The sequence below is a fragment of the Bradyrhizobium sp. AZCC 2289 genome (assembly GCF_036924615.1).
Taxonomy (GTDB): domain Bacteria; phylum Pseudomonadota; class Alphaproteobacteria; order Rhizobiales; family Xanthobacteraceae; genus Bradyrhizobium.
In genome coordinates this window covers 167,674-280,145 of sequence record NZ_JAZHRY010000001.1, presented here as the reverse complement: position 1 = coordinate 280,145, position 112,472 = coordinate 167,674, and the positions used below count along the sequence as shown (strand labels likewise).

Below are 112,472 nucleotides of genomic sequence, written 5' to 3'. Positions count from 1 at the left end.
AAGAGTTCTAGGCGCCTCTCTGGCGACCGCTCGCTTTGATGGTCGGCGCCTAGCAACTGGGGTGGGCCGAAATAGCTTTGGCCGGTGAGCGGGACCGTTCCCCGATCACCTTGCACACGGACCACCATCGTCAGTGACCATACCAGTGCGGCGACCCAGCCAATGAACGTCCAGCCAGTAAAAATATTCAGGGCGACTATCGCCATAGTCTGATGATGACCGCGTTCGACCGCGACGATGCTCGGCACCAAGCAGATCACTCGGCCGATAGCCAACAAAACAATCAATGCCGCCATAAATGCCGCTCTCTCTCAATGAAAGTTTTTGCCTGCGCGTTGCAGATGAATGTATTTCCCAGCGAAATGTTTTGGGTCGGGCGAACGCCGGCAGTGGTCAAGATTCCTCCGGCGTGAGCGACTTGACGACCATCAGCTCCAGTACCGAGCGAGGCACGTGATCATCTTCATCGAGCCAACGCACCTAGTAGCTCTGCACAGTGATTTTGACAGGTTGCGTCTGGCAGTCAGGTTAGCTCCGGCAGGTGTTTTGGATCAACGAGGACCTCGATGCTGCGAGGTGTCCTTGGCTGCCGTCTGATGAGGCCGGCGCGTTCAAGCGTGAGCACCATCTGGTGAACCGAAGGCGGGCTGACGCGAAAGTATTCTTGCATGTCGGTTTCCGCCGGGGGTCTGCGGTGCAGACGCGTATAGAGGTGGATAAAGGCCAGGTACTGCCCCTGTTTGGGCGTGAAGGTTTTTGCCGAAGGACTCACGCCGGCCATCCGATTCAGTTGTTTGTGCGTGCCTCGAACGAGGAGGCACGCATGAATGTACGCTATCGGGTCGAACTGAGCCAAATCGAGCGCATCGAACTCAAGGCGCTGCTCAGCGGCGGCAAGCATGCGTCTCGCAAGCTCAAGCGAGCGCAGATTTTGCTGGCCGCCTATGCCGGGGCCAGCGACGAGGAGATCGCGAAGAGCGTCGGCGTGGGCGGCTCGACCGTGTACCGGACCAAGCGACGCTTCGTCGAAGGCAATCTGGAGCGGGCGCTGAGCGACGAGCCGCGTCCCGGGGCGGAGCGCAAACTCACGGGCAAGGAAGAAGCCTTGCTGGTGGCGACAGCCTGCGCCAGCCCTCCAGAAGGCCGTGCCCGCTGGACGCTCAAGCTGCTGGCAGGTGCGATGGTCAAGCTCACCGAACACAAGAGCCTGTCGCATGAGACGGTTCGGCGGCGCCTGGCCGAAAATGGCCTCAAGCCCTGGCGCAAGGACATGTGGTGCATTCCGCGGGTCGATGGCGAATACGTCGCACGCATGGAGGACGTGCTCGACCTCTACGCCGAGGCGTCCGACCCCAAGCGGCCGGTGGTGTGCTTCGACGAAAGCCCGGTGCAACTCATCGGCGAGGCCCGTCAGCCCATCCCGGCCGAGCCCGGCCGGCTCGAACGTTACGATTACGAGTATCGTCGCAATGGCACGGTCAATCTCTTCGTCCTCCTCGACGTGCATCGTCCCTGGCGCAAGGTCAAAGTCACCGAGCGGCGAGCGGCAGAAGACTACGCCCAATGCATGCGCGATCTCGTCGACATCCATTATCCCGATGCGGAGGCCATCCGGGTCGTTCAGGACAATTTATCGACCCACTCTGCCGGCGCCCTGTATCAGGCGTTTCCGCCCGCCGAAGCCCGGCGGGTTTTGCGACGGCTCGAGTTCCACTACACCCCCAAGCACGCAAGCTGGCTCAACATGGTTGAAATCGAGATCGGCGTCCTGCGGGGCCAGTGCCTGGATCGCAGGATCGACGATCCCAAGCGACTGCGCCGCGAAATCGCCGCCTGGGAACGCCAGCGAAATGCTGCTCGCTCACGCATCAAATGGATGTTCACAACAGACAAGGCCCGCACCAAAATGGGCCGCGCCTATCCCGCTACTTCCAAAGAGTCATAATCACTGTGCAGAGCCACTAGGTGCGTTCGCCGGCGCCGAATAAATGCGCCGCGCCGCGGTTGGAGAAACCGAGCAACTTGATGATGTGCTTGCGCGCTTGCCGGTCATCGTGGGGCTCATTGCGGCGTTTCCTTACTTGCGCGTCGCTCTGCGATAGACATCGTCCAATTTTTGCTGCCGCGAGCGGTTGCGGATAACCCTTGAACAAGGAAGAAATCGATCGCCGGACTTGCAATTTGCATCATCCGCTGTTGCCGCTTCGTACAGATCAGGTTATTCATCGCCTTCAGCCTGAACCGGCGGCTTCTGCGCGCTATGAACGCTCTGACTAAGCGACGCCAGCGCAGTCTTCAGCTCGTTAGAGATGGATGCGAGGTCATTAATGTCTTCGAAGGCTTCAGAGACGCGCTCATTCGCCGATTTCGCGAATGGTTCGAAGCCCTCAGAGATGCGCGTTCCTGCTCCAAGAACGATGGCAGCGGCAATCGGTCCGAGTAGGAGGACTGTGGTCCAGACACCTTTTCGGATGTTGTTGTCCTGCTGAAGGATGGGCGGTGGCTGCAAGAGGTGATCGTTGGCCATTGTCTTTTACTTTCCCCCGCGTTCGGTGCCTGGTATGATGCGTGTCCCCGCGAACATAATCCGGCCAGCGCGTTCGGCGACCCGCGACAGCGTCTTCGTCGCGGCCTGCCATTTCGAGCGGGTTCTGTGTAGTGTGCAGTACTGACGGCAAATCGGGCGACTGCTATTAAGGGGTAACCCAACAGCCTGCCCTTTGCCCCGCCATCATGGATGGGCTGTGTACCGAAAACCCTATCCGGGTTTATCGAATGATAGAATCGGCTAAGTTGGCGCGATGATCGCGCTGATCTGCTTCGTTCTGGCCGTGCTGGCCTCGCCATTCAAGTCGAACATCCGGCTTGAGGCGGAGAATGCAGTGCTTCGACATCAGCTGATCGTCTTGCGACGCAAGCTGAAAGGCCGGGCTCGCCTCACGAACAACGACCGCTGGTTCTTCGTTCAGCTGTATCGCTGGTTCCCGTCGATCCTTCCGGTTCTCATGATTATTCGACCCGAAACGCTGGTGGGTTGGCATCGGGCCGGCTTTCGCCGCTATTGGCGTTGGAAATCGTGTCGACGGGGAGGGCGACCGCAGATCGAGACAGAATTGCGCGCGCTGATCCGGCAGATGAGCACAGAGAATTTGCTTTGGGGTGCGCCGCGCATCCACGGCGAACTGCTCAAGCTCGGGTTTAGCGTCGCTCAATCAAGTGTCGCCAAGTATATGGTCAAGCGACGCGGGCCTCCAAGTCAGGAATGGCGGACCTTTCTGCGAAACCACGCGCCGGACATCGCCGCCATGGATTTGTTCGTAGTACCGACCATTGGCTTTAAGCTGCTGTATGGCTTCGTCATCATCCGGCTTGATCGCAGAGATCTCGTCTGGATCGGCGTCACAACCAACCCGGCGGCGGAGTGGGTTGCACGTCAGATCACCGAGGCTTTTCCTTGGGATGGCGCTCCGCGCTATATGATCCGAGATCGAGATCGAATCTACGGCACTGTCGTCACGCGCCGACTGCGTGCCATGGGTATCCGAGACAAGCCAATTGCACCGGCCTCGCCTTGGCAGAACTGCTTTGCCGAACGGCTGATCGGATCGATCCGGCGCGAGTGTTTGGACCACATCATTGTCCTGGACGAGGAACATCTGCGTCGGAGTCTGAAAAACTATGCGGACTATTACAATGGGGCCCGCACGCATCTATCCCTGGAGAAGGATGCACCGGTCTCGCGCGCCGTCGATCGCGCCGGGCACATTCTTTGTCGCCCAATCCTGGGCGGGCTGCATCACCAATATGCCCGGATTCAATTTACGACAGGCACAGGGATCAAGGCGAATGGCCACTCACAGTTTCCAGGCCGGAACGGGCCTTGCTGGAGCTGCTCGATGAATTGCCCAAGAACGAGAGCTTCCATCAAGCCGACGTGCTGGTGGAAGGCTTGCGAAATATCAGTCCGCGCCGCATGCAGAAGCTGATGGTCGATTGCAAGAGCGTAAAGGTCAAGCGCCTGTTCTTCTGGTTTGCCGAGCGCCACAACCACACTTGGCTGAAGCAAATAGATCGCAGCGTCATAAGCCTGGGTAGTGGCAAGCGGATGCTTGTGAAGGGCGGCAAGCTCGATACGAAATACATGATAACCGTTCCGGAGGACCTCGGTGCCCCTGTCTGACCGTTTCCAGAGCCAAGTTGCGCTGCTGATCGAAGTTCTGCCGTTCGTCGCAGCAGAAACCGTCTTTGCACTGAAGGGCGGCACAGCCATCAATCTGTTCGTCCGGAATATGCCGCGCCTTTCGGTTGATATCGATCTGACGTACCTGCCCGTCGCTCCTCGGCCAGAGTCCTTGTCCGCTATCGATGGCGCGATGAAAAGAATGGCTGAGGCAACGAAGGATGGAATCCGCGACGCGCGCGTCAATGAGGTTGTTAATAGAGCCGAAGGGATCGTGACTAAGCTGACCGTTCAGAGGAGCGATGCGCAGATCAAGGTTGAAGTCACCCCCGTGTTGCGCGGCTGCGTTTTTGAGCCCGAGCTCCGGACTGTATCGCCGAAGGTCGAAGAAGCATTCGGATTTGCTGAGACTCAAGTCGTCTCGTTTTCCGACCTATACGCCGGGAAGATCGTGGCGGCGCGGACCGGCAGCACCCGCGCGACCTCTTCGACGTGCGCGACCTGCTGGCGAACGAAGGCATCAGTGAAGATTTGCGCCGCGCCTTTATCGTTTACCTCATCAGCCATGACCGTCCGATTTCAGAAGTCGTTGTTCCTCGGCTCAAAGACATCAAGAAGGAATTCGAGCAGGGCTTCGATGGAATGACCGCAGAGCCGGTTGCCTTGGAGGACCTGCTTAGGGCGCGGGAGCAGCTGATTGCCGAGGTGGCGAGAAAAATGCCTGCGGAGCACCGAGAATTTCTGGTGGGATTTAAGCGAGGGCAACCTAACTGGGACCTGCTCGGCGTTCCCGGCGCTGCCGATCTGCCCGCAATCAGGTGGAAACAAATCAATCTCGACAAACTGAGCTCCGCTGCGAGGAGTGGCCTCGTTGCCCAGCTCGAAAAGACATTGAACGAAGCTTGACGCTCATCATCTGCTGATTGCGGCCAGAATGAAGGAACCAGGGGGCGGCGGGATCATAGTCTGGATGAGCGATGGCAGAAAATCGCATTGGATCATTGGATCGAGAGAAATCGCGGGCGAAAGTAGCCCGGTTCCGCTATATCGCGAAACCCACTATCGCAGCAGCTCTGTTTTCTTATCGGCGGGCAGCCTAACTCGCTCGGCGACATCTTCATGGCCCGCCAAAAACCGCCGTCTGTGCGCGATCCAGGTACGCTCAAGAGCCTCCGCTGGGGCGGCCGAGGACTGCATTCAGCGCAGCCCGGAGATTGCCAAGCGAAAACGGAACGAAGCGAAAAGTGATGTGGTGCGTTCCGGCCGGGACCTCTAGGGCGCGGAATAGCACGTCGGCCCGAAGGATCGGCGTTGCCTTGCCGTCAATCTCCGCCATCCAGCCGGGATAGTACAGGTCGTGCAGCATCAGGAGGCCTCTCGATGCCGATGTGGTGGCGATCTCGACGCGCCCCGGCGCCGCAGATACAATTTTCGCGATGCCCGGACTACTTTCTGTGGAGAGCAACGGCGTTGATAGACGCGATGCCGCCTGTGCTTCAGCAGGCGCCTGATCGGGCGAGGCCTCGCCGCGAGGCCGCCTGTCCAGTCGCGTCGCTTCAGCTCCAAATTCCCCAAGCATGTGCACCCGCGGCATTGCGCCTGGAATCCGATAGATCCAGACCGGGGGTCCGGAGAGCAATAGCTCGGAAGGAGGTAGAGTCGAAAGGCCCGACAAGCGCTCCAAGGGCGAGCCCAGAACCAGGTAAGTCAGGCCGAGGGCTTTCGCGAGCGAGCAGTCATAGTTGTTGAACGAAAGCGGAAATTGACGCTGAGACACATCCCAGTTTTGTTCACCGGGCGAGACGAGATGGTCGTACAGGCCGATGCGCAGTGGATTGTACCCATTGGTGGCTTCCCAGCCGCGGACCATCGCAAGGTTCTGCCATGGCCCGCCCAGGCCTAAGACTTCAACGCGCGGATTCGCGCCGCGTCGATGTTCTGCCGCAATGGCATTTTCAAGCAACGCAATCGCCGCGGCCTCCGCCCCGGTCGGCGTTTCGAGCACGGCATAGGAATCCCAGGGTTCGGCATTCAGGCGCGAAGCCGTGTTCCACCACAATAGCTCGGCAACGGCAGCAAGCGTAACCAATGCGGCAGCGGCTGCGCGCGCGGGATGGCGTCGCATGGCAAAAAGAAACGCACCAGCGATCAGCATGATCGTGCCAGCAATGACTGCCCCGCGCGTGGCGTCGAGAGCGTGTCCGGTCCTGGCCGAGAACGCGATTGCCGAGCTAACAACGGCAAGGGACGCCGAAACCGCAGCGAGTGTGCCTAGCGGCCGCAATTGCGGCACGCCTTCGCGGACATAATCGGCGAGGCAATGACCAGTTAGAATAGCGAGCGCGATGCCGAAGACGAAGCTGGCGTCGGTGGGGCGGCGAAACAGATCGATGCCGGGAACGAATTGAAATGCCAAGCCATAGAACAGCGTATAGCGCCCCAGCATAAAAAGGCAGGAGATGGCGAGCGTACATGTCATCAGCCGCCGGCCGGGCTGCCACGCGCGGCCTCCCGCCACGCCGAGCCAGAGCAGCAGGCACGTCGGTACGGCCCCGAAAAAAAGGTAATTTCCGGAATCGTCGGTCAGGTCAACCTCAGCTGACGCAGCGGCTCCAGGTCCCCAATAGCTTGAGTGCGTACCAAAGATGTTTGGGACCGCGAGAGTCGCCAGATTGGCTGGATATAACGAACCCCTGAGCGCATCATCGAGCAGCTCTGCGGGCCGGTTCGAAAGATGGGCAAATTGCAGTGTCAATAGCATCGGCACGATCAGCAGCGCACCCCCAGCAACCGCCATGGTCGTCAGCACTCCCAGGCGCTCGCGCAAATAGCGCACAGCCTGTTGCGAACTCATGAGTTCGGCCACGGCGGCGAACAGCAGCAGCGCGCAAAGAAGCAGTGCGACCTGATTGCGGCCAAGTGCCACACCGCTCGCCACGATCGCAAAGCCGACCGCTATCGCGTGCGACCGCTTCTCGAGCGCGAGCTGCAGGAGCAGCAGCGCCAATGGAAATATTCCGTAACTGAGAATGATTCCGGTATGCTGAAGACGCGCTGAGGCGGCGCCGCCAAACATAAACAGCGTAGCCGCGAGCACACAGCCGGATACCGGCCATCGCAGGCGCCAGCCCCAGGCGGCCAAGGCGATGCCGCCCACCAGCAGATGGGCCAGGACAACGAGGTCGAATGCCCGCATCGTGGGGAATGAATCCAGCGCGCCCCAGACGAGGAAGATCGGCGAGAAGATGAGCGATTGCGGGTCGGCGACACTTGGATGCCCACCATAATGGTAGGGATTCCAGAATGGCTGCCCCCCGGAGCGTAGCGTCGCCGACAAGAAGCGGAAGAAGGCGTAGAATTGATTATTTGAATCCCAAGGCACCACGGTGCCCTTGGCGATCCAATGGCCAACCGCGCAGATCCAAACGGCCATGACGAGGCCAACCGAAATCGCCAATGGACTGCCACGGGCTCGACCTTGTTGCGGTCCAGTCAGGCTGTCAGCCGGATTTGGCCTTGCGAGGTCTGTCGCGCGATCCACGGTGCGCGGAAGCGTCCTGTCCTGTTCTACTCTGTCGTTCGTCACTGCACGTCAAGATGGAAAGACCCGGACCTGGCCGCCAGTGCATAGCTTCGACCGAGCGGGGTCTCGCGGGTCAATCGCAGACGCGATACCGCCGGACTTGATAGCCGTATCCGTCCCAAAATTGCTGCCGCACAAGCCTGCACGCCGGCTCCTCCACAACGACGGGCGCAGGCCCATAACCATAGGAAGGCTCATAATATACCGGAGGAGGCGGCGGCGCCGCATAAACCGGCGGGCCAGCCAACGCCCCTCCGATCAGCGCACCCCCGATCAAGCCGCCTGCAATACCGGCAGCAATCTGGCCGTTCTCCGCTTTCGTCGCCGTAGTGCCTGACACGATGGTCGCAAAAACGATTGCAGCAACTGCTGATTTCGATCCGATCCCAGACATCCCTTGCTCCTTTCGGCGCAGCAAAGCGGCATGATGCATTCTGTACGACGGAGATGAACAGGACATGAAGAGCACGCTGCTTGCGTCCTCAGGAATGTTGGCGGCCGCCACGGCTGGAACTCCGCCACATTCAAACCGTTTCCTTTACCGGTTCGGAACCGGAGAGAGCCTCCATGAATCGTCGTCAACTTCTTCGCGCCTCGGTGGCTGTCTCGACGGCGACTATCCTGCCGCTTGCAGCGGCTGCCGAGCCGACACCAGCACCGGCACCAGCGGACGTGCAGTTTGGTCCGTCCTACGTACGCGACCTCGCCCGCAGTCTTGCAAGCAAGCCTTTCGAGCCTCCGGACGAAAAGCTGCCCGATGCGTTGAAGGATCTGAACTACGACCAGTACCGATCCATTCGTTTCCTGCCCGAGCATGCGCTGTGGCGCGGCGAGAAACTGCCATTCGAAGCTCAATTCTTCCATCGGGGATTTTTCTACAAGAACAGGGTTGACCTGTACGAGGTGACGAACGGACGCGCCGTCCCGATCAGATATCGGCGCGATGACTTCTCGTTCGGCCAGGGCATACCGCAGTGGCCCGATGTGGACCTTGGTTTTGCCGGTTTCCGTATTCACGCGCCGATCAGCACCTCGGATTACTACGACGAGGTCTGCGTCTTCCTCGGCGCAAGTTACTTCCGGGCGGTCGCCAAGGGAGAAACCTACGGATTGTCCGCCCGCGGGCTTTCCATCGATACCGGCGAGACGAAGGGCGAGGAATTTCCGCTGTTCAAGGCATTTTGGCTGAAGAAGCCTGAGCCGAACGCAACCTCCATCGTTGTTCATGCCCTGCTGGACAGCAAGAGCGCGGCTGCGAGTTACCGCTTCACGATCCGCCCCGGCGAGACCACCGTCTTTGACGTCGAGATGTCGCTTTATCCAAGGGTGGACCTTGAGCACAGCGGCCTTGCTCCGATGACCAGCATGTTCTTCTTCGGGCCAAATGATCGCAAGGACTTCGATGATTTCCGCCCCGCCGTGCACGATTCGGACGGCCTCTCCATCTACAACGGCAAGGGTGAGCAGCTCTGGCGCCCTCTCAACAATCCGCGCGATCTGCAGGTCAGCACCTTCGCCGACCTCAATCCGCGCGGCTTCGGATTGATGCAGCGAGAGAAGAACTTCTTTGCTTACCAGGATATCGAATCGCGGTTCGAACGTCGCCCAAGCCTGTGGGTCGAGCCGATCGGCGATTGGGGCGAGGGATCCGTCGTTCTGTTCGAGATCCCGACGAAAGAGGAGATCCACGACAACATCGCAGCTTTTTGGCGGCCCAAGCAGCTGGTCGCGGCGAAGACCGAGCATAACTTCACCTACAGGCTTCACTGGGGGCCGGATGCGCCGAAGTCAGACTCGCTGGCCAGGTTCACGCGGACTGGAATCGGCAGCCGCGGCGACGACAGCAAGCTGTTTGTGCTGGAGCTGCTCGGCGACAAGCTTAAGAGCGTGGATCCCAAGAGCATAAAGGGAGTAGTGAGCGCGGAAAAATCCGAGATCACCAACGTCGTCACGCAGCCCAACCCGGAGACCGGCGGATGGCGCTTGAGCTTCCAGTGCTCCGTCAAGAACCAGCAGCCGATCGAATTGCGGGCGTTCCTGGTCCAGAACGACGCGCCGATCTCCGAGGTGTGGATCTATCGATGGACACCTTGAACAAATCAGCTTCGCCTGCCCCGGGTGCCGATATAGCCGGCGATGCATTTCTGCCGACCGAAAGTGCGCTCTCGATGGTCCCATGCCGGCTCGACCAGGGGACCCTGACGAAGCGGCGGCCGGCACGCATTGAGACCGCACTCGCGCTTCGCCGGCTCTTCGTATTTGTCGGCACAGCATTGCTAACCGCTGCCGGCGGTTATGAAATGTACGATGTGCTGAAGGTCGGCGGCGTGACGGTGCTTGAAGGCATACTGCTGGCCTTCTTCCTCCTGCTGCTCGCCTGGATCGCTTTTTCCTTCATGTCCGCTGTGGCCGGATGTTGCGTCCTGTTGACACGACGGCAGAGTGGGCTGCCGATCGACAGCAATGGTCCTCTTCCCGACATCTCGTCGCGGACAGCCATGCTGCTGCCAACCTATAATGAGGATCCGCATCACCTGATGGCGCGACTGCGCGCGATGTATGAGTCGGTCGCCGAGACCGGCCGTGGCGCGTGCTTCGATTGGTTCCTTCTGAGCGACACGACCGACCCCGACACCTGGATATGCGAGGAGCTGACCTTCATCGAGTTGCGCCGTGCGTGCGGAGCAGAACGGCTCTACTACCGACATCGCTCGGATAACACCGCCCGGAAATCCGGAAACATCGCCGAGTGGGTCAGGCGATTTGGTGCAGCCTACGACTCTATGATCGTTCTTGACGCGGACAGCCTGATGGCTGGCGACACGATCGTCCGGCTGGTGCACGCGATGGAATCCAATCCCGCCGCTGCGCTTATCCAGACGCAGCCGGTGATCGTCAACGCGCATAGCCTTTTTAGCCGGCTGCAGCAATTCGCCGGCCGCGTGTACGGCCCCATCATAGCTGCCGGGAATGCATGGTGGCACGGTCCGGAAAGCAATTATTGGGGCCATAATGCGATCATTCGCGTGCGGGCATTTGCACAGGAAGCAGGTTTACCCGAGCTGCGTGGGCGCAAGCCCTTCGGCGGACATATCCTGAGCCACGACTTCGTGGAAGCCGCCTTGATGCGTCGTGCCGGCTGGGCCATCTACATGGCGCCCACGCTTGGCGGCAGCTTCGAAGAGGTGCCGCCGTCAATCCTGGATTTTGCTGCGAGGGACCGGCGATGGTGCCAAGGCAACCTCCAGCATCTTGCCGTGTTGCCTGCGCGAGGCCTGCACTGGGTTTCCCGTCTTCACTTGATGACAGGTATCGGCTCGTACCTCACTGCGCCGATATGGCTGATGTTTCTGGTTCTCGGACTGTTGATTTCACTGCAAGCCCATTTCGTCCGGCCAGAATACTTCCCGAAGGGATTCTCGTTGTTTCCCACCTGGCCGGCGCAGGACCCCGTGCTGGCGGCCTGGGTGTTTGCAGCCACGATGGGACTTCTGATCGTCCCCAAGCTCTTGGCTTATCTGGTGCTGATCAGCCGGCGGAGGGAGCGGGTCTTGTTCGGTGGCAGCATTCGGGTCCTTGCCGGGATCCTTGCAGAAACGGTCCTTGCAGCAATCATTGCTCCATCCATGATGATTTTTCAGTCAGGCGCCGTCGCAGAAATTCTGTTCGGCCGCGACGCCGGGTGGCAGGTGCAGCGGCGAAGCGATGGCGAGGTTGCCCGCGGGGAGATCTATCGCAAACTTACCGCCCCTACGCTGTTCGGGCTTGTGCTGGGTCTCAGCGCTTATGCTGTCTCAGTCCCGCTCTTGCTCTGGATGTCACCGGTCGTCATCGGTCTGGTTCTTGCTCTTCCGATGGGATTGTTGACCTCATCCCGGTTGAAGACGGCTGGGCTATTTGCCACCCCGGAAGACGAGTGCCCGCCCCCCGTCCTCGTTCGCGCCAATGAACTTGCTGCATCTGCCCGGATTGAAATGACCGGCGCACTGCAGCAACTGCGCCAAGACACAGGATTGCTCAACTACCATCTGGTTTCCCTGTCTCACGTGAGCCGTCCCAAGTCGGGACATGTCGACGTTCCTCTCGCTACTGCGCGCGCCAAGATCGAGGGGTGCACCAGCTTCGAGGAGGCCGTCGCCTGGCTTGACGGGCAGGAGAGCCGCGCCGTTCTCAATAATCCCGTAATTCTTCGACGGATTCTGCAAATGCCCAATTCGCTGCAGTCGGCGCAATCATCTGAAGAGAACGGGCTATCTTAGCCGAGAGAGCTCAATTGGATCCGCCATTCAGCAGTGACACTGGGGGACGTGACCATTCATCGAAGGCAGGCTTTGCGCGCGACCGGAATCGTTCGCCAGCCTCGGTCAGGCCGACGCTGCGCGTCGTGCGCGCGAAGCACGCTGTGCCGACGCGCGCCCCAAATGCGCGGACCGCCTGGCTAATCGCCGATGGAGTCACCCCGAGGTCTGCGGCCGACCGGCGAAAGCTTCGGCGTTTCGCGACACTCAGAACGCCTCCACGGGGGGCGAGCGCGCCCTGCCCGACTGTGAAGGTCTGCTTCATACCCCGTCAACTTGCGACAGCAAGGCGTTGACGGCTTCGTGCGCGTCAGCGGCCATTCGCGACAATCGCCCGTCCGATGCCTCGGGTCACCAAATGACGGAACATGTCGTTGATCTGGGAAGGCGCCAATTTCGGCCTTTTCTCGAGGCACCATGTCAGGGCGGTGAGGAAGGTGTCCACAACAAATTGCAGCATGAGTTCGCGCGGGACCGCAACATCGTCTCCGACTTCCGACAGGTCTTCCTTCACCAACTCAGCGAGCACACGGCGGATTTCGTTGATGGCGATGATGCTGCCCTGTCCTCCCAACTCGATGGGCGACTGTCGGCGCCGTTCGCGCCTGTTGCCGCCATCGGCGAGATCATTACCGGTGCCATCGCGCTGCTGTTCTTGGCCCTGTTCGGACGTGGGATCAAAATACCAAAGCGATGGCTCGGCGTCTGGAACGCGTTCGGACTGCTCGACCTGCTCACCGCCCTTACGCTTGCTGTGCTGTCGGTTCCGGGCACGGCATTCCGCGTGTTCACGGAAGGGCCGGGCACGCTGGTCATGGGGACGTTGCCTTGGATCTTCGTGCCCGCGATGCTGGTTCCCGTCGACCTACTGGTTCACGTCGTGATCATGGTCAAGCTCAAGTCCGCCAAGCATGCGATAGGGACGATGGCAAATGAGGGTGCGCAATGAACGAGGCCAACGGAGCGACCAGCGCGCCTCACGCCCAATCGAATGGCCGAGTGTTCCGGTGGGCCTTTGCAGACGACCTTCTGCTGAACATCATTTGGCGCGGATCTGAGCGCACCTATCGCGAGAAGACGGTTGAACTTGCCGAAATACGGCCTTGCGAAGCGGTGCCGGATATCGGCTGTGGAACCGGGACGCTCAAGGCGAACGGCCGGTTGCTGTTGATCGATTTCGGTGGCTCGAAGCGAGAAAGGCACAGCCTGATTGGGCATCTGCGCGCTCATAGCAATTTCGATGTCTTTGATGTTATTCCGACAATCAACGAGAGTGGGTTGACGGACCTGAAGAATGGCTCACTAGGTTTTAGTGACTTGCAGTTTCTCATCGCAACAAGGTCTGGCAGCACGTCCCTCCGATCTGGGTGAGTGGTTCGCGATGATAGCCTCTCTTGCATCTCCTTAGTTCCCCTAAGCGCGGCCAAGCGTCTCCCGAATATCTGCCCTGGGGGAGGGCGGGCGGCGGCTTTAACCTGGCGCAATCGGCAACTTCAGCCCGGCAGAACTGATGAATTAATCGCCGGATCAAGTCCGATCCTGATCGAAGCACGCCTGGCATCGACCAGACTGAATGGTTTCCTAAACCGCAGGTCGCGTGTTCGAGTCATGCCGAGATCGCCAATCAGTTAGCCGACAAGACTGAGTGCTCGATTGTCCTGGTGGGTGGCGACCGACCGCTTCTGGCGCGAAGCGGCCGTTAGCGAAAGAGCGCTCCGCCCACTTTTTATGTTGCCGAACAAGAGTTTGGCGTTAACCACCGCCAACAGTTCCAATCTGAGCGAAATCGCTTCGAAGTTTGTTAAATTTTGCTGGGTACTCCTTCCAGGCAACGTGACCTGGGGAAAGATATGAGTAAGCGGGCCAAACGTGGAAAGGCAGAGACGCTCGCACTACCGATGGTCGGGAGAGTTGCAATTGGCGCCGTGGCGGTCGCCGCATTGGGGTACAGTTTGCTGTCTCGCCCGACGAGCGTGCAACCGATACGAAAGCCGTCCGCGCATCAAACCCCAGCGTCGTCAACTCCGGTTTACGTGTCAACTCCAGTTCATGCATCAGCGTTAGCTCCGGCTCCGATTCCGGTCGAAGCACCAAAAGTCGCTGACGTTCCCGGATCATTTATTCGGCAGGTGGTTGACTACGCCAGCCACCAGATGCCGGGCACCGTGATCATCGATACCAAAAACGCATTCCTTTATTTCGTGCTGAACGACACGCAAGCGATGCGCTACGGCATCGGCGTTGGCCGCGAAGGTTTCACATGGTCCGGTGAACAGACGGTGGCCCGTAAGACAGAATGGCCCGATTGGCGTCCCCCTGCAGAGATGCTTGTGCGTCAGCCTTATCTGCCGCGGTTTATGGCAGGCGGTCCCGGCAACCCGCTCGGCGCTCGGGCGATGTATCTAGGCGAGACCGAATATAGAATTCACGGCACCAACAAGCCCGATACGATAGGGAAGCGGGTTTCGTCCGGCTGTATCCGGCTGACCAATGAGGACGTCGTGGACCTTTACGAGCGGGTGAAAGTCGGAGCGAAGGTAATCGTGCTTCCGACGACCGCTGCCCGTCGACCGTCGCAGGGAGTACCGCCCGACGCTGCTTTCCGATTGCCGGACCCGGCATTGCCATCGAATCGGCCCTCGGCAACTAACGCGCAGATGCTGTCATCTGGACCGAAGATTGCCGAGGTCCAGTAACTCGGTCCTCCGTCCTCGGTCTGCAACAATCGGATCGCCGCTTTTAAGTCAGCTTCTGGCGCGAAGCTGACCTTGTCCTGCCGCTTCAGCTGAGGTTTACCGATCATTGACCATACCGCCTCATCCTGAACGTTCTCCTGGATGGAGCGATATCGATACGTTGCCGTGGGGCCTCCATGTCGCCTGTTGGCACATGGCGGGAGAAGATCCAACGCGTGGCGAGCTGAAAGTCGGCTTTCGCTCCACATTCCAATAATAAGATTCTGCATGGGACTCATTACAGGCCAAAGGACATGCGAATAGGCTTCTTACGGAAGCCATCCATTGAGTTGGGGCAATGAAGGCTTTGCAGACGACCTGCATCGTGGGTCTTATCGCATTCATAGGATTTTATCTGGCTGGCGGAAACAGGCCGGTCGCGACGGTGCCGGATGCAATGCCGGAAGCGGCAGCGAACGCGGTGGCGCCTGCGCTGTACGCGGAGGCATCGGCCAAACTTGCAATAGCGCTTCGAGCAGAGCCTGGCTCAGTGACGTCAGCAGGTCCCGGACCGTTGATGGCCGCAGCCGAAATCACCGATTATCCCATCGGGCCAAAATTGGCGTCGCTGGGCCATCAGGATATCGCCCAGCCGCTGCTGGCAGCACGCGATGCGTCCGACGATGCCCCCAAGACGGCGTTGTTGACGCAGGATTTCCGGTATCTAATCTACTACGTCTGGTCCGAACTGCCGCCCGCCGAGAAGCCGGCGGAGATCGTCCTGCGTTCACTCAAGGACATCCCGGTCGGAACGCCGGTCGACGAGATCAAGCGCGCTTCCGACGCTTTAGGTCTCGATTCCAATTTTATGAAAGCGGTTGCCAAGATCGAATCCGGTTTCAACCCCAGTCAACGCACCGGGTCGTATATCGGCCTGTTTCAGCTGAGCGAATATGAGTTCGGCAAATTCGGCTTTGGGCAGATTCGCAGTCCCCGAGACAACGCCGTTGCGGCCGCCTACAAGGTAATTACCGAAGGTATCCTGTTCGAGTGGATCACGCACCGGAAGCCGGACTTGAGCGATCTTTACCTGATCCATCAGCAGGGCTGGGAAGGCGCCGCCGAGCACATCAGCCAGCCCGGTCGCGTCGCCTGGAAATCCATGTGCGCCACTAGCGAAGGCCGGGAGAAGGGCGAGAAGTGGTGCAAACGTGCGATCTGGGGCAATACCCTTCCGGCCTTCAGGCAGGCGTGGAAATCGGTGGATAAGGTGACATCGGAGGCATTCGTCGGCATGTGGCGCGCGCGGGTTGCTGAATTCTACACGAAATACGTGGCCTCCGCCGCCGGAGGGGCAAACCAGTAATTCCGTTGACAGCAGGGTTGCGCCACCTGTCGGTTCACGAACCTTGGCGACGATATGCGCGGTTTTGAACTCATCGAGTAATGTCGGGCTTTGGCCGATATTGTTGCAAAAGTCGAAAATCGAACAACCCTACAAATCTTGCGAAAGTCGATCTTTCGACTTCTCTGCAGCTGCATCGCTTGTCAGCGCCACTACGGAGGTCGGCGATCGATTTTGGATGAAACGATATGGTCCCTCACGTCGCCGCGCGTAAAGCGCATCAGCGGCTCTGAGAATTTTCGTTCGTCACCCCAAGAAGACTTTTTCAACAATATCGGCCCAAAGCTGATCTAGCGCCGTGAGTGAAGCGTTTTTGCTTCCGGGTGAAAAGCGGACATCTCGCACGTCTGATTTTTTAATGGCTGCTTCTGGCGGATACTGTTGCAAAAGTCGAAAGTTGCATCAGTCCGAATTTTTGGTGAAACATTAAAACGCGAAGCTATCGACGACTCGGATAACCTCAGTCGCGCTACCGAAGTCGCCTATGAGTTTTGCGTGGCGCGATGAGGTCCCTCAGATCTCTACACGAAAACCGCGCCTGCGGCCCTCAGAATTTTTGACACCTTCAGAAAAACGAGTTTTGCAACACTATCGGCGCAAAGCAGCCAGTCGCAACATTGCCTACCGACATGCTTCTGTCTTACCGACAGAAGAACGTCTATCCCCGCGCAAGAACAATATCGAAATTCAGCACGCGGCCGGATCCAGCTTGCGATGGAACCGGCGTTGCGATCAGCAAGTCCGGACGCAGCGCGGCGTTGAGCAGCCGGTCGCACGCATTGAGCGGCTCGTCGGGAAAATACATCTGGGTGATGAGCCGTTCGAACCGGCCGTGAACCTCGAAATGAACGTGCGGCGGCCGTATCCAGTCCGGACCTGCGGGATAGGCCCCGGGCTTCACTGTCTTGATCCGGTAGACGCCGTCATCGTCGGATCGAATGCCGACACAACCGACGAAATGTGGGTCGAGCGGCGCGGGGTTGGAGTCGTTGACGTGAACGTAGCGGCCAAAGCTGTTGGCCTGCCAGATCGTGACGGGTACGGCGCGTGCAGGTTCGCCGGCGAGATTGAGGATCCTCCCGGTCACTTCGATGATCTCTCCCTGCGCCAACCCATCGATCCCGTTGACCGAGGTCAGGTCGGACTGCGGGACCGGCGCATGCCCTGTTGGGAAATAGGGTCCGAGAATCTGGTCCGGCGTCTGGTGCCGGCGCGTTCCATTTGAATTGCCCATGAATCGCTTCAATCCTCGGGCGTGAAGCCGGAGGCCTGCACGATCGGTCCCCAGCGGTCGAAGTCGGATTTGACCAGTTGCGCAAATTCCTTCGGCGTTTCAGCGACGGGGTCGACGGCAAGCTTGGCTAGGGCAGCTTTGAACGCGTCGGTGTTGACCAACGCGCGGATCGCGCCATTGAGGCGGGTTACCGTTTCAGCCGGTGTATTGGCCGGAACAAAGACGCCAAACCATTCATTGGCTTCCAATGCAGGATATCCGGCCTCCTGAACGGTAGGCACATCGGCGAGCAGCGGGGATCGTCGCGCGCCGGTTGTCGCCAGCGCGCGGACGGCGCCGGATTGCACGTGCGGCAGCGCCGTGCCGATCGGATAGATCGTTGCGGCAATCCGACCGCCGATCAGGTCCTGGATGCCGCCCGGACCGCCATAAGGCAGATGGACGAACTCGAACCGGCCGGCCTTGGCCAGGCTCACCCCGGTGAAATGCAACATCGATCCCGCCGCCGCCGTGCCGTAGGTCGCCTGTTTGGGATTGGCCGCGCACCATTTCACGAAGTCGGCCAGTGTCCGGACATCGGCAGGCACCAACGGGCCTACCGTGATCAGAAATGGAAACGAGCAGACAGTGGTGACGGGAGCGAAGTCCTTGAACGCGTCATAGCGAAGCGACTTGTAGACGTGGGGGAATACCGCGACGCAGGAGGCGGGCGTCAGGATCATCGCGGTGCCGTCGGACGGGCTGTTTTTCAGCGCGCCGAGCGCCAGACGCCCGCCGGCGCCAGGACGATTGTCGACGATGAATGAAGGTGCGTAATCCTTCATTCCCTCAACCAGCATTCGGGCGACTACGTCAATCGCGCCGCCGGCGCCGAAGCCCACCAGCATGCGTGAAACGGCCTCGGCTGCGGCAGTGCGGATCGCGTCCGGGAAAATGGCGGCGAGGCCACCGGTGCACGCCAGCGATAACAGGCTTCGTTTTGTGATCATGGCATCGCCCTCACTTCCGGTCCGGTAAATTATCGAACCGCCGTCACTCTGGTCGGCCCAAGTATTATCTGGTAGACCGAAAATTGGGGTATCCCTGTAACCTCTAGGTTAAGGCCAGAACATGGATTGGTCGGATCGAATCGGCCGCCGATTGAAGTTGCGTGACCTTCATATCCTCATGACGGTTGCCGACACCGGCAGCATGGCTAAGGCGGCGGCCAGGCTGAGGATTTCCCATCCCGCAGTCTCGAAAGCGATATCCGAAATCGAAGGCGCCCTCGGGGTGCGCTTGTTCGACCGTAATTCGCAGGGCGTCGAACTCACCGCCCATGGCGAAGTGCTGCTTCGCTGCGGCATCAACGTCTTCGACGAAATGCAGCAGGGCCTTCGCTCGCTCGAACATCTGTCCGATCCGAACACAGGCGAGGTGAGGCTGGGGTGCACCGACATCATTCTACACAGCCTAGTGCCGCTAATCGTGCGAAAATTTTCGGGGAAGTATCCCGGTGTCCAGCTTGACGTGAAGCTGACGAATCCGGGTGAACATCAGATCCAGGAATTGCGTGAACGCAAAATCGATCTGCTGATGACGAGGGCCACGGGACAGCAGGACGATTTCCACTCCGAAGTCTTGTTCGATGAACCCTTTGTCTTTGTCGTGGGCGCCCACAGCGAACTGGCGCGAAAGCGCCGACTTACCTTGACGGACATCATCAAGGGCAATTGGGTCTTGCCACCCTATGACGGCGCGCCAGGCGCGCTCGTCAGCGAGGTATTTCGAGCCAATGGTTTTGCACCACCGAAGCCGCTGGTCAAAACCATAGCGATTCAGCTCACGGTGTCGCTCATTGCGAGTGGAGAATTTGTAGGAATTCTCCCGACGTCCGTCGCGACATTAGGCGTGCACCAGGCCGCTTTGAGGGTTTTGCCGCTAAAATCCCCGGGCCCGCGAATTTCGGCCGAGATCGTGTTCCTGAGGAACCGAACGCTCAGCGCTGCGGTCCAATCCTTCTTAAACTGCACGCGTGAAGTCGCGAAATCGCTGGTTCACGTATCTTGATCAATCGAATGGTCTCGCATCGATCGGAGTGAGAGACCGCTTCTGGCGCGAATCGGACGTTCGCCAATTTGCCGTCTTCGGTAGAATGGCGCAAAGCCGACTGGTCATTCGACCACTGCAATGCTCATTGCGTTGACGTGTGTCAATGAACGTTGAAACGGGACCCTAGATTTTCACCCAAGAGGGACCCTCATGTTACGGCTGGCAGGAGCGGTAGCGCTTGCCCCGGCGCAGCTGGTCGGGATTGCGCAGCCGGGGCGAACGCGGGAACGCTAGGCGCGATTCTTGAAGCGCCAGCTCTCGTTGCCGGTTTCGACGATGTCCCAGTAGTGGGTGAGGCGATCGAGCAACGCCCTCGATCATGTCTGCTGCTCCCGGGGAGATCCAGGGCACGGGCCTTCGAGCGAACCAGGACAACGACGGAATGGCCTTTCGCTAGGGCGTTGCGGACGATCAGCCGTGTGTGAACGTCGCGGTTCACGCCGTCGCGGCCTTCTGGGCCGCAGCGAAGACGTCGCGTGCGGACGTCGTACCCGCTACGTGCTCCGTACCCTCGACTCCGAGGTCCATCCATCCTGCATTCACGGCCTCAAACATTTCTTCGGCAGGTCCGGTGTGGCCCTTTGGGACGCCGAATTGCTCGAACGCTTCCGCCCACCCTGCACGCGGGACTGCAAAGGCTTTCACGTCGAGATTCAGGACTTCACCCAATTGCTCCGCGACTTCATCCGCGGTGACCATCGAACCAAGCTCGACGACGCGCTGCCCTGACCACGCTGGCCCGGTCAAAAGGGTTGCGACCTCCGCGCCGATGTCGTTCGTCGCGACCATGGGCGATTTCCGGTTTGTCGGATTGTAGTAGACCGGTAGCGTTCCGCCCTGGGCGACCTGCAAGCCGTAGAGGAAGTTTTCGAAGAATCCACCTGCGCGCACAAATGCGATTGGCGATATCAGGTCGCGAAAACCTTGCTCCAGAAGCGACAAGGCCGTGATCATCCCAAGCCCGCTGGTCCTGTTCGCACCCATCGACGAAAGCGCTACCACCCGCGGTGGCGCTGCCTTGGTGAGCGCCTCGACATAGTTCGCAATCACGCCCTTGGCTTCTTTGTAATCGGGCGAGGGGGCCCAGACAGCCGGCAACATGACAAACGCGCCTTCGACGCCTTTGAGCGCCCGCTCGATGGCTGCCGAATCATTCCAATCACCGTCAACCAGTTCCACGCCCTGGTTCGCCCAGCTTGACGCCTTCTCGCGATTGCGGACTAGCGCGCGTACTTCCTTGCCGTGCGCCAACAGATGTTCTGCCGTTGCGCCGCCCACTTTTCCCGTGATTCCCGTTACTAAAAACATGCGTTTTCTCCTGATCTTGAGGGACAGAGCACTGCCCCTGTTGGTTCAACGGATGAGCGGCAGAATGGCCCGGATTCGGGGATCGCGCGCATAGAGGCCGCCCCATGTCATCGCGCCCAGAAGCAGGGAAATGATTTCCGGCGGCGACCCCAACTCACCAATGCGGACATGCGCGCAGATGGCACCTCCCAAAAAGCCCGTCGCTAGGATCGCGCCGAGGACGGCGGTGGCCGGGATGGCGTAAAGGATGGCGCAGGCGAGTAAGATCGGACCCACGACACGGGTCAGGTCCATCGCGAACCCGGTTTCCTGCAACATGCTCGCGATCTGTGCCGGCGCGAAAAGCTGAATAGTGCCATCTGCCACCAGAGCGATAACGACAAACGCGCTCATTATCCGGCCGGCCCACAGGGCCCGATGCAAGGTCATAGTTTCAGGCACCTGACGCAGGTTCATAGTTTCGGACACTTGTCATTCTCCGATGGGGGGATCCCATATTCGGACCGTACTGTGTCTCTTAGGTATGATAAACACCGAGGAAATGAACTCACTGTTCTCTCTGCGGTAAACAATACCGAGGCATGAAAATGCAGAATCTCGAACCCATCCTGATTTTCATAACGGTAGCGGAAATGGGGAGCTTCACCCGCGCAGCCGATAGCCTGGGCATTCAGAAGGGAAGGGCCTCAACGGCGGTCCGGAAGCTGGAAGAAGATGTAGGTGTCAGGCTTCTGCACCGGACGACGCGTAGCGTGCAGTTGACGGAAGACGGACGGGTATTTCATGCACGTGCCCGCGATCTGCTTGCTGAAGTCGATGACCTACACTCGATGTTCGCAGGCGATCGCGTGGCACTTCGCGGGCGTTTACGGGTCGATCTTCCGACCGAGGTGGCGCGCACAACGATCGTGCCGGCCTTGCCGGATTTCATGGCGACTCATCCCGAGTTGGAGCTGGAGGTGTCGAGTACGGATCGGCAAGTCGATCTGGTTCAAGAGGGGGTCGACTGTGTATTGCGGCTTGGACCCGTAGGGGACGAGACGCTGATTGCCCGCCCACTGGGCTTGTTGCGCATGGTCAACGCTGCCAGTCCCGCCTATCTAGCGCGCTTTGGAGTGCCTCGATCGCTAGAAGATCTCCAACGTCAGAAACATCGGACAATTCATTTTTCGACGATGCTGGGCGCAAGACCCTATGGATGGGAATATCCGGACGGCGACAGCTACGCGACGCTTCAGTTGCCAGGAGCGCTACACGTCAACAGCGCGCAGACCTACGAAGCCGCTGCCCTCGCCGGCCTTGGCCTGATTCAGGCGCCACTCTTGGGGATTGGCCGATACTTAGAGAGTGGAGCGCTTGTGGAGATCATACCCAATTTTCGTCGCCGGGCCCTCGCCGTGTCCCTCGTCGTAGCACATCGGCGCAACCTGTCGCGCCGAGTCCGCGCATTCATGAAATGGATCGAAAATGTGCTCGCGCCCTACCTAGAATAGCGAAACGAGCCGCTTCGTGTTCAGATTAACTGTACCGGAATTCTCAAAGGCGGCTTTTGGCGCGATGATCTTCCCCCGAAAAAATGGACAGGGTTAAGCTGCTTTTAGCTCCATCTCGATCGGGCTGAGATAGCCGATGGCGGAGTGACGACGCGTTCGATTGTAGAAGCCCTCGACATAGGCAAAGATATCACGTGTGGCTTCTTGCCGTGTTGCATAATGCCGGTGATGGACGAGCTCGGTCTTGAGAGTGTGGAAGAAGCTTTCCATCGGGGCATTGTCGTAGCAGTTGGCCTTGCGGCTCATTGAGGCCCGCAAGCCGGCAGACTGCATCATTTTGCGATACTCCGCCGAGGCATATTGAACGCCCCGATCGGAATGGTGGATCAGGCCGGCACCAGGCCGCTGTGCTGCAATGGCCATCCGCAAAGCCGCCAATGGCAGGTCGGCGCGCAAATGATCCGCCATCGCCCAGCCGACGATCTTGCGGCTGTACAGGTCCATGACGGTGGCCAGATAGAGCCAGCCCTGATCAGTCTCGACGTAGGTGATGTCGGCGAGCCAGATCCGGTTCGGCGCGGCGGCGGTGAAGTTCCGCTCGAGCAGATTCGGGGCAATCGGGAAGTCGTGACGGCTGTCGGTGGTGCGCACCCGCCGTGGCCGCGCCATGATGGCCCTGATCCCGTGACGGCGCATCAGTCGCTCGATGCGACCGCGGCTCGCCCCGCGGCCCTGGGCCCTCAGCTCGGCATGGATGCGCGGGCTGCCATAGCGTCCGCAGGCCTCGCGGTGGACCCGTTCGATGTCGTCGACGAGCGCACGATTGGCGGCGGATCGCCGGCTCTCCGGGCGCGCGCGCCAGGCATAGTAGCCGGCCGGCGAGACACCGAGCACGTCGCACATCAGTGACACCGGGTAGTCAGCGCGGCGATCTTCAATGAAACGGAATCTCATGTCCGCGTCCCAGCAAAGATCGCGATCGACTTTTTTAAAATGTCGCGCTCCATGCGCAGCCGTTCGTTCTCTCGCTGCAAACGAGCGATCTCCGCCGCGTGGTCCGCCGACGGCACCATCGCCTGCGTTGTGGGGCGCCGCGCCGGTGCCGTCGGCTCCCGCCCAGCCCCACGCTGCTCCACCCAGCGCCGCAATACGGAATCGCGCAGGCCAAGTTCCTTGGCCACCGATCCGATCGAGCGACCGCTCGAAGCCACCAGATCGACTGCTTGCCGCTTGTAATCGTTCGTAAACGACCGACGTTGACGTGCTTCCATACGACACCTCCTGGCTCCTCGAGCCTACTACAGGTGTCCATCAATTCGGAGGAGGTTCACGAAGCGGACATAAGGCGCAGCGTTGGCTTCAGCTAGGACGTCGGCTGCGAAGGCGGCCGGTCGCTCAAGGACGCGCAATGAGCAACGGCTGCACGTTTTCGCCGCCTGCCATTAGGGGATTCGACGGCTCGAAGCGCTCGTGCACTTCTCGCTTTTTGACGAGCGTGCGCGCCACAACAAAGGCGTCCTTCAGGCTTTTAGCTTGCCGGAGTGCGACATTGAAAAAGGCGTTGCCGAAATAGGTCCACTTGGCTTTGTCCCGGCAGCCGAACGACGGATGGTCGGCATCGGCCGCCGTGATTACCAGCGTATCGGGGTTCGCGAGACGAGGAATAAAGACCCCGGAATAGCAGGCCGAGATGACCACCACCTTATATCGCATGCCTGTCCGCGCCAGCATGTCGGCGAGATTAGACGGCGTGAGCGTTTGCGTAAGCCGCCCCGCCTTGACTGCAAGGCCGGCGCGGGAGCCGTGCGAGGTGAGAATCAGAAACAGAATGTCGTTGTCGGCGTCCATCCCATTGGCCGCCGCATGCAAGGACATGGCCAGGCCTTCAATCGTTGCACCTCCGCCTTTCTTCGAATTATATTGCACGTTGATCGGGCCGCTCCCGAAACGGCCCGCTACGACCTGTGCTGCACCGGTCGCTTCGCTTCTAAACACGCCTTGATCGCCGAAAAGTCCGAAGGACACCATGCTCACCTTGCGAGCATCCTCAACGGCGTGCACCGGCGAAACCGACGGCGCAACGGTCAACACAAAAGCGAGGAGCGGCGCGCCGAGCAGGCTGGTCCAACTTGGATGCACAGCTTCACCAGGGCCTTTCTTTCAACAGGTCACGTGAAAGAGCCCGATCCTCCTGGCGCGCGACCGGTTGAACATCCGGATCGCCTCGGGTGTCGGCTTCAACAGGACCACGCAGCCCTTTCTTTCGAAATAGGCTTCAGCATCCGGTGATAGGTGCACGTTGCCCATCTGACCCGAACCAATGACGACTTGGTCGCACCCCTTCTCGAAGAGAAATTTTGCCTCATCTTTTGAAAGCACGTGCGAGGTACCATAGAGCTTCTTTGATAACTTCTTTTTCCGCTTTACAACTTCGCCGGAGAGGCGAACGACTACGTCGTGCTGATACGTCGTTCCGTCAATCGTAATCGCGCCGAATGTGGTGCTCTCAATCTTCATCGCGACCTCCTGATCAGACCACCGCTCCAACGTGCAGCGATGAGGCGCCTCGACGCCGCGTTATCCTCGCTCAGAGCGTCCAGTTTGCCGGATTGGGGCGGAAGGTGGTGCAAGCCTTCAATTGCCGATCGTAGCCCATATCATAGATCCGCCTGAATTCGTCGAACAGGCAGTTCTGGGAAGGGGTGGTCTTGGAGATCGGCTGAGCCACCTGCGACGCGACGGGCCGAAAATCGCCCCAGCAGGATAGGTCCCATAAGCTTTGGCGTGAAGCAAATGGGGGCGCGCAATGCGGGAAATCCGCACGTTGCGTGCGACGTGGAGGGGGCTGGAGACGTGGCATGGTCGAGATAGTGGGACACTCGCAGACGAAAGGGCGAGACAACAGGGAACCCAAACTTCGACCTAAACCGGCGCGCAGTCCTCGACCCTACTGATGAGCGGGGATGGGAAACGGGGCGTTGGCCATAGGCCCCAAGCTACCGCGCCCATCCTCGACTCTACCAATTCGGACATCGGAAGCGAAAAATGTAACGCCGCGTAATGAGATGAACCCTCACGTCAAGGGCACTTCCCTTTCACACAATAGCCGCACCGATGTAATGAAAGCCTGGGCAAACAAAGCGTAGAATGCGGACAGAGGGGGCAGTGGTGTTCCGGTTTGTATCAGGGGCGCAGTTGATCCAACTACGACTGATCTTCCCCCGAAAAAATGGACAGGGTTAAGCTGCTTTTAGCTCCATCTCGATCGGGCTGAGATAGCCGATGGCGGAGTGACGACGCGTTCGATTGTAGAAGCCCTCGACATAGGCAAAGATATCACGTGTGGCTTCTTGCCGTGTTGCATAATGCCGGTGATGGACGAGCTCGGTCTTGAGAGTGTGGAAGAAGCTTTCCATCGGGGCATTGTCGTAGCAGTTGGCCTTGCGGCTCATTGAGGCCCGCAAGCCGGCAGACTGCATCATTTTGCGATACTCCGCCGAAGCATATTGAACGCCCCGATCGGAATGGTGGATCAGGCCGGCACCAGGCCGCTGTGCTGCAATGGCCATCCGCAAAGCCGCCAATGGCAGGTCGGCGCGCAAGTGATCCGCCATCGCCCAGCCGACGATCTTGCGGCTGTACAGGTCCATGACGGTGGCCAGATAGAGCCAGCCCTGATCAGTCTCGACGTAGGTGATGTCGGCGAGCCAGATCCGGTTCGGCGCGGCGGCGGTGAAGTTCCGCTCGAGCAGATTCGGGGCGATCGGGAAGTCGTGACGGCTGTCGGTGGTGCGCACTCGCCGTGGCCGCGCCATGATGGCCCTGATCCCGTGACGGCGCATCAGTCGCTCGATGCGACCGCGGCTCGCCCCGCGGCCCTGGGCCCTCAGCTCGGCATGGATGCGCGGGCTGCCATAGCGTCCGCAGGCCTCGCGGTGGACCCGTTCGATGTCGTCGATGAGCGCACGATTGGCGGCGGATCGCCGGCTCTCCGGGCGCGCGCGCCAGGCATAGTAGCCGGCCGGCGAGACACCGAGCACGTCGCACATCAGTGACACCGGGTAGTCAGCGCGGCGATCTTCAATGAAACGGAATCTCATGTCCGCGTCCCAGCAAAGATCGCGATCGACTTTTTTAAAATGTCGCGCTCCATGCGCAGCCGTTCGTTCTCTCGCTGCAAACGAGCGATCTCCGCCGCGTGGTCCGCCGACGGCACCGTCGCCTGCGTTGTGGGGCGCCGCGCCGGTGCCGTCGGCTCCCGCCCAGCCCCACGCTGCTCCACCCAGCGCCGCAATACGGAATCGCGCAGGCCAAGTTCCTTGGCCACCGATCCGATCGAGCGACCGCTCGAAGCCACCAGATCGACTGCTTGCCGCTTGTAATCGTTCGTAAACGACCGACGTTGACGTGCTTCCATCCGACACCTCCTGGCTCCTCGAGCCTACTACAGGTGTCCATCAATTCGGAGGAGGTTCAGACATAAGGCGCAAGCGTAGATAAATCTAAATGGGCGTAACAGCGGATTTCCGGCTAGGCCCCGACGCCGAATTTTTCTTGTGCGATATCGAACATCGGGCGTCACACGCGGATGGTTATTTTATTAGTCTCTATAAGACTCATGGGGCAGGTCAACTCAAACGGAGAATGACCATGAGCGATAACGTGACGTTATTTCCGAACATCTTGCAGCCAGCAGCTGCTTTGAAGGCCTATGCGCCGATAGGCGTCAAGTTCTGGGAGAACCAAGAAACCGCGCTCGAAGGCTTGAAGGAATTTGCGGACGGTTGGTTTGCCCGGCGTCATAAGGGCATGCAAGCGGCGCTTGAAACGGCCAAACAGATTGGCGATGCCGAGACGCCCTCCGATATACTCCGGGAATATCAGAACTGGGTCACGCGAGAGATGGAACTGTTAGCGGAGGATGGGAAGGCCTATCAGCAACAAGTGCTGAGGGCCGGAGTTCAGCTGAACGCACCGCCGGAAGCGCCACAGGCCGACGAGCGTCGGACCGGCTAACGCCCCCCTTGTCATAAAAGCGGACCGTCCCGCGCGGCTCCGGACCTTCGCCGATCTCAATCTCGGCGTCGTGAACATGCGCCAGCACTTGAGTCAGGTCGCGCATGTCGAGCAACGCTCCGCAGATCGGGCAATTGCCGAAATGATCGGCCTCGGTTTCGGCAACGCCGTCGGGGTCGATGCCTCGATGGCCGCCTGCTTTCGTCATTGATCCCGCGGCAGCTTCCGGCGTCCCCAATGCTTGTCCTTCCGCGACGAGTCGAACACACGTTCAACGCGGCGGTTCAAGGCTCTCATGACGCCAATTCGCGCAAACATCGTTGGCCCTCCCAATTCCGCGACCAGCATCAGGCCCTCAATCGCGGCTTGCCATTCAGGGGTGAATAGCAAACGGCTAAGGCATATTCGTTTCCCCCTTGGGTGGCACAAGTCGCACCGTTTTTAGAGCGAGTGCCCGGTCAATCGCTTTCTCGGCTTCGACCACTGCCGCCGATTTACTGTGCGCTTGGCCCGTGATCACCACGTCAGCAACCGATGCGGACCATTTCCACAAGTGCCGCCCGATGCCTTGAACGACCGTATATTCGATGTCTCGATATTTCATCATTGTCCGCACCTAAGCTGGTTAGCTGCGTCTCTGGTATAGCTTGGGATTCAAATAAGAACTCGAGCGGGCAACCCGCAAGAACTCGGTCAACTGTAACGGGAATGTCTACCGCCTTAGCCCAACACTTATCGCCCCACTGAGCAAGAAACCCGTATTCCCAACGAAAATGTGGACCGAACATGCCACTCTCCTATCCCGAGCGGGCATATTGCGCTGATTTTAACCTGAGCGACAATACTGATAGTTATCTTCATGTCATGGGATCAGCGGTTCTCCGATCCGATCGCGCTGCCAGCGGGCGCAAGTTCGTCACGCTCCGCGACGCCGCGTTCTACCAAACTGCCGAAGGCGGAACACTGTGCTGGGGAATGGCAGGCCGCTATGGAGGCGCTGATGCTGGTTGCCGAACGTGATGGGCCAACGATGTTCGCGCGGATCGGGATGATGCGGGCGCTCAACGGTGGCACAAGCGCGCGTGAGGCAAGATCATCCGGCCCGCGAAAAAAGGTCGCGAGGAAGTATTGGATCGTTCGATGATCTCGCGAAAGAAGATCGCTGTACTGTTGCTTCTCGCGTCAACCGGTGCGGCATTGCCCGGCGGGCTAACCGGGCAGCCCAGCATCATCGACGGCGACACACTCGAAATCCACGGCACGCGCATCCGGCTGTGGGGCATTGACGCGCCCGAGAGTACCCAGCTCTGCCGGGGCGACGACAGCCAGCAATATCGCTGCGGCGCGAAATCCGCGAACGATCTCGACGCCTTCATCGCGAGTCGACCGGTGAGCTGCGTCCCGATCTCATTGGATCAATACCGACGGACTGTTGCGATCTGTACGGTGGGCGATGCCGATCTCGGCGAGTGGTTGGTCCGCAATGGGCTCGCGCTCGACTGGCCGCAATATTCCAAGGGGAAGTACGCTGCGGCCCAGCGCGATGCCGAGCACGCTGGGCGCGGGATGTGGGCGGGCAGCTATGTTGAGCCGTGGCTGTTTCGGGCTTGCATTGGGCAGGGCGGCAGGCCCCCCGACTGTTCGGACGATGCCAATGCGCGTCCATAGATTTTGGTGTGGCGCGCGCAAATGCCATGCATTCACCGCCGCTCAAACCAGTGGCAACGCCAGCTGCCGCATCCGTCCGGCGTAGGTAGCAACAAAGTCTTCGACATGCTCGGGCACGGGTTCGCCCGCAATGTCGCACCGGGCCTGAATTTCTTGAGCTACATCTTTCGAAACGTCGTCCGCCCAATGCTCTAAAGTGTTGAAGGCTACGACGCGAACCGGATCATTGAGTGGCTGAGAACCGCCTCAGCTTCCTGGCCATAAGATCCACCACGTTATCGGTGTAGCTCTTGGCGCGGATGCGCTCCATGTCCCATCGCCAAGCTGGCACTACCGGGTCGAACGCAAGCAGCCCCTCGTCGGCCAACGCGGTGAAGAACTGGATCGCGAAGAACGGATTTCCGCCGGTCTTCTCCTGCACCAGCTGCGCTAAGGGCCGCGCGCGCTCCGGCTCGCAGTGGAGCGCGTCGGCGACGAGCCGGTTGACATCATCGAGCCCGAGGGGTGCCAGCACGATCTCACGCACTCTCACATCGGCATCGCGGATCGCATCGAGAGTCCGCAGGAGCGGGTGCGCGGGGCCAACCTCGTTGTCCCGGTAGGCGCCGACCAGGAGCAGGTGCCGCACCTCCGGGTGCGTGACCAGATGCTCGATGAGGTCGAGCGTTGCTGCATCCAGCCATTGCAAATCATCGAGGAACAGCGCGAGCGGATGCTCCTTGCGCGCGAACACCCCGAGGAAGCGCCGGAACACCATCTGGAAGCGGTTCTGCGCATCCTGCGGCGCCAGGTCGGCGACCGGCGGCTGTTTCCCGATCACGAGCTCCAGCTCGGGAACGAGGTTGACGATGAGCTGACCATTCGGGCCCAGTGCCTCGAGCAAGCAGTCCCGCCACCGGCCGAGCGCCTCCTCGCTCTGGGTGAGGAGCGAGCGGACAAGGCTCTGGAAGGCTTGGCCCACCGTCGCGTATGGGATGTCGCGCTTGTACTGGTCGAACTTGCCGGATGCGAACAGGCCACGCGGCGGCACCATCACCTGATGCAGATCGTTCACCACCGAGGACTTGCCGATGCCGGAGTAGCCGGACACGAGCACGAGTTCCGACGTGCCGTTCGCCACGACCCGGTCGAAGGAAGCGAGCAGAGTGTCGATCTCGCGCTCCCGGCCGTAGAGCTTCTCCGGGATCAGCAGCCGGTCCGATACGTCGCAACCGCCGAGCGAGAAGGGCTCGATCCGGCCATGCGACTCCCACTCCGCCAGGCAGCGCCGAAGGTCGGCCTCGACACCGGCGGCAGTCTGGTAGCGCTCCTCGCCGGTCTTGGCGAGAAGCTTCATCACGATTGCCGAGAGCGGCTCGGGGACGCCCGCGACCCGCTCATCCGGCGGCATCGGTTGCCGCGCGATATGGCAGTGCACCCACTCAATCGGATCGGCGGCCGTGAAGGGCAGTGTCCCCGTCAGCATCTCGTAGAAGGTGACGCCCAGAGCATAGAGATCGCTGCGGGAGTCCACCGAGCGGTTCATCCTGCCGGTTTGTTCCGGCGCCATGTAGGCGAGCGTCCCCGCGATCACCTCTGGCGGGGCGGGGGCTTGGTGCTCGCGCGGCAGACGCGAGGCAATGCCGAACCCGGTCAGCCACACGCCGCCGCTTGCCGCGTCCACCAGGATATTTGCCGGCTTGATGTCCTTATGGATAAGGCCTCGCTCATGCACTCGGCAGAGCGCCCCCGCGAGAGAGATCGCGATGCGTAGGAAATGCGATACGTCCAGAGGTTGGCCAAGCAGTCGATCGACCGGCGTCCCGCCCGGATCCTCAAGCACCAGCGTCATGCGGCCGTTGTGGTGCGTCAGCGCGACTGGTCGCGCCGCCCACTCAGCGTCAAGTTCGGCTTTGAGCGCATATTCGTTTTCAAGCCGCTCGACGCATCCGAGCGAGGTTTCTTCCGCGGCAACCAGCAGAATCGGCGCCAGGCCGTTGCCGGAACCTCGGTAGAGAGCAATGTCTCCCTCCCTCAGCGGCGAGAATACGTAGCTCGAGAGCTCGTTCACGAGGGCCTCCGCCAGGAGGACTACTCTAGTACGTTGATTAGGTTACGTTTGCTCTCGCCCGTCAATCCAAAAACAGACGCCAAAAAACGCGATCGTATCACCATCGGTGCTATATTATGGCTAGACGATGACGAGAACCGCGCTGGCCTTTTGCTCACAAAGCCGAGATGCTTTGTCGAGGCAAAAATGCGCTGACGAAGTGTTCCATAAATCAACTGACTTCCGGTGATGGCACGTTTGAGACATGCCGACTGACGCCGGCAATGTCTGCTTTCTGGGCTATTTCGGAAGTCCCGTTTCAGGCTCGTCAGGACCGGTTTTGACCCATTTCGGACTTCGCCGCGCCGAGGGGGACGATAGGTAAGCAACGTATTTGACGTTGTTGAAATTCGCCTATCGTGGGCACAGAATGGCGCGGCCAATCGAAGGTTCAACCAAGCGAGGAGAAGACCATGCGCGTACCATTGACGACAGTAGCGGTTCTCGCGTTCTGGGGCGCTGCGCTCGCACAGCAAGGCGGCACAGAACAAGAGGCGCGCGCGATGCTCGACAAGGCCATCGCGGCGGTCAAAGCGGATCAAGTCGTGGCCATCATCAAGTTCACTAAGGGCGAGGATGGATTCCTCGATCGCGATCTTTATCCGTTCTGTTTCCGAATCTCAGACGCCAAGACGCTCGCGACGCCGAAAGCGGTCAAGGCTGGCATTGATGTTCGCACGCTCAAAGACAATAAGGGCGAAGCCTACGGCGAAGCGATTTATGCCGCCGCGCAGAAACCGGAAGGCCAAATCACCGAAATCAAGCCGTATATGTTTCCCAAGCCCGGCACCACGGAGCCGCTGTTTCCAAAAATCAGCTTCGTCACGAAAGTTGGCGAGCTAGGATGCGGTGTCGGTTACTACAAGTAAAATATCCGACGACACCACAAGCAGCACGAAGCGCTGGTGCGCAACGCCAGCAAAGCGACAGGATGGAGCGTGGATCGTGGTCGAGACCTTGGATGCCAACTATCTGCACCGCGATCTGGCTCTCGCCGAGAGCGCAATCCGAAAGCTTGAAAGAGGAGCGTGAAATCTCCCGACCAATGACCCGACTGGACAAAGGCAGTACGATCAAACCGGGAGAAAGGCCCGCGAAATCAAAATAGACTGACTCGAGTCGAGCCCACACCAACGGTGCATGAGTCCGGTTATGGTCCATCGCGTCATTTCGCTGCCCTGCGGAATTTGATCGCTATCGGGGCATAGCGGACTAGCGCAAACCGGCCGCCCAGCAGGTTTATGAGTTCACGGCCCGCCTACCGACGACCGCTACAGCCGCCGTTTGGCCGGTATTCCCCCTACCGCGCGACATAATCGGGGCACGTTCACCCTGCGTTCAGCCACAGGTCTTACCCTGGTCCTTGCGGCAGGCGCTCACCAGTGGAGATGCGGATATGTCGAATGCTCAGGACGCCTTCGATGCTGTCGGTATAGTCGTTGATTGGATCGACGCTTGTAAGCAGCAACGGCTGGACGTGCTGCTAGACCTCTATGATGACGCGGCGACCATTGAATGCTGCGAAGGCGGAACTTTTCGAGGTCGATCCGCGATGGAATGGTACTGGCGCTCGAAGCTGGCCGGACCAGCAGCTCGTGCATTTGAGATCGACGCACTGTGCCCTGAGACGGACGGCGTGTCTCTCGACTATCGGGGATATGACGGGAAACCAGTGCGCACACATTTCCGGTTCAACGATGCCGGGAAAATCACCCTCACCGGGTTCGCGACGATCAAACAAGTTGCTTAGCACTACAGTTGCCTTTTATGCAGTTTTCTGAATCCATGGGCAACCATGATTCGAAGATCGTGGACGCGGCCAGCGTCGATTGAAGAGACGCTTGCGCTGTGGGCGGCGTCGCTTCGTGAGATCAAGCAACGGATACGTCCGTTGTTCAATCAAGAGCGTGTTGCGAGGAATGCAGGCTTGTTTCTGGAAAGCCTGCTCGGAGATGAGCAACGCAAGACCGGTTGGATGCGCGCGGAGGCAGCTGGCGATCCCGGTCCTTGGCGGCAACAGGCGATCCTGGGTCGCAGGGATTGGGATGCTGATGGTCTGCGCGATATCGTCCGCGATTATGTCATCGAGCATTTGGCGGATGACGATGCGGTGCTCGTGATCGACGAGACCGGCTTTCTCAAGCAAGGCAAGGCGTCGTGCGGGGTGGCGCGGCAATACACTGGTTCCGCCGGCAAGATCACGAACTGCCAGATCGGCGTCTTCGCCGCCTACGTGTCGCGCCACGGTCATGCGTTCATCGATCGCGCGCTGTATCTTCCGAAGGAATGGACCGACGATCCAGATCGTCTGGAAGCCGCATATGTGCCTCCCGGTGCCGGCTTTGCGACCAAGCCAAAGCTTGCAACGAGCATGATCGCACGCGCCATAGCCGCGTCTGTACCATTCAAGTGGGTTGCCGGTGATACTGTCTACGGTGTTGGCGATATCGAACAGCAATTACGCCGGGCAGGCAAAGGCTACGTGCTCGGGGTCAGCAGCGCTCATGTATTTCAATCCTGGGGCAAGCGGCGATCGGTCGCCGGCAAGGCCGCGGACATCGCTCGGACGCGGCGCGCGTCCGATTGGAAACGCCTGTCGGCAGGGGCCGGAACCAAAGGACCGCGGCTGCACGATTGGTGCTATCTCGAATTGGCCGATCTCGAGGTCGAAGAATTTTACAGCGCAAATCATGGTCTTTGGACACGAGGTCTGCTGATCCGTCGTCGTATCGCCGATGGCGATCTCGCCTTCTTCACCACCTGGTGTCCAGCGGGAACATCCATCGAAACGCTGGTGGCGGTCGAAGGCCATCGGTGGGCGATCGAGGACAGCTTTGAGACCGCGAAAAACGAGTTCGGGCTCGATCACAACGAGAGCAGATCCTGGCATGGGTGGCATCGCCACGTTTCCCTGGTGATGCTCGCCTTCGCCATGATGGCGGTGATCCGCCATCGCGCCAATTCGCCGCCGCCCAAAAAAACGAAACGCCGAACCACGGCAAAACTCAAAATATCACCAATCCGTCATTGATCCGTTGGTCAATCCAGGAAGTCCGCCGCATCGCCATCAGGCTCGCCCGAAAGCGGATCCAACCCGCACACATCATCGCATGGTCACTCTGGCGCAGAGCTCACCAGGCCGCCGCCCAACGGGCCCACTTCAAAAAACGACAACTGTAATGTTAGAGTCTGTCCGGGATCATGCTGTTTTTTGACAGAGCTTTCTGAGCATGAGGCGGATTGAGGCAAGGCGCAAGAACGCCAAGGCCTTTCGGTTGAGGCACTCCCAATCCTTGGCCAAGCGGCGACAGCGATTGAGCCAGGCGATGGTGCGCTCGACGATCCATCGCTTGGGCAAGACCGCAAAGCCCTTTGCTGTATCGGAACGCTTGACGATTTCCACGTCGATTTGCCGGAGGATTTTGCGAACGGCGGACTGAAAGATCGGCCCCTGATAGCCGCCGTCGGCATAGAGCTTCAGCAGGAATGGATGCAGGCCAAACAGTGTGGCCATCACCAGCACCCCGCCGTCACGATCCTGGATGTCCGCCGAATGTACAAGGGCGTGGAGCAATAAGCCCTGGGTATCGACTAGGATGTGGCGCTTCTTGCCCTTGATCTTCTTTCCCGCATCGTAGCCATGCGGGTCAATCCACGCCCCCCTTTTTCCGCGCTCTTGACGCTTTGACTGTCGATGATGGCGGCGCTCGGGCTGGGTTCTCGGTTGGCCAACTTCCCGACATTGTACATAGAGCGCGTGATGGATGCGATCGAGCGTGCCGTCCCAAGTCCACAAGTCAAAATAACCGTGCACCGTGCTGCGCGGCGGCAGATCCTTCGGGATCGCTCGCCGCTGCTCAGCACATACATCAGACCATTGACCACCTCACGCACATCCACCGTGCGCTTGTTTCCGCCTCGCTTGGCTGACGCAATCAGCGGCTTCACCAACGCCCATTCCTCATCGGTCAAATCGCTGGGATAGCGTAGCCGGCTGCGGTCGTAACGACCGCGGTTCTCTTTCGTCCACATCGGCGCTCCTTCAGATTCGGACCGCCTCCCTTGAATCACAAATGATTCCGATGATTCAACATGTTTTCGGACAGACACTTAGGACGGACTGTTAGACTTTTCGCCTGATCGTGTAAGCCGTCTGGCGCCTCGCGGGGACTTGTGACGGTGCAAGCTCAAGAGGTAGCTTGCGCGAGAACGGCTATCGTCTCAAGCAAGGACAGTCTCGATTCTATAAAAGAAAAAGCCCGCGCTTCTGCGGGCTTTTTTTATATTACCAACCGCGGTACCCACCGCCGCCGAAGCTAAAGCTTACACTCGGTCCGCCATAACCATAGCCGCCTCCATAGTATGGTCCACCGTAACCGCCGCCGTATCCATAGTACGGCCGCGGAGCGTAGCCGTAGCTCCTGTAGTACGGGCGGTAGTGACGATATCCATAGTGGCGGTAATGATATCCATAGTGGCGATAGTAACGACGGCGCGAGCTGAAGTCGGTTGATGACTGGCTTATGTCGGTTGCGGCCTTTGCCTTCACCGTGTTGTCTGCTGCGTTTGCACCGGAGCCACCAAGCAGCGCGGCTGCACTGGCGGCAAATACGATAGCTAACTTTTTCATATGAACACTCCCATTAACGTTTGGAGTGCTAATCACCGTGGGCGTTTTACGTTCCGAAACGCGTTAAAATCCCCTCTAGGTGTCTGAACAACCATTCATATTGATTAACGATCGGTGCGCGCGCTACCCCTTTTTCAGTCGAGAGCGGCGTTGGCGCCTGATCCCCGCGCAAACCGGCGACTTCCGGCATTGGCACTTTTGAGACTTGCCAACCGGCTCTGACAATGTCTGCTTTCGAGGGCAAGACCGGAAGTAATTTGCGTATGTCAAGACCCGCAGCTGACGTTCGAAGTCATCCGTAGGCTTGCCGCCATTTTCGCGGGCGAGATTGTCGCCTCCTAGCCGTCTATCCGGATGGTTTAACGCAGCGCCGCCAATGCGGTCTGAGTTGCGTCGGCTGTTAGCCGCCGGACTGAGGCACAAACGGATCCACGGACTGAGCCAATCGTGTCGCCAATTGGGTGACGGTCGGCGTCGACTGCTTTTCGGGGGGCAGCGAGCCGACAGAATAGACCGCCAGCCCAGCACCAGCGACAATGACAGCTATCGCAATCGTAGCCTGATATCTCATGGCAATCATCCTCCATCGGTCCCACAAACTAACCGGGCACTCTCGGAAACGGTTCCAGAGCGCTTCCCGAATATGAGGACTTAACCGAACCGTTTCTGAGCCTGGTCTCATCGTGTCCAAAGTGGACGGCCACAACCTTGAGCTATGGCAGCGCGACCGCAGTATCGCGGAGTTTAGGTGTCGGAGACGACACTAGAACGCCGCTACTTCGACTGAGCGATCAGCTTTTACGTCGCCACGACCAAATAAGCCGCAACCGATCTCCTCGGCCCGCGTCCTTGTGCGACGTGCCGCGTAACCGGCGATTCATAGTGGATGGCGATTGGCCATCCAACTCGCGTAGCCGGTCGATCTGCTTTTGGAGGCTTGCCGGTGGCTCGGATTCGTCTCTCCAGGTGCGCCCGTAGCCGTTCGCCGATCTCTTGCGCGATTGCCCGGCTGTGGGTGTGGTCAATTTCGATACGGTTTCGCATAACGGAACCTTCGTTCCGGTGAACCCCGCCCACCAACCATCGATTTCATGAATCGCCATACAACCGAGCACGCGCCGTGCAGCTTGCAGTAAATGGAGACCGCCGCCTTTGACTATCTGCGCGCGCGCTCGTTTTGAACAGCGGGTCCAGAGGACCTTTGGCTATCCGCAACATGCGCCGTTGTCTCTTGACGGCGAGCGGCGGCCTCACCCTCTAAAATCGCGACGGAGACTTTCGTTCCCCGATCCGTTAAAGTTCCACAGGCATGCACCGAGCAAGCCTTCAAATGAGCAGGACCTTTGAAGCAGAGTTAGCGGTCTCTGTAGCATTAGGCCAACCTCAGATGTTGCCTGTTGGCACTTTTGAGACATGCCGGGCCGGTCTGATGATGTCCGTTGATCGGGGTAGAGCAGAAGTCTCGTTTCGGGGCCGTCAGGACCGTTGTTGACCCATAGCGGCCGTTACCCCTCCGGTACCCCGCTAATCGCATGCTGGCAAAAAAAGCGCTCGCGTTGCTCGAGGTAAATGGATGAGGCGAGAGGGATACAGGCATCTGCGCCGATGCGGCCTAGCCTTCTAGACCGAAGTTTTCACCCATGAATCGCATAAGTATCTGATGCGGTTTGATCATTCGTCCGCGAGGCTACTCGGTTACTGGACACGAACGGGATTGAGCCCGAGCAGATCGAAGGCCGCCTCCTGGAGGGCGGTTGGTTTGGAGTGAAGGGTAAAGCGGTGCTTGGGGCGCGCGGGCACGTGCATGGTGTTGCGAGCGAGTGTTCCGAGATGCGCAATGAGGTCACCGAAGCTCATGACGCGCTGACCGTCTGCCGATCGCCTGGTTGTCTTCTTGACCTTGACGACGTCTGACGGTGCGGTGGCCGCAACTGGAGAAGTTCGCTCCGCTTTGGCTGCTGCCAGATCGGTGTCGTGGAACAACAGCGGCGCTAGGGCCTCCCGTAGGAGCCACTCGACATGGTAGGCGAGCATGCACAGGAAGACATGAGCCCGCACCCTGTCCGCGGTCCAATGACGGATCGGCCGGATTTCCAGATCGACGCTCTTCAGGGATCGGAATGCCCGTTCGACGTGCGAGAGATCCTTGTAGGCCTGAACTGCTTCTGCGGCATTCAGATGCTCGGCAGGCATGCTGGTTCGGATCACATAGATGCCGTCGAGGCGCGCCTCTGCCTCGATCTGATCGAGCCGTCTATGCCAGGAGAGATGACCATCGCGGATCGTAACGACGAAGTGCTTGGCCATCTTTCTTTTGTTAAGAACCGCGCCGACCGCCAGACCTATTTCGGCAGCGTCACGCAAGGGAGCGTTCCTGCGCCGGACCTTGGCTTCGATCCGGGCCAGTTCGCGTTCAGTCACTGCTAACAAGTCCTCACGCTTGCGCGCCCGTTCGGCGGCGAGGTCGTGATTGCGGCACGCGATCAGCCGTTCGCCTGGGAACATGTCCGGCGCGCTGATTTCGGCGAGATCGCGATCATCGAACAACGACAGCTGTAACGGCCCATTTTCCGCGGCCAGCGCCTGCACCGCCGGTGCACGCAGGCAGGTGATCCAATCGAGATTCGCGGGCCTAAGTTCGTCGCGAATGCGGGCCGAGGTGATCATGCCGCGATCTCCGACCAGCACCAGACGACTGATCCTGAAGCGATCCTTCACCTTCTCGATCTGCGCGCTCAAGGTTGAGGGATCCGCGGTGTTGCCGTCGAACACCTCCACGGCGATCGGCAGTCCCTCGCGTGTGCAGAGCAGCCCATAGACAATTTGCGGCCGGTCCTTGCGGTGATCCCGGCTGTGGCCATAGCGCGCCAGCGGGCAGCAGCGGCCCTCGAAGTAAGATGAGCTGACGTCATAGAGGACCAGCACGCCGTCTTCGAGATGCCGCCGCGCCAAGCCATTTTCGACGCGGCCCTGACGTTCGAGCAGCCAATCCAGCGCCTCATAGGCCTCCCGCTCCTTGACCCGGCCAAGGTGCAAGACCGCGCCCAGACTCGATACCGCCGTCTCCTCATCGATCGCGCGGACAAAGCCCAGCTTCGATCGTGGCGCAATCAACCGATCAACCACCATGGCGACAACGAGATCGCAGCAGCGTCGCGAGGCCGGATCCTTCGCCGCACCCAGAATCAACCGGTCGAGGCCAATCTTGCGGATCATTCCAAGCGCCGCCGCAACATGGCCGTGCGGCAATGAGCGCTCGACTTCCAGTTCCTGCGGACCAGTGCCGATGACCGTTCCGCCCTTCAGCACCGCCTTCAACGTATCGATCATATCACGCGGCAGCTTGCTGAGATTGGCCAACGTCCGCTTCTGCGAACGGCCTTGCTCGTCGCGATAACTCTCCCGCAGCAACACCGCAGGCGGAGAGTCTCGATTGGGCACCATCTCGATGAACATGCCCGAATCGAATCATATCCTCGCCGATTTGGGAATCCCCTTACATGGACACAATCACAGGATCATTCCCACCCTAACCCACTGCACTGACTCAAGTCTCTCCTGACGACACGAGCAAACTTCGGTCTAGAGTCTAAGAACTAATGGCGGTCACGGGCAGCGGGACTATAACGCTTTGGATGCTTCCAAAGGCCAACCACGATTGTGGAAAGTTCATCCGTTCGATTTCACTATTTGCTCTAAAGGCCACACCCGCCGCTACGGCTAATGCGCTGGCGCCATCTTCCTCTGTATGGCGGGCGGCTTCATCGCGGCGGCATGCGCTGGGAGATATTTTGCCACGATGGCGGGATCGATCTGGGCGATGGTGCTGTCAGGCAGGCGGGTCCATGTCTCGTCCCGGCCGAGCAGCGAAATGCCGATATAGCCGCGCAGGGTCAGGTTCTGCCCATCCGGGCTCAAGGTCATCATGGCGCTGTAGATCTTGCCGTCGCGGGGATCGAGCACGTTGCCGTTCTCATATTTCAGACCATTGCGCTTCATGTCACGGACGAAGGAGATACCGAGCCAGGGCGCGTTCTTGCGGTCGTCGGTACACTCCGAACAGATCCGCGGGCCTGTACTGCCCGGCTTGGGGAAAAGTTTCGCCATCACGCCTTCGAAGACGCCGTTGTGATCGACGACCAACACGTAAAGCCGGGGCTCGCCGTTCTCGATCTTCTGCCACAGGCCCGCCGCGGAGGGCTCCGCCGCAGCCGGCCAAGCGGCGGCGGCCCAGAGGGTAAGGCCCGCGATAAGCGACAGCAATCGCCGAAGTCCGAAAGACGAATTCCGCATCGTTGTCACCTCGACCAATCCGTCGAATTCAGTGACTGCCTTCAATTGCTGCAGACTACGGCCATTTTGCGAGCAGGTCGTGGAAAGCTGCGGTCGCGGCCCGGATAGTGGTTGGTCGCCACTCCTGCAGTGCGTTGGCATAATTCGCCTGGGAACCTCGAAGAGAGCTAAAAACCCCGGCTCGGTGTCGGCCAACATCTCCAAGAGAACACCGAGCCGGGACTAGGCGTCATAGGTCGTAAGCCGGCATAGGCGGTCGCCTGTATCAATGCTTCCTCAATCTCACCGACGGTAAGACCGTTCCGCAGGCCGATCTGAACGTGGTTCTTGAACTCTTCGGTCGGCGCAGCGCGATCAGAATGCCGAGCGTCACCAGGCTTCGCTGCTTCCTGTCGAGGCCTGGACGGGTCCAGATGCTTCCGAACACGAAATCGACCGCAAGGGCCACCATCACCGAGCCGAAGCCGCCGACCTGCGCTCGGCGCGCACCCCCTTGCCTGGGGGTTTGGTTCCAGTTCCCTATTAACTAATTCCTCTGGCGCTGCTCGGGTTCCCGGTGCACACTGGTTCCATCACCGCACGGTACTGTGGCAGTTATCGGTGATGAGAAGCGCCGGTCGCGCTCCCGCCAATCTTCTAACGGGATGGAGCAGCGCATGCCAGAGCGTCGCCGTTTCGTACGAACCGAACCTGTAGAGAAACGACTTGCAGACGAAGCAGCACGTCTCCGCAAGGAAGCCCAAGGCACTCCGCCGGGCATTGAGCGCGAGCTCCTCATTCGTAAAGCCCGCCGAGCCGAGATGGCTTCCCGTCTACAGGAGAGGCTGACCCCACCCGGGCTACGAGCACCAAAATAAGTTCACTAGAAATGGCTATTTATCGACTACTGAAAAACTTCACTATGGACCCGGAAAAGGTTAGCTGCATCACAGCGGCTTACGAGCAAGCGTTGCATACCCTATGCGTCAAGGACCGCGATGACCCTCTCACGGAAATGGTCGCGAAGACGATCATCAAGATCGCGCAAACTGGTCCTCGTGACCCCGCACAGCTTGCGGCTCTGGCGATCAAAGAACTAGGTGTCCGGTAAGCCGCGTGTTGTGCCGTACCTTGTTCCCGAGCTGAATTCGCGTTCGCGCCTCGGTCTCGCCAGACTGCTCTGGGGGGACGATCAGCGCTCACATCAAGACCTATGTGAACCCGAACCGAAAGTATTCGCAATCAACCGCGCCTCCGCTGCTGCAGAGGACGTAAAAATTGGTTCTGAGTCATAATTATAATGACTCCGATGCAAAAATAAAAAATAAGGTGGGGAAAACGACGGGGAGGATGGGAATGGAAACTGTACGCCGCTTGCGCGCCATGGCGTCGTTGTGTCGGCAGAGCGCCGCATACCATCCTGACAGAAGCTGGGAGCTGCTCGCCGAGGCAGAGTATTGGGAGCACCTGGCCAATGCCGCGCTCCTTGAGCACTTCCAAGATTGCACCGCCAGCTTGAATGACCAGACGCAGCCCCAACCAGCTGCAAACGCGACGGCACGCGATGCAAGTCGATTGCCGGTCGCCTGAGTGCTCTCATGCGAGCGGCTGGCTTCCGTAGCAGATGCGGCGTTCCTGGACGGAACGGCACACCGGAACGAACATCGCGGTAGTTGCCACGAAACCAATTTCTGTAGGCCACGAAATGATCCTGAAACACAGGCCGTCAACAATCCCCGCTTTTCGATAAAGGCAAGGCTTATTGCGGAGCTAAACCATGAACCGGGAAACAGTTAGAATTGCGGTCGGCACCCGCTTTAAAATCAGCGAACTCGGAGCGGTTCGTTGCCCAAAGCTGGCTGACAAGATTGGCATCGTTGTCGGCTTGAGCCGTCACAACACCGGTATCACCGTGCTGTTCGATGGCGACAGAAGACCGACCTGCTTGCACCGGGGCTATATATCTTCAACATCTGAACAGCACTAAGGCCGCCTTAAACCGTTCAGTGCTGGGGGCCGAACACTATTGTTGGAGCGGTGGGTGGTAAGCGTCAGCTTTGGCGCGCCAAGGACACCGCTTTCATTATGCTGCCACCCGATCTTCCTTGTCGTCCCCGCGCGCGGCGATCTTGAGGACATCATCAAAGGCCGTTGCAGCGCCCTCGTCTCATCCCATGGCGCGCGCGATCCCGGTCGCGCATCGCGCAGGTATCAACAATGGGTAATCCGTAAGAGAACGAAAAATCTTCACATACAAGGCGAATTGGCAGCTAGAAATTGGCACTTTACGTTTGCGGCTAGGCAACTGCATGCCGCACTATCGCATCTACATTCTGGACCAACACGGCGACCTTAAGGGCGCTGTCGGCCTTGACTGCGCCGACGACGAAACAGCGAAAGAGCGCGTCAAACCACTATTGAATGGTTACGCCGGAGAGCTCTGGCGGCTTGTAGCGTGCCTCGAATTGGAAAATCCGCCCACTAGGCTAGAGTCCTAATGGAAAGGCTTCAATCGCTGTCCTGCTCTAACCCCCTGGGCTTCCCGTGAGATGGACGGCGCGCCTCCTTCGGAACGTAGCCTGACAGGTGCCCACTGAGGGACGAAAGAGGCGCTTGGGTGCTCGCCTGTCTTTACATTCATCACGGATGCGCGTTCGCATCATCCGAGCAAGCCGCCGGACGCCCGTTCGCCCTGATGCAGGCCCGATAAAGCCATGGCTCAACATAGCTGCCTGCCCCATCCCGCGCCCGGCGTGCTCTGCATCGCGCTGGGCCGCAGCGTGCTTACCTTTGGAATATTGCGGCCAGTCGAGCGCAAGGCCATTGCGAACCAGCCATTCGCCGAGATCGGCGCTGGCCACCGAACAGGTCGCAACGGTCCGTCCGTATTGATCCAGCGAGATCGGCGTGCAACTCACCGGCCGTTTCGTGATGAAGGCGTCGAGGTCATTCGCTGACTCGGCACCGCAACGGTACTGCAAGCTACTGATCCCCGACACAATTGCGTGCTCTCGGGCGCGTTCGGCTCATCCCGTCGCGCGCACGGTCGAAATGAGGCCGGACCTCACTTTAGAGAAGATTAATAAATTGCGAGCATCCTCCCTACGATGAGTTGTGATGTGAGACTGCTGCTCTCATCGTGCCTGATTTTAGGGCGCGCCCGGTATGCGAGCGCGGCGATTGATCTTACGCCCGCATCTCGCGCGTTCATTCTCGTGCTGGCGTCACTAAGCTGTATGAGCCTCGGAAGGGCTATCGTGTGGTTGAGACACGAATTGCGCCACGTCATCGGGTCAGGAAGTCGGCGGAGGTCGATTTCGGCGGCGACAAGATCCCTTGCATGATCCACGACATATCGATGACGGGGGCGGCACTAGAGTTCGCCTATTCGACCAAGACGATCCCCGCCGCATTCACGTTGCTCGTACCAGAAGACCGTCTGAAGCTGTTGTGTCGTGTGGTCTGGCGAAACGATTTTCGGGTCGGTGTTGCGTTCCAATGAGGGGGGTGAATGAGAGATGATCCCAAGCCCAACCAATGAACAATTAGCCCTCTTTGCGAAACGCGTCAGGCGCGCGATCAGCAATGAAAGGACCCGCCACCATTTCGGAGTTTCGTCGGAGGAATATGTATTTACGCTGTTTCCCGACGTGGTGAGAACTCTTGAATGGATCGAGGCTGGAGGTGAGGCCGAAAATTGGTCACCGCAAGGGCAATCACAGCGACCGACATTGCGGAAGAAAGTCGGAGGTCAATAAGACATGCAAGCAGCCAATCTGCATCTTAGCGCTGCAAGGTAGCTGGGGCGCTCATCACATCGCGATGCAGGTCGTCTCACTCCGTATCGTTCCGTTCATTGACTCTCAATCGCTGGAAGCGCGCGAGGGCCGGGAGGTTCTGCTTCGCGACAGCAGCGGCTTTCATCTCTATCTGACGGATGGTGATCCCACATCTGCTGCCGAGGAGCGGATCATAAGCCTTGAACTGCGGGAGGCGCTCATTTGGTTGAATGAGGCGCGAGAAGATCAGGGATCATTCTGGAGTTGACTCCGGCGCTGCGTTTCGTAGGCCCTGCCATCGAAACGAGTGCTGGATTTGGCTCAGCATGGCGATGCCCCCGTCGGCATAGAGACCGTGACAATACTGCTGATCCGCTGCCACAGCGGTATTAAGCACCAATAGTTCGATTGGGGCCGGAGTTCGCCAGCCGGAACTTGTTTGCTCACCATTAAGCGACCGACACGATAGTCGCGCCTCTTTACTATTTCTTGAATTCTGCAACGGCTTAATTCCGCAATTGGAGAAGCAATTTGCCCCCGCTTGCGCAATCGGGCCCACCAGATGGCTGAAGCGACCGCATTTCTTACCGAACTTGAGGACGCGGTTTCCAGAGGGACCGCCGAAAGCCGTCTTCGGGCGCTGTGGCATGCGACCGATTGTTTAATTTCCGGTAGCTATTCAGAAGAGCAAATTTGGGCCTTCGGCGAGATAATTGGCAGGCTTGCTCAGGAGATTGAAGTTGGCGCCCGAGTTCGACTTGCAAACGAGCTGGCTCCCAGCAAAAACGCGCCGATCGACGTGGTCAACGCTCTTTCCCTCGATGACTCAATCGATGTTGCGGGTCCCATTCTTCAGCATTCCGAGCGGCTAGATCCCAATATCTTGATGAGCTGCGCCCGAGACAAGGGTCAGCAGCACTTGCTCGCCATTTCCAAGCGGAAAACAGTATCCAATGCTATTACTGACGTTCTGTTGGCGCGTGGTTCACAGGCGGTCGTCACTTCAGTTGCGCGAAATAGCGGCGCTCATTTTTCCCACTCAGGGTTCCTTCAACTCCTGCGACGCTCGGAGGATGACTCTATCCTTGCCGAGTGTGTCGGACATCGCAAAGACATCCCGCGGCACCTATTCCATCAATTGATTTCCAAGGCTTCAGACGAGGTCAAAGAAAAGCTGAGGCGAGAACGCCCTGACATGCAAGGCCATGTCCAGAGCATAGTCACAGATGTAGAGGGTGCCATCCACTCAAGATTTGGTCCTGCATCGAAGGACTATTTTACCGCAAAGCGGACAGTCGCAAAGTTACATCAATTGGGAGAGCTAACTGAGGATAGCATTTTTGAGTTTGCTCATTCGCTCAAGTTCAACGAGACGGTTGCGGCACTTGCTTTGTTGAGCTCTATGCCCGCTGACATCGTAGAGCGCGCTTTGATCGACCAAAAACGGCAATCAACTCTCATACTAGCCAAGGCTTTGAGATTGTCATGGACCACCACCATGTCGCTTCTTTTTCTGGGAGCGCTGAACTACCGAATAACGGCTGGCGAGTTGGATCGAATGAAGGCTGACTACAGCGCGTTGAATGCTGAGACATGTCTGCGCGTGCTGGACGCGTATCGCTCTCGCAAGCAAACGGCATGGCAGCATGCATCCCATTGACATTGCCATATGCTCCTGGCCGGCTCCCGCATCACCATCTTGAGCGCGTCATGCCCTCGTCTCATTCCAGGGCGCGCGCATTCAAACGTCGAGCTCTTCGTCGGTCGTGAAGATCACCGGCATGGCCTTTGGGAAGGTCGGCTCGATGACAGCCTTCGGCAGCGCTCGCGCTGCAGAGCGCTGGCTCATTAAGGCGTCCATACCGTTCCGATGCAGCCAGAGAAGCCCCATGGCGAGCTGCCGCAAATCGTTGCGCTCCGCGCCGACGGGTAGCTGTCTTGCCCGGCGCAGTGCGTCGGCAGCTTGCTTTTCCGGTCCTGACAGCTTGCGTTCCATCTGCTGTCCCAAACAGACCGGTGGACCGGCACGGTGGGGCCGCCCGCCTTGCTCTGAAATTCAGGCGGCCCCTGCCGACCACATCAATTGTTCTGCCCCACGGCAGAGGCCATAGCCAGCCGTTAAGATACGAGCAGGCGGAGGTAAAAGTTTCATGACAACGCGAGCGCAGCGGCGCTGCTTATCAGCGGATGGATCGAATGCAAGAGCGCAACGCCGCTCTAGCGGAATATGCTCGCTAGGCGGCGTTGTTTATTGCACTGGGCCCTGAAATCCCCAGCCAAGCCTGATCGTGCAACACATGTGCCAGCAGTCAACGCTCCAGTCTGAAACACCGTGATCATACGGACCCGAGTAACTCGCAGCGCCTTCGAATGTTTCACTTCAAGTTCACTTTGGCGGTTTATCGCACGCATAACGCCGATCCGGACGCCTTCTCCTCTGTTGATGGAAGCATCCTTTTTCCGTTTCCCCGCTCGGCATCCATCACCACGCTCCTCGTCTATACCGCCGCCCGATCTTCTTTCTCCGCGCCGCGCATCACGATCTTGAGCCCGTCATCCAGCAGCGGCCGCTACAGCGCCTTCGCCTCATCCCACGGCGCGCGCATCCAGGCATCGCGCTCCTCGTCGGTCGTTAGGATCACCGGCATCGCCTTTGGATGGATCGGCTCGACCACCGCATTCGGCGAGGTCGTCAGGAAGCCGTAGACGAGATGCGGCCCGGGGATCGGCTTGGGCTTGGTACCGCGCTCGCCTTTGAATTCGGTCCAGATGCCCGCGAAGCCGTTTTAATCGGTAACTCCCTCAGCTTCCGCACGTAATAGCCTTGCCTCTGAACCGCCGACTTAATCTCGTCACTGACTTTGAGAACCTTCTTCTTGGATTTGCGCCATCGCCCCGACTTGCCAGTGGGTATAGGAAGTCCCTTCCTAACAACGAGCAGATCGCGCTTTCCGCTCAAATAAACGTCGAACATATGCCACCCCCGAGCCAATGAACGTTATCGCTTCGGAGCGAAGTTCGGGTTGCGAGAATACAACACCAAGCCGCTTGTTCGCCGCTTCACCGCAGGGCTCGGCTGTCACTGGGCATCTTGGGCTGAGATTGCGGGTTGAACAATTTCAATGATTTGGCGTTCGGCTCAATGCACAGGCTTGTCCATTTAACGTGAGATTCCTGTTGGCTTTGGGCATCTAACGTGAGATTCCGGCTTCGATGACATGGTCCATCGGTTCGGCGCGAAGACTGTAATGTCAAGAAGGCCCTTCCTGCCAATCGCGCTCCGCGTTTCGCTGCTCGCCGGTGTCGCGATTGCGATGCGTGACCCAGCTCAGACGATCTCGCGCCTGCGCACCCGCACCCGCTCCCATAGCAACCAGCGCTTCACCGAAATCGAGGCCGAGCTCGGAACGGGATCCGCAAATCCAGTCTCACATTGACAGCTAACTTGAGACTGGGACCTGCTTCAGTCTCAAGCCAAAATGCCCAACGGCGAGAAAAGTCGCGGAGTCTCACGCCAAGATGCCAAGCGACAGTGGCCCTAGTTACTGGAGCGGCTTCTGGCATCGGTCTGGCGACTGCCAACGCCTTCGCGGAGGCGGGAGCGACTGTAGTCCTAGCGGACGTCAATGAGAACGGAGCTCGCACTGCTGCGGAGCACTTAGTTGCCGCCGGTCATAAGGCAATTGGCTTGCGTTGCGATGTCGCCGATGATGATGATGTGGCCGGTATGGTCCGGCAGACCGTTTTTACCTTCGGACGGCTGGACGCAGCGTTCAACAACGCCGGCGTGCAGAGTCCCCTTGCCGAGACAGCTGACGCCGACCCCAACGATTTTGATCGCGTGCATGCGGTCAATCTGCGCGGCATCTGGAGCTGCATGAAGTACGAACTACTCCAGATGCGTGCGCAGGGCAGCGGTTCCATCGTGAACTGCTCGTCGATCGGGGGACTAGTGGGTATCGCCGGTCGCGGGGTGTATCGCTCGTCCAAACACGGGGTGCTCGGGCTCACCAAGTGCGCCGCTCTCGAATATGCCTCCCGCGGCATCCGAATTAACGCGGTGTGTCCAGGTATTATCGAAACACCGATGCTCGCGGGCATGCGGGTCAGTCAACCCGAAGCCATCAAGGAACTGATAAAGGAGCAGCCGATCGGGCGGCTCGGCCGACCGGAAGAGATTGCCTCTGCCGTCCTTTGGCTCTGCAGTCCCGGCGCAAGCTTTGTAATCGGCCACGCACTCGCGGTCGATGGAGGCTACACGGCGCGTTGACGACGAAAACCACGGCATCCTCTCGCCTTTGCGCGAGGGGATGCCTATGTTGCGGAGTACCTGCAGCGGCCCCAAAGCGACAATGGGAGGTATGCTCATGGACGCGCCCAGCAAGGAATTTGCGCTGGCGGGCAGCCTTGAGCAGCTGAAGCTCAAGGGGCGGCTCGTTGTGCACGGTGGCCATCGTCCGATCCTCGTCATCTACGACCGCGGGCGCGTCTTCGCCCTCGACAATCGGTGCCCGCACATGGGCTTCCCGCTCGAGCGCGGCAGCGTCGAGGACGGCATCTTGACCTGTCACTGGCACCACGCTCGCTTCGATCTCGAAAGCGGCTGCACCTTCGACCTCTGGGCGGACGACGTGCCGATCTGCCCGGTCGAGGTGCGCAATGGTGACATCTGGGTGAAGACCACGTTCACTCATGCCGATCTCGCCGCGCACTGGCATCAGCGGCTTGCGAACGGCCTCGCCCACGACCTCGGCCTCGTCATTGCCAAGGCCATGCATGGTCAGCTCGCGGCCGGCGTACCGCAGGCCGAAATCGTACGGCAGGTGGCGCTGTTCGGGGCGCAGAACCGCGACGGCTGGGGCGTGGGTCTTACGATCCTTACGGCACTCGCCAATCTCCTGCCTGTGCTGCCGGAGGAGGAAGCCTATCTCGCTCTATTCCACGGCGCACGCCGCGTGGCGGCGGACTGCGACGGCGCGGCGCCGCGGCGGGAACGCGCGCCGCTTGGCAGCCGGCCGGATCCGGCCGCGCTCAAACGCTGGCTGCGGCGTTGGACAACCGTGCGCCATCGCGAGGCCGCCGAGCGCACCCTGCTCACGGCGATTGCGGCCGGCTTCTCCCCGGCTGAACTCGCTGATGCCCTGTTCGCCGCCGGGACCGAGCGCGCGTTCGCCGCCACCGGGCACTCGCTCGATTTCATCAACAAGGCATTCGAGTGCCTCGACCTGGTCGGCTGGCAACACGCGGCGGCTCTGCTGCCGACTGTCGTCGGCCAGATGGCAGCGGCCCGTGGCGCCGAGGAATCGACGGCCTGGCGCCAGCCCGTTGACCTTGTTGCGTTGTGTGAAAAATCAACCCGCAAACTCGCGGGTCTGTTCGCTGCCGGACGCAGCTCGCGTGACTGGTCGGGCCACGCCGCACTTGCTCAAGAGCTGCTCGGTGACGATCCGGCCAGGATCGTTGATGCGCTCAAGGAGGCGATCCGCGCCGGTGCCGCTCCTGCTGACCTTGGCCAATCCCTCGCGTACGCCGCAGCGCTTAGGGTGGCGCGCTTCGGCAATGCCAACGAGCACGCCGACTGGGAGACGGCGCATCACGTCTTCACCTACGCCAACGCAGTCCACCAGATGCTGACGCGCATCGGGACTGCCAACATCGACACTCACGTCACGGCCGTCCGCGGCGTATTGCACGGAGCGATGGCGCTCTACCTTGCTCGCTATCTCAATGTGCCGCCGGCCCGCATCCCGGGCGACGCCGGCGAGCAGCTCGATGATCTGCCCGCGGATCCAGAGACGATCGGCGCCGCCTTGCTCGACGCCTTCGACCGGCAGAGACAGGTCGATCTTGCCGCACGCCTGGTGGCACGGCATCTCGCGCTCGGCCTTTCGCCGCAGGCGCTGATCGCCACGCTCGCGCATGCGGTGCTGCGCGAAGATGCGGGCTTCCATGCGTATCAGATGCTGGAGGCGGGAGTCCGGCAATTCGGCGCATGGGGCGACACGGACGAGGGCCGGCACATCCTCATCGCGGTTGCCCGCTATCTGGCGGCCCATTCGCCGACCGAACGCGCGTCGCTGCAGACAGCCGACATCGCCCGCCGCTTGATGCGGGGTGGCGAGCTGCATCAAGAGGCTGGATCGTCCTGACGTCACGCGCTGAGGGCGCACTAAGGGCGATCACCTGGACCACTTCCCCGGTCGCGTTGATGGCGCGGAACATCACGGCGGCCTTGCCGACCAGCTTGATTTTGATTTGGTCGATTTTCATTGCATGCCCTACGGCTGTGACGGCTGACGATGTGGGGGCTGCTGGCGATGAAGCCATCGTGCCCGCGCCCGGGTTCGCTACCACGTGGCTGCCAAATGAGACGGCCTTCACTTAAAAACGAACGCGGCTGCTTAGGCGTCCGCGTCGGCGGGAAACTGCCTCTCAACTATGGCGTCGCGGGGCATCAGATCACCGCATCGAACCTGGATGCATTTTGGCGCCGGCCGGGATGGCAAATCCGGTGGACTTCGGGACACAAGATTGGTACACACGGCCTCATCGGGTGGCTAACAAGTGCCTGATTTTGTTGAGCTTGTTGAAGCTGCGCGGCAATCCCTCCCTCTCCGCCAAAAGCATCCGATAAAACGCTGATATCACTTGAAGGTTTTGTTCTCTCTCTGACGAGAACAGTCCCCAAATCCGTCCCCAAGAAGGTTTTCTCCGTGCATTTCGCGGGGCACTTCGCGCCCAAGATACTGATCTTGGAGAGCGTTCCGGTAGGCTGCATAGCTCGTAGCGAACGGGCCACTCGCCGGACCGTCTGGCGAGAAGCCCCTACGACGAGACCACCAAAACCATCCCGCGCTGCACCTGCCGAACGTCTCCAGCGAGCGGTCGGCATAGAACACTTCGATGCTGGCGCCCGTCCGGGGGTGGGACGTCGAAGAGCGGCTGACGGCATGGGCGTACCGACACGCCGCGGCTGCCGTGGCAGGTCCTCTATCTATCTCGTGCTCGGTCTGCTTCACCCTCGACGGCGGGGACGAGGTTCGCGGCGAGGAAGTCCACAAACACCCGGAGCTTGGGAGCGAGATGCCGGTTCGACGGCCACAGGATCCGAAGGGGCCCGGAACGGTCGGTGTAGTCGTCGAGCACAGTGACGAGTACGCCCTCACGAAGTTGCCTGGCTATGGCGAAGTCCGGCAGGTAGGCGATGCCCATGCCTTGCTCGGCCATAAAGATGATCGGCTCGAGCGTGCTTGCCACGGCCGTTTTCGGCAGTTCGCTTTCGATGCCGGCATGCTCGGGCCGCAGCGGCCATCGCTCGAACTTCCCGCTAGTCGGAAACTTGTGATGCAGACAGGCATGAGCCTTGAGGTCGTCCGGGGTCAGGGGAACACCCTTGGCCGCGAGATAGGCCGGGGCCGCCACGAGGCGTCGGCGATATGAGCCCAAAGCCCGAGACATCAAACGCGAGTCGCCAGCCTCGGCGAAGCGCATTACGGCATCGAAGCCCTCCTCGATGACATCTACGACCCGATCGCTGAAATCGAGATCCAAGATGATCTCGGGATAGGCCCGCATGAACGCGACGAGAGTTGGCATCATCAGCATGCCGGCCAATGGCAGGCCGACGCGCAGTGTGCCGCGCGGGGCCTCCTGCGTCTGCGACAGTTCGAGTTCGGCCGCTTCGATTTCGGAAAAGATGCGCCGGCAGCGTTCGAGGAATAAGGCCCCCTCCGCGGTCAGCGTGACGCTGCGCGTAGAGCGATGAAAGAGACGCACGCCGAGCCGTTCCTCCATCCGCACCACCGCCTTGCCGATCGCCGACGACGAGAGGCCAAGTTGCCGTCCCGCAACGGTGAAACTTCGGGCTTCCGCGACCTGAACGAAGGCCTTCATCGATCCCAGATTGTCCATCTGCGACGTCCCCGTTGCGGATAGTTATTCCGATATGTTTGGAATTATGGCCTATTTTTCAAGCCTTCGGGAGAGTTCATCTTGGGTCCAACACCACACCATGAAGGACTGGATCCATGAGCAACCCCGTCGTCTTGATCACAGGTGCACTTACCGGTATCGGGCGCGCCGCCGCTGTCGCCTTCGCCAAGAAGGGCGCGAACGTCGTCGTTGCGGGTCGGCGCGATGAGGCCGGCAAGGCGCTGGCTGAGGAGCTGCGCGGTTTTGGTTCGGAGGCCGAGTTCATCAATGCCGACGTCCGCAAGGAAGATGACGTCCGCGCCCTGGTCGACAAGACCGTCGCGCGGTTCGGCCGACTGGATGTCGCGGTCAACAATGCGGGCACCGAAGGCCAGCCCGGCCCAATCACGGACCAGACCGCGGAAAGCTATGCCGCCACCTTCGACACCAATGTGCTTGGCACGCTGCTTAGCGTGAAGCACGAGCTGCGCGTGATGCAGGCGCAAGGGAGCGGCAGCATCATCAACATATCCTCGACCTACGGGCACGAAGGTGGAGCGGGCGCCTCGGTCTATGTCGCGAGCAAGCATGCCGTCGAAGGCATGACAAAGTCGGCGGCGCTGGAAGCGGCGAATTCAGGCGTGCGCGTCAATGCCGTGGCTCCCGGTCCGATCGAGACCGGCATGCTCGACCGCTTCACGGGGACCTCGGAGAGAAAAGCAGCGCTTCTAAAGACAGTGCCGCTTGGGCGCGTCGGCGACCCGGCCGACATCGCGCGCGCCGCCGTCTTTCTCGCTTCCGAAGATGCATCATTCATCACGGGACAGATATTGACTGTCGACGGAGGCAAGACCGCCGGCTGAAGCAACCCCGTTCACGCTGCATCGACCGGGATTGCGCAAGGAAGTGACCTATTACACCCCGATCAACACGCAATACTACTCGAGTGGAGGGCTCTGATGGTCAACGTGGTGAAGAAAAATAGCATTTCTTTTGAACTGGCACAGAAAATGGTGGAAGAAGTGATTGCGAAAGCCAGACAACTTGGCATTGCCGACAACGTCGCGATCCTCGATGACGGCGGCAATCTCAAGGCTTTTGGCCGGATGGATGGCGCTCCGATCCTCTCCATCGAGATTGCGCAGAACAAGGCCTACACAGCCCTGTTCGGCGTCTCGACGCAGGATTTCTTTAGCTTCATCCAGCGCGACCCGTCGCTGTTGGCTGGCATTCCCACGCTTGCGCGCGTGGCGGCGTATGGCGGAGGGTTTCCGATCAAGGTGGACGGAGAGATTGTCGGCGCGATCGGGGTGAGCGGGGCGCCCACGGTGCAGAATGACGTTGACTGCGCGAGAGCGGCGCTGGCGCTCGTGTCCGATGCCGGCTGAGTAGGCGGGCGAGACCATGATGATTCATGTCCGCCCGGAAATGATGCAAGGCCGCCGAGAGATGATTCCTACCCACCAGGTGGCGCAGACGCAGTTGCTCTGAGCGAGCGCCGCATCAAATCCCAACTCGAAACAGGAGAATCCGATGTCCAGGAAACTTGAAGGCAAAACGGCACTCGTCACCGGCGCTTCGCGCGGCATCGGCGCCGCCATCGCCAAACGCCTCGCCGCCGATGGCGCCAGGGTGGCAATCACCTACAGCAAGGGCGCTGACGCCGCGGCTTCGGTTGTCAAATCAATCGAAGCCGCCGGCGGCAAGGCCATCGCGATCCAGGCGGATGCCACCGACTCCGCGGCCGTGAAGGCGGCCGTCGAGAAGACGGTTAGCGCGCTCGGCAAGCTCGACGTGCTCGTGAACAACGCCGGCACGGCGATCCCGAAGAAATTCGAAGAGACGACGCTGGAGGAGCTCGACCAGGTGATCGATCTCAATGTCCGCGGCGTCTTCGTCACGACGCAGGCGGCCTTGAAGCACATGAATGACGGTGGCCGCATCGTCATGATCGGCTCTAGCGTTGGTGAGCGCATGATGGCTCCCGGGCTCGTGCCTTACTCCGCTACCAAGGGCGCGATTCGGATGTTCACGCAAGGGCTATCGCGCGAGGTCGGAGACCGCGGCATCACCGTCAACAACGTCCAGCCGGGCCCGATCGACACCGACCTCAATCCGGCCGCGGGCGAATGGGCGGTTCCGCAGAAGGCCGTTACGGCGCTCAACCGGTACGGCAGCGTGGACGAAGTCGCGGCGCTGGTGGCGTTCGTCGCAAGCCCCGACGCGTCTTACATCACTGGTGCGAACCTGACTGTTGATGGAGGTACGAACGCCTAGTTGGCCTGCGCCGGATCGACCGATGAGCTAGGGGATGCAACGACTAGAGAGAGAATCTCGAGCAATGCTGCTCGCGAGTCAGCTTTGCGCCGATAGCTGACGCCGGCCGCAAGTCCGCTTCTGATGCTGTGGACGGCTCCTCCACCGGCACGAGAGTGCCAAGGATGTGGGGGCCGTTTAAGGCTCCCACGATTCGGAGGAGCTACCTATGCAGTCGATTTCGACAATGGCGGTAGTTGATCGTAGTGCTGCCGGACATGGCCAAGCTGCTAGGGAGGAAGCGCGAACGAGTGGGACGAAGTCAGCCAAACTAGCGCAACGCGAGGAAGTTGAGGAGCTCGACGTGCTTGTGGTTGGGGCGGGTTTCGCCGGCCTGCTCATCGCCAGCTAATCAGAAGAAAGAACATATTCGATCGGAGGAAACAGCAATGGAAGCCAGCTCAACTGCAAAAAGGCCAATTTCGGCGGCGTTCACCTATGCCGAAAATTATGTCAACCTCTACGGTTCCAGACTTCACTATATCGATGTCGGCGCTGGGGATCCGTTTCTGTTTCTACACGGCAATCCCACTTGGTCGTATTGCTGGCGAAACGTCATCCCTCATCTCGAGCCGCTTGGCCGCTGCATCGCGCCCGACTTTATTGGGTTCGGGAAGTCAGATCATCCCGACATCGAGTACAGGATATTCGATCAAATCCGCTACATCGAAGAGTTGGTGATTCAGCTTGGCCTGCGGAACATAACGCTGGTTGTCCACGATTGGGGGGCGCTTGTCGGCCTCAACCTAGCCCGTCGATTTCCCGAGCGAGTTCGCGCCGTCGCGTTCTGTGAGTTTCCCGTGAAACCGTTGGGGACGCTCCAAGAGACTTGGCCGCTCATCGCCGAGGAGTTCAGCAAGTTCCGCTCCCGGGAGCTCGGCCCCGAACTTCTGATGGGCCAGAACTTGATCGTGGAGCGTGCGCTTCCGGCTGTTATCGTACGAAAGCTCACCGAAGAGGAGATGAATTACTATCGTGCCCCGTTCCCGGATTGGGACTCGCGCCGTGCCATGGCCCGGCTTCCCCGCGATTGGTCCTTTGCTGGCGATCCGATCGACACCGCTTGGGTGATCGCCGAGTACAGCGAATGGCTGAAAAGATCGCCTATTCCGAAGCTGTTGATTCACGCGACGCCCGGACTATTCGTGACGCAGGACAATGTGGCCTGGGCCGCAGGCAATTTTAAGAATATCGACACCCTAGACCTCGGGCCGGGCATTTTCATGCTGATGGAGGACAGCCCCCACGAAATGGGAGAGGGCATTGCCAAATGGTTCAAGGCGAAGGTTGCATGACGGCACGCCCGGAACGATTTGCGCAGGATACGTTTTCGTCAGAGCCGCTCGATGCCTCCGGTGACGAAGTTGGCCAACCTAAAGCGAAGAAACCGCAAGCCAAATCAAAATAGCATAGGAGAAGAGAAGTGGTTCGTGTTGAGAAAAACGGTCCAGTGTGGACGGTGATCCATAGCAGATACGCCGAGGCCCGCAATGCGATGGACCCCGCGAGCGCAGACGCGATAGTAGGCGCACTGAAGTCATTCGACGCTGATAGTTCTGCCAGCGTGGCGGTCTTGTGGGGCGAAGGTGGCGCGTTCTGCTCAGGTTGGGACCTTAAGTTCGCCAGCACCTTGTCAAACCGCGACACCTTTCAGCGTGAAGTCGTGGACGGCCTGGCTTTCCCCGCGGGCGCGAACGCCGCGCCTCGTGGGCCGTTGGGACCCACGCGACTTGAGTTATCGAAGCCAGTCATCGCTGCTGTGGAGGGGCCGGCGGTCGCGGGGGGAATGGAGCTCGCATTGTGGTGCGACATCCGGGTAATGGCTGAAACCGCCTATTTCGGAGTTTACTGCCGACGCTGGGGAATACCTCTTCTCGACGGCGGAAGCGTTCGACTTGCGCGACTGGTGGGCCAAGGCCGGGCCATGGAAATTATCTTGACTGGCCGGAAAGTCCCCGCAGACGAAGCAATGCGCATCGGAATGTGTGAAAAGGTCGTTGCTCCCGGTCAAGCACGGGCCGAGACCGAAATGATGGCGCATGACATTGCACGTTTCCCTCAGGAAGCCGTGCGCGCCGATCGTCGTTCGGTCATTGAAACTTACGGCTTACCTGTTCGCGAGGCGCTCCGTCGTGAATGGACGAATGGCGTCGAAGCGCACTTCAAGGAAGGAGCTGCCGGCGCCGGTCGCTTTGCGAGCGGCTTAGGCCGCCATGGAGATTTCGGGAAAATCTGATCACTCTCCTTAGATAAATGAAGAGCGGCACCAACGATCACGCCGCCCGACACGCAAGGTCAACGGCAACATTTGCGATCCGGAAAAAAGCAGCCTGCGTACCCATGGAGGACGTAACAAATGCTGGTCCGAAGCTTTACAAGAGGCCCTACTCATTTGCCTCTGATCGAACGGACGATCGGTGATTTTTTTGACGAAATGGTTGAGAGCTGGCCTGACCGCGAAGCAGTGGTTAGCCGGCATGAGGGCAGGCGATATACCTACAGGGAGCTGCAGCTTGAATCTAACAGACTTGCGAGCGCGTTGCTGAACTTAGGTCTGGCGCCGGGAGACCGTGTGGGTATCTGGTCTCACAACTACATTGCTTGGCTGTTGATCCAGTTGGCGACAGCAAAGACGGGCATCATCCTAGTAAACATAAACCCGGCCTACCGCGCGGCCGAGCTGGAGTACACGCTCAACAAGTCAGGTTGCAAAGCTCTTGTGATGATGCGTCGGTACAAGACCAGCGATTATCTTGATATATTGCGGCAGCTTGCACCTGAACTTCAACATCATTCCGGATCGACGCTGAGATTGGCGCAGCTACCTCATCTGCGTCACGTCGTATGGATCGATGCGCCGGGACAATTTCCGGATAGTGTCGAAGACATTCCCGAGATCCTAAGCTTTTCGGATCTCTTAAAGACTGGATCGGCTGACGACCCCTCGCTCCGCAAACTGTCGCGGTCCCTCCATGCAAGTGATCCCATCAACATCCAGTTTACGAGCGGCACCACGGGCTTTCCGAAAGGAGCCACGCTCACGCATCGCAACATTTTGAATAACGGCTTCTTCGTCGGCGAGCGGATGAAGCTCACTCGTGAAGATCGGCTCTGTGTCTCCGTTCCGCTTTATCATTGCTTCGGTATGGTGATGGGCAACTTGGCCTGCCTCACACACGGCTCGACCATCGTCTACCCGAATGATGGATTCGATCCATTGACCGTTCTTGAAGCCGTGCACGAAGAGCGCTGCACCGCGTTGCACGGTGTGCCAACGATGTTTGCCGCTGAGCTTGGCCACCCACGCTTTGATGAGTTCGATCTCTCTAGCCTTCGTACCGGAGCCATGGCCGGAGCGCCCTGTCCGATCGAGTTGATGAAACGGGTGGTCGAAAGGATGCACCTGACCGAAATCACGATCGGATACGGAATGACCGAGACCAGCCCGGCAAGCTGTCAGAGCGATACTGATACCCCGTTGGACAGGCGAGTATCGACGGTTGGCACCGTTCACCCCCACGTTGAGCTCAAGATTATCGATCCGAAATCCGGCCAGACGGTTTTGCTTGGCGTTCCCGGCGAGGTATGTACACGGGGTTATTCGGTGATGCGCGGGTACTGGGATGACGATGAGAACACAAACGAGGTGATCGACGCGGACCGGTGGATGCATACGGGCGACCTCGGCACCATGGACGTCCATGGGTACGTCAACATCGTCGGACGAATAAAAGATCTGGTGATACGTGGTGGTGAAAATATTTCACCGCTTGAGATTGAAGAATTCCTTTGTCGGCATCCTCGAATTCAGAGCGCCCAGGTCGTCGGCGTAGCAAATCCAAAATATGGCGAGGAATTGTGCGCGTGGATCGTGCTGACGCAAGGTGCCGACGATTTCGGAGAAAAGGAAGTGCGAGACTTTTGTAAGGGCCGTATCGCGCACTACAAGGTGCCAAAATACATAAAGATCGTTGCTGACTTTCCCATGACGGTGACGGGGAAAATCCAGAAATTTAGAATCCGTGAGGAAATGGAACGTCTGCTCGGACTGAAGCGTGAGACGACGGCCTAAGTCCTGCCGGTAGAAAGCCCCGGCAACCACGGCACAGCGTGCTTCCTTACTCCGCGTTACGTTGCCTTGCGAAGCCGCGCTATGGCTCTTCATGACGTCGACCGCCGACCGCCGGCTGAAATTGATGGGCTGGGCTAGAGCTTGGATGAGCTACCATCCGATGGGCCATTGGCTGGTAGCCAAGACCGTAGGTCCCCACATGCTAGAATGAAAAGCTGCTTGTACATCAACGGGGATTGACTGACACTCTGTCCGCCACATCGAACTCATGCCACAAGTTTCGGAATGCCCCGTTCAATCAATCGCACGAATCGGGTGTTGCGCCACCGGGGTTCTGAACCTATTCGAGCACATAGGAGGGGCGAGGATTCGCGCGCGAACAACGGCTTTTGACGGGCTATTAAGAGGCCTCCTCGCGAGTTAGGTTGCCCGCCAATAAGAAAATTGGGTTTCCAAAATAGTGGGTTTAGCGATGTAGCGGACCCCCGCTACGCCGCACCACGATTTTCTATGCATCCAAGCGCACCGGAGGGCGAGCAAGGGAAACCAGAAAAGCCCCAGAGTGATCAGGGGCCAAGTTTTCGTTCCGCGGGCTACGCAGTTTTTTTAGCGCTCTTTCTCGTGGGGCGCCGCGCTTGCCTCTCTGGCCAATCGCTCAGCCTTTAGACGCTCTCGGTTTTTGTGGAAGGCCGTTTGCGCTTTTGCGTAATCGGTCAAAGCTTCCTTCGCTTCAGCCTGCTTGAACACCTTGCGGGCTTCGCGTTCCGCGGATGTCGTCGCCCGTCCGTCTCGGTCATTGATCATCGTTGACCTCCCATTTGGGCTCAACAGTCAACGCGGCGCGCCGGCTTTCGATCCTATCGGCCTTAGGCGGCGAAACCGCGCACCTCGCAAAGGAGTAGATTTTTAACGCAAATCAGGCTTTGAGCGCCGGAACTATTGCGTGCCCATCCCTCAAAACTGCCTTCAGCACCGAAGCAAACTCCGGATCTGCAAGAAGAACGTCAGCCACGCTAAATGAAGCGTCCTGATTCCACTTCGCGCCATTGCTGGCTTTGGACAGTGAGGCTTCAGTCATCGCGTAACCTATCCGGCCGCCACCAACCTCAACGAACTTCCTGACCCTGTGCACGCTCTATGCCCCCGGTTTTGCCTTCAGCCCGAGCTCATTTCCGATTTGCCTTCACTTCCGTCACCTCACGATCGGCCTCAGCATTCCCGTTTCGGCGAAACGCCAAACCGACAAATCCGAGCACCACCAAGACGGCTCCGGCTACCATCAACCAGTGCGAATATTGCATTCCGGAGAGGATGCTCAACTAGGACTCCTCTGATCGATCATGGCTTCGCTTCGGCCGATCGCTGCGAACTGCTGAATTCTGTTGCGCCGTGCGTGGCTCGATAATGCTCAACTCCGAGTTTGACGCTCAACGCACCGAACCCAATCGCGGCGGCAAGGCAAACCGCCACGAAGGCCCAATCCCGCTTCTTCATTTCCTTGAACATGGTGCCCTCAGGTTGGCGCATCCGATTCATCCGCTTTAGCCAATCCCGTAGAACTGCGGAGAGGCAGAAACGAACCCCAGCCTGGGGATGTCCCGAGCGAGAATAGCGCCGCTCAATAGGTCAGTACGAGCAGCCGTTGCACAATCGCACCTAAGCAAACCAGCACCACCAGCAACTTGAGAAGGTTCGCCAACCGGCCGTCGGTCGCAAACTTGTCGATTGCCCAAAAGCAGATGGCCCCCACGACAACAATAACCAGAACTCCGATCAGGACCGAAATGATCGCCATGGCTTCATTTCCCTTTCGTCTTCAGGCCGATCTCGACCAGACTCTTTGGACACGTCAAGGGTGCCTTCACCGGTGCCATCCTCGAGCGCAAGGGCGCCTTTCGCGAGGCCAACAGCGGCATGCTTTTTCTCGACGAGATCGGCGACATGGATCTGGCGATGCAGGCTAAAATCCTGCGTGCGCTGCAGGAGCGCGTGGTGACGCCGGTCGGCGGCAAACCGCAGAAGGTCGATGTCCGGATCGTCGCGGCCACCCATCGCGACCTGGAGCAGTGGGTGAAGCAGGGCCGCTTCCGGGAGGATCTTTTCTACCGTCTCAACGTGGTGCCGATCGAACTGCAGCCGCTGCGCAAACGGACCGCCGACATCCTGCCGCTCGCCGAACATTTTCTGGCGATGGCGTCATCGCCGAAAAAGCAATTGTCCGACGAGGCTGCACAGCAGCTTGCCGGCCATGCCTGGCCGGGCAATGTGCGCGAACTAAGAAACGCAATGGAACGCGTCGCTGTGTTGTGCCGCAGCGACATCGTGGCGGCGAGCGATCTCAATTTCCTATCGTCCTCGCCCGCGCCGAATGCCGAAGAGGAGAATGGCGACGATGGTCATCTTTCGTCCGCGGTCGAGAGGCTCGAGCGCCGGTTGATCGCCGAGGCGCTTGCTGAATCGAAAGGCAACCGCGCCGAGGCGGCGCGCCGGCTCGGTATCCACCGGCAGCTTCTGCACACCAAAGCCGAGAAATATGGGTTGGGCAAACGCAAGAGTCCGCCTTGATCGAACCCTCCACACCCGTCCGCTTTCACGACGCCCAGCGTCTTGAAAGACGACGGACCTGACCGATTGCCGTTTCAATAACTTGATATATGTCAAACGTTTAGCCGTTGGCATGCGCCTTGCGATGCTGTTGTCAGGACACTCTGACAGTCGAGCGCAAGGAGCTTTGCAATGCATTGGATCGATCCCGACCATCTGCCTGAAATCAACGGCACGGTAGACCAGTTTCTCGTCAACAAGCACGGCGAGGCCGACGGGTTCCTGCTGACCGACGGCGAGGAGGTGCATGTGCCGCCGCATCTGTCGGCGCCGCTGCTGCGCGACGTCCGTCCGGGCAGCCAGGTCAAGGTGCGGGGTGTTCGGCCGCGCGGCGTCCGGATGGTCGCCGCGGTCGCGATCGATACGCCGAAGGGCCGCATTCTCGACGAGGGTCCGGACGCGCGCAAAGATGATGCAGCGTTTGAGAAGGCCGAGCACGGCCCGATGAGCGCGCAAGGCATCGTCAAGCGATCACGGACCGAAGGGCGAGACCCGCGGGGCCGTGCTCGAAGACGGCCGCATCATCAGGCTGCCGCCGCATGAGGCCGAGCGATTTTCCGCGCTGCTGACGCAGGGAGCGAGGATTTTCGTTGCCGGCGAAGGTGCAATGACCTCGTTCGGAACGGTGGTGGAAGCCCGCGAGATCGGCGACTCGGCCGAAACGATGAAAGTGATCGGCCCGAAGAAGCCCAAGCATGGCCCCGACCACAAGGGACCGAAGCATCACGGCAAGAAGCAAGGTCCCGAACACGGCGAGAAACAGGCGCACGCCGGATGACGGCCGCGTGTGCGGCGATGGTATCCCCGTCGCCGTCTCGGGATTTTGGCTCTCGTAGCTTAGAGATCGATGCGATGACGGACACGACTGAAAAGCCGCTGCGTTTCCTTCAGATCGGAGACCTGCACATCACTGATGCGGGTTTGCAGAACCATGTCGATTTGCGCCGCATCGTCGATGAGGTGAACGGCAATGCCGGCGAGCGAATCGATTTCGTCTATCTGCCCGGCGACAACGTTGACGATGGCACGCCGGAGCAATTGCGCATCGTCCACGACGAGTTGTCGCGCCTGATCGCGCCGTGGCATGCAATTCCGGGTGATCACGATTTCAAGCCAGGATCGCTCGACAATTTCTATGGCGGCCTTCACGTCCCAAAGCTGCCTTACGTCGTCGAGATATCTAATTGCCGCTGCATCTTTCTCGATGTGGTGTCGCGCGGCACCGGTGGTCCGGATTTCCGGCTCGGTGAGGTGCGGTTGGTCTGGCTGCGCAGCCAGCTTGACGCCGCGCAGCGCGACGGCAAGACCGCGGCGGTGTTCATGCATGCCTATCCCGCAGATCTCGGCGAGGAGGCCGCAGAAATCGCGGCGATGTTCGACGAAAGCCCCGTCGCGTTGGTCGGCATGGGCCACACGCACTATAACGAAATCAGGCACGATGGCCGGACCGTCTATGCCGCCACGCGCTCGACGGGGCAGATCGAGGAAGGCCGCGTTGGCTTTGCCTTCGCGGCCATCGACCGCGGTGCCGTAAGCTGGCGCTTCAAGACTCTCGAGTCATCGTGGCCGTTCGTCATGATCACCTCGCCGGCCTACCGACGGCTCGCGATCGCGCCGCATTCCGGCGAGGTAAATGTCTGCCGCGAGGTCAGAGCCTCGGCCTGGGGCGCCGTTCCGATCGCGCAAGCCGAATTCAGGATCGACGATCAGCCGTGGCGGCCGATGATTGGTGGCGACAGTGGCTTGTTCGGCGCCAAACTCACGGCTCCAGGTGGATCGTTCCGGCTGAGCGTGCGCATGACCGATCAGCAGCGCAATCAGGGCACCGAGACGATCGATGTAGCGCCGTATGTGGCGGCAGAACACAAACCGACGGGCAGCGATGCCGGCAGCGTCGGCACGTGGCCGGCACGGCATCTGCTGGGAACCCAGCTCGGGCCGAACAGGAATGGCAGGAAGTGGTGAATCGCGATTGACGACGATTCTCCGGCGAAAGAATTGCGAGATGCAGAATATCAGTGCCGTCTGGCTCTATCCCATCATCCTCATCGCAGGCGCGCTGCAGGCGTGGGGTCCGCCGATGAACCATACCTTGCGCGTTTCCCTCGAAAATCCGTGGCTTGCGAGCCTCGTCTCGTTCTTGCCAATCGTTGCGCTCCTGGCCTGTCTCATCATGTGTCTTTCGCATCCGCTACCGACGGCGGAGGGCCTGGCAGGGATGCCTTGGTGGGCACCGCTCGGCGGCGTTATCGGCGCCTTCGCGGTAATCGCCAGCTTGCTGTTCGTCGGCAAAGTCGGCGCCGGCGCATTCGCAGGCCTGACCATCACCGCGAACATCCTGATGTCGCTCGCGATCGACCAGTTCGGAATGTTCGGCATGCAAGTCCATGAGCTCAGCGCCGGTCGCATCACCGGTGCGGCACTTATGGTCGCCGGAATCACCCTGACATCGAAATTCTAGTTTCGCGCGCAAGACTTCCGCCGACGATTGCGGCCCGACCAACGACTGGAGCGCAACGTGACACAAGCCTCGAACAAGCCGGCATTGAAAGGCCTCTGGCCGCTGCTGTCGCTTAACTTCTTCATGGCCGACATGCAGGCGGGCATCGGCCCGTTCCTGGGTGTCTTCCTGTTGGCGCATGGCTGGCAGAGCGGACTAATCGGAACGGTGATGACGGTCGGCGGCGTGGCCGGAATGTTGATGACCACGCCTGCGGGCGCCCTGGTCGATGCGACCAGACGCAAGAAGCTCTATGTGATCATCCCCGGCCTATGCACGGTGATCGCGTCCGGGATCATCCTGCTTTCGCAGAGCTTCTGGCTGGTTACGATATCGCAAGTCGCGACGGCCGTCGCGGGTGCGGCGATTGGGCCCGCCGTGTCAGGCGTCACGCTCGGCATCGTCCGTCAGGCCGGCTTCAACCGCCAGAACGGACACAATCAGGCGCTCAACCATGCCGGCAACATGGTGGGCGCCGGTCTGTCGGGTCTGCTCGGTTGGCAATTCGGCTTCACCGCTGTGTTCTGGCTGGCGGCCTTGTTCGGCGTTCTCTCCATCGCTTCCGTGCTGATGATACCGGGCGAAGCCATTGACGATGACGAGGCGCGCGGTCTCGATACCAGCAGCGGTCAAAACGGGAAGGTCGGCGGCATTACCGTGCTTTTCGAGTGCAAGCCGCTGCTGATCCTCGCAGCCGCGCTGGCCTGTTTCCACCTCGGCAACGGCGCGATGCTGCCGCTTTACGGGTTGGCCGTCGTTGCGAACAAGCAAGGCGACCCCGCCGGATTTGTCGCGATCACCATCGTCGTAGCCCAGAGCACGATGATCCTTGCTTCCCTGATCGCGATGCGACCCGCAGAGAAGGAGGGCTACTGGCTGGTGTTGCTGGTCTCGTTCATCGCGTTGCCGATCCGTGGCGTCCTCGCCGCCCATGTCATGAACAAGTGGGGTGTCTATCCGGTGCAGATCCTCGACGGGATCGGGGCGGGACTTCAAAGCGTGGCCGTGCCTGGCCTTGTCGCGCGCATCCTCAACGGCACCGGGCGTGTCAACGTCGGACATGGCGCCGTCATGACCGTGCAGGGTCTCGGCGCCTCGCTCAGTCCGGCGATCGGCGGATGGATCGCCCAGAAAATCGGCTACGGCGCGATGTTCGTTACCCTCGGCAGCTTTGCGCTGGGGTCGATCGCGTTGTGGCTGGGGTTCGCATCGCTGCTCCGGCCTGCCTGCGCACGGCCGCATGGTTCATCCGCCCCGGCACTGGCTGGCGCGCTTGCCGCGGGAGCGCGCTGATGGTCGGCGTCAACGCAGCGACCTGGGGCATCGCGGGATTGGCGACGTTCGGCGTGATCGCGCGGCCCTGGAATCTTCCGGAGTTCATCTGGGCGGTGGCAGGTGCGATGCTACTGGTGCTGCTCAATCTGCTGCCTTGGCCGGAAGCGCTGGCGGCTGCGGCCAAGGGCACCGACGTCTACTTCTTCCTGATCGGAATGATGCTGCTGACTGAGGTGGCGCGCAAGGAAGGCCTGTTCGACTGGTTGGCGGCGCAAGCCGTGCGATCGTCGAACGGCTCGGCGAAGCGGCTGTTCCTGATCGTATACGTCGTCGGCACCATCGTCACGGTGTTTCTGTCCAACGACGCCACGGCGGTGGTGCTGACGCCGGCGGTCTACGCGGCGACGCGCGCCGCAAAGGTCGAGTCGCTGCCATATCTCTTCATCTGCGCCTTCATCGCCAACGCGGCGAGCTTCGTGCTGCCGATTTCCAATCCGGCCAATCTGGTCGTGTTCGGCACGCAGATGCCGCCGTTGTCCGAGTGGCTGCATTACTTCGCGCTGCCGTCGGCGGTCGCGATCGCCGCGACCTATATCGCGCTGCGGCTGATGCAGCGTCGCGGACTGGATGCTGCCGTCGCCGCCGTCGACGAGATTCCGCCGTTTACGCTGGGCGGCAAGCTCGCAGCAGCCGGGATCGCCATGACCGCAGTGGTGCTGCTCGGCGCTTCGGCACTCGGCCGCGATCTCGGACTGCCAACGTTCGTAACCGGCGCCGCCGTGACCGTCATCATGCTGCTGATCGGCCGGCAGTCCCCCATGCCGATCCTGAAAGACGTTTCATGGTCGGTGCTCCCGCTGGTGGCGGGGCTGTTCATCCTGGTCGAAGGGCTGAACCGGACCGGTGTGCTGCCGTCGCTGGCTGGCATCCTGAAAGATGCTGCGATGGCTTCGCCGCAGACCACATCCTGGATCGCCGGGATCGTCGTCGCTGTCGCATCGAACCTCGTCAACAACCTTCCGGCGGGACTGATTGCTGCGACCGTCAGCCAGGCCGCGCAGGTACCGGCGCATGTTACCGGCGCGATCCTGATCGGGGTCGACCTCGGACCAAACCTCTCCGTCACCGGCTCGCTCGCCACCATCCTGTGGCTGATCGCGCTGCGCCGCGAAGGAGAGCATGTCGCGGCCTGGCAATTCCTCAAGCTCGGCCTCGTCGTCATGCCGCCCGCGCTGCTGCTGGCGCTGCTCGCACTATCGGCGATGTCGTCACGAACGCCCGCTCCACCCGCCATCAATCCGTTCGCGCCCCTTCCGGGGCGATCAACGAGACCATCGTGAACAACGACGACAACTCAAATCTTGATGTTACCGGCGTGTCTCGCCGCGCCACCTTGACTCTTGCCGCGGGCGTCGCCGCGCTTGGCGTCGTGCTCGGCATGCGTTCCAACGCCTACGCGCAGGGAAAGGGTGAAGGGAAAATGGAAGGCAAGGGCGAGGGAAAAGTCGAAGCCAAGGGTGAAGGAAAGGGTGAGGGTAAAGGCGAAGGAAAGGCCGGGCGTATCAGGGTCGACATCGACGGCGAAGGTGCGACGACCGTTGACGTAAAATGCGCGGAAGGTGAGCCGATGCGCGCCTGCGCCGACTTGACCAAGGAGATCGTCGACAAGATCCGGGCTGCCCCAGTCAAGCAATAATCAGGTCTTGCGCGGGTCCGCCATTCCCGCATCACTTCAGGAGGCTATACCATGACCTACGGCGATCTGGTCTCCCGCGTCAATTTCGACATGGAGCGTGACAGTCCGGCTCAGTTTGCCTGATTAAGGCGTGATCCGGAAGGCGAGGCCCTCCGTGACACCGAATTAAACGCTCTGTCCCCCGTCAAATCCAACAAATCAACATCCGCTAATGGGATGGTCCGGCCGTGCTCCGGCCCTGCCAGCACGAGAAGCTGGCAGGGGGCGCTCAAGACAAGGAGCACGCCATGTCTCAGATACCCAATACCGCGATCGCCGTGATCGGCATCGATATCGGCAAGAACTCGTTCCACCTCGTGGGTCATGATCACCGCGGTGCCATCGTGCTGCGGCATAAGTGGTCACGCGGCCAGGTGGAAACGCGGCTCGCCAACCTGCCGCCGTGCTTGATCGGAATGGAGGCCTGCGTCGGCGCGCATCATCTCAGTCGCAGGCTCCAAATGCTTGGCCACGACGCCCGCCTGATGCCGGCGAAATACATGCGCCCCTACGTCAGCCCAGTTGAGTTCGAACGCAAGGTGGGATTAGCTTAAGGAGGTGTCCATCAAACCGCCAGCAGCCCAGGTTGTCTGCTGTACCGGCCGGCCAGGGAGAAAACGCTGTCATCGCCATCCCGGGTGACGGCGACTTTTTCGGCGAAGGATGCTTCATCGGGCAGCCGGTGCACCTGGCTACGGCCACCGCGATCACGGACTGTTCGCCACGCGCATAAAAAAGTGAACCATGGTCAAAGCACTCCACGGCCAGCCGTCGTTTGCAGAGGGGTTGGCCCAAGCAACAGTCACACTTGAACGCCCACGACTTCTGATCGCGGCGCCGCGGCTCTGTGCGCTGATCTTGTTCAGCCTTGCCGATGTCACAGATGCCTTCGCGGCGGAGGTCGCAAAGGGACCTTCGGAAGTCGTCTTTCTGGCTCAGTTGATCGCGCTGATGGTGATCGGCCGGCTGCTCGGCGAAGCCATGAATCGCATTGGTCAGCCGTCAGTCATGGGCATGTTGCTTGCCGGCGTTCTGCTCGGACCGTCGGTGCTGGGCACGCTCTCGCCCGAGATGCAGATCGCGATCTTTCCAAAGAACCCCGAACAGAAGGCCATGATGGATGGCATCTCCCAGTTCGGCATATTGCTTCTGCTGCTGCTGACCGGGATGGAGACCGACCTCAAGCTCGTAAGGCGAGTCGGCCAGGCCGCGTTGAGCATCTCGCTCAGCGGCGTCGCGGTACCCTTTCTTTGCGGCTTTGCGCTCGGGCAGCTTCTGCCGGAATCCCTGCTGCCGCATCCCGACCAGCGCCTTCTCACCTCGCTGTTTCTCGGCACCGCCCTTTCGATTTCCTCAATCAAGATCGTAGCAGCGGTCGTGCGCGAAATGGGCTTCACCCGCCGCAACCTTGGTCAGATCATCGTCGCATCGGCGATCTGCGAGGACTCCGTTGGTTGGGTCATCATTGCGATCACGCTGAGCTTGGCAGAGGCGGGAACGATCGACGTCGCCAGTGTCGCCAAGAGCGTATTGGGCACTGCTATCTTCTTGGCCGCGAGCTTTACGGTTGGTCGTCGGCTGGTGTTCTTCGCGATCCGTTGGGCGAATGATAGTTTCGAGAGTGACTTTCCCGTGGTTACGACCATCCTCGTGATCATGGGTCTGATGGCTCTGACGACGCACTTCATTGGTGTGCACACAGTGCTGGGCGCCTTCGTCGCGGGTATTTTGATCGGCGAATCGCCGATCATGAGCAAGCACATTGACGAGCAGCTTCGCGGCCTCATTCTAGCATTCTTCATGCCAGTATTTTTCGGCATCGCTGGTCTTTCCGCCGACCTCGCGATCTTAAGGAATCCTGAACTCGCGATAGTAGCGCTTGGTCTGATCTCGGTTGCGAGCCTAGGGAAATTCGCCGGTGCGTTCCTTGGTGGCACGATCGGGGGCCTCACGCGGCGCGAATCCCTTGCACTTGGCTGTGCTATGAATGCGCGCGGATCGACTGAGATCATCGTCGCCACCATTGGCCTATCGATGGGCGCACTCAGCCAAGATCTGTTCACGATGATCGTCGCTATGGCCGTGGTCACGACGATGGCAATGCCGCCGATGCTGCGCTGGACCTTGCGGCGGGTGCCGATAAGAAAATCGGAGAAGGAGCGGTTGGAGCGCGAGCAACAAGAGGCCAAAGGGTTCGTGTCGAACCTGGAACGTCTCTTGCTCGCGGTCGATGACAGTCCGAACGGCAAGTTCGCGGCGCGGCTTACTGGCTTAATCGCCGGCCAGCGGGGCATGCCGACCACGCTACTCTCCCTGCAAGCCGACAAGAAGTCGAACGGTAGCGATTCGAGGTGGACACAGACTCCGGCTCGCCGGAGGTGACCAGCGCAGACGTGCTGAAGGCCGCTGCAGCAGAGAGCGGAAGGAGCCCGGATGACGGCGCGCCGTCCCGGATCGAGGTTACGGTGCGCGTGCCCGCCGGCTCGGCGGAAGATGCGGTGGCAAGTGAAGCCAAGAAGGGCTATGATCTCCTGGTGATCGGAGTCGAGCAGACCAGAACGAAATCCGGTGATTTCAACCCGGCTCTCACGCCGATCGTCGCGGCCTTCGACGGCCCGTTGATCCTGGTGGCAGGTCGCGACCGGCATTTCCAGCAACTGGACGTTCCCCCCGCAAGAATTCTCGTCCCGGTCGCCGGCACCGACGTTTCACGGCGCGCGGCCGAAGTCGCCATCGCGCTCGGACGCGCGTGCAGCGCGTTGGTGACGGTCCTCTATGTGTCTGGAAGAACGTCGCATGGCTCAAAACCAGCCCGCGCTCGCCAGCGTGAGCAGGCGATTCTGAGGGACATCGTCGAGATCGCCGAGGGCTACGGTACCGCGGTGAAGACGGCAGTACGCGCCGCTCCGGCTCCAAACGAGGCCATTCTGGCCGAAGCAAAGAAGGGTCGGCATGATCTGATCGTGATCGGGGCAAACCGCAGACCTGGCGACAAGCTGTTCTTCGGCGATACTGCGGCATTCGTATTCGAGCAGGCGCCGGGCTCGATTATACTGGTGATTACCTGAGAAACGCGAGTTAACCTGACGGAGCCGCGTGCGGACAAGGAGAACTCAGATCTGATGCGACGATAGAGGAGGTGACCGGCCAACCGCAAGGCCACACATCGCTTTGGTTGAGGTGCAATCTTTTGCGCCGCCGCAGAGATAGCTCGAGCGCTGGGGCATCCCGTCAGGCAGCGGTATGGCAAGGTAAAGGCCAATGCGTTACAGCCAGCTGTTTGACGAAACATTCTTCGATGAAGCGCTCGGCACCTGTCCTGTCGGAAACCTAATCCGGCTGGCAAGTGAGGCCGAATCGCGCGATGTTTCTGGCTTATGAGAGAAGCTTGCAGCCTGGTCTGGACGGTGCTGGTGTTATTGTTCCAGTCGCGGCCTCGTTGGAAGCTGAGATCCTGATCCTTCGTCATCAGCTTAACATCCAGCGACGGCACCTGCCAAAGAGACTGACTTTCAGTGCCATGGATCGCCTGATCTTGGTTGGGCTGTCTCGTTTGGCGCCAAGTACCCTCAATGCGCTGACGATTGTGAAGCCGGAGACTGTCGTCCGTTGGCATCGTGCCGGGTTCAGATCTTACTGGCGCCGGAAATCACGACCTCGTTCCGGCCGACCGACGGTTGCGGTCGAAATACGACGGCTGGTCCGCGAGATGAGCATTGCCAATCCTCTGTGGGGAGCGCCGCGGATTCATGGAGAGTTGCTCAAGCTCGGTATCGAGATCGGCCAGACCAGCGTCGCCAAATACATGGTCAGGCGGAGACACCCGCCGTCGCAAGGCTGGAGAACCTTTATCCGCAATCACGCTGATGGGATCGCTGCGATGGATATGTTCGTCGTGCCGACAATCTCGTTTCGGCTGCTCTATGGATTGCTGATCATGGGGCACGGCCGGCGACATATTCTGTGGTTTGGCGTCACAGCGCATCCAACCGCAGAATGGATCGCAAATCAGGTCGCGCAAGCAGCGGTTGGGAGCAGGCTCCCCGCTATCTCATCCGTGACCGGGACGGGGCTTATGGTGAGGTCTTTATCCGCGCGGCGACGATTTTGTCTGGATCTGCGGTCCAAGTGAAGGGCTTGGGATCATTGTTGGTTTGGTCGAGGAAGCGGTTGATGGCGGCCTTGAGTTCACGGACCGACCGGAAGACGCCGCGTTTGAGGCGCCGTTTGGAGAGTTTGGCAAAGAAGCCTTCGACGGCATTGAGCCACGATGACGAGGTGGGCGTGAAATGGAAGGTGAACCGCGGATGGCGATCGAGGCATTTGCGCACCTTCGGGTGTTTATGGGTCGCATAGTTGTCGAGGATGACATGGACCGCTTTTTTGGCTGGGACTTGAGCCTCGATCTGGTTGAGAAAGCGGATGAACTTCTGATGCCGATGCTTCTGCATGCAGCGTCCGATGACCTTGCCTTCGAGCACGTCGAAGGCGGCAAACAGGGTAGTGGTGCCGTTGCGTTTGTAGTCGTGTGTCATAGTGGCGGCGCGCCCCTTCTTGAGGGGCAGGCCCGGTTGGGTGCGATCGAGCGCCTGGATTTGGCTCTTCTCGTCGACCGAGAGCACGATGGCATGCTCGGGTGGATTGACGTAAAGCCCCACCACGTCATGCAGCTTCTCGACGAAGTTGGGGTCGTTCGAGAGCTTGAATTGCCGGACGCGATGCGGCTGCAGCCCGTGCGCTCGCCAGATACGCTGAACCGAGCTGGCGCTGATGCCGGCCTCCTTCGCCATCATGGTTGCGGTCCAGTGCGTGGCCTTCTCCTGGCGGATCGGTCTGCGTGAGTGCCACCACGCGTGCTGCAACGTCCGCTCCGAGCGGCGGAATGCGCGAGGGGCGTGTCTTGTCGCGCAGCAGACCCTCGAAGCCCTCTTGCATAAAGCGTTCCTGCCAGCGCCAGACGCAGGTCTTGGACTTGCCGGTCTGGTGCATGATCTCATTGGTGCCGAGCCCGTCTGCACTCAACAAGACGATCTCAGCCCGCACACCTGCTTCTGCGGCACGTTGCGATCCCGCACGAGCGCCTCCAAACGGAAACGGTCGGACGGAGTAACGATGATCGAAATACCCGTTCGCATGCGCCAGATTCGCATGCAATCGGCTCCTCGCGAATCCCTCAGGGGGATTCAAATGTCAGATTTGATCCACTAGATCGTTTGCTGTTCAAGGAGCCGAAGCTATCTCCTTGAGCATCGGCACCTTGATTCTCCTCGCGTCACATCGGAAGTGTCTTTGGGGCGCGCCGGTCGTTCCGGCTGCTAACACAGGGCAGGGATTCGGAATCGTCGGAGCCGAACCTTTTCAACGTGTTCCGCGGCCAGTGCACAGAAGCGCTGGGCAGCGACCTCCGCCTTCTCCTTGCCGCGGGTCGCCGAGCTGGGGATCGCGCGAGGTCATTTTGATCTTCCATGTCGTGCGAGAACCGCACTATATCGCCGCCTGGAGGCATGAGCATGTTCGGAAAAAAACGGCGAGAGAAAATACAGCGTGAGCATGAGGCACGGCAGGCGCAGGAGCGATTCGAGCGGAACGAGCGTGCTGGCAAAGAAATTTACGCCCGCATGGCTGAGCTGAAGAATGTACCGCGCGAGAACCTTCCGGACGCGGTTTTTATGCTCTCTATGGCGGCAAAGCACCAGAGCGAGCAGATTCGGCAGTCGATCAAGGACCGTACGCGGTACGACTTTGATTTTGACACGTTGACGGACAGCGATCTTGCGACCTACCTCGCGGAGGACGCGGCATATGCGCTCCGAGATCACGTTACTAACCCGCAGACATTCTTCGAGGCCATGTCTGAGCAATTGCCTGACGTGCACTTCACAATCCAGCAACAGGACGCCGTTTCAATGATGGCTGCGATGATCCGGGAGCAGCGGCTGGAAGGTATCCTAGAAGGCCTGCGTCTTGCCGGCTTATTGAACGAAGCGCCGAAGCGCCGTCGTACCAGCCCTGAGACGGACGGGTTGGGTTAGGCCCTCAGTTCGAGGTCGACTGTTCCCTTTGGCGCTTCTCGAAGCGCAAGGATTGGCTGCTCGACCAGGACCGTCCGCCCGATTGACGTCCGACATCGCCTCAACCATCTCGGCAGCGCTCAAGGCATCCGAGCGCCTGAGAATCGCCTACCTCTCGCGGGGATCGATTCGGGCTGTGTTTCGGCATGGATTAAGGACCCCGTTCTCGGGGTGATCTGCGGATGTTGGTCGTCCCGCCATCCGGCTCCATCCGAAGCAATTCCTTGAAATCACGGTAGAGCCGGACTCGCTAATTTGAACAGGACGCTAAGTGGAGTTTCTGCCTGACGGCGGGCACGATAAGCCCGCGAATCAGGAGAGACCATGAACAGACGACCGCGCCGGAACCATACCCCGGCCTTTAAGGCAAAGGTGGCGCTTGCCGCCGTCAAGGGCGACCGGACGATAGCTCAACTGGCCGAGCATTTCGACGTCCACCCCAATCAGATTACGGCGTGGAAGGCGCAGCTGGAGGGTGGCGCTTCCGGAGTTTTTGGACCTGGGGGCACGGCGGCTGCCACGCCGGCGGTCGATGTGAAGTCGCTGCATGCCAAGATCGGGGAACTGACGCTGGAGAATGATTTTTTAGAAGGAGCGCTCACCAAGGCGGGATTGCTGAGCGCAAAGCGATGATCGACCGTGAACATGATCTGTCGATCACCAAGCAGGCAGAGGTTTTGAAGGTCGGCCGCGGCAGCGTGTACTATCTGCCGCGTCCAGTCTCTTCAGCCGACATCGAGATCATGCAGCGTCTCGATCGGCTGCACCTGGAGTATCCCTTCGCCGGTTCGCGGATGTTGCGAGGCCTGCTGGCTTTGCAGGGGTGCAAGATCGGCCGCCGGCATGTGACGACGCTGATGCGGCGGATGGGGATAGAGGCGCTCTATCGCCGTCCGCGCACCACGAAATCCGAACCCGGCCACAAGATCTATCCGTATCTGCTGCGCGGCATGGAGATCATGCGTCCAAACCAAGTCTGGGCCATGGACATCACCTACATCCCGATGGCGCGCGGCTTCGTCTATCTCGCCGTCGTGCTCGACTGGGCGACGCGCCGGGTTTTGTCCTGGCGGCTATCGATCACGATGGAGGCGGCGTTCTGCGTCGAGACACTGGAAGATGCTTTGGCCCGTCATGGCAAGCCGGAGATCTTCAACACCGATCAGGGCTCGCAGTTCACCGGTGCGGCCTTCACCGGCTTGCTTGCCAGCCACGGCATCGCCATCAGCATGGATGGCAAAGGGGCCTGGCGCGACAACGTGTTCGTCGAACGGCTGTGGCGCAGCATCAAATACGAGGAGGTCTATCTGCGAGCCTACGAAACCGTCGGCGAGGCACGACATTCGATTGGCCGGTATCTCGATTTTTACAACGGACGACGTCCGCATTCGAGTCTTGACGACATGACCCCGGATCAAGCCTACTTCAACCTTCCGCCGCTCCGCGCGGCGGCCTAACCCCGGCAGAGGCTCCACTTATCGACGCGGAGATTCTGTTCAGACAACCGGGACCAGCTCTGGTCTTGCCTTTGACCTGCAGCTTTTCGGCCCGTTTCTTGGTCGCATCCATCAGCGCCTTTGACGACGATGGCATTCCCCATCGCGCCGTGGCGAGCTCGCGGCCGTCGGGGCCGTTGCGCACGATTGGCGCCTGGTAGTCGGGAAACACCCCAGGCATCGGAGCGAGGTTGCCGACGTATCGGTTCACGACACGAAACAGCGCAATGATAGCGGCCTGGTTTGTAGTGATCGAGTAGAGATTGCACATGCGAGCCGCGCTTCAAAACCCCGGACTTGATCCTAGTTTGTCCTCAACTCACTTCGCTTCCGCATGTAATAGCCCTGCGTCTGAACCCCCGACCTTATCTCGTCGCTGACGCTGGCGAGCCTCCTCTTTCTCTTTTGCCGTAGGCCAAATGCAATTTTAACGGTGGGTTATTGGCTTTGACCCTTGCTGGATGTGTTCCGCGTCTCTGGAGGAATAGGATGGCACCAACCGACCGCCTCATAGCAGCCTGCTCGCGCAGCGCTGAGCGATGCTGGTCCCAGCAAGCTCTTGCTGCGCTCGTATCGACGACGGAGACGCCTTATGAAGTCGCCCGTCGTTAAGCGCTCGATCGTGGTCGCCGGGCACAAGACCAGCGTCAGCCTCGAAGAGGCGTTCTGGAACGGCATGAAGGAAATCTCCAACCTTCGGGACATGACATTGTCCGAGTTGGTCGGCGAGATCGACAGGAACCGCGAGCAGGGCAACCTCTCGTCCGCGCTCCGGCTTTTCGTGCTGGACTATTTCCGTTCGCGCGCGACAGGAACGGCGGCTGCCAGGCCGCAGGCTTAAAGCGTTATGGTTCTGATTGAATTAGAACCGCCGCGCGCCCCGACTTGATCCTAGTTTGTCTTCAACTCACTCCGCTTCCGCACGTAATAGCCCTGCCTCTGAACGGCAGACCTAATCTCGTCGCTGACGATGGCGACCTTCCTCTTTCTCTTTTGCCATCTCCCCGACGAGCCACCGAGAGGTATCGACGATCCCTGCCTCACCACCAGCAGATCACGTTTATGGTTTAGGTACACGTCGAACATGTGCCACCTCCGATCCGAACCCAAAACACTATCGTTTCGGAGCAGAAAGAAGGTTGCGTGAATGCAACAGCCCGAGCGGTATTTTGGTGATCTTCACCGTTCACCCGGCCACCACGTTGACGGCGGATCGCTCGCGGAAATCTTGGTGGTACGCAGCGCCACCAGATGGCTGCGCTTGTAGGGATAAAGCAGACTTAGGCCAATCGCTCACCGATGCCGCCTTTTGACCCAACTGAGAGTGCGCCAGGAAGCTGGCAAAGAATAGGAGGTGAAAGTCCCCCACGGGGACGGTCTAGCCAACCGCCCCGACCCCGAGTGATGCACGAGGTTCTGCTCGCGAGGGCAGCCGTGAAGCGTTCACAGGGGAGACCACGGGCCAAGTATTGAGCTGCGAAACGGGTCTAATTCCGGGGTGCCGATCTCCTTCCGTTGAAGAGAAGGCAACATCGTCCCATGACGTACTGGCTTGCATGGGAAGAACCTCGCGCAGTCGGAGACCTTGTGCACGTGGAGAAGTTCTTTGCGCGGAACCTGGGAGGTCTCATCGATGCCCGGACTCGTGTGCCGGGCCGGCTCGGGAAGGCTACAATCCGCACGCCGAGCATGAACGTGGATGAGAAGTCGGATGAGGCCATAGTACTTGCGAAGCGACTGAACAAGGGGAGGCAACCCCCGGCGGAGGTCGTGGAGGGAAGGGCCTCACCCAAGGGAAACAGCCGTTAGGCGGCCGCGGTTCGGACACTGAGCCGAAATGCCGCGTCGATCCGAATGATGGCTGCGCGTCGGGCGACGAGCGTGACTAGATCGTTCATCGTACGACGTCTGACCCGAGGGAGGAGCCCGGTGCGTTAGCAGCGCACGCCGGGATCTGTGCGGTTGCGCCTTGCAAGCGCGTTGAAGTCTGCCGTCTGCGATGACGGCCGCGGCAAAGCCTAGCGAGCAGCCGCGAACCGAGTCTTGCGTGGCGTCCGGTAACGGCCGTTGCGAAGCGTAGACAGGGAGGTTGTAGGCCGGAACGACAGTGAACGGGAACATAGCCCCGAAATCGATCGTGATCGGAGTAGCCGACCCTATCCCGTAAAGCGGAAGGCGGAATCGCAGCCCGCGCTATAGCGAGCGGCCTGAGATGCTCCCGGGGTTCGTACCGCCAGCATGCAACCTAAGGAAGCAACGCGAACAAGGGAGATCCATCCGGTTCAGGCGCAAGCCTGTAGGACTTGCCAAGCCAGGTGAGAAGGGTCTGATGACCGGGTGGAAGTCAGACTGACTGATAGTACTCTGCGGTCGGGAGAGCCGGCTACATGGGAAAGCGGTCAGCGGTAGTTGAATTGTTCTTGGGCGACATGGGCTCCATGCAACGGGAGTTACGGCCTTCTACTCAGAGAGAAGATCAGCTGACCATGGAAACGAAACTTGAACAGATAGCAGCGAAAGCTGTGAACCAACTGCCGAAGAGCGTGGTGCGGGAAATCCGCACGCCACGTTCTGTGGGAGCCGGGGGCGGGCGACCGCCTCCGGCGACCCGGTGGGCGAGGAGAAATCGTCGTCCCTACCGCGACCATGGGCCTAGCCAGACGTCGGCACATAATTATGCTATGTCGGCATTCAAGTTCCCCGAGCACGGGGTGTACCTTGAGCGAGCGCGTGGAACGGCGACTGGCAGCGGTGCTGGCGGCAGACGTCGCCGGTTACAGCCGTTTGATGGGCCTCGATGAGGAACGCACGCTCGCCAATCTGAAATCGTTCCGAAAGACGCTTGTCGATCCCAAGATCACCGAACATCGCGGCCGAATCGTCAAAACGACGGGCGATGGAATGCTCATGGAATTCGTGAGTGTGGTCGACGCCGTTCGTTGCGCAGTCGATATTCAGCGCGGTATGGCCGAGCGCAACTCTGGGGTACCGGCGGACAGGCGCATCGAATTCCGTAGCGGCATTCACGTCGGCGACATCATTATCGATGAGAACGATATTTTTGGTGACGGCGTCAATATTGCGGCGCGCCTTGAAGGCATCGCCGAACCGGGCGGGGTCTGCATGTCCGATGACGCCTACCGGCAGGTTCGGGGCAAAGTCGAGATTGCGTGTGAGAATATGGGACCGCAGCTCCTCAAGAATATTTCTGAGCCAATGCAGGCGTGGCGGTTTCGGCTGACTGGTCAAACCACTTCAGCAATTCAATCAGGTTCGGCTGTGAGCCAACGCCAGGTGCTCCCGCTTCCGGACAAGCCGTCCATCGCCGTGCTTCCGTTCCAGAACATGAGCGGTGATTCGGAACAGGATTACTTTGCTGATGGAATGGTCGAGGACATCATCACGGCGCTGTCTAGTTTCAGAGCGCTGTTCGTCATCGCCCGCAATTCTAGCTTTACCTACAAGGGCAAAGCAGTCGATATCAAGCAAGTCGGACGCGAACTTGGGGTGCGCTATGTTTTGGAAGGGAGTGTTCGCAAAGCGGCAAACCGAGTGCGTATTACTGGACAGCTCATTGACGCAACCACAGGGGCGCACCTCTGGGCTGACCGTTTCGACGGCACGCTTGAGGACGTCTTCGATCTTCAAGACCAGGTAACCGTCAGCGTAGTCAGCGCCATTGCACCGAAGTTGGAGCAGGTGGAGATCGAGCGCGCCAAACGCAAGCCGGCCGAAAGCCTTGACGCTTACGATCTTTACCTTCGTGCCTTGTCGCAGGTGCATAGAATGACGCCAGAAACGCTCACGGAGGCAGTTTCGCTAGCCAAAAGGGCACTGCAACTTGATCCCTCGTATGCAGCCGCAGCGGGATTAGCAGCTTGGTGCCGCGGCATACAAAGAGGTCAGGGCTGGGTTCTCCCGACCGGGCCAGAGGACGAGGACGGCATCCGCCTTGCCAGGCTGGCGATTGAGTTTGGGACCAATGATCCCGATGCTCTCTGGATGGCGGCCTATCTATTGTCCGTTGTGGGGGATCAAACGGCCGCGCTCTCCGCGCTGGATCGTGCTCTTGCGCTCAATGCAAATTCGGCACACGCCTGGGGCACCAAAGCTCTGTGCCAGTCCCTTCGCGGCGCTGCTCACGCGGTGGTTGCTGTCGAAGCTGGCAATCGCGCAATCCGGCTCAGTCCGCTAGATCCACTGTGCTACGTCTATAAATTCGCAGTCGCGTTGGCATATCTGGGTGCTCGCCAATACCAAGATGCCGAGGTCTGGATCGACGACGCGCTGCGCGAGCAACCAAGATTCCATGCTTCAATTCGCGTCAAAGTCTCTCTTTGCGGGCTTCTCGGCAGGAATGAGGAGGCCCGAGACTGGTTGGGTCGGCTCCTCGATCTTCAACCCGGTCTGACGATTGCCGCGTGGGCGGCTCACGCAGCAACCTTTCTTGCCCCGGAGACGAAAGCACTGATGATCGTCGGTCTGCGCCAGGCCGGTCTGCCCGAATGACCATCGTGGCCAAAGGTACTCGCCCGTGCCGACGAGGTGATCGAATAGTCTCCGAAGCGATTGAGCCATAGCTGTTCTGCGCTACGCCGCGTTTGCGACGCAGCATTTGCGTCCGCATCAAGTGCGACGACCATCGAGACCTGATACTCTACACCCGGCTCCTCGAACTACGATGGAGGATCGAATGAAGCGGCGGGACTTCATAGCGCTTTTTGTGGTTGCGGCAGCTATGATCGTCTTGCGACGCAAGCTGAAAGGCCGGGCTCGCCTCACGAACAACGACCGCTGGTTCTTGGTTCAGCTCTATCGCTGGTTCCCGTCGATCCTTCCGGTTCTCATGATTATTCGACCCGAAACGCTGGTGGGTTGGCATCGGGCCGGCTTTCGCCGCTATTGGCGTTGGAAATCGTGTCGACGGGGCGGGCGACCGCAGATCGAGACAGAATTGCGCGCGCTGATCCGGCAGATGAGCACAGAGAATTTGCTTTGGGGTGCGCCGCGCATCCACGGCGAACTGCTCAAGCTCGGGTTTAGCGTCGCTCAATCAAGTGTCGCCAAGTATATGGTCAAGCGACGCGGGCCTCCAAGTCAGGAATGGCGGACCTTTCTGCGAAACCACGCGCCGGACATCGCCGCCATGGATTTGTTCGTAGTACCGACCATTGGCTTTAAGCTGCTGTATGGCTTCGTCATCATCCGGCTTGATCGCAGAGATCTCGTCTGGATCGGCGTCACAACCAACCCGACGGCGGAGTGGGTTGCACGTCAGATCACCGAGGCTTTTCCTTCGGATGGCGCTCCGCGCTATATGATCCGAGATCGAGATCGAATCTACGGCACTGTCGTCACGCGCCGACTGCGTGCCATGGGTATCCGAGACAAGCCAATTGCACCGGCCTCGCCTTGGCAGAACTGCTTTGCCGAACGGCTGATCGGATCGATCCGGCGCGAGTGTTTGGACCACATCATTGTCCTGGACGAGGAACATCTGCGTCGGATTCTCATTGAACAAAGATGCGCCTGTCTCTCGCCAGGTTCAGCGATCCGGCGTCATAAATTCGCGCGCCATACTGGGCGGACTTCATCGTCAATACGTTCGGATATAGATTTTCGGTACACACAGCCACCAGCCCGATCAATACGATGTATCCGGCGGCGGCGCCGAGCGACATCCAAGATCGGTAGTTGAGCCGGTGAGCGCGCATGACGTTACCTCGGCGCTCCATCGCGGCGGATTAGCCGTGTTTTGGCGCGCGTGTGCGCCGACGACAGGCTCGTGTGCAGCGCTTCGAGAACATGGGCCGTGAAGATGCCGGTGCTTAGCATTGCCAGAAACGCTACCAACATTTTTGATGGAGCCTTCATCTGATTTGGGGGCTTTCAGCCGCACGAGGACGCGAATGCGACCGCAGATCGAGTCATGTGGCAGCTGGCGCGCTGCGGGGCATCGCGTCCGTTTTTGGCTGCGGCCGCCTCGCTGCGGGACGCCGAGCCGAGCACCTCGACGGTGGCGGTGGCTCCCGCAACGAGGTCGTTTCGCTCGGGGCCGTCTAGCGCGATCCGGACCGGAACACGTTGCGCCAGCCGCACCCAGTTGAAGGTCGGGTTGACGTTGGCAAGCAGGGTCGAGCCGTTGCTGCGATCGCGATCCTCGATACCCGCCGCGACGCTTTCCACCCTGCCGCGCAGCGTGTGGTGGCTACCCATCAAGCGCACATTAACGGGATCGCCGACCCGGATCCGCTGCAGCTTGGTTTCCTCGAAATAGCCCTGGACATGCAGAGTGTCCGTATCGAGCAGCGCCATCACGCCCTTTCCGGGCGTCAGATAGGCCCCCGGTCGCAGCTCCATGTTGGTGACGATGCCGCTGACGGAAGCGCGTACCTCGCTGCGCTCGAGATTGAGCCTGGCGAGAGCGCGGTCCGCGGCCGCCTGATCGTAGTTGGCCTTGGCCGTGGCCTGCGTGGCGACGACCTGATCCATCCTCTGCCTGGAGACGACGACATCAGTCGTCAGGGCGCTGTAGCGCTTCAGGTCGGCATTGGCATTGTCGAGCGTGGCACGTCTGGCGTCCAGCACCGCCTCGGCCTGCTCCAACGCGATGGCGTACCGTGCCCGATCGATCCGGAACAGCACGTCGCCCTGATGAACCTGCTGGTTGTCCCGGACCAGCACCTCGCTCACGAAGCCCGAGACGTCGGGAGCCACGGGGACCACGTCGGCCCGCACGTGGCCATCGCGGGTCCAGGGCGCATCAAAATAGTAGTCCCACAGCTTGTAGCCGGCCCAAAGTGCGAGCAGCAGCATGAGACCGGTCGGCGTGAAGCGGCGCAGCGAACTCAGAAGGGTTTTCACGACACGAACTCCTTGGAGACGAGCTTCGGCAGGGGTGGTGCGACACCATCGCGGGCTTCTCCATCCCGGCGGCGCCTGGCGGCTTCGAATCCGTGCATGCCGGTCTGCCACTGCAGGCCGACGATTGTCCCCTTCACCGGCTGCAGCAGAAACAATGCGGCAAGCGCGGTAACGGGGATCCAGATCAGCAACTGCAGCCAGGTGGGAGGCGAGTAGGCCATCTCGACGGCAAGGAGTGCCGGCACGACGAGATGGCCCACGATACCGATCACCAAGTAGGCCGGGAGGTCGTCTGCGCGTTGCGGCGTGTAGTCCTCTCCGCAAACCCCGCAGTTGTCGACCACTTTCAGGAAGCGGCCGAACAGATGGCCCCGGCCGCAGTTGGGGCACTTCATCGTGAACCCGCGCCACAAGGCTTTCGGGAAAGAGACAGGGGCGTTCATGAGAATAACTCCTTCGAAGCGTAGACGAGGCTGGTGACGAGGCAGACGTAGAGCGCGAAGTCGAACAGGGCGGGATGCCAGACATGGCGGTAGAGGCCGAAGCGGCCCATCAGCCTGCTCACGCTGCGGGCGAGGACGTAGGCAACCACGCTCCACTGCAGGAGGCTCGGAACGATCACGCCGAACAGATCAAGCTCGTATTTCATGCGGCTGTCCTGTGTTCGATTTTCTGGGGTTGATAGGCCGTCGATTGCGGGAAGAGCCCGGATCGAACGCCGGCGAGGCCCATCAGAACCTGGTCGCGGGCCTCGCTGGGCGGTTCCTGCAAGGTGAATGCGATCGTGCTATCGAGTTGCCCGACAAGGCCGTGGGGGAGCGGACCCGCCGTATGCGTCCTGCAGATCAGGGCAAGACGAGCGAAAAAGGCTTCCACTGCTGCTCTCGTGCGGCGTGATAGGCCAAAGCTCGTCTGCCTCACGCCGATAACGTTGAGCGCCGTCCGAAGCTGGCGGAGATTGGCGGCGTCGTTCCTTGCCTCGGCAGGGACTAAGGCAATGCGCGCGGCAAGTAGGGCCAGCCGATGCTGCATGAGACCGGCAAGCGCCAACGGATCCTGGTCCGACTTGCGCTCGGCGATCGCGGCCAGCGTGCTCCAATTGCTTCGGAGCAGCCGGCCGGCGATCCAGCCGGCTCCGAGCAATCGAACGATGCCGCAGATGACGCCGGTCAGCGCGACGCCCACCATCAACGCCACGCTGGAGTTTGCATAGGATTGGAAGTCCGCCGAGTACGTCTCGGTCAGCGTCAGCTGCACCGAGAGGTAGATGGCGAGGATTGAGCCGATGCGCGCGGTCGCGGGCCGCGCGGTCATCCAGCCGAACAGCAGGAAGGTCGGCATGAGGGCGGCAATCAGCATCTCAAGGGTCGTAATCCGCGGCAACACGCCAAACAGGTAGATTCCGTGGATGGCGATGACGACGAGGAATAGTCCGTAAAAATTGCGAAACGTTGGAAGAGGATCGTCTACGCCCGCTAGAAAGCTGCCGACGACGGCGGCGAACAGCGGAGCCGCTGCGCCGTCGGGCCAGCCCGTGGCGATCGAGAACCCGCTGCAGGCCAGGACGGATAGCGCTACGGAAGCGGCCGCCAGCAGCGCGGGACCGTGGTCCCGGTGCGGAACGGCGACCGTCAACGTGTTGGGCCTGAAGGCGAGCGGAAGCTGTTCCGTATCGCAACCGTCGGCGATCGCCTCGCGCAGGATCTCGCAGTCCTGCATGACATCGACGAGGTTGCGCAGCCGGACGACCAGACCGGCAGTCGAGATGTCGGTCCAGCCTGCATCCGCTTCCAGCGCCGGCCGGATTTCATCGATCGCCGCACGCAACTTCTCGGCTTCCTGCCCGCCGTGCTGGCCGGCTTCGAGCCATTGCGCTATCCGTGTGCAGATCGCGTTGAGGGGCGCCAGCGCCTCGTCGTCTGAATTGAGCGTGAGCTTCCGGTCCTCGATCGATCCCAGCAGCGGAAGCAGCGCCATCATATGCTGCCGGAGACGGATCAGGCCTCGCCCGATATTTGCGGAGGCGGCCGCCTCATAGCCGAGATGGCGGCCAAGCTGGTCGATTTCGGATGCCGCGGCGGCGAGACGTATGCGTTCGCTGTCACGCTCCTGATCGCTTCCGCGGCCGGTAAGGACGTCCGCAGCGAGCCGGCGCGCACCGGCGAGCCATGCATCGGCTTGCGCGGCGACCGCGGAGGCCACGCTGCGCGGCAGCACGAGCATCGCGACGACGCTCGCGCAGAGGATTCCAAGCGTGATCTCCTGCACGCGGGAAACCACTATGTCGAAGGCCGACTGGGGCGTCGAGACGATCGGAAATCCGAGGAGCGCCACGGTGTAGCCGGCCAGCAGGAACACGTAGCTGCGCGGCGTGCCGTCGATCAGCGAGAGGTACAGACAAATGCCGACCCACAATGCGATGCAGAGGCTGAGCACTTCCGGCGCGTTGACGAGGTTCGGGACCAGCGCGATCGTCCCCGCCGCGCCCATCAGTGTCCCCAGAATGCGGTAGACGGCCTTTGAGGTGGTCGCCCCGGTGAACAGGTTGGACGTTATGTAGACGGACGCCATGGCCCAGTAGGGGCGCGGCATGTCCAGCAGGAGCGCGATCGAGAACGCCAGCATCGCCGCTGCAAAGGTCCGCAGCGCGAAGATGAGGGCGGCATGTCGGTCCCGGAACGAGGCGGCTTGGGTCATGGCGGTAACCGTCGGGCGTTGGTTCAGCAGTGAGCGATGTTCGCGGTGCAGGGCCTCGCGTCGGCTTGCGAAGCCGCCACAAAGGAGTTCAGGCCGCATTCGAGCGCTCCCGGACGCTCTATCCTGCAGTCGACGGATTTCGTCGCCGTCCGGATGGCGCCGATGCTGCCGTCGGGCTTCAGGACGGTCACGAACACGACGAGGCACAGCATTTTGCCGGCGAACACGCTTAGGCACAGAACGTCTTTCATGTCGGCTCCTGATCAATCGTTTGTGGCTGCACTGGTCATACGAGGGCCGGGCGGCCGCGGCTTTGGTTGCTGTCGGGGTCGGCTGGGCGCTGTCCATCGCGGCAAACGAATCGAGCGGGCCGCGTTGCGCGACCGCGGTCGGATCTCGGTTGAGAATGGCGTCCGGCTCGGGCCCGCGCTCAGCGGCGAGCGGCTTCCCCGAACGCGCGGTGTCGAATACCACCCGTTCCGGCCATTTTTGGTCCGATCGAATGCGCAGATTGACCCTCTCACCGGGATCAGCTGCTGAATGTGAATGCGCAGCGGGGCGCGGCAGCAACCAGTCGGCGCCAAACAGCGCCACGAGAAGAGCGCTTCCTACCCACACGAAGTATTGCCGTATCGGCATGGCATTCAGATCCTCGTCGGCCGAACGGTCGCCCCGGCGCGCTGCGGCTCGTTGCCCTCAACAGAGACGAAGGTAGGGGCACGACGGGCCGCGGGCTTTGCATCGCCTGCTGTCATTTTGTCGGTTCTTGCTGGCGTCCCAGGCGCGGGCGCCAGCCGCGTCAAATCACGAGATAGCCGGAAACTCCGTCCCACAATAATTTCAGCGCGGTCACGACCAGCAACGCGTAGCAGATGCGATAAATCTGGCGTTGGTCCAAACTTCCGTGCAGCCGCCAACCAGCCCACACGCCGGCGGGAATGGCGGGCAAGCAAAGCGCCATCAATATCCAGACGCCGACTGTCGGCTTGACCAGCAGGAGCCATGGCACCGCCTTGGTCGCGTTGCCGACGGTGAAGAAGAGACTGGTCGTTCCCGCGTAGACCTCCTTGCTGAGGCCGAGGGGCAGCAGATACATCGCAAGCGGAGGTCCGCCCGAATGCGCCACCATCGTGGTGACTCCCGAGGCGAGGCCGGCGGTGATGGCCTTCGGCGTCGAACGCGCGCGGGTCGTCACCTCCGCGCCTGCGAGGAGCCATAGCCCGACGAAGATCAACGTGACGGCGGCCATCACGATCGCGATGGCGCGGTGATCCAGGAAGCGGAACAGCAGATAACCGAATCCGATGCCGGTCACGAGCCCCGGCAACAGCGGCAGAAGGTCAGGCTTCGACCACGTCGAGGGCTTCCAGTAGAGCAGGGCGAACAGATCCATCGCGATGAACAACGGCGCCAGAAGGCCTCCGGCCATGACCGGGTCCATCACGGTCGACAACAGCGGAATCCCGATGATCGAGAATCCGCCGCCAAACGCGCCCTTCATGAAGCAGATCAGGAACACGCCGGCAAAGGTGATCAGGATCGTGGCGACGGTCAGCTCCATGGCGCCGCCCCCGCGGTTGGCGCGCGCTGGCGTCCGCCTGGATATGTCGCGGCGGCCGAGACCAATTTGTCCGCTTTGTCCGAATGCGTCACCCGGCCGAAGACAGCCGCCTCGATCTGGAAACGGGTCAGGCCAATGTCCCGGAGCGCGCGGTCGTCGAGATCGCGAAGGCATGCCGCGCCGGTCCGCCGGCCGAGGTGGTTAGCGATCCGGTTGCAAGCTGTGCTGAGCAGGCGGAAAGCACCTGTCGTGACGGCAGGCAGCACGATGGTCGAGAGGATGGCGGGCATTTGTAGTCTCCAATGCTCTTGGGGCTATGCAGTGCAACCTGGCGATTTTCGTCACGCCCGGCTGACGGGTCTCCGCCGAACCGCCTCAATGATCCGCGGGCTCCGGGATCATCCACGAGGAAATCGTCTGCCAGGCGCCATCGCTCGACTTGCGCTGGTACGCGACGAAGTCGGCATCGTCGCCGTGCTGGGTTTCGTAACGATGGGATTCGGAAGGCCTTGTCATTGAACTCTCCTTGCAGTTTTCGAGGACCGGCTTCTCGCGCCGTCGTCCCTGAAGATCTACCGGGTACGCGGCCGGGTGTAGTGGGCGTCGGTGGAAACGGTCCTTCCGGGCTGCGGAAGGCCGGCTTGAACGGGACGTCCGTGCGCCCGACCCCCGGCGATCGATATCGATGCCGCCTTCCGAGTTCCGGGGCGATGTGGCAAAATCGGAAGACGTTCTTCCAAATATCGGAAGGGGGATACGATGGATCGCCTGGAAGCGATGTCGACCTTTCTGGCCGTGGTCGAGCACGGCAGCTTGTCCGCGGCCGCGCGGCGAATGAAGACGCCGCTTACGACGGTCAGCCGCAACGTATCCGACCTCGAGGCTCACCTGCGGACGAAGCTCTTCCACCGATCGAGCCGGCAACTGGTGTTGACGGAAACGGGCTCGTCCTACGTTGCGGCCTGCAAGCGCATTCTCGCCGATGTGACCGAAGCCGAGCGTACCGCGTCCGGTGAGTATACGGCGCCGACGGGCGAACTGGCTGTGACGACGCCGTTGGGTCTCGGGCGTGTCGTTCTCATGCCGATCATCGTTGACTTCCTCAAGGCGTACCCGGACATCAAGGTCAGAATGGTCCCCACCGATCAAAAGCTGAATCTGGTTCAGGAGCAGATCGACGTCGCGGTACGCATCGGCCAGTTGCCGGATTCGAGCTTGGTGGCATTGCGTCTCGGCAGGACGCGCCGAGTGGTGTGCGCCAGTCCCACCTACCTCGCTGCTCGCGGAACGCCTCGCAAGCCCGAAGATCTGGTCGGGCACGATTGCATCAGTTATCAGGGCTTCTCGCTTCCCGATGCATGGACGTTCGTCGTGGACAAGGAGACCATAGCGGCGCCGGTGCATACGCGGCTCCTCGTCGGCAGCGCCGAAGCGGCCTGCGCTGCGGCCCGCGCCGGCCTCGGGATTTCCATGGCCTTCGCCTATCAGCTCGGGACCGGTTCGGAGGAAGGCGCGCTGACGACTGTGCTCGACGAATTTCAGCCGCCGTCGATGCCGGTGAATCTCGTGTATGCCGCCAATCGCTTTCTGCCGATCAAGACACGAGCTTTTCTGGACTTTGCCGGTCCGCGGCTGAAGCGGGTCTTCGCCGAGTAGGCAGCGGCCCTGCAGACCCTCCCAGGGGCGCGGCCAGGAATCTGTGCAAAGGCTTGCCCGTGCACGTAGTTCGGCTCTGCTGCCACCGGCCAACTGCAGTCGAGGCCTTCCGGAATCTGGAAGGACGTCTTCCGGATTTCCCGGCTGTTGGCCCGACCCGTCCGCCCCATCTGCCAACCATACCCGCCGAAACCGGCGCTACAGTTGGAGGCGAACATGGGTGAAGTTATCCGTTTTATCCCGAAGGCCGAGCGCGAACGGCTCCGCCTGATACGCGAAGCCCGCGCGAATTACGACAGCGTCTTTCCGTCGGCTAGTTCCGTCAACGGGCAGCGCGACAGCGCTCCACCCGTCCATTCCGTCGAGGGAACCTGGATTCATCGGGGCGGCGACGTGTTTTCGTGATCGGCAACCTGGCCGTGCTCTATGACCGCTAAAACCTTTCAGAGCTGATAGGAGAAATCGCTATGTCAATCCGCAACATCTTATTCTCTGCTGCGTTCGGTATCGCTTCCCTGACGGCCGCCCATGCAGAAGGCCTTCGTCCAATCGAGGGCAAGAGCATCGATCTCGGAGGGATATCTGGGATCGCTTACTACACTGTCGAACGTGATGGGTTTCACGTCGTCGCCACACTTGCGCAGGGCGAGGCGGGAACGCCGATCCGTGTCGTATCCGTACTCGCACCTGGCCAGCGCGTGGTTCTCTCAACACCGCGACAAGCGGATGCAGTCGAGATCAGTCGGAAAGGCGACAATGTTCTCGTTCGCAAGGCGAACGCGACAACGAACTGACTTCGAATCGAGCCAGTGCGGTTAGCCAAACAAATGGAATAAGGAAACTAACATGTCGACCATCCACCTCCGACGGACGAGCACTGCGACGCCCGAGCAGTACGTCGCCGGACTCACCGATTTCGGGCCTGGTCGCTCGAGGCTCTTCGGCAACAGCGCCGACGCCTATCTCAAGGTGCACCACCGGGCCGGCTCGCAGGCTGACGTTACGGAAGGGTCGGGCGGAATCTGGGAGCGCCTGCACTACGACTGGTCCGACCCGAACCGCGTCGTTCTCAAGACGACCGAATCCAACATGTGGGGCGGCGCGTCGGGTCACGTCTACACCTTCACTCGTCGGCCCAACGGAACGACCGACATCGATGTGGTTGTCGTACGCGACGGCAAAAACCTGACGGGACGTCTGCTCGGCTTCGTGCTCGGGACCGTCGGCAGGCGGGTGTTGGAAAAGGCGTTCGAGAACTCCGTCCGGGCCATCGAAGCGCGGAATAGCGAGGCTGACCGTCCAGACGCGGCCAATTCCAGCATCGCAGCCTGAGTAGGGCGCTGGCGAACCCGCAGGAAGTGACCGTCACTTGAGGCAACTCTGTAGGAGCGTGTCTTGGAAATCCAGCATGATCAGCCGGCCGCAGTGAACCGAAACGGATTGGAGCACTACGGTTTCGAAGGGATGCTGTCGTCTTCCGCGGATCGAGGTTGGTCCGGTCTCTCGGCCCAGCTGTGTACCACCATTCGCAAGGGGGTGATCCCATGGAGGACTCCACAGTCCGACATCAGGATGTGCGTCGATATCCACGGCAATGAATCACTGGTCACGCGACGGGCCCCAGGCGTCGAAAGCCGGATAGTCGCAAGGAGAGGTACGGTTTGGCTCTCTCCTCCCGGTCTGCGGGAAGGTTCGGTTGATATCGCCGATGATCTGACGAGTATTCTGCATATTTATCTTCCAGTCAGCCACTTCTTGCCGAGCCACCTCGAGCTCGATGTCGACCTGGCGGCAGTCAGCGCGCCTTGCTACGAAAGGGCGTTCGAAGATCCGCTACTGTCCGAGATCGGATTTGCGATCGCATCGGAGCTGCAGAACGAAACCTCCGCCGGCGGCCTGCTCGTCGGAGCCCTCGCATCGAGCCTGGCGGCGAGGCTGGTCCAGAAGTATGCCGGCGCATCTTCCGCTCAATCCTTTCACCGTCACGCGAGTCAAGGGCTTGATCGGCGCAGACTCTTGCGTGTGCTGGATTACATAGAAGCGAATCTGGAAGGCGACCTCTCCCTTGATCTCATGGCGTCGATCGCTTGCTTGAGCCGATACCATTTCGCACGTGCCTTCAAGCAAGCCGTCGGACAACCTCCTCATCGCTACGTCAGCGCCAGGCGCCTTGACCGCGCGAAAGCCCTGTTGATGCAAGGTGATCGATCGTTGGTGGATATTGCGTTGGCGCTCAGCTTCTCCGATCAGGCCAGTTTCTCGCGCGCATTCAGGCAAGCAACGGGTCACGCCCCCGGCCAGTTTCGTCAGAGGTTCGGATCGCGACAGCCGGAACCGTCACTGGCTGACGTGAGCAGAGCTGTTCCTGCTTTGGCTTGAGTCTGAAGGCCGCACGCCTTTTCGAGGGCGGTCACGTTGGCTGCGATCCGCATTCTGCATCACGGCAAACAATCCCTGACACGTGTGCGGCCAATGACTCGGCATTTGCCTCTGCCATCTCGCTCGCCAGCAAGAAATGACAAAACGACGGCACGAGATGCAAAGCCGTCCGTCGCCGGGGCCGCTACGTTCGAATGCGAGAGAAGACGCCTGCAGTCGCAGGTCCCGCAACGAAATGGAGATCGAAATGGCCACCGCCACCGCACTGAAGCCTTCGGTGCCGAAACAGCTTCCGCCGCCGAACGCCGACTTCTTTCAATTCGCCGAAACGCTGCCCGAAGAGGAGCGCGCGATCGTCAAGAAGGTGCGCGCCTACATGGAGACGCAGGTCGCACCCATCATCAACAAGCACTGGGTCGAGGACTCGTTTCCGTTCGAGCTGCTCCCTTCGTACAAGGAGCTCAACATCGCCGGTCTCGGCATGAATGGTTATGGCTGCCCGGGCGGAAGCCCCTTGCTGGTCGGCCTGGTCGCCCTCGAGATCGCACGGACCGATGTTTCGTTCTGTACTTTCCATGGCGTTCACACCGGCCTGGCGATGAATTCCATCTACCTCGCGGGCACGGAGGAGCAGAAGCAGAAGTGGCTGCCGCCGATGGCGCGCATGGAAAAGATCGGCTGCTTCGCGCTGACCGAACCGCTGGTGGGCTCGGGGACCGGTGCTGGTCTCACGACCACGGCGAAGCGCGAAGGCGATACCTGGATCCTCAACGGCCAGAAGCGCTGGATCGGCAATGCTCCGTGGTGCGACATCTCGATCGTCTGGGCGCGCGACGTGGCCGACAACCAGGTCAAGGGCTTCATCGTCGAGAACAAGACGACGCCCGGGTTCAGCGTCGAGAAGATGCAGAACAAGATCGCGCTGAAGGTTGTTCAGAACGGGCAGATCACCCTGACCGACTGTCGCGTGCCCGACGCGAACCGTCTCCAAGGAGGCAAAGGAACGTTCCGCGATCCTGCGCTGGTACTGCGTGGCACCCGGCACGGCGTCGGCTGGGAAATCACCGGTGCCCAGATGGGCGCCTACGAAAACGCCCTGAAGTACGCCCAGGAGCGCTTGCAGTTCGGCAAGCCGATCGGGTCGTTCCAGCTCATTCAGGATCTTCTGGCGAAGATGCTGGCTAACATCGTGGCCTGTCAAAGCATGTTGGTCCGCGCGATGCAGCTGGAAACCGAAGGCAAGCTGACGGATGCGCAGGCGGCCATCGTCAAGGCGTTTTGCACGTCTAAGGCGCGGGAAACGGTCGCCTGGGCCCGCGAGCTTCTGGGCGGCAACGGGATCCTGGTCGACTACAACGTGGCGCGCTTCTTTGCCGATGCCGAGGCGATCTACTCCTACGAAGGAACCTACCAGATGCAGAACCTGATCGTCGGCAAGGCGATCACCGGGTTCAGCGCCTTCGTCTGACGTCGCCGGCGGGCCGGCATCGGTTGCCGACCCGCCCCTCAGCGCGCACCGCAGTTTCACGGTCGCTGGGATTTCAAACCAAATCGAGCTCTGGAGCCGTCAAATGGCAAACGAAAACATCTTTTCCGGCTTGAAGGTTGTCGACCTGTCGAGCTTCGTCGCTGCGCCGGGCGCGGCCGTGATCCTCTCCGACTTCGGCGCCGAGGTCATCAAGGTCGAGCCCCCGCAGGGCGACATGTGGCGACGCGGGCACCAGACCCCGGTGCAACCGCAATCCGAAGAGGCCTACCAGTGGCATCTCGCCAACCGCAACAAGCGCAGCATCGCGCTGGATCTCAAGTCGCCGGCCGCGCAGCAGGTCATTTTCGAGCTCGCCAACTGGGCCGACGTGTTCATCGTCAACACGCCACATCATGCACGCAAGAAGCTGAAGCTCGAATACGAGGACGTCGCGGGCTGGAATCCGCGGCTGATCTACGCCGACCTGACCGGCTTCGGCGAGTGTGGGCCCGACGCCGATCTGCCTGGCTTCGACATCACGGCGTACTGGGCGCGCAGCGGCCTCTTGTCGATGACTCGCTCTGCCGGCGTGCCGCCGACCTGGCCCGTGGGCGGCAGCGGCGACAACGCCACGGCGGTCGGTCTCTATTCGGCGATCGTCACGGCTCTCTACCGGCGCGAGCGCACCGGGAAGGGCTCGTATGTCACGACGTCGCTGCTGGCCCAGGGTGTGTGGTCGGCCAGTGTTTCCATCCAGGCGGCACTCGCCGGCGCCAAGTTTCCTCCGCGGCACGACCGCACGCATCCCGCCAACGCGGCGATGAACGTCTATCGCTCGTCCGACGGAACGTGGTTCGTTCTCATCATCACGCCCGACAAGTTCGTCACCGTCGTGAAGGCGATCGGTCGGTCCGACCTGCTGACCGATCCGCGCTTCTCCGCTCCGGCGCAGATCATGGCGAACATGACGCCGCTCACGGCCATCTTCGACGAGATCTTCAGCGCTCGGCCCATGATGCATTGGCATTCGGTCTTCGCCAGCCTGAACGTCACCTTCGGAGAAGTCCGGGGACCGCAGGAGGTGATCGACGATCCGCAGCTCAAGGACAACGAGATCATCGTTCCGCTCGACGGCGCCGGCGCCAAACTGGCCTCGACGATCTCGAGCCCGATCAAGGTGCATGGCGTCACGAAGGTCCCGGCACGGCGAGCGCCGGGCCTTGGTGAGCACACCGAGGAGATTCTCCGCGAGCTCGGTTTCGACGCCAGGAGCATCGAAAGCCTGCGCGAAAAGGGGGCCGTGCCGAAGGCAAAGGAACGCGCAGCCTGACCGCGCCGAAGCCCTCGACCAAGGAAGCACACGATGAACGAGATCATTACGGAAATTTCCGGCGGCATCCTGCGGGTCGAGCTGAATCGCCCGGCCCAGAAGAACGCGATGACGGCCGACATGTACACCAGCCTCGCCGATACCTTTAGCGCGGCTTCCGACGACGAAGCGGTCCACGTCGTGCTCTGGCACGGCGCCGGAAACGCGTTCTGCGCCGGCAACGACATCGGGGATTTCCTCGAGAATCCGCTGGGGCCCGGCGAATCCCCGCAGGTCCGCCTGATCAAGGCGCTCATCGCGTTCGAAAAACCGATCGTCGCGGCCGTGCAGGGCGCCGCGGTCGGCGGCGGAACCACGATGCTGACGCACTGCGACTTCGTCTACGCCGGCGAGAGCGCGAAGTTCAAGCTGCCGTTCATCGATCTGGGACTGGTGCCCGAATTCGGTTCGAGCTTTTCGATACCGGCGCGCGTCGGCCATCTCCGGGCGGCGGAAATGTTTCTGCTCGGCGAGCCGTTCACGTCAGTGCGGGCGGCGGAGCTGGGCCTCGTGACCCGCGTGGTGCCCGACGCCGACCTGCTGGCAACGGCCACCGCAACGGCACAAAAGCTTGCGGCCAAGCCGGCCGGCGCGCTGCGTGCCTCCAAACGCCTGATCAAGCGGGCTTCGGCCGGTCAGATCGCAGAAGCTGCGGAAATCGAAAGCCGGGAGTTCGCCGAGCGGCTGCGGTCCGCGGAAGCCAAGGAAGCCTTCACGGCGTTCCGTGAGAAGCGACCGCCCAATTTCATCAACCTGTGAAAGCCAGTCGTGGCCGAATAGGTCGGCGGCGCTGCAAACGAAAGGACATACCATGACCGTACTTCAGGCCACGAGAACGACGGCATTGTCGGACGCCACCCGCAGCGGCCGGCTATTCCTGCTTGAGCTGAGCGGGGGCCGGATCCACTCGATCAATCCCGACGGTTCCGACCGCAGGATCATCGTCACCGGATGCCGCAATCCCGACGGCGTCGCCGTCGACGTCGCTGCGGGACACATCTACTGGACCAACATGGGTGTTCCCCACCTCAACGACGGCTCGATCGAGCGGGCCGATCTCGACGGGGGGAATCGCCGGATCATCGTCCCTGAAGGCTTAACCTTCACCCCGAAGCAGCTCCATCTCGAGAAGGACGAGGGCAAGCTTTACTGGGGCGACCGCGAGGGCATGCGCGTGATGCGCGCCAACCTCGATGGCTCGCAGGTCGAAACGCTGGTCGAGACCGGCCGTGGCGATAGGGATCGGCGCGACCAGACCAAGTGGTGCGTCGGAATCGCGATCGATCCGAAGTATCGGAAGGTCTACTGGACGCAAAAGGGGCCTGACAACGCAGGCCTGGGTCGCATCTTCCGCGCCAACATCGACATTCCTGCCGGCGAGAGCCCGGCGAAACGCTCCGACATCGAGGTGCTGTTCGATCACCTGCCGGAGCCCATCGATCTGGAACTCGATCTGACCAACCGCGTCCTGTACTGGACCGACCGCGGCGACCCTCCGCGTGGCAACACCGTCAGTCGCGCGGCGATCGACCGAAAGGCGGAGCCGGAAATCCTGATCACGCATCTGATGGAGGGGATCGGCATCGACCTCGACGTTCCCGGCAACCGGATGTTCGTCACCGACTTCGGCGGTTCGGTCTATTCCGCGGAGCTCGATGGGAACAACGAGCATGGCCTCCTCTACGCCCAAGGCAATCTCACCGGCATCGCCTACGTCGAAGTCTGACAAACGCATTGGAGAAACGACATGACCGTTACCAAACCCATTCACCGCATCGCCATCGTCGGCACCGGCGTGATCGGCGCGAGCTGGACCGCGCTGTTTCTCGCCAAGGGACTGCAGGTCACGGCGACGGACATCGCGCCGAACGCGGAAGCCGCGCTCGTGCAGTTCGTGGAGAACGCCTGGCCGGCGCTCAAGCGATTGGGCCTGTCGCCCGGGGCATCGCAATCGAACCTCAAGTTCACGGCCGACCTCGCGGCGGCACTCGACGGTGCCGACTTCGTGCAGGAGAACGGGCCGGAGCGGCTCGATTTCAAGCGCAAGCTCTACGGACAGCTCGACGAACTGCTGTCCCCCGACGCGATCATCGCGTCGAGCTCATCCGGACTGAAGATGAGTGAAATCCAGTCGGGCGCCGCGCTGCATCCCGAGCGCTGCGTCATCGGCCACCCGTTCAACCCGCCGCACCTGATCCCGCTCGTCGAGGTCGTGGGCGGAAAAAAGACCTCGGAACAGTCGATCCGGCGAGCAATGGAGTTCTATACGTCGATCGGGAAGAAGGCGGTGCGCCTCAACAAGGAATTGCCCGGCCATGTCGCGAACCGCCTGCAGGGCGCGCTGGCACGCGAGGTCTATCATCTTGTGGCCGAGGATGTGCTGAGCGCCGCCGATGTGGACGACGCGCTTTCCTGGGGGCCGGGCCTGCGCTGGGGCATCATGGGCAACATGATGCTCAATCACCTCGGCGGGAGCCCGGGCGGCATCGAGCACTTCTTCCAGCAGTTCGCAGGACCGATGACGACTTCGTGGAAGGCCCTCGGCTCACCGGTGCTCACGCCCGAACTGCAGAAGAAGCTCATCGATGGCGTCCGCGCCGAGGTCGGATCGCGCACCATCCCGGAGTTGGAGGCAGAGCGGGACGAGATTCTGCTCGGCCTGCTCGAACTGCGCGCCAAGCGTCCCGACACGGTCGCGCCACGCGAAGCCGCGGCTGAGTAAGGCGGCGGTCGAACCGCCGCTCTGACGTGGAAGCAGAGCACCAATGGACCTGTGGTACGTTCACGCCATCGCGGCGTTTTCGGGATCGGCTTCCGGCGCGGTGGCTACGGTGCTGACCGACCTGTTCGCACAACGCCGCAAAGCACCGCGTGCTCGAAGGTCTCAGGCGCTGTCTCGCCGCCGAGGATCTTTACAAGAACTTCGTAGAAGAAGCGTCCAGGCTCCACAAGCGGCTCCGCGCTTCCACTTCGCAGTCTACTTCCCGCGATATCGAAGCGCGTCTACCAACAGCGAGAAGGCCGGCGAGGGCTGCCGGCGGCTGGGATAGTAGAGATGATATCCCGAGAACGGCGGACACCAATCCGCCAGCACGCGAACGAGCCGGCCTTCCGAGACGTATGGCTGGACATGTCCCTCCGTGAGGTAGGCAAGGCCGAGACCCTTCAACGCGCCGTCCAGGAGAAGGCCGGCGCTGTTGAATACCAACTGCCCCTCGACCCGCACGTTGAGCTCCCGCCCGTTCTTCTCGAACTCCCACGTGTACAGGCTGCCGCCGTGCGTCGGCAGGCGGAGGTTGAGACAGTTGTGGTGGGTCAGATCCTGCGGCGTCTTCGGCCGCTTGCGATCGGCGAAGTAGGACGGCGAGCCTACGACGGCCATCCGGAGATCGGGGCTGATGCGCACGGCGATCATGTCCTTGGCAACGAGTTCGCCAGGACGAATGCCGGCATCGACCTGCTGCGCGACAATGCAGCGTGCAATGATCGGCACTTCAAGCCCTGCCAAGCGAAGGATGAGCGGGAGGACTGTTGCCAATCTGCTCACCAATTTGGCGCTCGATCCGTTTGGACAGATCCCCGATAAGTTCTGCGCCGCGCGCGCGAAGCTAGTGGGAATTAGGACGGCGGCGGAGCAGGCGACGGCCGGGATCAATCGCCCGGACCGCTGTCAGTTGGCGAAAGGCGTCTGCGGCGCGATCTTGTTCTGCGCGATGATGGCTTCGGCCCGCGCGAGATTTTCCAGCAGGCGCTGGCTGGTCAAGACAAGGAAGTAATAGCCGAACTGCGGGTTTTGGAAGTAGATCTCAAGCAGCTTTTCATAGCTGATAGTCAGGACGCGGCCATCCTCGATACATTCGATCGTCGCGGTCCGGCGGTTGTCGGGCGTGAGGAAACCAAGCTCGCCCATCAAACGACCGGCGGAAGTTCGACGTTGATTTCGATGACCCGGAATTTGCCGGTAACGGTCAGCAGCATTTCATTGGCTGCGTCACCCTTCTTCATCAAGATATCGCCCTTGCGATACTTGCGGTCGGTCATGAACGGCTTGAGCCACTCCATCGACATGTCGCCCTGTGTTGCGGTGCGCGCCTTCTTCACGAGAGCGAGCATTTGACGGAGACGGTAGGCATTGATGGGAATCATCAGGAGATAAAGAAAAAAGGTCGTGACGGCTCCGGTGAGCGCACCGAAGATGGCGAAGAATGCGCAACCGATCATGTTCGCGACCCGCAGCGGCACCATCGTGTGCGTCAGCAATGTGGCGACAAAGAAGATCGCGCCGACCAGGCCGAACATATTGGCAAGCGTGATGTTGTGCAGAAAGATTTCCAGCAGGCGGTTGAAGATGGCGTCCCAAGTCACGCTGTTCGGATCGAGACCCATTTGGACCAGAATCTTCGCGAACCTGAGGTTGTCGGTTGCTGCATCGAGAATGCGCTCCAGCATGATGGACATATCTCCTTTGGAGCCGGTGAGGCCAGTTTACCGGAAGTGGCTTTATCGCAGCGCAACAAACTTGGCCGCCCGACTTCCGAGGTGGGTCAATTTCTGACTTGGGCGCCGGCAGTTGCGACGTCAGTTTAACCCATGAAAACAGCCTATCGACTTCGGTAAACGCCGCTGGGTGGCCGCGCTTACCAACGATAGGTACCGACATTGCACAATCAAACGGCTCGCGCTGAGTAGGTCCCCGTCCGCCTAAAGTCTTCAACCGGCTCAGCGCGCAAGTTCACAGAAGAACGTTTCGGACCAATTGAGTGAGCTGTCACTCTAATCGCTCGTCATCGCCTACGTCGCTCGGAGCGCGCGCAGGGCAGCTCCGAGCAGTGCCCAGGTCCCGGCGTTGGCGTCTGGGTCTTCATGCTGACGCCACGCACTCTGGACGGCAGCGACCACCCGCGCGGCTGGATGGACATAGACGTACTGGCCGAAGGAGCCGGCCGCCAGGAAAGCGCCGGCGTGGATGCCGGTCGGCCCGTGCGGCGTGGCCCACCAATGGTAGCCGTATCCCATGGGAGAGCCGGGCGTGAGCCGGTCGATGCCGGGAGGCGCGCTGACCTCGATCCCGGTTTGGTCGTCCAGATATCTGATCAGTTTCGCCGCCCATTTTCCGATGCGTCGCTTGTTACGTGAACGGACTCACTGTTACGAATTTCGCGCCGATTACATCGCCGTTGACCCAGGCCAGCTCGCAACGGCAATAGGCTAGGCCGGTGGCCGATAACAAGTGAAAGAACTCTTTGAGATTTAGGCCCTCGATCGAATCCTCGATCCTTAGTCTTGCCCCTGTTTGGGAGACGTCTTCCATGGAGCAGTCGCGTCGCCACGTGACGTCAATTCCCATGATGGAAACGCCAATTCCCTTTTCAAAAACTATGCGCGTGCTCTTGCGGCGTTGGGAAGTGGCCATGTTGGGCGCCTAGATGGACTGGTCGTGCAAATTACCAACCTAGCCCTAAAAGCTTATTAAACCCGGAAGCGGCGCGCCTTCGACGACGGTCTACTTGCTTGTCCACAGTCGGTGAGCCGCGCTTGATATCGCCGCGGGTTGCATCATCAATATATCCGGATTCAATATGACAAGCACAGGCCGTGGCGGGCTTCGAATCAGATGGAGGTCAGCGTAGTTCCGCCGGTGGAGCAAGCCGGCGATACGATCCGTCGAGATAGACGAGCGGCTCGCACATCTCGTCATTGAAAAGCACGCCATTGATCTCGCCGATGAAGATGGTGTGAGATTGATAGGGCACAATCTTGTCGACCATGCAGTCGAAAGCGACGATGGCAGAGGGCAGCACGGGCGCGCCTGTCTGCAGCCGGTTCCATGAACGTTCGGAGAAACGTTCTCCCCGGCGCTCCGGATTTCCGAACAGGGCTGCCAGATGCGCATCGCGGCGACTGAGCACGTTAACGCAGAAGACGCCGGCCTCGCTGATGGCGGCGTGGCAGGACGCGGATTTGTTGATGCAGACCAGCAGCGTCGGCGGATCGGAGGTCAGCGAACTGGCTGAGGTCACGACGAGGCCGTATGGAACTTTGTCCTTGAGCGTCGTGATGATCGACACCCCCGCGGCGAGGCGGCGCATCCCAAGCTTGAAGTCTTCGGCCGCTATCATAGCAGATACTTTCCCTTGAAGAGGATGAGCGGTGGCCGGTCGGAGCCGACCACCCAGCCGACGACGCGGCCGATCACGATGACCGCCGTCTCGCGCTCGACCATGTCCTCGACCACGCAATCGCAGGCACCGAGTGCATCTTCGAGGACAGGCGCGCCGGTTTCGATCGTCCCCCAGCGTCCGGCCGCGAAGCGGTCTTCCATGCTGGCGCCGCGGCGAGAGAAGGCATCGGCGACCGCCTCCTGATCGGCCGCGAGGTAGTTGATGGCGAAAGCGCGGCTGGAGGCGATCGGCGCGAGCGCGGAGGTGTTGCGATCGAGTGAGACGAGGAGCGTCGGCGGCTGCGCCGTGACATGTGCGGCCGAGAGGCCGACGAAGCCTGCCGGCCCGTCCGGCCCCTGCGTCGTCACGATCGTCATGCCGGTGGCGCGCGCGCCCAGCGTCTGCCAGAACTGTCTGGCGTCCATCAGGCCGGTCTGGGCGTTTTCGACAAGCGTAGTCATCGTCTCTCCGTTCTCCTGCTCGGTCGGCCAGCTCGGCGTCAGGCCGGCAGGACATTGTCCTTCTTCAAGGAATGCAGGGCCGAGCGGAAGCCTGCAATCGTGCGCTCGACACAGCCGTCGTCATGCGTGGCGGAGATCATGCCCCCCGGCCAGCCGGCAATGTCGATCCCTTCGACGAGGAGGGCGAGGCGCAGCGCGGTCAGCGTTGCGGGGTCGTTGCCGCGCAACTCGTCAGCCGGGCAGACGAATGCGTCGAACCTCGCCGGCCTGATCTCGCGGCCCTTCGGGTTGGTGAAGATGTGGAAGGCCGAGAAGCGGCCATAGACCGCCCAGGCGACGCCTTCCTCCTCGAGAACCGCGTTGAGCGCCTCGCGCAGCTTGGCGCCGGTGGCGTTCGCGCGTGCGCAGGCATCGGTCGAGCCGATCTTGCGCAACGCGGCCGCGCCCGCCGCGGCGCAGACCGGATTGGCGTTGAACGTGCCCTGATGGCGCACCTTCTCGCTGCCGCGCCGCTTTGTTACCTCATAGTCCAGCGGGTCGAGCAGATCCTTGCGGCCGACGATGGCGGCGCCGGGAAAGCCTCCGGCCGCGATCTTGGCGAAGGACGTCAGGTCGGGCCGGATGCCAAAGGCTCCTTGGGCGCCGCCGGGTGACACCCGGAAACCAGTGATGACCTCGTCGAACATGAGCACGACGCCGTGCCTGGCGGTCAGATCACGCAGTGCGTGCAGGAATTCCTCCGCGATCGGTACGCGGCCGAAGGTCGCGCCGGTCGGCTCGATCATGACGGCGGCGATGCCGTCATCAGTCTCCAATACATGTCTGGTGCGTTCCAGATCCCCCGGCGGCACGACGACAACGTTCTCGGCTATGCCGGGCAGCACGCCGATCGTCGGCGTGCTGTCGGGCATCATGTGGCCGATCGTGGCGTGGTCGTGCCAGCCGTGAAAATGGCCGGCGAAGCGCAGCACGCGCGGTTTGCCGGTCGCCGCCCGGGCGAGGCGCAGGCCAAGGAGCGTGGCCTCCGTGCCGGAGTTGGTGAAGCGTATGCGCTCGGCCGATGGCACCAGCCTTCGAATCTCCTCGCCCCATTCGACCTCGAGCTGATGGCTCGCGCCGTAATGCGTGCCCTTAGCCAGTTGGGCCGTAGCGGCCATCGTCACGTCGGGATCGTTATGGCCGAGGATGAGCGCGCCATGGCCTCCGATGTAATCGACGTATTCGTGGCCATCGACGTCCCATTTCAAGGGGCCGAACGCCCGTTCGACATAGATCGGATAGGGATCGAGCTGACGGCTGTCATGGGTGATACCGCTCGGAAAAAGCGTGGCCGAGCGCGCGAAGAGCTCGCGCGAGCACGGCGTACGGTCGAGATATTCGTCGATGATGCGGGGAGGCCGGAAAGCGGTGGTCGCCGCCAGGGGCAGGGCTGTCATCACGGGTTCTTTTCCTCGATCAGGTCATTCGGCTGCGACGGAAAGCGCCGCCCATCATGGCCGCGATGGTCCGGGCCTGCGGCGCGGCGGTGAAGGCGGACATTGTGGGCGAGGGCGTCGATGTCGATTTCGAGCCAGGCCGGGCGCAGGCTCGTCATTCCGCCGCCTCCTTAGGCGCGGATACGGCCAGAAGCGCTGACTCCCTGCGGGCGCGGCGGCCCTTGATGCCTTTCGGGATCGCAGCCAGCAAGGCCCGCGTGTAAGGGTCGGAGGGGGAGCGCAGCACTGTCTCGGGTGGCCCCTCCTCGACGATGCGGCCCCCATGCATCACCGCGACCCTCGTGCTGATGTGGCTCACCAGCGCTAGGTCGTGGCTGATGAACAGCAGCGTCAGCCCGAGTTCGTTGCGCAGCTTCAGCAGGAGCTTGATGATCTGGGACTGCAGCGAGACATCGAGCGAGGCCACCGGCTCGTCCGCGACCAGGAATTCGGGTTCGAGGGCGAGACAACGGGCAATCGCGACGCGCTGGCGTTGGCCGCCCGAAAGCTGGTGCGGATAGCGCTGCCGCAGCGCGCCGTTGAGGCCGACGACATCCAGAAGCTCGTTCGAACGCTCCGTCCGTCTCGCTCTGGCTAGGCCGCGCAGGGCGAGCGACTCGTCGAGGGCACGGCCGACGGTCTTGCGCGGGTTGAGCGAGGAACCGGTGTCCTGGAACACCATCTGCACGCTGCGGCGAAAATCTTTCAGGGCGCGGCCGCGCGCGCTTGCGAGATTCTCGCCGCGATAGTTCACATAGCCCTCATCCACGGTCAGCAGCCGGACGGCGGCCTGGGCCAGTGTCGACTTGCCGGAGCCGCTCTCGCCGACCAGGCCAACGATCTCGCCCCGACGGACCGTCAGCGACACGTCGTCGAGTGCGCGCAGCAGGCGGCGCTTGCCGGTCAGGCGGTTGATCAGCCCGTCGTCCAGCACGAATTCCTTCCGCGCCTTGACGAATTCGAGAAGGATTTCCGGCTCCCGCTGCGATGTCATGGCGCTACCTCGCCGGCGCTGGATAGAGCCGCAGCGCTCCACGGCTCGACGCCCTCGATGCGCGGAATACAGTTCTGCAGCATGCGGGTGTAAGAGTGCTGCGGTCGTAGGAAGATGTCCTCGACATCGCCATGCTCGACGACGTTGCCCGTATGCATCACGTAGACGCGGTCACAGATCTCGGCCACGAGGTCGAGATTGTGCGAGATGAACAGTACGGAGAGGCCGAGCTTTTCGCGCAGCTGCCACAGCAGCGTCACGACCTGTGCCTGGATCGTTACATCGAGGGCCGTCGTCGGCTCGTCCGCGATGAGCAGTTTCGGCTCGCAGGCGATGGCGAGCGCAATCATGACGCGCTGGCGCATGCCGCCCGAGAATTCGTGCGGATAGCTCGAGAGCCGGCGGCCGGCTTCGGTGATGCCGACGAGCTCGAGCACCTCGACCGCCCGGTCGCGGGCTGCTTCGCGCGTGGCGGCCGGCCTGTGCGCGCGGACGGTATCGACGAGCTGCTGACCGATGGTGAAGGCCGGGTTGAGCGAGCTCAGCGGGTCCTGGAACACCATGGAGATGTGGCGACCGCGCACGGTGCGCATCGCCTTCTCGTCGAAGGCGGCCAGATCGCGGCCCGCGAACAGTATCTCGCCGCCGGTGATCCGGCCCGGCTGCGCCACCAGCCGCATGACGGCCAGCGCGCTGACGCTCTTGCCGGAGCCCGACTCGCCGACGATACCGATCGCCTCGCCCGGCGCCACCGAGAAGCTCACCCCGCGCACGGCCTCGGTCATGCCGTTCGCCATCGGGAAGGAGACCCGCAGGTCGCGGACGTCGAGCAGAAGAGCGGTCACGTCAGGAGCCTCCCGGTGTTGCGGCGGGGATCGAGGATGTCGCGAAGCCCATCACCAAGGAGGTTGAAGCCGATGACAGTGAGCGAGATCGCCGCGCCGGGGAAGACGGGCATCCACCACTCGCCCGAGAAAACATAGTTGCGCGCGTCCGCGAGCATCGAGCCCCAGCTCGGCGTCGGCGGCTGCACGCCCAGCCCGACGAAACTGACCGACGCCTCGACGACGATACCGATCGCAACGAGCATCGTCGCCTGCACGATCAGCGGCGACAGGCAGTTTGGCAGGACGTCGCCGAACATGATCGCGAGATTGCTGGCCCCCTGCACGCGCCGCGCCTTGACGTAGTCAGAGGTCATCTCGACCTGGGCTACGGCATGGGTGATGCGCGCGAGCGTTGGCATGTAGAGCAGGCCGATCAGGATCAGGAGCTTGTGCACGTTCGTGAAGGTGAACGGCCCGATACCGACGGAATCCACACCAACGATGCCGATGATCGCGATCGCCCAGATGAGGAGGGGAATCGAGGCGATGGCGTCGATCGCGCGCATCACGATCTGCTCCACCCAGCTTCCGCTGTGATAGGCGGCGAACAGCCCGATTAGGATGCCGCCCGTGACACCGATCACGACGGCGAGCAGGCTCACCGTCAGCGAGGCGCGCGAGCCCCAGATCACGCGGCTCAGGATGTCGCGCCCGCCATGGTCGGTGCCGAGCCAGAATTCGGCGGAGGGCGGCAGCAGCTTGTTTTCGATGGCGATCTCAATGGGATCGTAGGGTGCGATCAGCGGAGCGAAGATCGCAGCACCAATGGCGATGATCACAATGACCGCTCCGGTCGTCGTCGCCCAGTTGAGGCGCGCGCCCTGCCATATGCGCTGGAGCGCCGGGCGGCTCACCTCGGCAAGCGGGTGCTCTTCCGCGACGCTCATCGCTGGGCCGTCGCCAGCTTCGGGTTGAGCTGGCGGTTGAGGAGGTCGGCGGCGAGGTTAGACACGATGAAGACGATGGTGAAGACGTAGACCACCGCCTGCATGGTGAAGTAGTCGCGCTGGCCGACCGCGGTCAGGAGCGCATTAGACATGCCCGGAATATTGAAAAGGTATTCGACGATCAGCGCCCAGCCGAACATGTAGCCGAATGACATGGCGCCGACGCTGACGACCGGGACGAGCGCGTTCTTCAGCGCGTACCAGAGCACCCGCCCGCGCGGAAGGCCGAGCGCGCGAGCCGTGCGGACGTATTCGCTGCCCAGCGTCTCGACGAGGCCGGAACGCGTCATGCGGCTCAGGATGGCGATATAGTAGACGCCAAGCGCGAAGGCGGGCAGGGCGATGGACTGCAGATGCGCCACGATCCCGTCCGATAGCGGAACGAAGCCGCCAGGCGGAAACCAGCCGAACTCCACGGCCGGGAAGCGGATCAGCATGAGCCCGAGCCAGAACCCCGGCACCGACACGCCGATGACGGCGATGATGCGCGCAGCATGGTCGATCCAGCTGCCCTCATAGACTGCTGACAGCACGCCTATCGGGAGCGCGACGACGACCGCGAAGGCGAAGGCGAACAACACGAGCTCCAGCGTGATCGGCAGGGTTTCGGCCAAGAGCGCGTTCATCGAGCGGCCGGTGACGAAGGAGCGGCCGAAGTCGCCGTGCAGGACGAGTTGACCGAGCCAGCGGATATATTGCTCCGCGACGGGTCGATCGAGGCCGTGGTCCTTCTCGAACTGGGCGATCTGCGTATCCGTCGCGTCCAGGCCGAGCGCGACGCGCGCGGGGGAGCCCGGCACGCCGCGCGTCAGCACGAAAAGCAACAGCCCGACGAAGAGCAGCGCGAGGATCGAGAACGCCAAGCGGTCGATAAGCATGCGCAGCATGTCAGGTCTCCTTGTCAGCCCGCTCCGGCCAGGACGCGATCCTCATGCCACGTCGCGACAGGAGAAGGTGACGCCCTGGTTGACCGTGAACTCCTTCACCGTCGCCTTGCGCCAGAGATTGGCGGCGTGGACGAAGCCGACCCAGATCATCGGCATGTCGCGTACGAGCACGGCCTGAAGGTTCGAATAGATCTGCTTGGCTTTCTCGCGGTCGTCTTCGGCAAAGCCCTGCTTGAGGAGGGCCAGCATCTCGGGCCCGTCATAGTTTACCGTCTTGGTCAGGAGCTGGTTCGGGGTCAGCGAATTCTGCAGGTGATAGGTCGGCTCGCCGGGCGACATGTTGACGAACATGCCCGCCTGCTGCTCCCCCTTGACCGCCGCCGCGAAGAAGACCTGGAATTCGCTAACTTTCAGGTTGACCGTGACGCCGATCTTGGAGAGCTGCGACTGTATGACGAGCGCCGCGTCCTTGACGTCGAGAAGGTAGGGCTCGGCGGGGATCGCAAGGTCGAAGGAAGCCCCCTTCGGATATTTCGAGCGGGCGAGCAGGTCTTGGGCCTTGGCGAGGTCGAAGGACGCCGCGCGGTCATGGCTCTCATTGTACCACCACGCTCCCTTCGGCGCCGGCATCGCAGCGGGCGAGAGCAGGCCGTAATAGACCTTATTGGCGATGACGTCGCGATCGATGGCATGCGAGATCGCCTTCCGGAAGTTCACGTCGTCGAAGGGCGGCTTGGAGTTGTTCGTGTTGATGGCGAACCAGCCGCCCAGCGTTGCGCGGCTGCCGCCGCTGAGGTTGGCCATTTTCTTCAGGCGCTCGAAGTCGCGGGGCGGTGGCGCGCTGATCAGATCGACCTGGCCGGACAGGAGGTAGGCCACGCGGACCGATTCCTCGTTGATCTGGCGGATGACGAGCCGCTCCCATGACGGAAGGCCCTTGCGCCAATAGTTCGGGTTGCGCCGGAAGCTGATATATTCGTTCGGCTTCCATTCTTCGAAAATGCCCGGGCCCGTGCCAAGGCCGGCGGGCGCGTTGCGGAAGACGTCGGGCGAGTTCGCCTCGCGCGAGCCGGCCGGGAAGATGCCCATGCACTTGGTCTGGAACGCGAGCCACGGCCCGTACGGCTCGGAGAGCTTGAACTCGACCCGGAGCGGGTTGATGACGCTCACCTTCTCGATGCGGGCGAACACCGGCCGGCGCACGGCCTTGTTCTCCGGGTCAAGGAGGTATTCGTAGCTATACTTGACATCTTCCGCCGAGAATTTCTTGCCGTTGTGAAAATAGACGTTATCGCGCAGGTCGAAGGTATAGGTCGTCTTGTCGGGCGAGACGGTCGGCATCGCCGCGGCGAGCTGCGGTCGCATTTCGCCGTTGACGTCGAACTCGACCAGGTTCTCGTAGATCGTCTGGCTTGCCGCCATCCAGTCGTGGTTCGTAAGGTTGATCGGGTCGAGCGTCACCGGAACGCCGGGGATCGCGACCGTTAGGGTCTTGCCGCTCGCGGGCTGGGCGTTCGCCAGTGAGCCGAGCAGGGGATGGAGACCGAACCCGGCTCCCGCCCCAGCAGCTGCCTGCAGAAGGGCGCGTCTTGTTGGCGTCTTGGTCGTCGACATGCGCTGGTTCTCCTCAGCCATTGCGATGACCTCCTTGGCATTTCCTCTTTGGCTTCGTGTGCCGCTTCAGGGCGTCACATCGTTGTTGTTTTGGCACTCGTATCCTTGACCCTGTATCCTTGGCCCCCGTATTGATGACGATGTTTCCGAAATCGTCGAGGCGCGCCGTCATGCCGGGCGGCACGATCAAAGGCGCAGCGAATTCATGATAGGTCTTCGAGCCGCGCAGTAAAGCTCAACTGTTGAGCAAGAGAGCTAAGCATGAGCGCAAATATTATCCAAATGGCCCTACGAGATGGTATGACCAGTTGCTTTCGCTGTCGCTTGTAGCATGCTGCTCTCGATGCCTTGGATGCTCGGGAGGTTCGTTGCAATGACTCGCTCGTTGAGAGATCGCATCGCGGAACAGCTCGCCCGCGATATCGACGCCGCCCGCTGGCTGCCGGGCGAGCAGTTGCCCGGCGAGCGGGTTCTGGCGCAGCGCCTCGGCGTCAGCCGCCCGGTGGTTCGCGAAGCTCTCCGGATCATCGAGGGGGCGGGGCTCGTGCGCATCGATGCGATGCGCGGCGCTTTCGTCCGCCTGGATGTCGGCGGAGAACTGGCGCTCACGGGCCATCTCGTCGCTTCGCTGTCGAAACTATCCCTCAATCATTTCGCCGAGGCGCGCGGCGTCATCGAGGGACACATCGCCGGCCTAGCGGCGCAGAACGCGCTTGAGGCCGACATCGAAGGCCTGTCCTTCTATCTCGAGATGATGGAGGGGGCGCTGGAAAATCCAGAGCTCTTCAAGCAGGCGGACATCGCTTTTCACCGGCAGCTCTCGGTCGCGACGCAAAACCCTATCTATGTCGCTTGGATCGATGTCGTGCTGCGGGCCCTCAATCAGAAGCGCTTCGACGCGACGCGGCTGGATGACGTCCGGTTCCGGATTCTCGAATGTCACCGCGACATCTTCGAGGCGGTTTCCGCGGGTGATCCAGAAGCGGCCCGACGTGCGGTCGAGGCCCACATTGTGCAGTTCGTGAACGACGAGAGAGTGTGCCCGATCCCCGTGGCGTGGGTCGGGACCGATGTCGCGGGAGCGCTTGGCGCACGACCGCGTACCATACAGTAGCCACCGAAGACCGCCGGAATTCGCGCCGCTCACGGCGATAAGCCGGCGCGACCGAGAAACGCGGCTTGTGGAAATAATGCCGGATATATGCCGCTATCAAAATGTCATCACAGGTTGGAGCTTGTCAAAATGTTTCACATGGCTTGGTTCTTGAAGCAGGGTGTCGGAGTTCAAGGTTGGGGCGCTCAATTCTCTGGCACGATTGACACTGAGTGGATGCGGCCCGATTTCTACATAGACATGGCTCGCCAGCTGGAACGTGCCTGCTTCGATTACATGATGATCGAGGACTCGCTTCTCGTGAACGACATCTACAAGGGAAGCATGGAATTCTCCTTGAACCGCAGCTATGGCGTGCCGAAAAGCGACCCGATGCCGATGCTGCCGCTCATGGCCTACGGCACCAACCACATCGGGGTGGTCGGTACGATTGCGACACCGTTCTATCCGCCCTACACCGCCGCCAGGCTGGGGACGACGCTCGACCAGCTCACCAATGGGCGCGTCGGCCTGAACCTCGTGACCGCGAGCAGCCACCGCTCGGCCCAGAACTATGGGCTCGACCAACATTACGAGCACGACAAGCGCTACGAGATGGCCGACGAATGGATCGACTGTGTCAATCAGCTCTGGGACTCATGGGAGCCGGGCTCCGTCGTCATGAACGAGAACAGCCGGATGTTCGTCGACCATACGAAGGTTCACACGGTCAATTTCGAAGGCAAGTATTACAAGTCGCGCGGACCTCTGAACACGGCCCCGGGGCCCCAGCGCCGGCCGGTGATCTGTCAAGCGGGCGGCTCTCCTGCCGGGCGCGCGTTCGGCTCGAAACACGCGGACACGATCATCGCCTCTGGCGCCGGCGTCGAGGAAATGAAGGGCTACAAGGAGGATGTTGTCAAGCGGATGAATGCCTATGGCCGCGATCCGGAGACCTGCAAGGTCTTGTTCCTGATTTCGCCGATCATTGCCGAAACCGATGACGCGGCGCGGGACAAGCGCGACCGACAGCGCGCGGCGGAAGCTGCGGACTTCGAGGCCCGGCTGGAGCGTATGTCCTATTATTCAGGTTTCGACATGTCGAAATTCGACCTCGACGAGCCATTGCCTGAGGATTTCCTCAGCCGTGTCAACGGCCACCAGAGCACCATGAACGCAATCGTCAAGTCGGGAGGTACGCTGCGGGAGATGACACGCTTCATCAATACCGAGTCGATTGAGTTCTACGGCTCGCCGGATACCGTCGCGGCCCAGATGGGTGAGGTCATGGAGGAGGTCGGCGGCGACGGCTACCTCTTTGCCAATACGGTGACGCGCCGGACAGTGGCCGAGATCGCCGACGGTCTCGCCCCGGCTCTTAAGAAGCTCGGATTGATACGCAAGGGCTACGATCATGAACTTTTCCGCGACAATCTTCTCGCATTTTGAGAAAACCGCGACTCCTTGCTGGGCGGTGCATCGATACCCTGGGGAATTCAAGTGACGATGATCGAGGTAGTACCGCCGGTCAGGATCGGTGTTGACATCGGCGGCACCTTTACCGACCTGCAGATTTTTGATGCGCGCTCGGGTGCGATCTTTGGCTTTAAGACGCCCACAACGCCGGAAGACCCTTCACTTGGTCTGATGACCGGAATCAAAGAAGCGGCCGGTCGTCACGGCTTCGCGCTTCCCGATGTCGGCTATTTGCTCCATGGCACGACGATCGCCACCAATGCGATCCTTGAGCGCAAACTGCCCAAAGCTGCGCTCGTGACCACGGCAGGATTCGAGGATGTCCTCGAGATCGGCCGCCACGTTCGCCGCGAAGTCTATGCACTCAATCCGCAGCAATCGCCGACCCTTATCCCGCGCGACTGCCGCATTGGGATCGCGGAAAGAGTGCGGGCCAACGGCAGCGTCGAGGTGCCCCTGACATCTGCCGCGTTGGACTGCCTCGCCGAGACGCTCGATCGGCTTAATCCAGCCTGCGTGGCCGTTTGCCTGATGAATTCCTACCTCAATCCGGAGCATGAGCAACGCATTGCCGAGTACCTTGCGAAGACCCGACCGGCGCTCAAGGTCTCGTGCTCGAGCGCATTGAGCGCGGAGATCCGGGAATACGAGCGCACGTCGACCACTGTGCTCAACGCGCTGCTGATCCCGGTCATCGCGGGATATCTCGAAAAACTCGCTCGCCGCATGCGGGCGGAAGGGTTTGGGCCACGGTTGCTTCTCGTGCAGTCGAACGGGGGGGTGTGCGCCGCCAGGACCGCGGCGCTGGAGCCGGTGCGCCTCCTGCTTTCGGGTCCGTCTGGCGGGAGCGCGGCCTGCGCGCTGCTGAGCGAAGTCCTCGGGGAAGATAACCTCATTGGCGTCGACATGGGCGGGACAAGCTTCGACGTCTCGGTCGTCCGCAACGGTCGCATCAACGTGGTCATGCAGGGTGAGGTCGACCGCATGCCGGTGCGCATTCCGATGGTCGAAATCCGGGCCATCGGCGCGGGCGGCGGGTCGCTCGCCAAGGTGCAGCAGGACAAGCGACTGACGGTTGGGCCCGAAAGCGCCGGCTCACGCCCAGGCCCCGCGTGCTATGGCCGCGGGGGAGTCGGGCCGACGGTGACCGATGCCAATGTCGCACTTGGCCGGCTCAACGGCGAAAAATTTCTGGGCGGCGGGATGCGTCTCGACCGCGAAGCAGCGCGCGCCGCGATCGACACGGGAGTCGCGAAACCGCTCGGCCTTTCGGTCGAAGCGGCGGGGGAGGGATTGCTGGCAGTCGTCAACGCGAATCTGGGCGCGGCGATCCGTTTATCGTTGTTCGAGAAAGGAGTCGATCCGCGCGAATTCACTATGATCGCCTTCGGCGGCGCCGCCGGGCTGCACGCGGTCGCGGTCGCGGACGAGACGGGGATCCGACGCGTCGTCTTCCCGCAAAACGCCAGCACGTTGTCCGCCTACGGCATTCTGCATTCGGATCTGATCCATGACCTCGTCCGCTCGCGCGTTCTCGACGCAAAGCCCGAGAGCCTTGGCGCGATCCAGCCTCTCCTCGAAGACCTCGTCGCCGATGCGCAAGCAAGGCTCAACGCCGACTCCATCCCCGCGAGTGACGGTCACATCGAGCTCGCTGCCGACATGCACTACAAGGGGCAAGCATTCGAGCTTACTGTGCCGATGCGCTCCTTGCGGCTCGATGAGGCGGCACTGTCGGCGCTGATCGCTGATTTTCATGATCTTCATCGCGAGCGTTTCTCTTATTCCAATCCCGGTTCAGCCGTCGAGATCGTGTCGTTGCGCGCCTCGGCGATAGGCCGTCTGGCCAAGCCCGCAGCCAAACCGCCGGATGCGCGAGATAGCGGCCAACCACCTGGCAAGCGTAAAGTCTGGCTTGCCGGCCGTTGGCGGGATGTCCCGGTTTGGAGTCGCGACGAACTGTCGGTAGGCGCCACGATCGAGGGGCCGGCCGTGATCGAGGAAGCCTACACGAGCGTCCTTCTCAGCGACGGATGGAGTTGTCTTCGCGACAAGAGCGGCCACCTCGTGGCGGGGAGGCATGAATGAACGTGAACGTGGCGAATGTCGAGATCTCGCCGATTGAGCTCGAGATCATCTACAACGCCCTTACCGCTGCGGCCGCCGAAATGGACGTCACCATCTGGCGCACAAGTCGCTCGACCATCGTGCGTGAATTGCTCGACTACTCGACCGCGATCTTCGACCGCAACGGCTGGAACGTCGCGCAGGCGGCACGCATCCCGAGCCATCTCAATTCCATGAGCTATTTCCTTACCGAGATCCTGGCTCGTCACATCCCGCCCGACCGGTGGGGCCCCGACGACATCATCGTATCCAACGACCCCTACTGCGGAGGCCAGCATCTTCCCGATATCGTCGCCTTCAAGGCAATCTTCCGGAACGGGCGGCGCATCGGGTTCGTCGGAGCGCTGTGCCACCATCTCGACGTCGGGGGCTCCTCCCCGGGCAGTTACGGCTCGAGCGCCACGGAGATCTTCCAGGAAGGCCTGCGTATACCGCCGGTGAAGCTTGTAGAAGGTGGCAAGCTCAATGAGCCGATTCGTGACATCATCCTGCAGAATGTCCGCCAGCCGGACATCCTGTGGGGAGATTTGCAGTCCCAGCTCGCCTCGCTTCACATTGGCGCGGCAAGCCTAGAACGCCTGGCCATAAAGCTCGGCGAAGTGCGTTTCGAAGCAGCGCTCCATCGATTGCTCGATCGATCCGAGGCCGCCATGCGGGCGGTGATCGTCCGCATCCCGAATGGCACTTACGAATTCGAGGACTATATCGACGACGACGGGATTTCGGATGCGCCACTACGCATTCACGCCAAGTTGATGATTGAAGGTGACGAGCTCACGGTCGATCTCTCCGGCTGCAGCCCGCAAGCAATGGGGCCGAGCAACGCAACGCTCTCATCGACATGCTCAACGGTCTTCTACGCGCTGATCGCATCTGCTGATGTGCCCATCGCTGCAAATGCGGGCTGCTATCGCCCGGTCAAGATCGTTGCGCCGCCGGGCCTGTGTGTGAGTGCTGCCGCGCCGGCACCCGTCGTTCATCGCATTGCCATCGGGCACCGATTGGCGACGGTGTTGTTCGGCGCGCTGCATCAGGCTGTGCCGGAGCGCATGCCGGCCGCCTATTACGCAGTGTCCTACGTCGTCACGCTGCAGACCATCGATCCTGAGCTTGGCCGTCGCGTCCTGGTCGAGATTGAGGTCGGTGGTGCCGGAGCGCTGCCCGCTTCGGATGGCGCCTCTGCGCTGTCGTTCGGCATGCACAACAACGCGAACATTCCAATGGAGATGATCGAAAGCGACATGCCGGTGACGTTTCTGGGTTACGGACTGTTGACCGATTCAGGCGGTCCCGGCCGGCGGCGCGGCGGCTTGGGTCTCTGGCGTGAATGGCGGATCGACTGTGCGATGGCGCAGCTTTCGACTAATCTCGATCGCTTTAAGTTCCGTCCCTTTGGTCTCGCCGGCGGAGGGTCTGCGGCGCCAAGTGCACTCTATTTGATCCGCGACGGTCAAACGCAGGCGTTGCCATCCAAGGTTACGAACATGATGCTGAAAAGTGGGGATATCGTTCGGCTCGAGACTTCCGGGGGCGGCGGCTTCGGCGAAGCCAGATTGCGGGCGCGGGAGCTTGTCGAGCGCGATGTCAGGCTTGGTTATGTGAGTGCTGCGGCCGCAAACCGTAGTTACGGGGAGAATAGCTGACGGGTCGAATTTCGGCGACTAGGCATGGACCGAGCAATGACCGGGGCCTAGCCTGGCTCTCTATCCCTGTAAGCGCGCAACCCTTCGAGACGGCTTGGGACACCCGATTTCTGAGACAACAAGTTGGTGTCCCAGTGGGCAGTCGCCGCTACCCTTTTGTAATCTTTGACCAATCGATGCGACGCCTTGTGACATTTGGGACATCTGGGACACTGGGACATCTCCTTTAGGACAGCTCCTTCCGCCCTCCGTCCAACATCGCGGTTGCGTCATTTCCGGGCGTGGATCGTCCCCGACTTTACCTGCGAAAACTCGATATCGGAACTTCTTGATGTGTTAGAGGGACCGCGAGCAACGCGGCGAGAATAGACGCGCCTGATGACAGTTGCCTGTCGCTGGAACTAGCCGCATCAATCGTTCGATCCGATGCAGCCCACACGTCACCCCCTTCGGCGAGCAGATCATGCCAGACACGCCTGGCCCCGTAGGTTCGATCGCTCGCCAGAAAGCTGGCACGAACCTTCGCACCAACGTCCTCATCGCTCCAGCTACGCCGACTGCGGGGCCGCTTAAGCCACGCATAAAAGCCACCCCGCGAGACACCGAGCGCCTCGCACAACCATTCAGCCGGCCAGATCCCCCCGGTGCTTCGCAACGAAACCGAACTTCACGTCGATTCCTTCGCGGAGTAGGCCGCATCTAGCGCGACAATCAAGATGGGAATCCCGCGACAATCAGGATGAGAATGCGCCGCTGCTGGGGTGACGAAGGGAGGGCGTAGCCCGACCGGAGTTACCCCAGCAGCGGCGTCGACGCCCGAAGGGGCCTCATTTGGCGGTAACGGCGGCTGGTAAGGGATCGGCTTCTCCTTCGAGAGGACCAATTCTTTGGCCGGCCGGCATGTCACCGATCAACAAATGAGGCTTTTCATGAGCTTGCGTCGCACCCATTCGCCAGCCATCGCCGGTGCAAAGGGTTACAGGGGGAGACCCGTCGCGGACGAGGGTAGCGG

General features: G+C 60.8%; 107 protein-coding genes and 14 pseudogenes (1 of these 121 running past the window's edge). 62 read left to right on the top strand and 59 right to left on the bottom strand.

Features of this window, described 5'->3' with window-relative positions; all coding sequences use genetic code 11:
• Positions 1 to 296, bottom strand: the 5' portion of a protein-coding gene (locus V1289_RS01505; protein ID WP_334395336.1) for a superinfection immunity protein. It extends 37 nt beyond the left edge of the window; 296 of the gene's 333 nt are visible here — the first part of the coding sequence; its start codon is at positions 294 to 296; the stop codon falls past the left edge of the window.
• Positions 297 to 823: 527 nt separating this feature from the next.
• Between V1289_RS01505 and V1289_RS01500 the strand changes: the two genes are divergently transcribed.
• Positions 824 to 1,945 carry an IS630 family transposase gene (locus V1289_RS01500; protein ID WP_334407208.1) on the top strand — a complete coding sequence of 374 codons (1,122 nt, stop codon included), beginning with the start codon at positions 824 to 826 and terminating at the stop codon, positions 1,943 to 1,945.
• 116 nt (positions 1,946 to 2,061) lie between these two features.
• Here the strand turns inward: V1289_RS01500 and V1289_RS01495 are convergent, their stop codons facing one another.
• Together V1289_RS01495 and V1289_RS01490 are read right to left on the bottom strand one after the other, a co-directional pair.
• Positions 2,062 to 2,226, bottom strand: a complete 165-nt coding sequence (locus V1289_RS01495) for a hypothetical protein (RefSeq protein ID WP_334395335.1) — start codon at positions 2,224 to 2,226, stop codon at positions 2,062 to 2,064.
• Entirely contained in the window at positions 2,219 to 2,527 is a 309-nt protein-coding gene (locus V1289_RS01490) for a hypothetical protein (RefSeq protein WP_334395334.1), read from the bottom strand. Before V1289_RS01490 ends, V1289_RS01495 begins: the two co-directional genes overlap by 8 nt.
• Before the next feature lie 274 nt (positions 2,528 to 2,801).
• Here V1289_RS01490 and V1289_RS01485 point away from each other — a divergent pair.
• From V1289_RS01485 to V1289_RS01475, 3 pseudogenes are all read left to right on the top strand, one after another.
• Positions 2,802 to 3,722 (top strand): annotated as a pseudogene (locus tag V1289_RS01485) (integrase core domain-containing protein); the annotation flags it as partial.
• A gap of 122 nt (positions 3,723 to 3,844) precedes the next feature.
• Positions 3,845 to 4,180: pseudogene (locus tag V1289_RS01480) on the top strand (type IV toxin-antitoxin system AbiEi family antitoxin domain-containing protein); the annotation flags it as partial.
• Positions 4,167 to 5,086 (top strand): annotated as a pseudogene (locus V1289_RS01475) (nucleotidyl transferase AbiEii/AbiGii toxin family protein). The pseudogenes V1289_RS01480 and V1289_RS01475, both read left to right, overlap by 14 nt.
• A 256-nt stretch (positions 5,087 to 5,342) precedes the next feature.
• Here V1289_RS01475 and V1289_RS01470 read toward each other — a convergent pair.
• Together V1289_RS01470 and V1289_RS01465 are read right to left on the bottom strand one after the other, a co-directional pair.
• Positions 5,343 to 7,187 carry a hypothetical protein gene (locus tag V1289_RS01470; RefSeq protein ID WP_334395333.1) on the bottom strand — a complete coding sequence of 615 codons (1,845 nt, stop codon included), beginning with the start codon at positions 7,185 to 7,187 and terminating at the stop codon, positions 5,343 to 5,345.
• Between the two features lie 649 nt (positions 7,188 to 7,836).
• Positions 7,837 to 8,268: a hypothetical protein gene (locus V1289_RS01465; RefSeq protein ID WP_334395332.1), complete on the bottom strand. Its 432-nt coding sequence runs from the start codon at positions 8,266 to 8,268 to the stop codon at positions 7,837 to 7,839.
• A 62-nt stretch (positions 8,269 to 8,330) separates the two neighbouring features.
• On the opposite strand from V1289_RS01465, the gene V1289_RS01460 reads away from it, so the two are divergent.
• Positions 8,331 to 9,857, top strand: a complete 1,527-nt coding sequence (locus tag V1289_RS01460) for a glucan biosynthesis protein G (protein WP_334395331.1) — start codon at positions 8,331 to 8,333, stop codon at positions 9,855 to 9,857.
• A complete protein-coding gene (gene mdoH / locus V1289_RS01455; RefSeq protein WP_334395330.1) occupies positions 9,845 to 12,022 on the top strand; it encodes a glucans biosynthesis glucosyltransferase MdoH in 2,178 nt (725 codons plus the stop codon). Before V1289_RS01460 ends, mdoH begins: the two co-directional genes overlap by 13 nt.
• A gap of 55 nt (positions 12,023 to 12,077) precedes the next feature.
• Here the strand turns inward: mdoH and V1289_RS01450 are convergent.
• Positions 12,078 to 12,326: pseudogene (locus V1289_RS01450) on the bottom strand (LysR family transcriptional regulator); the annotation flags it as partial.
• Positions 12,327 to 12,419: 93 nt separating this feature from the next.
• Between V1289_RS01450 and V1289_RS01445 the strand changes: the two are divergent.
• The 4 genes from V1289_RS01445 (at position 12,420) to V1289_RS01430 (ending at position 16,102) form a co-directional block, all read left to right on the top strand.
• Complete coding sequence (locus V1289_RS01445; protein WP_334395329.1) at positions 12,420 to 13,010, top strand: hypothetical protein; 591 nt, start codon at positions 12,420 to 12,422, stop codon at positions 13,008 to 13,010.
• Entirely contained in the window at positions 13,007 to 13,432 is a 426-nt protein-coding gene (locus V1289_RS01440) for a hypothetical protein (protein WP_334395328.1), read from the top strand. The genes V1289_RS01445 and V1289_RS01440 overlap by 4 nt, the downstream gene beginning before the upstream one ends.
• A gap of 479 nt (positions 13,433 to 13,911) precedes the next feature.
• Positions 13,912 to 14,757, top strand: coding sequence for a L,D-transpeptidase (locus V1289_RS01435; protein ID WP_334395327.1), 846 nt, complete (start codon positions 13,912 to 13,914; stop codon positions 14,755 to 14,757).
• 556 nt (positions 14,758 to 15,313) lie between these two features.
• Entirely contained in the window at positions 15,314 to 16,102 is a 789-nt protein-coding gene (locus V1289_RS01430; protein WP_334395326.1) for a transglycosylase, read from the top strand.
• Between the two features lie 697 nt (positions 16,103 to 16,799).
• On the opposite strand, the gene V1289_RS01425 is transcribed toward V1289_RS01430, so the two are convergent.
• On the bottom strand, positions 16,800 to 17,375 hold the full coding sequence (locus V1289_RS01425) for a dioxygenase family protein (RefSeq protein WP_334395325.1): 576 nt from the start codon (positions 17,373 to 17,375) through the stop codon (positions 16,800 to 16,802).
• Between the two features lie 8 nt (positions 17,376 to 17,383).
• On the bottom strand, positions 17,384 to 18,364 hold the full coding sequence (locus tag V1289_RS01420) for a tripartite tricarboxylate transporter substrate-binding protein (protein WP_334395324.1): 981 nt from the start codon (positions 18,362 to 18,364) through the stop codon (positions 17,384 to 17,386).
• Positions 18,365 to 18,485: 121 nt separating this feature from the next.
• Between V1289_RS01420 and V1289_RS01410 the strand changes: the two genes are divergently transcribed.
• Positions 18,486 to 19,424, top strand: a complete 939-nt coding sequence (locus tag V1289_RS01410; protein ID WP_442895935.1) for a LysR family transcriptional regulator — start codon at positions 18,486 to 18,488, stop codon at positions 19,422 to 19,424.
• A 272-nt stretch (positions 19,425 to 19,696) separates the two neighbouring features.
• Here V1289_RS01410 and V1289_RS01405 read toward each other — a convergent pair.
• From V1289_RS01405 to V1289_RS01395, 3 genes and pseudogenes are all read right to left on the bottom strand, one after another.
• Positions 19,697 to 19,777: pseudogene (locus V1289_RS01405) on the bottom strand (ATPase); the annotation flags it as partial.
• A 124-nt stretch (positions 19,778 to 19,901) separates the two neighbouring features.
• The gene (locus V1289_RS01400; protein ID WP_334395321.1) at positions 19,902 to 20,774 is read right to left on the bottom strand and encodes an NmrA family NAD(P)-binding protein; all 873 of its coding nucleotides are present in this window, start codon (positions 20,772 to 20,774) and stop codon (positions 19,902 to 19,904) included.
• 45 nt (positions 20,775 to 20,819) lie between these two features.
• Positions 20,820 to 21,242: a DoxX family protein gene (locus tag V1289_RS01395; RefSeq protein WP_334395320.1), complete on the bottom strand. Its 423-nt coding sequence runs from the start codon at positions 21,240 to 21,242 to the stop codon at positions 20,820 to 20,822.
• Between the two features lie 119 nt (positions 21,243 to 21,361).
• On the opposite strand from V1289_RS01395, the gene V1289_RS01390 reads away from it, so the two are divergent.
• A complete protein-coding gene (locus V1289_RS01390; protein ID WP_334395319.1) occupies positions 21,362 to 22,267 on the top strand; it encodes a LysR substrate-binding domain-containing protein in 906 nt (301 codons plus the stop codon).
• Between the two features lie 93 nt (positions 22,268 to 22,360).
• Here V1289_RS01390 and V1289_RS01385 read toward each other — a convergent pair.
• From V1289_RS01385 to V1289_RS01365, 5 genes are all read right to left on the bottom strand, one after another.
• Positions 22,361 to 23,538, bottom strand: a protein-coding gene (locus tag V1289_RS01385; protein WP_442895934.1) for an IS3 family transposase whose coding sequence is annotated in 2 segments (ribosomal slippage) — positions 22,361 to 23,247 and positions 23,247 to 23,538 — 1,179 coding nt in all. Because the reading frame shifts where the segments join, the coding sequence is not laid out codon by codon here.
• 124 nt (positions 23,539 to 23,662) lie between these two features.
• On the bottom strand, positions 23,663 to 24,295 hold the full coding sequence (locus V1289_RS01380) for a C13 family peptidase (protein ID WP_334407206.1): 633 nt from the start codon (positions 24,293 to 24,295) through the stop codon (positions 23,663 to 23,665).
• Between the two features lie 132 nt (positions 24,296 to 24,427).
• A complete protein-coding gene (locus V1289_RS01375; RefSeq protein ID WP_334395317.1) occupies positions 24,428 to 24,784 on the bottom strand; it encodes an Mth938-like domain-containing protein in 357 nt (118 codons plus the stop codon).
• Between the two features lie 70 nt (positions 24,785 to 24,854).
• Positions 24,855 to 24,995: a hypothetical protein gene (locus V1289_RS01370; RefSeq protein ID WP_334395316.1), complete on the bottom strand. Its 141-nt coding sequence runs from the start codon at positions 24,993 to 24,995 to the stop codon at positions 24,855 to 24,857.
• A 511-nt stretch (positions 24,996 to 25,506) separates the two neighbouring features.
• Positions 25,507 to 26,684 (bottom strand): IS3 family transposase gene (locus tag V1289_RS01365; RefSeq protein ID WP_442895933.1). Its coding sequence is split into 2 segments (ribosomal slippage): positions 25,507 to 26,393 and positions 26,393 to 26,684, totalling 1,179 coding nucleotides; the frame shifts between segments, so codons are not numbered across the junction.
• A 233-nt stretch (positions 26,685 to 26,917) separates the two neighbouring features.
• Here V1289_RS01365 and V1289_RS01360 point away from each other — a divergent pair.
• Entirely contained in the window at positions 26,918 to 27,283 is a 366-nt protein-coding gene (locus V1289_RS01360; protein ID WP_334395314.1) for a hypothetical protein, read from the top strand.
• Positions 27,284 to 27,353: 70 nt separating this feature from the next.
• Entirely contained in the window at positions 27,354 to 27,494 is a 141-nt protein-coding gene (locus tag V1289_RS01355; protein ID WP_334395313.1) for a hypothetical protein, read from the top strand.
• A 183-nt stretch (positions 27,495 to 27,677) separates the two neighbouring features.
• Here V1289_RS01355 and V1289_RS01345 read toward each other — a convergent pair whose 3' ends face one another.
• Positions 27,678 to 27,890: a hypothetical protein gene (locus V1289_RS01345; protein ID WP_334407983.1), complete on the bottom strand. Its 213-nt coding sequence runs from the start codon at positions 27,888 to 27,890 to the stop codon at positions 27,678 to 27,680.
• Between the two features lie 533 nt (positions 27,891 to 28,423).
• Here V1289_RS01345 and V1289_RS01340 point away from each other — a divergent pair.
• Complete coding sequence (locus V1289_RS01340) at positions 28,424 to 28,951, top strand: thermonuclease family protein (protein ID WP_334395311.1); 528 nt, start codon at positions 28,424 to 28,426, stop codon at positions 28,949 to 28,951.
• A gap of 241 nt (positions 28,952 to 29,192) precedes the next feature.
• Here V1289_RS01340 and V1289_RS01335 read toward each other — a convergent pair.
• Positions 29,193 to 30,968: pseudogene (locus V1289_RS01335) on the bottom strand (ATP-binding protein); the annotation flags it as partial.
• A gap of 431 nt (positions 30,969 to 31,399) precedes the next feature.
• Here V1289_RS01335 and V1289_RS01330 point away from each other — a divergent pair.
• The 3 genes from V1289_RS01330 (at position 31,400) to V1289_RS01320 (ending at position 34,071) form a co-directional block, all read left to right on the top strand.
• Positions 31,400 to 31,909: a cache domain-containing protein gene (locus V1289_RS01330; protein WP_334395310.1), complete on the top strand. Its 510-nt coding sequence runs from the start codon at positions 31,400 to 31,402 to the stop codon at positions 31,907 to 31,909.
• A gap of 527 nt (positions 31,910 to 32,436) precedes the next feature.
• Positions 32,437 to 32,790 (top strand): nuclear transport factor 2 family protein, encoded by a 354-nt coding sequence (locus tag V1289_RS01325; RefSeq protein ID WP_334395309.1) that lies wholly within the window; start codon positions 32,437 to 32,439, stop codon positions 32,788 to 32,790.
• 45 nt (positions 32,791 to 32,835) lie between these two features.
• Positions 32,836 to 34,071 carry an IS701 family transposase gene (locus V1289_RS01320; protein ID WP_334395308.1) on the top strand — a complete coding sequence of 412 codons (1,236 nt, stop codon included), beginning with the start codon at positions 32,836 to 32,838 and terminating at the stop codon, positions 34,069 to 34,071.
• Positions 34,072 to 34,239: 168 nt separating this feature from the next.
• Here V1289_RS01320 and V1289_RS01315 read toward each other — a convergent pair whose 3' ends face one another.
• From V1289_RS01315 to V1289_RS49450, 7 genes and pseudogenes are all read right to left on the bottom strand, one after another.
• On the bottom strand, positions 34,240 to 34,854 hold the full coding sequence (locus V1289_RS01315; RefSeq protein WP_334395307.1) for an IS5 family transposase: 615 nt from the start codon (positions 34,852 to 34,854) through the stop codon (positions 34,240 to 34,242).
• Between the two features lie 80 nt (positions 34,855 to 34,934).
• Positions 34,935 to 35,072: pseudogene (locus V1289_RS01310) on the bottom strand (transposase); the annotation flags it as partial.
• Positions 35,073 to 35,325: 253 nt separating this feature from the next.
• The gene (locus V1289_RS01305) at positions 35,326 to 35,670 is read right to left on the bottom strand and encodes a hypothetical protein (RefSeq protein ID WP_074271333.1); all 345 of its coding nucleotides are present in this window, start codon (positions 35,668 to 35,670) and stop codon (positions 35,326 to 35,328) included.
• A gap of 400 nt (positions 35,671 to 36,070) precedes the next feature.
• The gene (locus tag V1289_RS01300) at positions 36,071 to 36,241 is read right to left on the bottom strand and encodes a hypothetical protein (RefSeq protein WP_334395306.1); all 171 of its coding nucleotides are present in this window, start codon (positions 36,239 to 36,241) and stop codon (positions 36,071 to 36,073) included.
• Between the two features lie 1,124 nt (positions 36,242 to 37,365).
• A complete protein-coding gene (locus V1289_RS01295; RefSeq protein ID WP_334395305.1) occupies positions 37,366 to 39,126 on the bottom strand; it encodes an IS1634 family transposase in 1,761 nt (586 codons plus the stop codon).
• 264 nt (positions 39,127 to 39,390) lie between these two features.
• Positions 39,391 to 39,963, bottom strand: a complete 573-nt coding sequence (locus tag V1289_RS01290) for a DUF2147 domain-containing protein (RefSeq protein ID WP_334395304.1) — start codon at positions 39,961 to 39,963, stop codon at positions 39,391 to 39,393.
• 265 nt (positions 39,964 to 40,228) lie between these two features.
• Entirely contained in the window at positions 40,229 to 40,414 is a 186-nt protein-coding gene (locus V1289_RS49450; RefSeq protein ID WP_442896158.1) for a carboxymuconolactone decarboxylase family protein, read from the bottom strand.
• Positions 40,415 to 41,298: 884 nt separating this feature from the next.
• On the opposite strand from V1289_RS49450, the gene V1289_RS01285 reads away from it, so the two are divergent.
• Both V1289_RS01285 and V1289_RS01280 read left to right on the top strand, forming a co-directional pair.
• Positions 41,299 to 41,532, top strand: a complete 234-nt coding sequence (locus tag V1289_RS01285) for a hypothetical protein (protein ID WP_334395303.1) — start codon at positions 41,299 to 41,301, stop codon at positions 41,530 to 41,532.
• Between the two features lie 187 nt (positions 41,533 to 41,719).
• Entirely contained in the window at positions 41,720 to 41,929 is a 210-nt protein-coding gene (locus V1289_RS01280; RefSeq protein ID WP_334395302.1) for a hypothetical protein, read from the top strand.
• A gap of 538 nt (positions 41,930 to 42,467) precedes the next feature.
• On the opposite strand, the gene V1289_RS01275 is transcribed toward V1289_RS01280, so the two are convergent.
• Entirely contained in the window at positions 42,468 to 42,860 is a 393-nt protein-coding gene (locus V1289_RS01275) for a thermonuclease family protein (protein ID WP_334407204.1), read from the bottom strand.
• A 341-nt stretch (positions 42,861 to 43,201) separates the two neighbouring features.
• Here V1289_RS01275 and V1289_RS01270 point away from each other — a divergent pair, with 341 nt between their 5' ends.
• The 3 genes from V1289_RS01270 to V1289_RS01260 all read left to right on the top strand — a co-directional run bounded on the left by V1289_RS01270 (position 43,202) and on the right by V1289_RS01260 (position 45,381).
• On the top strand, positions 43,202 to 43,444 hold the full coding sequence (locus V1289_RS01270) for a PilZ domain-containing protein (RefSeq protein WP_334395301.1): 243 nt from the start codon (positions 43,202 to 43,204) through the stop codon (positions 43,442 to 43,444).
• Positions 43,445 to 43,626: 182 nt separating this feature from the next.
• Entirely contained in the window at positions 43,627 to 43,989 is a 363-nt protein-coding gene (locus V1289_RS01265) for a hypothetical protein (protein WP_334395300.1), read from the top strand.
• Between the two features lie 294 nt (positions 43,990 to 44,283).
• The gene (locus V1289_RS01260; protein ID WP_334395299.1) at positions 44,284 to 45,381 is read left to right on the top strand and encodes a DUF2336 domain-containing protein; all 1,098 of its coding nucleotides are present in this window, start codon (positions 44,284 to 44,286) and stop codon (positions 45,379 to 45,381) included.
• A gap of 81 nt (positions 45,382 to 45,462) precedes the next feature.
• On the opposite strand, the gene V1289_RS01255 is transcribed toward V1289_RS01260, so the two are convergent.
• A complete protein-coding gene (locus V1289_RS01255; RefSeq protein ID WP_334395298.1) occupies positions 45,463 to 45,717 on the bottom strand; it encodes a hypothetical protein in 255 nt (84 codons plus the stop codon).
• A gap of 502 nt (positions 45,718 to 46,219) precedes the next feature.
• Positions 46,220 to 46,501: pseudogene (locus tag V1289_RS01250) on the bottom strand (SOS response-associated peptidase family protein); the annotation flags it as partial.
• A 752-nt stretch (positions 46,502 to 47,253) separates the two neighbouring features.
• Between V1289_RS01250 and V1289_RS01245 the strand changes: the two are divergent.
• Both V1289_RS01245 and V1289_RS01240 read left to right on the top strand, forming a co-directional pair.
• Positions 47,254 to 47,991, top strand: coding sequence for an SDR family oxidoreductase (locus V1289_RS01245; protein WP_334395297.1), 738 nt, complete (start codon positions 47,254 to 47,256; stop codon positions 47,989 to 47,991).
• Positions 47,992 to 48,088: 97 nt separating this feature from the next.
• On the top strand, positions 48,089 to 49,870 hold the full coding sequence (locus V1289_RS01240) for a Rieske (2Fe-2S) protein (protein WP_334395296.1): 1,782 nt from the start codon (positions 48,089 to 48,091) through the stop codon (positions 49,868 to 49,870).
• Positions 49,871 to 50,711: 841 nt separating this feature from the next.
• On the opposite strand, the gene V1289_RS01235 is transcribed toward V1289_RS01240, so the two are convergent.
• Complete coding sequence (locus tag V1289_RS01235; RefSeq protein WP_334395295.1) at positions 50,712 to 51,632, bottom strand: LysR family transcriptional regulator; 921 nt, start codon at positions 51,630 to 51,632, stop codon at positions 50,712 to 50,714.
• A gap of 116 nt (positions 51,633 to 51,748) precedes the next feature.
• On the opposite strand from V1289_RS01235, the gene V1289_RS01230 reads away from it, so the two are divergent.
• The 6 genes from V1289_RS01230 (at position 51,749) to V1289_RS01205 (ending at position 58,020) form a co-directional block, all read left to right on the top strand.
• Positions 51,749 to 52,495 carry an SDR family NAD(P)-dependent oxidoreductase gene (locus tag V1289_RS01230; RefSeq protein ID WP_334395294.1) on the top strand — a complete coding sequence of 249 codons (747 nt, stop codon included), beginning with the start codon at positions 51,749 to 51,751 and terminating at the stop codon, positions 52,493 to 52,495.
• A 96-nt stretch (positions 52,496 to 52,591) separates the two neighbouring features.
• Positions 52,592 to 53,020 (top strand): GlcG/HbpS family heme-binding protein, encoded by a 429-nt coding sequence (locus V1289_RS01225; RefSeq protein ID WP_334395293.1) that lies wholly within the window; start codon positions 52,592 to 52,594, stop codon positions 53,018 to 53,020.
• A 145-nt stretch (positions 53,021 to 53,165) separates the two neighbouring features.
• Complete coding sequence (locus V1289_RS01220) at positions 53,166 to 53,909, top strand: SDR family NAD(P)-dependent oxidoreductase (RefSeq protein WP_334395292.1); 744 nt, start codon at positions 53,166 to 53,168, stop codon at positions 53,907 to 53,909.
• A 428-nt stretch (positions 53,910 to 54,337) separates the two neighbouring features.
• Positions 54,338 to 55,243 (top strand): haloalkane dehalogenase, encoded by a 906-nt coding sequence (locus V1289_RS01215; protein WP_334395291.1) that lies wholly within the window; start codon positions 54,338 to 54,340, stop codon positions 55,241 to 55,243.
• A gap of 128 nt (positions 55,244 to 55,371) precedes the next feature.
• On the top strand, positions 55,372 to 56,184 hold the full coding sequence (locus tag V1289_RS01210) for a crotonase/enoyl-CoA hydratase family protein (RefSeq protein WP_334395290.1): 813 nt from the start codon (positions 55,372 to 55,374) through the stop codon (positions 56,182 to 56,184).
• Between the two features lie 120 nt (positions 56,185 to 56,304).
• Positions 56,305 to 58,020 carry an AMP-binding protein gene (locus V1289_RS01205; protein WP_334395289.1) on the top strand — a complete coding sequence of 572 codons (1,716 nt, stop codon included), beginning with the start codon at positions 56,305 to 56,307 and terminating at the stop codon, positions 58,018 to 58,020.
• 606 nt (positions 58,021 to 58,626) lie between these two features.
• Here the strand turns inward: V1289_RS01205 and V1289_RS01200 are convergent.
• From V1289_RS01200 to V1289_RS01180, 5 genes are all read right to left on the bottom strand, one after another.
• Complete coding sequence (locus tag V1289_RS01200) at positions 58,627 to 58,824, bottom strand: hypothetical protein (RefSeq protein WP_334395288.1); 198 nt, start codon at positions 58,822 to 58,824, stop codon at positions 58,627 to 58,629.
• A 112-nt stretch (positions 58,825 to 58,936) separates the two neighbouring features.
• A complete protein-coding gene (locus V1289_RS01195) occupies positions 58,937 to 59,098 on the bottom strand; it encodes a hypothetical protein (protein WP_334395287.1) in 162 nt (53 codons plus the stop codon).
• Positions 59,099 to 59,186: 88 nt separating this feature from the next.
• Positions 59,187 to 59,339, bottom strand: coding sequence for an LPXTG cell wall anchor domain-containing protein (locus tag V1289_RS01190; protein WP_334395286.1), 153 nt, complete (start codon positions 59,337 to 59,339; stop codon positions 59,187 to 59,189).
• Positions 59,340 to 59,358: 19 nt separating this feature from the next.
• A complete protein-coding gene (locus V1289_RS01185) occupies positions 59,359 to 59,526 on the bottom strand; it encodes a hypothetical protein (protein WP_334395285.1) in 168 nt (55 codons plus the stop codon).
• Between the two features lie 112 nt (positions 59,527 to 59,638).
• A complete protein-coding gene (locus V1289_RS01180; protein ID WP_334395284.1) occupies positions 59,639 to 59,815 on the bottom strand; it encodes a hypothetical protein in 177 nt (58 codons plus the stop codon).
• A gap of 29 nt (positions 59,816 to 59,844) precedes the next feature.
• Between V1289_RS01180 and V1289_RS01175 the strand changes: the two genes are divergently transcribed.
• The 12 genes and pseudogenes from V1289_RS01175 to V1289_RS01120 all read left to right on the top strand — a co-directional run bounded on the left by V1289_RS01175 (position 59,845) and on the right by V1289_RS01120 (position 70,266).
• Positions 59,845 to 60,585: a sigma 54-interacting transcriptional regulator gene (locus V1289_RS01175; RefSeq protein WP_334407202.1), complete on the top strand. Its 741-nt coding sequence runs from the start codon at positions 59,845 to 59,847 to the stop codon at positions 60,583 to 60,585.
• A 171-nt stretch (positions 60,586 to 60,756) separates the two neighbouring features.
• Positions 60,757 to 61,167, top strand: a complete 411-nt coding sequence (locus tag V1289_RS01170) for a hypothetical protein (protein ID WP_334395283.1) — start codon at positions 60,757 to 60,759, stop codon at positions 61,165 to 61,167.
• Positions 61,127 to 61,402: a hypothetical protein gene (locus V1289_RS01165; RefSeq protein WP_334395282.1), complete on the top strand. Its 276-nt coding sequence runs from the start codon at positions 61,127 to 61,129 to the stop codon at positions 61,400 to 61,402. The genes V1289_RS01170 and V1289_RS01165 overlap by 41 nt, the downstream gene beginning before the upstream one ends.
• Positions 61,403 to 61,476: 74 nt before the next feature.
• Positions 61,477 to 62,589: a metallophosphoesterase family protein gene (locus V1289_RS01160; protein WP_334395281.1), complete on the top strand. Its 1,113-nt coding sequence runs from the start codon at positions 61,477 to 61,479 to the stop codon at positions 62,587 to 62,589.
• 40 nt (positions 62,590 to 62,629) lie between these two features.
• Positions 62,630 to 63,085: a DMT family transporter gene (locus V1289_RS01155; RefSeq protein ID WP_334395280.1), complete on the top strand. Its 456-nt coding sequence runs from the start codon at positions 62,630 to 62,632 to the stop codon at positions 63,083 to 63,085.
• A 57-nt stretch (positions 63,086 to 63,142) separates the two neighbouring features.
• The gene (locus V1289_RS01150; protein WP_334395279.1) at positions 63,143 to 64,417 is read left to right on the top strand and encodes an MFS transporter; all 1,275 of its coding nucleotides are present in this window, start codon (positions 63,143 to 63,145) and stop codon (positions 64,415 to 64,417) included.
• Positions 64,417 to 65,739, top strand: a complete 1,323-nt coding sequence (locus V1289_RS01145) for an arsenic transporter (protein WP_334395278.1) — start codon at positions 64,417 to 64,419, stop codon at positions 65,737 to 65,739. Before V1289_RS01150 ends, V1289_RS01145 begins: the two co-directional genes overlap by 1 nt.
• Entirely contained in the window at positions 65,736 to 66,095 is a 360-nt protein-coding gene (locus tag V1289_RS01140; protein WP_334395277.1) for a hypothetical protein, read from the top strand. The genes V1289_RS01145 and V1289_RS01140 overlap by 4 nt, the downstream gene beginning before the upstream one ends.
• Before the next feature lie 287 nt (positions 66,096 to 66,382).
• Positions 66,383 to 66,646, top strand: a pseudogene (locus V1289_RS01135) (IS110 family transposase); the annotation flags it as partial.
• A gap of 232 nt (positions 66,647 to 66,878) precedes the next feature.
• Entirely contained in the window at positions 66,879 to 68,516 is a 1,638-nt protein-coding gene (locus V1289_RS01130; RefSeq protein ID WP_334395276.1) for a cation:proton antiporter, read from the top strand.
• Positions 68,486 to 69,202, top strand: a complete 717-nt coding sequence (locus V1289_RS01125; protein WP_334395275.1) for a universal stress protein — start codon at positions 68,486 to 68,488, stop codon at positions 69,200 to 69,202. Before V1289_RS01130 ends, V1289_RS01125 begins: the two co-directional genes overlap by 31 nt.
• 296 nt (positions 69,203 to 69,498) lie before the next feature.
• A complete protein-coding gene (locus tag V1289_RS01120; protein ID WP_334395274.1) occupies positions 69,499 to 70,266 on the top strand; it encodes a hypothetical protein in 768 nt (255 codons plus the stop codon).
• Here V1289_RS01120 and V1289_RS01115 read toward each other — a convergent pair.
• A pseudogene (locus V1289_RS01115) lies at positions 70,208 to 71,269 on the bottom strand (IS630 family transposase). The gene V1289_RS01120 and the pseudogene V1289_RS01115 sit on opposite strands and share 59 nt — an antisense overlap.
• Before the next feature lie 375 nt (positions 71,270 to 71,644).
• Between V1289_RS01115 and V1289_RS01110 the strand changes: the two are divergent.
• Together V1289_RS01110 and V1289_RS01105 are read left to right on the top strand one after the other, a co-directional pair.
• Complete coding sequence (locus V1289_RS01110; protein ID WP_334395273.1) at positions 71,645 to 72,166, top strand: hypothetical protein; 522 nt, start codon at positions 71,645 to 71,647, stop codon at positions 72,164 to 72,166.
• A gap of 363 nt (positions 72,167 to 72,529) precedes the next feature.
• Positions 72,530 to 73,662 (top strand): IS3 family transposase gene (locus V1289_RS01105; RefSeq protein WP_334395272.1). Its coding sequence is split into 2 segments (ribosomal slippage): positions 72,530 to 72,785 and positions 72,785 to 73,662, totalling 1,134 coding nucleotides; the frame shifts between segments, so codons are not numbered across the junction.
• A gap of 61 nt (positions 73,663 to 73,723) precedes the next feature.
• On the opposite strand, the pseudogene V1289_RS01100 reads toward V1289_RS01105, so the two are convergent.
• Positions 73,724 to 73,972, bottom strand: a pseudogene (locus tag V1289_RS01100) (SOS response-associated peptidase); the annotation flags it as partial.
• Between the two features lie 321 nt (positions 73,973 to 74,293).
• Here V1289_RS01100 and V1289_RS01095 point away from each other — a divergent pair.
• Positions 74,294 to 74,542 carry a ribbon-helix-helix domain-containing protein gene (locus tag V1289_RS01095; protein WP_334395271.1) on the top strand — a complete coding sequence of 83 codons (249 nt, stop codon included), beginning with the start codon at positions 74,294 to 74,296 and terminating at the stop codon, positions 74,540 to 74,542.
• 50 nt (positions 74,543 to 74,592) lie between these two features.
• Here the strand turns inward: V1289_RS01095 and V1289_RS01090 are convergent, their stop codons facing one another.
• A complete protein-coding gene (locus V1289_RS01090) occupies positions 74,593 to 74,787 on the bottom strand; it encodes a hypothetical protein (protein ID WP_334395270.1) in 195 nt (64 codons plus the stop codon).
• Between the two features lie 1,632 nt (positions 74,788 to 76,419).
• Between V1289_RS01090 and V1289_RS01085 the strand changes: the two genes are divergently transcribed.
• Complete coding sequence (locus tag V1289_RS01085) at positions 76,420 to 78,210, top strand: adenylate/guanylate cyclase domain-containing protein (RefSeq protein ID WP_334395269.1); 1,791 nt, start codon at positions 76,420 to 76,422, stop codon at positions 78,208 to 78,210.
• Positions 78,211 to 78,394: 184 nt separating this feature from the next.
• On the top strand, positions 78,395 to 79,399 hold the full coding sequence (locus tag V1289_RS01080; protein ID WP_334395268.1) for an integrase core domain-containing protein: 1,005 nt from the start codon (positions 78,395 to 78,397) through the stop codon (positions 79,397 to 79,399).
• A gap of 191 nt (positions 79,400 to 79,590) precedes the next feature.
• Here V1289_RS01080 and V1289_RS01075 read toward each other — a convergent pair whose 3' ends face one another.
• The 8 genes from V1289_RS01075 to V1289_RS01040 all read right to left on the bottom strand — a co-directional run bounded on the left by V1289_RS01075 (position 79,591) and on the right by V1289_RS01040 (position 85,339).
• On the bottom strand, positions 79,591 to 80,517 hold the full coding sequence (locus V1289_RS01075) for an HlyD family secretion protein (protein WP_334407200.1): 927 nt from the start codon (positions 80,515 to 80,517) through the stop codon (positions 79,591 to 79,593).
• Between the two features lie 44 nt (positions 80,518 to 80,561).
• Entirely contained in the window at positions 80,562 to 81,008 is a 447-nt protein-coding gene (locus tag V1289_RS01070) for a DUF983 domain-containing protein (protein ID WP_334395267.1), read from the bottom strand.
• Complete coding sequence (locus V1289_RS01065; RefSeq protein WP_334395266.1) at positions 81,005 to 81,214, bottom strand: DUF1656 domain-containing protein; 210 nt, start codon at positions 81,212 to 81,214, stop codon at positions 81,005 to 81,007. The genes V1289_RS01070 and V1289_RS01065 overlap by 4 nt, the downstream gene beginning before the upstream one ends.
• Positions 81,211 to 83,262, bottom strand: coding sequence for an FUSC family protein (locus tag V1289_RS01060; RefSeq protein ID WP_334395265.1), 2,052 nt, complete (start codon positions 83,260 to 83,262; stop codon positions 81,211 to 81,213). Before V1289_RS01060 ends, V1289_RS01065 begins: the two co-directional genes overlap by 4 nt.
• Positions 83,263 to 83,285: 23 nt before the next feature.
• A complete protein-coding gene (locus V1289_RS01055; RefSeq protein ID WP_334395264.1) occupies positions 83,286 to 83,513 on the bottom strand; it encodes a hypothetical protein in 228 nt (75 codons plus the stop codon).
• Positions 83,514 to 84,061: 548 nt separating this feature from the next.
• Positions 84,062 to 84,823, bottom strand: a complete 762-nt coding sequence (locus V1289_RS01050) for a sulfite exporter TauE/SafE family protein (protein ID WP_334395263.1) — start codon at positions 84,821 to 84,823, stop codon at positions 84,062 to 84,064.
• On the bottom strand, positions 84,814 to 85,113 hold the full coding sequence (locus V1289_RS01045; RefSeq protein WP_334395262.1) for a DUF1127 domain-containing protein: 300 nt from the start codon (positions 85,111 to 85,113) through the stop codon (positions 84,814 to 84,816). Before V1289_RS01045 ends, V1289_RS01050 begins: the two co-directional genes overlap by 10 nt.
• Positions 85,114 to 85,198: 85 nt before the next feature.
• Positions 85,199 to 85,339: a hypothetical protein gene (locus V1289_RS01040; protein WP_334395261.1), complete on the bottom strand. Its 141-nt coding sequence runs from the start codon at positions 85,337 to 85,339 to the stop codon at positions 85,199 to 85,201.
• 243 nt (positions 85,340 to 85,582) lie between these two features.
• Between V1289_RS01040 and V1289_RS01035 the strand changes: the two genes are divergently transcribed.
• The 10 genes from V1289_RS01035 to V1289_RS00990 all read left to right on the top strand — a co-directional run bounded on the left by V1289_RS01035 (position 85,583) and on the right by V1289_RS00990 (position 94,417).
• Positions 85,583 to 86,479 carry a LysR family transcriptional regulator gene (locus tag V1289_RS01035; RefSeq protein WP_334395260.1) on the top strand — a complete coding sequence of 299 codons (897 nt, stop codon included), beginning with the start codon at positions 85,583 to 85,585 and terminating at the stop codon, positions 86,477 to 86,479.
• Positions 86,480 to 86,695: 216 nt separating this feature from the next.
• A complete protein-coding gene (locus tag V1289_RS01030) occupies positions 86,696 to 86,884 on the top strand; it encodes a hypothetical protein (RefSeq protein ID WP_334395259.1) in 189 nt (62 codons plus the stop codon).
• A gap of 62 nt (positions 86,885 to 86,946) precedes the next feature.
• Entirely contained in the window at positions 86,947 to 87,273 is a 327-nt protein-coding gene (locus V1289_RS01025; RefSeq protein WP_334395258.1) for a hypothetical protein, read from the top strand.
• A 52-nt stretch (positions 87,274 to 87,325) separates the two neighbouring features.
• A complete protein-coding gene (locus V1289_RS01020) occupies positions 87,326 to 87,811 on the top strand; it encodes a hypothetical protein (protein ID WP_334395257.1) in 486 nt (161 codons plus the stop codon).
• Between the two features lie 63 nt (positions 87,812 to 87,874).
• Positions 87,875 to 88,858 carry an AraC family transcriptional regulator gene (locus V1289_RS01015; protein WP_334395256.1) on the top strand — a complete coding sequence of 328 codons (984 nt, stop codon included), beginning with the start codon at positions 87,875 to 87,877 and terminating at the stop codon, positions 88,856 to 88,858.
• A gap of 235 nt (positions 88,859 to 89,093) precedes the next feature.
• Positions 89,094 to 90,326 (top strand): acyl-CoA dehydrogenase family protein, encoded by a 1,233-nt coding sequence (locus V1289_RS01010; RefSeq protein WP_334395255.1) that lies wholly within the window; start codon positions 89,094 to 89,096, stop codon positions 90,324 to 90,326.
• Positions 90,327 to 90,429: 103 nt separating this feature from the next.
• The gene (locus tag V1289_RS01005) at positions 90,430 to 91,656 is read left to right on the top strand and encodes a CaiB/BaiF CoA transferase family protein (RefSeq protein ID WP_334395254.1); all 1,227 of its coding nucleotides are present in this window, start codon (positions 90,430 to 90,432) and stop codon (positions 91,654 to 91,656) included.
• A 33-nt stretch (positions 91,657 to 91,689) separates the two neighbouring features.
• The gene (locus tag V1289_RS01000; protein ID WP_334395253.1) at positions 91,690 to 92,454 is read left to right on the top strand and encodes an enoyl-CoA hydratase; all 765 of its coding nucleotides are present in this window, start codon (positions 91,690 to 91,692) and stop codon (positions 92,452 to 92,454) included.
• Positions 92,455 to 92,506: 52 nt separating this feature from the next.
• On the top strand, positions 92,507 to 93,421 hold the full coding sequence (locus V1289_RS00995; RefSeq protein ID WP_334395252.1) for a 3-hydroxyacyl-CoA dehydrogenase: 915 nt from the start codon (positions 92,507 to 92,509) through the stop codon (positions 93,419 to 93,421).
• 21 nt (positions 93,422 to 93,442) lie between these two features.
• Positions 93,443 to 94,417 (top strand): 3-hydroxyacyl-CoA dehydrogenase NAD-binding domain-containing protein, encoded by a 975-nt coding sequence (locus tag V1289_RS00990; protein WP_334395251.1) that lies wholly within the window; start codon positions 93,443 to 93,445, stop codon positions 94,415 to 94,417.
• A 255-nt stretch (positions 94,418 to 94,672) separates the two neighbouring features.
• Here the strand turns inward: V1289_RS00990 and V1289_RS00985 are convergent.
• The 13 genes and pseudogenes from V1289_RS00985 to V1289_RS00925 form a co-directional block, all read right to left on the bottom strand.
• Positions 94,673 to 95,167 (bottom strand): annotated as a pseudogene (locus V1289_RS00985) (LysR substrate-binding domain-containing protein); the annotation flags it as partial.
• Positions 95,168 to 95,365: 198 nt separating this feature from the next.
• Positions 95,366 to 96,153, bottom strand: a pseudogene (locus V1289_RS00980) (Crp/Fnr family transcriptional regulator).
• Positions 96,154 to 96,486: 333 nt separating this feature from the next.
• The gene (locus tag V1289_RS00975; protein ID WP_334395250.1) at positions 96,487 to 96,711 is read right to left on the bottom strand and encodes a hypothetical protein; all 225 of its coding nucleotides are present in this window, start codon (positions 96,709 to 96,711) and stop codon (positions 96,487 to 96,489) included.
• Between the two features lie 112 nt (positions 96,712 to 96,823).
• Positions 96,824 to 97,108, bottom strand: coding sequence for a PilZ domain-containing protein (locus V1289_RS00970; RefSeq protein WP_334395249.1), 285 nt, complete (start codon positions 97,106 to 97,108; stop codon positions 96,824 to 96,826).
• 208 nt (positions 97,109 to 97,316) lie between these two features.
• A complete protein-coding gene (locus V1289_RS00965) occupies positions 97,317 to 97,814 on the bottom strand; it encodes a flavin reductase family protein (RefSeq protein ID WP_334395248.1) in 498 nt (165 codons plus the stop codon).
• Positions 97,811 to 98,317, bottom strand: coding sequence for a flavin reductase family protein (locus V1289_RS00960; RefSeq protein WP_334395247.1), 507 nt, complete (start codon positions 98,315 to 98,317; stop codon positions 97,811 to 97,813). The genes V1289_RS00965 and V1289_RS00960 overlap by 4 nt, the downstream gene beginning before the upstream one ends.
• A gap of 38 nt (positions 98,318 to 98,355) precedes the next feature.
• Positions 98,356 to 99,753, bottom strand: coding sequence for an aspartate aminotransferase family protein (locus tag V1289_RS00955; RefSeq protein ID WP_334395246.1), 1,398 nt, complete (start codon positions 99,751 to 99,753; stop codon positions 98,356 to 98,358).
• A complete protein-coding gene (locus tag V1289_RS00950) occupies positions 99,753 to 99,911 on the bottom strand; it encodes a hypothetical protein (RefSeq protein ID WP_334395245.1) in 159 nt (52 codons plus the stop codon). Before V1289_RS00950 ends, V1289_RS00955 begins: the two co-directional genes overlap by 1 nt.
• A complete protein-coding gene (locus tag V1289_RS00945; protein WP_334395244.1) occupies positions 99,908 to 100,786 on the bottom strand; it encodes an ATP-binding cassette domain-containing protein in 879 nt (292 codons plus the stop codon). The genes V1289_RS00950 and V1289_RS00945 overlap by 4 nt, the downstream gene beginning before the upstream one ends.
• Positions 100,783 to 101,631 carry an ABC transporter ATP-binding protein gene (locus V1289_RS00940; RefSeq protein ID WP_334395243.1) on the bottom strand — a complete coding sequence of 283 codons (849 nt, stop codon included), beginning with the start codon at positions 101,629 to 101,631 and terminating at the stop codon, positions 100,783 to 100,785. Before V1289_RS00940 ends, V1289_RS00945 begins: the two co-directional genes overlap by 4 nt.
• A complete protein-coding gene (locus V1289_RS00935; RefSeq protein WP_334395242.1) occupies positions 101,628 to 102,560 on the bottom strand; it encodes an ABC transporter permease in 933 nt (310 codons plus the stop codon). The genes V1289_RS00940 and V1289_RS00935 overlap by 4 nt, the downstream gene beginning before the upstream one ends.
• Positions 102,557 to 103,507 carry an ABC transporter permease gene (locus tag V1289_RS00930; protein ID WP_334395241.1) on the bottom strand — a complete coding sequence of 317 codons (951 nt, stop codon included), beginning with the start codon at positions 103,505 to 103,507 and terminating at the stop codon, positions 102,557 to 102,559. The genes V1289_RS00935 and V1289_RS00930 overlap by 4 nt, the downstream gene beginning before the upstream one ends.
• Positions 103,508 to 103,549: 42 nt before the next feature.
• Positions 103,550 to 105,142: an ABC transporter substrate-binding protein gene (locus V1289_RS00925; protein ID WP_334395240.1), complete on the bottom strand. Its 1,593-nt coding sequence runs from the start codon at positions 105,140 to 105,142 to the stop codon at positions 103,550 to 103,552.
• Between the two features lie 352 nt (positions 105,143 to 105,494).
• On the opposite strand from V1289_RS00925, the gene V1289_RS00920 reads away from it, so the two are divergent.
• The 4 genes from V1289_RS00920 to V1289_RS00905 all read left to right on the top strand — a co-directional run bounded on the left by V1289_RS00920 (position 105,495) and on the right by V1289_RS00905 (position 111,460).
• A complete protein-coding gene (locus V1289_RS00920) occupies positions 105,495 to 106,235 on the top strand; it encodes a FadR/GntR family transcriptional regulator (protein WP_334395239.1) in 741 nt (246 codons plus the stop codon).
• A gap of 87 nt (positions 106,236 to 106,322) precedes the next feature.
• The gene (locus V1289_RS00915; protein WP_334395238.1) at positions 106,323 to 107,663 is read left to right on the top strand and encodes an NtaA/DmoA family FMN-dependent monooxygenase; all 1,341 of its coding nucleotides are present in this window, start codon (positions 106,323 to 106,325) and stop codon (positions 107,661 to 107,663) included.
• 57 nt (positions 107,664 to 107,720) lie between these two features.
• Positions 107,721 to 109,778, top strand: a complete 2,058-nt coding sequence (locus tag V1289_RS00910) for a hydantoinase/oxoprolinase family protein (RefSeq protein WP_334395237.1) — start codon at positions 107,721 to 107,723, stop codon at positions 109,776 to 109,778.
• Entirely contained in the window at positions 109,775 to 111,460 is a 1,686-nt protein-coding gene (locus V1289_RS00905) for a hydantoinase B/oxoprolinase family protein (protein ID WP_334395236.1), read from the top strand. The genes V1289_RS00910 and V1289_RS00905 overlap by 4 nt, the downstream gene beginning before the upstream one ends.
• Positions 111,461 to 111,865: 405 nt before the next feature.
• Here the strand turns inward: V1289_RS00905 and V1289_RS00900 are convergent.
• A pseudogene (locus tag V1289_RS00900) lies at positions 111,866 to 112,152 on the bottom strand (IS3 family transposase); the annotation flags it as partial.
• Positions 112,153 to 112,472 lie beyond the last annotated feature (320 nt).

What these genes read in the sequence shown, in the direction of transcription:
- V1289_RS01205 (WP_334395289.1), top strand. Translation starts at nt 56,305, where the DNA reads ATGCTGGTCCGAAGCTTTACAAGAGGCCCTACTCATTTGCCTCTGATC.
- V1289_RS01040 (WP_334395261.1), bottom strand. Translation starts at nt 85,339, where the DNA reads ATGACAAGGCCTTCCGAATCCCATCGTTACGAAACCCAGCACGGCGAC.
- V1289_RS01200 (WP_334395288.1), bottom strand. Translation starts at nt 58,824, where the DNA reads ATGATCAATGACCGAGACGGACGGGCGACGACATCCGCGGAACGCGAA.
- V1289_RS01065 (WP_334395266.1), bottom strand. Translation starts at nt 81,214, where the DNA reads ATGAAATACGAGCTTGATCTGTTCGGCGTGATCGTTCCGAGCCTCCTG.
- V1289_RS01220 (WP_334395292.1), top strand. Translation starts at nt 53,166, where the DNA reads ATGTCCAGGAAACTTGAAGGCAAAACGGCACTCGTCACCGGCGCTTCG.
- V1289_RS01070 (WP_334395267.1), bottom strand. Translation starts at nt 81,008, where the DNA reads ATGAACGCCCCTGTCTCTTTCCCGAAAGCCTTGTGGCGCGGGTTCACG.
- V1289_RS01060 (WP_334395265.1), bottom strand. Translation starts at nt 83,262, where the DNA reads ATGACCCAAGCCGCCTCGTTCCGGGACCGACATGCCGCCCTCATCTTC.
- V1289_RS01290 (WP_334395304.1), bottom strand. Translation starts at nt 39,963, where the DNA reads ATGCGGAATTCGTCTTTCGGACTTCGGCGATTGCTGTCGCTTATCGCG.
- V1289_RS00990 (WP_334395251.1), top strand. Translation starts at nt 93,443, where the DNA reads ATGACCGTTACCAAACCCATTCACCGCATCGCCATCGTCGGCACCGGC.
- V1289_RS00935 (WP_334395242.1), bottom strand. Translation starts at nt 102,560, where the DNA reads ATGAGCGTCGCGGAAGAGCACCCGCTTGCCGAGGTGAGCCGCCCGGCG.
- V1289_RS01010 (WP_334395255.1), top strand. Translation starts at nt 89,094, where the DNA reads ATGGAGATCGAAATGGCCACCGCCACCGCACTGAAGCCTTCGGTGCCG.
- V1289_RS01460 (WP_334395331.1), top strand. Translation starts at nt 8,331, where the DNA reads ATGAATCGTCGTCAACTTCTTCGCGCCTCGGTGGCTGTCTCGACGGCG.
- V1289_RS01400 (WP_334395321.1), bottom strand. Translation starts at nt 20,774, where the DNA reads ATGTTTTTAGTAACGGGAATCACGGGAAAAGTGGGCGGCGCAACGGCA.
- V1289_RS01360 (WP_334395314.1), top strand. Translation starts at nt 26,918, where the DNA reads ATGAGCGATAACGTGACGTTATTTCCGAACATCTTGCAGCCAGCAGCT.
- V1289_RS01020 (WP_334395257.1), top strand. Translation starts at nt 87,326, where the DNA reads ATGTCGACCATCCACCTCCGACGGACGAGCACTGCGACGCCCGAGCAG.
- V1289_RS00925 (WP_334395240.1), bottom strand. Translation starts at nt 105,142, where the DNA reads ATGGCTGAGGAGAACCAGCGCATGTCGACGACCAAGACGCCAACAAGA.
- V1289_RS00960 (WP_334395247.1), bottom strand. Translation starts at nt 98,317, where the DNA reads ATGACTACGCTTGTCGAAAACGCCCAGACCGGCCTGATGGACGCCAGA.
- V1289_RS01130 (WP_334395276.1), top strand. Translation starts at nt 66,879, where the DNA reads ATGGTCAAAGCACTCCACGGCCAGCCGTCGTTTGCAGAGGGGTTGGCC.
- V1289_RS01410 (WP_442895935.1), top strand. Translation starts at nt 18,486, where the DNA reads ATGGATTGGTCGGATCGAATCGGCCGCCGATTGAAGTTGCGTGACCTT.
- V1289_RS00995 (WP_334395252.1), top strand. Translation starts at nt 92,507, where the DNA reads ATGACCGTACTTCAGGCCACGAGAACGACGGCATTGTCGGACGCCACC.
- V1289_RS01075 (WP_334407200.1), bottom strand. Translation starts at nt 80,517, where the DNA reads ATGCTGCTGCTCGCACTTTGGGCCGGCTACAAGCTGTGGGACTACTAT.
- V1289_RS01300 (WP_334395306.1), bottom strand. Translation starts at nt 36,241, where the DNA reads ATGAGATATCAGGCTACGATTGCGATAGCTGTCATTGTCGCTGGTGCT.
- V1289_RS01055 (WP_334395264.1), bottom strand. Translation starts at nt 83,513, where the DNA reads ATGAAAGACGTTCTGTGCCTAAGCGTGTTCGCCGGCAAAATGCTGTGC.
- V1289_RS01380 (WP_334407206.1), bottom strand. Translation starts at nt 24,295, where the DNA reads ATGGTGTCCTTCGGACTTTTCGGCGATCAAGGCGTGTTTAGAAGCGAA.
- V1289_RS00975 (WP_334395250.1), bottom strand. Translation starts at nt 96,711, where the DNA reads ATGGGATACGGCTACCATTGGTGGGCCACGCCGCACGGGCCGACCGGC.
- V1289_RS01080 (WP_334395268.1), top strand. Translation starts at nt 78,395, where the DNA reads ATGAAGCGGCGGGACTTCATAGCGCTTTTTGTGGTTGCGGCAGCTATG.
- V1289_RS01230 (WP_334395294.1), top strand. Translation starts at nt 51,749, where the DNA reads ATGAGCAACCCCGTCGTCTTGATCACAGGTGCACTTACCGGTATCGGG.
- V1289_RS01255 (WP_334395298.1), bottom strand. Translation starts at nt 45,717, where the DNA reads ATGGAACGCAAGCTGTCAGGACCGGAAAAGCAAGCTGCCGACGCACTG.
- V1289_RS01425 (WP_334395325.1), bottom strand. Translation starts at nt 17,375, where the DNA reads ATGGGCAATTCAAATGGAACGCGCCGGCACCAGACGCCGGACCAGATT.
- V1289_RS01215 (WP_334395291.1), top strand. Translation starts at nt 54,338, where the DNA reads ATGGAAGCCAGCTCAACTGCAAAAAGGCCAATTTCGGCGGCGTTCACC.
- V1289_RS01490 (WP_334395334.1), bottom strand. Translation starts at nt 2,527, where the DNA reads ATGGCCAACGATCACCTCTTGCAGCCACCGCCCATCCTTCAGCAGGAC.
- V1289_RS01120 (WP_334395274.1), top strand. Translation starts at nt 69,499, where the DNA reads ATGTTTCTGGCTTATGAGAGAAGCTTGCAGCCTGGTCTGGACGGTGCT.
- V1289_RS01320 (WP_334395308.1), top strand. Translation starts at nt 32,836, where the DNA reads ATGATTCGAAGATCGTGGACGCGGCCAGCGTCGATTGAAGAGACGCTT.
- V1289_RS01095 (WP_334395271.1), top strand. Translation starts at nt 74,294, where the DNA reads ATGAAGTCGCCCGTCGTTAAGCGCTCGATCGTGGTCGCCGGGCACAAG.
- V1289_RS01420 (WP_334395324.1), bottom strand. Translation starts at nt 18,364, where the DNA reads ATGATCACAAAACGAAGCCTGTTATCGCTGGCGTGCACCGGTGGCCTC.
- mdoH (WP_334395330.1), top strand. Translation starts at nt 9,845, where the DNA reads ATGGACACCTTGAACAAATCAGCTTCGCCTGCCCCGGGTGCCGATATA.
- V1289_RS01035 (WP_334395260.1), top strand. Translation starts at nt 85,583, where the DNA reads ATGGATCGCCTGGAAGCGATGTCGACCTTTCTGGCCGTGGTCGAGCAC.
- V1289_RS00950 (WP_334395245.1), bottom strand. Translation starts at nt 99,911, where the DNA reads ATGACGAGCCTGCGCCCGGCCTGGCTCGAAATCGACATCGACGCCCTC.
- V1289_RS01285 (WP_334395303.1), top strand. Translation starts at nt 41,299, where the DNA reads ATGGAAACTGTACGCCGCTTGCGCGCCATGGCGTCGTTGTGTCGGCAG.
- V1289_RS01110 (WP_334395273.1), top strand. Translation starts at nt 71,645, where the DNA reads ATGTTCGGAAAAAAACGGCGAGAGAAAATACAGCGTGAGCATGAGGCA.
- V1289_RS01030 (WP_334395259.1), top strand. Translation starts at nt 86,696, where the DNA reads ATGGGTGAAGTTATCCGTTTTATCCCGAAGGCCGAGCGCGAACGGCTC.
- V1289_RS00945 (WP_334395244.1), bottom strand. Translation starts at nt 100,786, where the DNA reads ATGACATCGCAGCGGGAGCCGGAAATCCTTCTCGAATTCGTCAAGGCG.
- V1289_RS01195 (WP_334395287.1), bottom strand. Translation starts at nt 59,098, where the DNA reads ATGACTGAAGCCTCACTGTCCAAAGCCAGCAATGGCGCGAAGTGGAAT.
- V1289_RS01390 (WP_334395319.1), top strand. Translation starts at nt 21,362, where the DNA reads ATGCAGAATCTCGAACCCATCCTGATTTTCATAACGGTAGCGGAAATG.
- V1289_RS01160 (WP_334395281.1), top strand. Translation starts at nt 61,477, where the DNA reads ATGACGGACACGACTGAAAAGCCGCTGCGTTTCCTTCAGATCGGAGAC.
- V1289_RS01155 (WP_334395280.1), top strand. Translation starts at nt 62,630, where the DNA reads ATGCAGAATATCAGTGCCGTCTGGCTCTATCCCATCATCCTCATCGCA.
- V1289_RS01495 (WP_334395335.1), bottom strand. Translation starts at nt 2,226, where the DNA reads ATGAATAACCTGATCTGTACGAAGCGGCAACAGCGGATGATGCAAATT.
- V1289_RS00930 (WP_334395241.1), bottom strand. Translation starts at nt 103,507, where the DNA reads ATGCTGCGCATGCTTATCGACCGCTTGGCGTTCTCGATCCTCGCGCTG.
- V1289_RS01180 (WP_334395284.1), bottom strand. Translation starts at nt 59,815, where the DNA reads ATGGCGATCATTTCGGTCCTGATCGGAGTTCTGGTTATTGTTGTCGTG.
- V1289_RS01050 (WP_334395263.1), bottom strand. Translation starts at nt 84,823, where the DNA reads ATGGAGCTGACCGTCGCCACGATCCTGATCACCTTTGCCGGCGTGTTC.
- V1289_RS01260 (WP_334395299.1), top strand. Translation starts at nt 44,284, where the DNA reads ATGGCTGAAGCGACCGCATTTCTTACCGAACTTGAGGACGCGGTTTCC.
- V1289_RS01375 (WP_334395317.1), bottom strand. Translation starts at nt 24,784, where the DNA reads ATGAAGATTGAGAGCACCACATTCGGCGCGATTACGATTGACGGAACG.
- V1289_RS01435 (WP_334395327.1), top strand. Translation starts at nt 13,912, where the DNA reads ATGAGTAAGCGGGCCAAACGTGGAAAGGCAGAGACGCTCGCACTACCG.
- V1289_RS01225 (WP_334395293.1), top strand. Translation starts at nt 52,592, where the DNA reads ATGGTCAACGTGGTGAAGAAAAATAGCATTTCTTTTGAACTGGCACAG.
- V1289_RS01440 (WP_334395328.1), top strand. Translation starts at nt 13,007, where the DNA reads ATGAACGAGGCCAACGGAGCGACCAGCGCGCCTCACGCCCAATCGAAT.
- V1289_RS01305 (WP_074271333.1), bottom strand. Translation starts at nt 35,670, where the DNA reads ATGAAAAAGTTAGCTATCGTATTTGCCGCCAGTGCAGCCGCGCTGCTT.
- V1289_RS00965 (WP_334395248.1), bottom strand. Translation starts at nt 97,814, where the DNA reads ATGATAGCGGCCGAAGACTTCAAGCTTGGGATGCGCCGCCTCGCCGCG.
- V1289_RS01170 (WP_334395283.1), top strand. Translation starts at nt 60,757, where the DNA reads ATGCATTGGATCGATCCCGACCATCTGCCTGAAATCAACGGCACGGTA.
- V1289_RS01045 (WP_334395262.1), bottom strand. Translation starts at nt 85,113, where the DNA reads ATGCCCGCCATCCTCTCGACCATCGTGCTGCCTGCCGTCACGACAGGT.
- V1289_RS01280 (WP_334395302.1), top strand. Translation starts at nt 41,720, where the DNA reads ATGAACCGGGAAACAGTTAGAATTGCGGTCGGCACCCGCTTTAAAATC.
- V1289_RS01240 (WP_334395296.1), top strand. Translation starts at nt 48,089, where the DNA reads ATGGACGCGCCCAGCAAGGAATTTGCGCTGGCGGGCAGCCTTGAGCAG.
- V1289_RS01340 (WP_334395311.1), top strand. Translation starts at nt 28,424, where the DNA reads ATGATCTCGCGAAAGAAGATCGCTGTACTGTTGCTTCTCGCGTCAACC.
- V1289_RS00915 (WP_334395238.1), top strand. Translation starts at nt 106,323, where the DNA reads ATGCCGCTATCAAAATGTCATCACAGGTTGGAGCTTGTCAAAATGTTT.
- V1289_RS00905 (WP_334395236.1), top strand. Translation starts at nt 109,775, where the DNA reads ATGAACGTGAACGTGGCGAATGTCGAGATCTCGCCGATTGAGCTCGAG.
- V1289_RS01295 (WP_334395305.1), bottom strand. Translation starts at nt 39,126, where the DNA reads ATGTTCATCGAGATGGTGCCCAATCGAGACTCTCCGCCTGCGGTGTTG.
- V1289_RS01090 (WP_334395270.1), bottom strand. Translation starts at nt 74,787, where the DNA reads ATGTTCGACGTGTACCTAAACCATAAACGTGATCTGCTGGTGGTGAGG.
- V1289_RS01000 (WP_334395253.1), top strand. Translation starts at nt 91,690, where the DNA reads ATGAACGAGATCATTACGGAAATTTCCGGCGGCATCCTGCGGGTCGAG.
- V1289_RS01005 (WP_334395254.1), top strand. Translation starts at nt 90,430, where the DNA reads ATGGCAAACGAAAACATCTTTTCCGGCTTGAAGGTTGTCGACCTGTCG.
- V1289_RS01500 (WP_334407208.1), top strand. Translation starts at nt 824, where the DNA reads ATGAATGTACGCTATCGGGTCGAACTGAGCCAAATCGAGCGCATCGAA.
- V1289_RS49450 (WP_442896158.1), bottom strand. Translation starts at nt 40,414, where the DNA reads ATGGTGGCCCTTGCGGTCGATTTCGTGTTCGGAAGCATCTGGACCCGT.
- V1289_RS01145 (WP_334395278.1), top strand. Translation starts at nt 64,417, where the DNA reads ATGGTCGGCGTCAACGCAGCGACCTGGGGCATCGCGGGATTGGCGACG.
- V1289_RS01445 (WP_334395329.1), top strand. Translation starts at nt 12,420, where the DNA reads ATGACGGAACATGTCGTTGATCTGGGAAGGCGCCAATTTCGGCCTTTT.
- V1289_RS01325 (WP_334395309.1), top strand. Translation starts at nt 32,437, where the DNA reads ATGTCGAATGCTCAGGACGCCTTCGATGCTGTCGGTATAGTCGTTGAT.
- V1289_RS00910 (WP_334395237.1), top strand. Translation starts at nt 107,721, where the DNA reads ATGATCGAGGTAGTACCGCCGGTCAGGATCGGTGTTGACATCGGCGGC.
- V1289_RS00955 (WP_334395246.1), bottom strand. Translation starts at nt 99,753, where the DNA reads ATGACAGCCCTGCCCCTGGCGGCGACCACCGCTTTCCGGCCTCCCCGC.
- V1289_RS01235 (WP_334395295.1), bottom strand. Translation starts at nt 51,632, where the DNA reads ATGGACAATCTGGGATCGATGAAGGCCTTCGTTCAGGTCGCGGAAGCC.
- V1289_RS01345 (WP_334407983.1), bottom strand. Translation starts at nt 27,890, where the DNA reads ATGATGAAATATCGAGACATCGAATATACGGTCGTTCAAGGCATCGGG.
- V1289_RS00970 (WP_334395249.1), bottom strand. Translation starts at nt 97,108, where the DNA reads ATGGCCACTTCCCAACGCCGCAAGAGCACGCGCATAGTTTTTGAAAAG.
- V1289_RS00920 (WP_334395239.1), top strand. Translation starts at nt 105,495, where the DNA reads ATGACTCGCTCGTTGAGAGATCGCATCGCGGAACAGCTCGCCCGCGAT.
- V1289_RS01430 (WP_334395326.1), top strand. Translation starts at nt 15,314, where the DNA reads ATGGCCGCAGCCGAAATCACCGATTATCCCATCGGGCCAAAATTGGCG.
- V1289_RS01025 (WP_334395258.1), top strand. Translation starts at nt 86,947, where the DNA reads ATGTCAATCCGCAACATCTTATTCTCTGCTGCGTTCGGTATCGCTTCC.
- V1289_RS01185 (WP_334395285.1), bottom strand. Translation starts at nt 59,526, where the DNA reads ATGTTCAAGGAAATGAAGAAGCGGGATTGGGCCTTCGTGGCGGTTTGC.